The following is a 114,991-nucleotide window of genomic DNA, read 5'->3' as shown; positions in this document are numbered from 1 at the left end:
CTGGTCTACCAGTCCGCCTACCAGAGGATCATCCATTCCTACGATACAAAGATCTATTTCCTTTTCTTTCGCAAAAGACACAAGCTTCTCAAACTCCATAGCGCCGATATCTACACACTGTGCATACGAAGCGATCCCTGCGTTTCCCGGAGCACAATAGATCTGCTCCGCCTTTGTACTCTTTGATACAGAGTACGCGATCGCATGCTCTCTTCCACCGCTTCCAACAATCAATACTTTCATTGGTATTCTCCTCTTATTTATATGATCACTGTTTTATTATTTTCCACTTTTACCTTACCGTTTGCGATCAAATCGATCGCACGGGGAAGTATCTTCCATTCCGCTTCTTCCATCACTCTGCGCTGCAGAGACTCTGGTGTATCTCCCGGCAGTACTTCTACTGCCTTTTGCAGAAGGATTGGTCCTGTATCTGTCCCCTCATCTACGAAATGCACCGTTGCTCCTACAACTTTTACACCGCGCGCGAGGGCTGCCTCATGTACTTTAAGTCCATAGAACCCTGTGCCGCAGAAAGAAGGGATCAAAGACGGATGGATATTGATCATGCGGTTTGCATATTTGCGTGTCATTTCCGGTGGGATCACGACCAGAAAACCTGCCAGCACGATCAGATCTGGCGAGAAACTGTCCACTGTCTTTAGAAGTTCTCTATTAAAGATTTCTCTTGAAGGATAGTCTTTTGGAGAGACACATACATGTGGGATCCCATTGCTTTTTGCCCGTTCCAAAGCATATGCATTCCTGTTATTACTGATGACACACGCAATTTCCGTATTTGAAATCGTCTGCTTTTTCACACCATCGATGATCGCCTGCAGATTCGTCCCGCCGCCGGACACCAGCACAACAATTCTTAACATAAGGTAACTCCTTTTTCTCCTGCCTCTATCTGTCCGACAATATAAGGCGCTTCGCCGGCTTCTTTGATCGCCGCCATTGTTTTGTCTGCATCTGCCTCATCCACCGCTAGTATCATACCAAGTCCCATATTAAATGTATTGTACATCATATGTTCCTCAATATCTCCGTCTACTGACAACATCTTGAAGATCGGCGGGATCGGATAGCTGTCCTTTTTGATGACCGCATGTGTTCCTTCTTTCAGCATACGAGGAACATTCTCATAGAATCCGCCGCCTGTGATATGACTACATGCCTTGATTGTCACACCGGCTTCTTTTATGCTCTTGAGCGCTTTTACATAAATCTTCGTAGGTGCGAGCAAAGCCTCACCCAATGTACAGCCCAAACTATCATAGTATGTATCCAGAGCCTCTCTTTTCATATTGAATACTTTTCTTACAAGTGAAAAACCGTTGCTGTGAACACCAGAAGATGCCATACCAATGAGTACATCACCCGGCTTTAAGTCCTTCCCTGTGATCAAGTCCTTTTCATCTACTACACCCACTGCAAAACCAGCCAGATCGTACTCATCTTCCGGATAAAATCCCGGCATTTCCGCCGTTTCACCGCCGATCAAAGCCGCCTCCGACTGTTTACAGCCTTCTGCGACTCCGCTCACGATCGTAGCGATCTTCTCTGGCTCATTCTTCCCACATGCGATATAATCTAGGAAAAATAAAGGTTCTCCCCCCGCGCATGCGATGTCGTTGACACACATCGCGACACAGTCGATACCGATCGTGTCATGTTTGTCCAGAATAAATGCCAGCTTTAATTTTGTTCCAACACCGTCTGTACCGGATACAAGAGTAGGTTTTTCCATATCCTTAAACTTTTCCATAGAAAAGGCACCGGAAAATCCCCCCAAATTTGTCAATACTTCCGGGCGCATTGTCTCCTGTACATGCTTTTTCATCAATTCCACTGATCTATATCCAGCTTCTATATCCACACCTGCATTTTTATAGTCCATACCACTTTTCTCCTATTTTCTGTTCAGATATTCTTCATATCCAAGTTCTTTTAGTTTATCTGCTTTCCCCTGTACTGTCTCTTTCATTTCCTGAGAATATGCTTTTAACTTATCTAAAATCTCTCCATCCGCTGTAGCAAGGATCTTTGCCGCAAGGATAGCCGCATTCATCCCTCCATCAATGGCAACCGTCGCAACCGGGATTCCTGGCGGCATCTGTACAATGGAATATAGTGCGTCCACACCGTCTAAATTCTTTCCCGACATTGGTACACCGATCACCGGCATTGGAAAAAGTGCCGCACACATTCCCGGAAGATGTGCTGCCATACCTGCTCCGGCAATGATCACTTTCATCCCCTTCGCTTCTGCCCCTTTTGCCCAGTCAAAAAATACATCCGGCATACGATGTGCGGAGATGATCGTCATTTCATAGTCGATCCCCAGTTTTTCAAGCATGGAAGCCGCTTTGCTCATCACTTTCAGATCTGAGTCGCTGCCCATTACAATTCCTACTTTTGGCATTTGGTTACCACCTTTCTTACCCATTTTTACAAGTGCGGGTATTTATACTTATTATATTTCCTTATCAAACGGTTCATTGAGGATCTCTGTTCCTTTCAGCACAAACCGTCCATCCTTTAATAGTATAATCGTTTTACCCGTTTTTGTCACTACACTTATTTCTTCTAACTCTTCATAAGGTATGGTTATATCTGTATGACACTGAAAATATGCTTTTTGCACATTTTCCCTGCGCAAAATAGAAACCGCATTATCTTTTGCTACGATCTCTTTGCCGTTTGGATTATAGACACGTATGTCCTCACTCCAGCTATAACAGGTATCTCCCACTGCAAAATGAGGCCCCGTTTTTTCAGCGATCAGGATCGGCATTTTTTCTTCAATCCCATACTTTTTTGCTGCCACATAGGCTGTGGTATTCGTGCCGATCGCAAACTCTCCCAGAGGAAGGCTCTCATGGCTATGAAGGATGTTGTCATAAATGTACTTCTTATTTTCCTCCACTGTGTCAAAATTCCCGCATGTATACTCCGTGATCATCCCCTTTGTAAAAGTCAGCTTTAAATCTTTATACAATAATCCGTTTAAATACACTTTACTTACATGCAGTGTTCCGTCTGTCCCTTCCAGTACTGGTGAGGTAAACACCTCTCCTACCGGAATATTGACATCTGCCACACAATTTTCAAATATAGTCTCTTTTTCCTTATCTTTGAGCGGATACAGCTGCACACATATATCTGTCTGGTTCTCCCCCTTACCAATGACTCGGACATATTCCCCTTCATCCAACGCATCGATCATAGTTTGCTGTACTCTTTCATAAAGAGCTGCATCCAACGTATTGATCCGAATAATCTCATCAAAGATCTCTTCATATTTCTCGCCGATCTCCGGAACCGGATAGGCAATGATCGTAAAACTGCGTTCCTCTCCCTTGATATACTGATTGGTGATCTGTCCAGACTTACTGTCATAGGTCAGGATAAGGCTGCGTTGTTTCTCGCTGTAGGCAGGTGCTTCTTTCTTTACAAGAGGCGAAAACGGCGTTTCCCCGAATATCTCCATCACTGCCGGCCCGGCAAACTTTGCAGCCTGTTCCTTGTTTTTTTCGTATGTGTCCTTCAACACATCCAGCCTGCGCTCTATATACCGTTTATCCATAAACAGAGCCTGGTCCATCCGGTGATCGTAATCGTACTGCTGATTCGCGTTCCCGCCATAATACCCTATCTTGTACTGTTCTTTTTTTGTGACCACACTGGAAGCTGCCCGGTAGATCACCGGTTTTAGTCCCATCTTCGCAAAATTTCTAACCGCATATCTTACCACTCTTTCAAAGCCCAACGTATATCGGATATTTACCACCGCTTTTTTAGACAGATCTTTCCCCGTATTGATAAATCCTATCCTATATCCTTCTGTAAAGGCATCCGCCATTTTCCGGATGGTTTCTTCAGGCAATGTACGCAGATGTTGTGCCGTCTTTACTTCATTGTCCGTAATATATTCCCCGAAGCAATATAAATAGCGGTCTGTTTCTAAATCTGCTTTTTCTATCCATTCTGCCGCAAAAGAATTCTCCGGATAAAGCTGTTCTTCAATTCTTTCTTTCAAAAACACATCACAGTAGTCGCTGGCATACCAGTATAAAATATCTTTTATCGTATCATATGCCGGTTCTTCTTCCTCTTCAAAGCAATGGTACACCTCTAAAAACAGCTCGTTTAAAATCGTCAGATAGTCCACTCTGTTTTCAAATACGTAAGGGATACCCGCTCGATATTCTGCATACAGACAGCTCATAAGCGGCCCCATCTCTTTGCCCAACATATGGGACGCATATGCCGGATCTGCATAGCTGCTCTCATACGCACTTCCTATAATATCCGCATACAACGCATGATTTATCTCTTGCATATCCGTTGTTTCCAACCTTGCGAACACGCCGCTTTCCACCTTCTGACGAATTGTTTCCAGATTCACTAAAAAAGCGGATACAATCTGAAAGTACTGCCGATATTTTTCACCCACCGCCTTTTCTGTTGCCACACCTTTCATACGTTCTACAGACAGGTGGTGCCGTTCTTTATACTCCGCATTTCTTTCCTTCTGCCGTTTAAACCATTCCATTTACTTTAATCCTCCTATAAATATAGCAAGCAGAAAAATCAACAGTACTGTATTCCCCACAATTCCTATTTTACAGGTACTATAATTTTTCTCTCTTTCCCGCAGTCCTTTTATTCCTGCCCTTACTCCAAGGATACCCAGAACAATCGATAAAATTCCAAAGCCTCCGATAAAACCGACTGCTTTTCCATGCATCCAAAAAGCCGTAAAAATACATACCGCCAGGACCAATATTCCCAGAAGTCCATAGACACAGGAATGTCTCCCCATTCTGGAATGTTTTAACTTTGCCTGTCCATATTTTCTTGTCCCGCGCTTTTTGTATTCCTTCTCGCGCTTTCTGTCTTTAACGTTTCTTTCGTTTCCGAACATTATGCTTTCTCCTTATTCTATTGCAGATCACAAATAGGATATATCCTGCCACACCACCTACTGTATTCAAAAAAAGATCGTCCACATCAAAACTTCCGACTTTTGAAAAAAGCTGAAACATTTCTACGCAAAAACTCAGTCCCAGGCTATACACAAACGTCTTGAAAAATCCTCTGGACGTACTTGCGACCGAGATAAAAAAACCATATGGAACAAAAATCAGTATATTCCCGCACAAATTAGTAAATACCGCAAATGCGCCTAAGGTTTCCCTATACAGGATGAATCGCTTTATTTCTTTAAACAATACCAAATTATAGCTGTATTCTTTTAATATGCCTGTTCTCCCGTACCAATCCGAGAAGATCAGAAAATACAATAAAAATAGAAGATACAATAAAAACAGTATCTTGCCAAGTGCTCTGATTCTTTTTACTTGTTTCCTACTCAAAAATATAACTCCCTCTCACACTTTCAGATCATGCCGCAGCAGATACCCTGCCTTAACCTGCCTGTTCGAATAGTGAAGGGGATGCGCAAACACCCCCTTTATAACGGCAATATCTAAAATGTGATCTTCTTTTTATCTCTCAGCAGGCGTGCTCCGTTTATGATCGCCAGGATCCCTGCCGCTATACCTGTAACCATAACAATAATCCCCAGCGCAATATTTCCTGCTCCTGTACTGCGCATTGTACGGTATGCTTTCTCCATAAACCTGCCTCCTTATTTTACTCCATATATTTCATAATATGAATCTATAGCCGCTTTTAATGTATCATCAATGACAATTTTTCCGCCGCATGGCTTATTATAAAGGTGTTCTACGACTTCCGCCATGGTCACGATCGCATTTGTGTCAAAACCATAGAGTTCCTTTACTTCTTCAAGGGCACTCTTTTTCCCGCCTTTTCCTACTTCCATCCGGTTCAGAGAAACCATGAGGCCTACGATTTCTACATCCGCGGCTCCTCTTACTTTTGGCACAGTCTCCTCCATAGATTTTCCAGAAGTCGTAACATCCTCGATCATGACGACTCTGTCTCCGTCTTTTAGACTGCTGCCGAGAAAACTTCCTTTATCTGCGCCGTGATCTTTTTCCTCCTTCCGGTCCGAACAATACCGTATTTCCTTTCCATATAACTCACTATAAGCGACCGCTGTCACTACACTGATCGGAATGCCCTTATATGCCGGTCCAAACAGTACGTCGAAATCATCTCCATACCGGTCATGGATCGCCTTTGCGTAATATTCTCCCAGACGCTTCAGCTGTGAACCTGTCACATATCCTCCTGCGTTCATAAAAAACGGCGATTTTCTCCCGCTTTTCAAAGTAAATTCACCGAATTTCAATACCTGGCTTTCCACCATAAATTCAATAAATTCCTGCTTGTACGCTTCCATATCTTCTAAAACCTCCGTATTTATGGGCTTTTCTTGCCCTTGTTTTCTATATTTCTCCCCTGCTATACCATTTCATAAACGCCGTAACACGTGCATTGTAACCATGATAAAATCAGAAAGATCATAATTTTAATTTCTTTTCAATTCTATCATATATCTTCCTTGATTTCAATCCAAGGACTATTCTAACTTTGCATAACAAAAGGCAGCTCTCTGCTTAACAGATTGCTGCCTTTATTCTATTTTTTATTGCTGCTCTATAAACTGCAAAGTTGCATCAGAAAAAATTCCTGCTGTTGTTTCCGCACCATTATCTGAAATCACCGCCATGACTTCTTCCCAGGTTTCTGCCCAAATCAATTGCTCTGGTTTGCAAAACCATAATGCACTTGTATAATCCGGATAAGGAGAATATACGATCAGCCTTTTGATCAGTCCCGGACGTTCTTTCACTCCATTATACGTCTTTCCTCCTGCAGCGTCCCCCATTGGTCCACATCCATAATGTACACACTGTCCCGGGGTAAAATCTACTAGAACCAAATCTCCGCCTGTGGGTTCCAAAGCCATCATACCTGTAAAAAGTGCGATATTTGCTTCACTCGCTTTTGCATTAGCATTAGCTATCACAACTTTTTTCTTTCCATCCAGCTTCACTCCATATTTTCCTTCTGCTCGCTTGACTCCTTCATAATAAGCTTCAATAGGATCTCCCATTACAATATCATACATTTCACATCGAGTATTCAGCAGTGCATCGATCTTGAAATCCAATCCTGCTGCTTTCGCGCAAGCCTCTACTTCTGAGCGAAAATGATCGTCACTTAAATTTCCACTTCCTGACAGAGGGTTTTTTCCCGGAGCAGAAATATTTTGTACTTTTGCCAAATGCGTACCATATATCGTATGAGCAGATGCCACACCCGGCATGATCAGCTTCCCGCCTCCGCCAAATCCATTTAGTGGATGCGGTACTAAACCTCCGATTCCTATACGCAGGTCACAAGACATAAATTCTGCATTAATTTCTATTTTCACTCCTTTTGGCGTCACACCAACCTCTACGCAACTTTCATATGGATTATGATTAAAAACAGCATATTCCCTAACTATCTTCTCTCCCAATTTACGGACAAAGTCATTTCTCATATGAGCCCCATGCAGTCCCAGCCCACATATAAATCTAATATTTTCTTTTTGAATACCGGCAGCCAGTAGTTCTTCCAACAAGACTTCTGCTATTGGCTGCGTTGGTGTAGCTCTCGTCAAATCGTCAAATACGATTGCCACCTGTTTATGCCCTTTTGCAAGTTCCCGGATAGGTTTTGTTCCCACGGCATATTGGAAACGTTTCTTAAGTTCTTCTCGCGTTAAAGCAGGATAAGCATCCCCTCCGCTGGAAAGGAACTGTACATTCCAGTTATCAGGAAGTGTTATCTCTACAGGCTGCTCTCCGTACCAACGATTCTGCGCTAATGTATACTTCATATAAATTCACCTCTCATTTTTCCTGAAACATACACCAACTGCTCTTCTTTTCTAAACTGCCTTTCTCCAAGCTGTAATGTCTTCGTCTTATCTGCACCAGCTTTGCAATTCCTAAAACCGGAAGTCCTATTGTAATTAATGGAATATTTAAGTACCCCAAAATTGTAAAACCTACGGAAAGAATATTTGTCAGTCCAAATATAGATACAGCACTCGAAATCACCAAAATAAATATCATGATCACAATTGTTTTTGTTCTGTCCTGCGCCTTCCAATTTGCAATAAACGAAAATGTACTAAATCGTTTACAATATCCAAGGCCCATCGTATTCGCCGTCGTTACAACCGCAAGTACAACAATCATCACATAAATCGGCACCATCCAGCCCGTCCCCATCTGTTGGATCGCATACATAATCGGAACTTCCTGTACAATAGATTGAGGTGCAAACGCCTGTACGTTAAAACATACGATAAAGATAAAGCTTGCACTGAATAAAAAGCTTAATAAGACCGTCTTGGTCACATCCGAGCGCTTCTGTACCGGTTCAAAACTGGGAAGAATCATCAAAGCTAAGGAACCTGTTACCATGAATAGCTTGATACTACTCTTGTAAAATGCCTCTCCATAACTTACATTCATAGTTCTATTGGAAATCATATTCATGACATTAGAACCATTTCCGGTTATTATAACTGTCACAAAGATCACTACCAGAAGAATCAATATGGCTGTCCCCATATAAGCGGACAACTTATTCACAACTGCAGTCCCCCAGATAACGCTAACTAATACGATCAGATCAAAAACTACGATCCACATAAGATAAGGTCCGCCTATAAATTGTTTCATAGTACTTGCAAAAGTCGCCACAGAAACTGCATAGCTAATAGGCATTCCTACAATCTGAATTACATCAAAAATCCATTTTACAATTTTTGTCCCATAAAATTTTTCCATAAATGCCCCATAATTCCATGTATTATTCAATCTGGAATACTCTACTACAATCCAACTGACAACACAAATCAAGGCTAATCCTATAAGCGGAAAAATAATACCCGTCCAACCAAAACTTACACCATATACATTTGCCATCTGTCCGGTAGCCCATCCTCCTCCAAAAAACGCAGTCATAAATGCAAATGCAGACGCAACCATTACACTTAATTTTATACTATTTCCCATATTTTTCATGAAGTTCCCTCCTTCATCATTTTACTTAATCTACCGGTTCCTTTATAATCACTGCGTCAACAATACTTACACCCTCACCTTCTGGATAAACAAAGACTGGATTGATATCCATTTCTTCCAGAATATCTTTGTTTTTCACAGCATATTCACTGATTTGCTGCATAAGCCCCGCAAGTGCTCTCACATCGCACGGAGCGCTTCCTCTGTATCCCCGTAATAGTTTATATGCCTTCAGGCATTTTAATTGATCTAGTGCTTCTTCCTTTGACAATGGACAGGGAGTCAGCACCGTATCTTTAAATACTTCTACAAATACCCCGCCAAGGCCGCACAGGAGCATCGGACCAAACTGACTGTCATTTTTAACACCTAAAATAATCTCCACACCTGGTTTTATCATTTTAGTCACCAACACCCCATTCAATTCTGCCTTTGGATCGTATGCGGCACATTTTGCCATAATATCGTGATAAGCAGCCTTGGCTTCTTCCATAGAACACAAATTTAATTTTACTCCGCCAGCCTCTGTCTTATGAAGAATATCTTTGGAATGAATTTTTAATACAACCGGAAACCCTACCTTTTCACATGCAGCCTCCAGCTCTGCTTCATTTCTTACTACCCATTGTTCTGGTATCGGAAGTCCATATCTTGCAAGTTCTTTCTTGCTTTCATATTCCGTCAATACATCTGCTTCTCCCTTTCGGTTTGGCACCGCACTCTCTAAACGTTTGCGTTTTGGATCATACTCCATTTTCTGAATAAGTTTTTCTATCACGCTATATCCAATCTCTCCCGGAGGAAGAATTGGAATTCCTGCTTCTTTGAGTTTCATGATCCACATTGGACTGCGCTTACTTTCATATTGTGGTATCATAAACAGCGGCAGTGCGTCTTGTTTCTTTCGGTATTCAATCAATGGTTCTCCCATAAATGCATTCATATCATAGCCTGTCTCTGCAGGAATATCTTCAAAATCAAATCCAGCAATGATGGCATCAATATTAGGATCCGACGCAATCTTTTCAAAAAGTGTACGCAATTTTTGCGCATCTCCTAAGACATCTGCCGTCATATCCAGCGGATTCTTTGCTGTGGCAAATGCTGGCAATATCTCATTTAATTCATCTTGAACTTTCTCCGATAAGTCCGGAAGATACAAGCCGTATCGCTCTGACAGATCTGCGCTCATTGTGGTTTCTCCCCCGGAACGATTGATAATGGCAAATCGGTTATGTCGAGGCAGTTTCCCCTTTAAAATGCTCACTGTCTGTACAAGGCCGAAATACTGTTCTGCTGTATCTGCGGTGATAACCCCGTATTTATGAAATAAAGCATCAAATACTTCATTTGCCCCTGCCAGATTTCCGGTATGGGAAGCAGCAGAAATCGCTCCTTTTTTACTTCGTCCTGACTTCAGTATGATTACTGGCTTTTCTTTTTCTGCCGCCTTTTTCAGCATACGGCAAAATATTTCCGGTTTCTTTACTCCTTCCAGATAGATACATACCCCACATACATCTGGATCCTCCACGCAAAATTCTGCCAGTTCTTCTATAGGAACGATATTTCCGTTTCCAGATGATATTGCATAACTTAAATCAATCTGCTGCCGATCTACACCTCCGATCGTGTATCCTCCGCTTTGTGCCAATACTGCCATTCCCGTAGCGCGAGTCTTCATATCTATTTTTCCTGTACTTCCCCAAAGTTTTATTTTGTCTACATTATTAATAATGCCGACGCAGTTTGGGCCTATAATTTTCATATCATATTTTTGTGCTATTTCTATCAATTTTTTTTCTAGTTCTACACCGCCACAGCGATGATCCTCTGAAAAGCCACTGGAATAGACAATTGCAGCTTTTATTCCAAGCTCTCCTGCCTCCTCAAGCAGTGGATTTACTGCCAAAGCTGGAATTGCTACTAAAATAAGTTCCGGTACCTCTGGTAGCATAGACAGATCGCTGTATGCTTTTACGCCAAAAAGTTCTTCTTTCCGCTGGTTTACAAAATAATATCTGAGATGTTCTGCTGATTCCATCAATCCTTTTGCCGCAAACCAGCCAAAAGCTCCTTCTCTGTCTGTAGCGCCTACCAATGCTACACTTTTAGGTTTAAAAAGTTTTCTCATAAATTCGTTCATACCTTCACCTCATACTTGCTATTTCCATTTATTTGCTATCAGAATTGATATGCATAGGTTCGCTCTACGCAACGCATCATTCTTACAAGTGTCTCATTTACCGGAGTTGGAACACCTACTTTTTTCCCCATTTTTACAATTGCCCCATTGAGAAATTCTACTTCTGTGCTACATTTATTCTTCACATCATAGGAGCAAGAATTTAGCGTCACATATTTTGTATCAATGGCCTTTTGCTTTACCTGCGCAATGTCTTCCCAACATACTGCATACCCTAATGCATGTGCCACTTCCATAGCTTCTTTCGCTACCATATCTGTCAAAACATCGCCATCTTCGTCCACATAGGCATAATATCCCGGAAGATGCATCAGCGCCAATGGTAAATTTGCCATACAGTTGACACATAATTTAGTCCAAAGGTACTGATCTGTCTCTTCTGTATAACAAACTGGAAATCCACTCTTTTCAAAATACTGCTCTAATTTTTTTACAGTTGGATTTTCTCCTCCTTTTACACATCTGAAAATCAGGTTTTTATCCTTTGATCGAGACATTACTGTTTTTCCTGCTTCTATAAGTTGTCCGCCACAGTATGCCACACCATATCCCACACGCTCTGGAGAAAATTTTTCTAAAAGAATATCTTCTGCCCCTAAACCATTCTGGAAAGTAAGTACAATCGTATCTTTATCAAATAAAGCTGCAGACTCATCCAAAGCAATTCTCAGATACTGGCACTTTGTAAGCACAATTACAACTTCACATGTCCCACATTCTTTCGGATCTGTCACGGCTCCATCCATTTGTATAGGTGGATAAACATATCCATCTGTGCCGATCCATAGCAATCCCTTATCCGCAATCTTCTTCATATGTTCCTGATTTTTATCAATCAGCCATACCTCTGCCCCGCCTAATTTCAGATGTCCTCCTACATTACATCCCATTGCACCTGCTCCCAGTATGCCTATTTTCATTTGTATTCCCCCCTAGCTGTCATACCGCTTTTGCCAATTCTACGCCTTTTTCAAAGGCTCGTTCATAGAGTTTCTTCATTTCTTCATTCCGGGCCAGTTTTTTTAACATTTGTTCCTTTAAAATTTCGTTTGGCACTATATGCGTAAGTTCTACTATTACGCCACCTAGAATCAAATTAAACGTAAACATATTTCCCATTTCTTGGGCACACTGCATCATAGGAAGTTTCACAACTCTAATTTCTTTGTCTGACTCTACCTCTTCTATTAAATCCGTATTTACAATTAAGATTCCTTCTGGTTTTACAATATCTTTAAAGGTTACATAAGAATCATTATCCATCAACGCTGCCACATCATATTTGGGTAATTCCGGGGACCCAACTCGTCCTTCTGTACATATCACACGACAGAAAGAATAGCCTCCTCTGCGCGTACCAGTATAAGTTGGAAAATATGAGCCATTCATTCCAACTTCATTGACAGCATATAGCAAATTTTTTCCTAAAAGCTGTATCCCTTGTCCTCCAATTCCAGACAGAAAAAATGATTTTTCCATAACCACTGACACCTCCTACTCATCCTTAAATACTCCCAAGGGGAATACCGGAAGTACTTTCTCATCTATATACTGAACAATATCTTTAGGCTTGACTTTCCAGCTTGTAGGACACGCGGACACAATCTCCAAAAAAGTGTATCCGCCACCATCAAGCTGCATCTCTAACCCTTTCTTTATAAGTCTTCTTGTCTGCTGCACATTTTTAGGAGTATGTACCGCTGTTCTTGCGACAAGACGCGGAGCGTCCAATGTTGCAATGATCTCTGCTGTACGCATTGGATAACCGCTATTTTTAACACTTCTTCCATATGGGGAAGTCGTCGTCTTTTGACCCAGTAATGTCGTTGGTCCCATCTGCCCTCCTGTCATACCATATACACTGTTATTCACCATAATTACCATAAAATTCTCACCGCGTGCCGCAGCGTGTATCGTCTCCGCCATTCCAATGGCCGCCGCATCTCCATCTCCTTGCAATACGACTAAAGGTTCGTATGGACGTACACGCTTAAAGCCTGTCCCAACTGCCGCGCCTCGGCCATGCAACGCCGGAAGCATGTCAACATTCATATAAAAACCTGCCATCGTATAACAGCCGATTCCAAATACAACCGCCATTTTATCTGCGATTCCCAGCTCCTGTGCAACCTCCACGATTAATTTTTCTACTGTTCCGTGATGACATCCTGGGCAGTAACTGGAGGCTACAGGTAATAGATGTTCAGATCGTTCGTAAACTACGTTCATTATCGATTACCTCCTCTATAAAAATGTTTTTCGAAAACTTTCTTCTACTTCCACTGCATTGGTTATCATTCCTGCGCCCGTGTTATAACACGCTAAAGGAATCGACCGATTCAAATTTCCTTTGACATCATAGTACAACTGTGCCGGAATCGCCATTTCCACTGACATTACACCTTTTATTTCTTGTGGTTTTAATGCGGCTATTTCTTTATTCGGAAATGGGAAAAGCGTGATCGGACGCAGAAGTCCAACTTTTATTCCATCCTCTCGAAGCCGCTTTACCGCATCCAGTGTAATACGGGCTGCAGCTCCCCATGCTATAAATACATATTCTGCATCTTCCATTCTGTATTTTTCTACCATAAGTTCCTTTTCTTCCCATTTTTTATACATTGCGTCATAGGAACGATACATACTCTGCGCATTACGTGCTACACTGAATGGATCACTTCCTTCCATTTTGACTGGACTATCCTGAATAAAATGGCGTCCTCCATTTCCTTTTCCAGATGGAATAAAAGAGGATTTGTCATACTTTTTATCTGGAATCACATCATCAAACACAATTGGTTCCATCATTTGCCCTACAATGCTTTCTGTCAGAACTACAACTGGTGTCATATATCGATCTGCCACATCAAACGCAACCCCCATCAAATTTACTAACTCCTGTACATCTGACGGCCCCAGTACAAATGCTCGAAGCCCTCCTGGTCCGAACGTCTTTGTCAGCAAATTGTAATCGCTTTGAGACGCTGTAATTCCTACATTAGCAGCACCTGCTCTTTGTACATCTACAATCACTGCCGGAAAACGTCCAGATGCCATTGCTCCAAATCCTTCTGTCATCAATGCAATTCCCGGATTAGAAGAAGCCGTCATGGCTCTTGCGCCTCCTATAGAAGCTCCAATCACCATATTAATGGCTGCGACCTCACTTTCCGACTGAAGATACGTTCCGCCAACTTCCGGAAGCCGCCATGACAGATACTCAACAATTTCTGTCTGCGGTGTAATCGGATACCCGGCAAAAAAAGTACATCCTGCTCTTATCGCTGCCTCTGCAAGTGCTTCATTTCCCTGCCATATTTCTTTTCTACTCACTGTCTATTCATCTCCTTTTCGCTTACTTATATACCGTAATGGCCGATTCAGGACAAATGTTCGCACACAATTTGCAGGCTGTACATTTGTCCGTTTCTATCTGTTCTGCAGCATGCAGGCCAATCGCATTCGTTCTGCTGCCAATTCGTAGCAGCTGAAAAGGGCACACATCGATACAGTACCCACAGCCTTTACAATACATAGGTTCTATTTTTACCTGAGACATTTTGCATACTCCTTTCATCACACTACTTTTCTCTTACAATTTAAGGTTTCGGCTCGATGATAGAATTATAAGCGCTATTTTTCCATGTTTCAAAAAAAGTACATTCGTGATATTTTTAACACTTCTTTTTTATATCGCCCTATGATATACTGTATATACCTCCTAAAATCTACTGATTTTTACTGGTTTTTTTAGGAAAAAGAGACAAAACACAACTTTTTTTCATAAAGGAGGATTGTATGGAAGAAATCAATCCCTATACCTTAATACAGGAACTATTTGAACAGGAGCAAAAAGAACACATCTTTAACTTTTTATATGAAAATATCTTTGCCGCTATACGGCGTTGTCTTTGTGAATCTTTATTACCACCTGGCACTGTCATCCAGGAAAAACACCTGGCAGACACGCTTCATGTCAGCCGAACCCCTCTGCGTCAAGCTCTTTCTATGTTAACAGAAAGCGGACTTCTCAACCCACGTCCTGGCGGTGGTTTTATCGTTCCAAAACTTACACTCAAAGCTTTCACAGATGCAAATTTTGCCCGTAAGGCTTTTGAAACCGCCTGTGCCGAATTAGCTGCCTGCAATGCATCGGCAGAGGATTTGTCTCATTTAAAAAAACAGCTTATCCGTATGCAAAATTTTAAATTCGCAACAACGGAATATGAAAATATACGAACTTTTGCCGAAATTGATATGAACTTTCATACACAGATTTGTCTTGCATCTAAGAATGATTATTTGATCAAAGCCTATCAAGAATTAAAACCCCATCTAATGCATATGCGGTATCAAACAGTTTATGAACTTTCACCAGTTCCAACAAAACTGATCGTTACTTCTGTTAGGGATGAGCATCTAACGATATATATGGCTATCCGAAATAAAGATCCTGAATTTGCATATGCCGCAACACGTATCCATCTGAACAATTGCCGTTCTGTCTGGGGATTATCACAAGGGAATTCTTTTTAAACACCACACATGTGTGTAAACAAAGAGGTGCTACAGTATCCATACTTGTAGCACCTCTTTACTTTAATCTGTCAAACAGCCGCTTCGCTATTATGTCAAAAAACTATTACTTAATAATCAATTGAGACCAAATCTTCTTCTATACTTGGATCTCCTAACATCCGTGCGCCGCGTACTGCCGATGTAGCCAATTTAGCATACTGTGCAAGCATTCCTGTACGTATACGTGGCGGCGGACAAACCCACTTTTCACGTCTCTTGGCAAGCGTCTCTTCATCTACTTTCAAATCGATGGTCCCTTTCGGAATACTGTATTCAATGATATCTCCGTCTTCCACTAATCCGATCAGACCGCCCTTAATAGCTTCCGGACAGATATGGCCAATAACACCACCGACACTTCCCCCTGAGAATCGTCCGTCTGTGATCAGCGAAACGCTTCTGTCTAATCCCTTTGCCCGAATTATGTTAGTGATAGTAAGCATCTCTCTCATCCCCGGTCCACCTGCCGGTCCTTCGTAACGTATAACCACGCAGTCTCCCGGTTGGATTTCCCCATTGATGATTGCTTTATAACACTCCGGCTCACTGTCAAATACCTTTGCCCGTCCACTATGTTCATACATCTCAGGAAGTACGCCTCCAGTCTTGATCACACATCCATCCGGCGCCAGACTTCCTTTTAAGATAGCAAGACCTCCTTCTTTTGTATATGGATTATCAAAGGGTCTTATCACCTCTGGATTCAGAACCTTTGCATGTGCAACCATTTCACACATTGGTTTTCCGTATATTGTATTTACATCTCCATTTAGATATCCGCCTTTTATTCCCTGATGAAGCAATGCCTCAATCCCACCTGCCAACCGTACGTCCTCCATTGAGTGCGGGCTCATAGATGGATAAATTTTTGCGATTTGAGGTGTTTCCCTGCTTGCTTTTGCAAAATCCTCTAAGGTAATCTTATATCCTGCTTCTGCGGCAATCGCCGGTAAATGCAGCGTTGTATTTGTGGAACATCCCATCATCATATCTACGCGCAGACAATTTTTAAAAGATTCTTTAGAAACAATATCGCTTGGTTTTAAATCTTCATAAACCATTTCCACAATTCTTTGTCCTGCCCATACCCCCATATTATAACGACGAGTAAAGAAATGGGGTACTGTTGAATTTCCAAGCACACCAATTCCCAATACTTCTGACATGATCTGCATAGATACCGCAGTACCCATACCGCTATTGCAGCCCCCGCATGGTCCCATCGGACTGTTTTCTATCTCATTTCTTTCTGCATCTATATCATCTTCTGTTGCTGCCATAATCTTTGCAAATTTTGTTGCATCGTCATATCCTCCATCCGGAGGGAGGGAAGGCCCACCAGAGAGGAAAATTGCGGGGATGTTCAAGCGCATGATTGCCATCAGCATACCTGGTACAATCTTGTCACAGTTTGCGATACAGATCAATCCATCCAAAGAATGACCATTGACATATGCCTCTACAGAATCTGCAATAATATCACGGCTGGGGAGTGGATATAACATTCCCGGCGTATTCTCACACATCCCATCACATAATGCAATCGTATTTGTAACAGCAGGTGTTCCTCCTGCCATAAGGATTCCATCCTCTACATAACGGCAGATTTTATCCAGAACTGCGTGACCTGTAAAAATATTGGTATAAGAATTTACAACTCCTATCAGTGGCTTTTTCACCTGTTCTTTAGTAATTCCTCCCGCCATCATCAAAAGCCTTGCCAATGCACGGTCTGTTCCTGATTTCATTACATCGCTTCTTAATTTACAATTTTCCCTTCTCTTTTCTTCCATTGCTTCGTCCCTTCCTTCCACACAGGCTACACAGCACTGTTTACACTCATTTATCTAATTCCGCCGAACCTCTTCTTTGCTTAAAGAAAAGAATTTATGAACCTATTGTATATATTCTTTTAATAAGTTTCAAAAAAAAAACATACTCCTTCATCTGTTCTTATTCTCAGTTTCCATACTCTATAATATCTGTTTTATCCATAAATAAAAAGAAGCCTAGCAGCTCATATCAAATCTGCCAAGCTTCTCTTTACCGTTTTGTTTTTTCTATTTTGCCGCTTCTAACGCACCGTTAATATCACTCACCATTGCTTCTACAGCCGCCCGTGAAGCGTCCCCGAAATTCTTCGCACCATATTTTGCATAGGCTTCCTGTTTATAGGCTGCAATGATGCCACGGGAAGAATTTACAATCGCACCAAGCCCGTCTTCATTAAAGAAATGGACCAGATCCTTTCCCTGGCCCCCCTGAGCGCCATAGCCAGGCACAAGTATGTAGGACTTCGGCATGATCTTCCTGAGTACTTTTCCCATCTCCGGATAGGTCGCTCCTACAACCGCTCCGATATAACTGTACTCTTCCCCCATACATTCTTCGCCCCATTCCGCGACTTTCTCGCCCACCAGTTCATAGAGAGGACGCCCGTCTATCAGACGGTCCTGGAACTCACCGCTGGAAGGATTGGACGTTTTCACCAGTATAAAAAGTCCTCTTCTTTCTTCTTTGCATACATCTATAAACGGAGATATCCCGTCAGATCCAAGATACGGATTCACAGTGACAAAGTCTTCTCCAAATGGTGTATATTCCTTCCCTCTTATACTGACTTTTCCGATATGTCCTCTTGCATAAGCCATGGACGTAGAACCAATATCCCCTCTTTTTATATCTCCGATCACTACAAGATCTTTTGCCTTGCAATAATCCACGGTTCTTTTAAACACCTCAAGCCCCGGAATCCCAAACTGCTCGTACATTGCGATCTGTGGTTTCACTGCCGGTATCAAGTCATAAGTCTTATCAATGATTTCTTTATTAAACTGCCAGACTGCTTCCGCAGCTCCTTCAAGCGTCTCTCCAAATTCTGAAAATGCCGCCTCCTGTATGTGATCTGGGATATAATTTAACATAGGATCCAGGCCGACTACGATTGGCGCCTTTGTCTTTCTGATTTTTTCCACTAATTTGTTGATCATTGTTTATCCTCATTTCTCTTTTTGTTTCTTGTTGTGCAGCTTTGGCACAAAATTGCTTAACTATTATAATACCATAAAAAAGACCCCCGGTACATAAAAATTTTCTATTCCATGTACTAGGGTAAAAGTCAACATTCATCGCACGTATTTTTTATTTTCGGCATTATGCCCAATTACAAACTTTTTTATCATCTAAACAATTTTCCACTTCCTTCTGAAATAGTTCTTCTGAATTCTTCCAGCCAAAAATCTCACGTGGATATGTATTTATCCATTTTTCTATTTTCCTTATTCTATTTCTGCTTATTTGATCTAAGTCACTTCCTTTAGGTGTATGCCGCCTTACCATCTTATTCTGATTTTCATTACCATTATCCGTAGTTATTGTTTTAAAAACCTTTCGGAAGTCTGCTCCCCACTGTTTTTCTATACTATTCCCGGCACTTAATCTTTTTCTTCTCTTTTTATTACTGAAAGTGCAGCGGCAGGAGAATATTTTTCTTCCCTTATTTTCTTTTCTAAGTATCTTGCTAATTCATAGTCATTTCCCAATTTTATGTTTGCTCCTTTTGCCCGTAGTTGTGCTTGGTACTTTTCTTCCGCAAGTTCCGAACTATATCTTACTTCTTCTATCCAGTCTGAATTTCTGTGTACATATTGTCCACGTCTTATTTCTCTTGAAACAGTAGAATGGTGTTTTCCAATTAATCGTGCAATTTCACACACACCATGCCCTGCGCGTAATAAAACCTCTATTTGTAATCTATCTTCATAATATACTCTATGATAGCCTTTCCCCCTGTCTCATTCCTTTTATTTTTAATTCTCTACCCATTGGTTATCCCAGTAACCTTCCGCATCATGGTATATTTCATATCTATTTGTTCCTATTACTACATCTTCCCAAGTATTTCTATACCCTGCATGCATTGTTGCATCAATATGTCCTTCAGGATCTTTTGTTATATTTTCACCACAAGTATTACAGTACCACATTAATTGCTTTTCATAGATAGGTTCTTCCACTACCTCTGTCCATGCTTCTTTTGTTACAATCCATACAGGTTCATAATGTCCCCCAGCTCCTGTCTCCCCACCGGAATTATTATTACTTGTATCTGTAGATGAATTACTTCCTGAGGATGAACCTTTATCACTATTAACATTCTCTCCCTGAGTTTGAGCTACCGAATTAGTTCCTGTATCATTAGAAACGGATGCACTATTATTAACAACATCCTCCGAAGCTTTTTCATCTGATTTTCCTGCTTCTTTTTTACTATCCTTCTTTTCTTTATCGTCAGATTTTGCTACTGCTGTATCAGATGTCCACACCGCTTTTCCAGCCTTTGCTAATTTCTCCGCTTCTTGAGTATTTACAACTGTCACCTTAACAATTTTATCTTCTGTTTCTTTTTTATCTTTACTTATTGCCGTATAAGTTAATTTATACTCGCCAATTTTAGTAACATCCACATTCTTATCATTCACCTTTATTTCTTTTAACTTGTTTTTATCATATGTAACGTCTTTCAGCCAATCTACATTTTTTAAATTTTGCACTACATACAGATCTTTAATTCCTTTTACAGATGAAAATAAGTTTTGTTTCTTTACCGTCTCTTCCTGCTTTATATCTGCAGTATCATTTCCCGATAAAAAAGAAATACTAATACCTGCAATTGCTAAAACCAATACACAAGTACCTATTACAAATTCTTTTTTATGCTGCTTTAACAAATTTTTAAATTTTTCTTTCATAAATAAATCACTCCCAATAATGTATGACATACCATCTGCTATGTCAAAAAGAAACATCTTCAACTCCCGTTGTTTTCTGCCCTGTAAGCCCGTTAAAAACTCCTTTGGTATTGCGGATAGGGTACGAGACAGCCTCCTTGTTCTGTATGGGTTCGGATACATCTAAAGACGGTTTTATCGCTCCTGTTCCTACTTCTTCACAAGCTTGTACTCCCGGCGTAAATCTGGTCGATATTGTCCTTGACCGTCTGTAAGCGGCGGTATTCTTCCCGTTTCGCCCGGTAATCGTTGTAGCCGCTGTTCTTCTATTTGATAAGGGCTTGCAGGACTTTATAGCTCAAAAGCTTAGAAAGGTCATTCTCCCTGAAATAGCGGGCGGCTTGACAAAAAGCCGCTGGGCAAACTCGGCGTATTCTCCCTCGATCATGCGTGTCTTGACCATCTGTCGGACTACCATTCACTTCCTGCTGCCCCTTTTCAGAAAATCGCAACCAGCTTTTTTTATAAAGGGCGCCAGATTTCCCTCATTTGCTGCCGCTACTTTTTCGGGAAACCTATAACGAATTTTTTACAAAAGGCTGCGGGACGGCGGAATATTCAGTTTTTATGGTTGTTCAGCATGATAAAATGTAAACTATACTTGTATATTTACAAGATGTATTCCATCTGCCTTTCCTTTGTTTTCATCCCCATCTTTTCATAAAATTTTTCTGCCGAAGTATTTCCAGTCCATACATTCAAGGTCACTTCATAGCATCCCAATTTCTCTGCTTCCTGTTTTATATATTCAAACAGACTTTCACCAATATGCTGTCCCCTCTCTCGTTTATCAACGCATAAATCATCTATAAAAAATGACTTGAACTGCACCATATTGTTTGAAAACGGCTGTTCTTTTAACTGGCAGAATGCGTATCCTAAGCACACATCTTCCTCATTCACAGCAACATATATCGGCTTTTCCTCATTTTTCAAAAACTCTGTCAATTCGCACACGGTATATTTTGTAGTACCGGGGATAAAAATATCGGGTCTTATATCTGCATGGATCTGCAATACCTGCCCTAACAATTCAATAATTCTAGGAATGTCTTTTTCCTCTGCTTTTCTAATATTCATTTTATATATCCTCCTACTCGGATTCCTATTTGTTTATTGAAATTTATCATACTGTGATTTCTATTTGGTTTTCTTCTATCGCAACAATACAACTTTCGTAATATCCATCACCAGTCGTTCTTGGACCGCTTATAACTTCATACCCATCATTTCTAATTCTGTTCGTCAATTCATCAACTGCCTTCATACTGCCTACACTAAATGCTATATGAATAAATCCTGTTCTACTTATTGTCTTAGCAGCATCATTCATTTTGGGGGTATTCATAATTTCTAATCTGGCACCGTCATCAAATGTCAAAAAACAGGAGCGAAAGTTTGTGTTAGGGTTATGGTATTCACGATTGGACTTTGCATTAAAATATTTTTCAAAAAAATTTTTTGCATTCTCTAAATCATTAACATACATTGCAATATGCTCAATTTTTATCATCCTTCTCCTCCATCAATCAAATTATATCAGCAAATGTAAATTCCCTGCATTTACATTATCGTTTGAGCCTTTCAAGGATTAGAAACCCAGTACTCATAACAGAAAGTAAAAATTGTGTCACCGGAATTGCCATCCACACTCCCTGAAGCCCCCAAAAAGCAGGTAATATGATTCCGGCAAACAACGCAACTGTGATTGGTTCTAAATAAATCAATAGATAAGATAACTTTACTTTATCTGTCGCATACAAATAACAAATGGTTACTTTAACTACTGGAATAAATATCAATCCAATAAGAAAAAATGGAAGTGCTTTCTTATACAGTTGTGCAACTTCATAGGATGCTCCAAACATAACTGGGACACTCGAAATACTTGCATAAAATCCACATATACATATCACTCCGGTTAAAATTGCTAATCCATATGCCTGCTTTTTCAGTTTTGCAAGAGTTACCTTTTCATTTGATCCATAGGCTCTGCTTAAAAGTGGCTGAACACCATCGCCAATTCCTTGCATGAGTAGATTTGATATTGAGATTACATAACTAATCACTGCGTAGCAAGCTACTTCCAACTCGCCTCCATAAGTTAATGCAGCTTTGTTCATAACCACAATCACAATCATAGGACTGATAATCGAACCAAAGGGAGCCAAAGCAGTAACAGATATTTTATAAACTGATGAATACACAGGACGAAAAACAGCACATCGAATCAAGTTTTTCTTTTTAAAAATAAAAATCAGACAAGGAAGTAATGCAATCATTTGTCCCAAAACAGTAGCTAATGCCGCTCCCGCAGTTCCCATTTGGAATACAGATGTAAATAACCAGTCGCCTAAAATATTGCTGACAAAACCTGCAATCATTGCAATCATTGCAACAAAGGCTCCGCCAAAATTACGAATAATTGGAACAAAACCGACACTGCAAAGCTGGAATATTGTTCCCAACACAATAACTCTTAAATAATCGACAGCATATTCCAATATGATTCCTTTTGCTCCAAAAAATATTAGCAATGGACGATATGTAATCATCAAAAAAACTGTCACAAAAAAAGAAAAAGCAGCCAAAAGTACAAAAGTATTTCCTAAATATACATTTTTCTTTTTATTATCTGATTCACCCAAACTGATTGCCACCCAGATTGCACCGCCCATTCCGATTCCTGTTCCAATTGCCTGTATTAAAGCGGTAATAGGATAAGCAATATTAACTGCTGCAATACCATGATCCCCAATATTTTGCCCAATGAAAAAACCATCAACAATAGTATATAATCCAGAAAATGCGAAAGCAGCCATTGACGGCAGAACATTGCTCCAAAATGCTTTTTTAGTCGTCATTTCCTTTTAGTTCCTCTTCCATTTTTTCGCAAAAAAGACGATTACAATGAATCAAATTATTTACTGTTTCATCGCCCATTTTTTTTAAGGCTGCTTTTTCTATCGAATAAAGAGCATCCAGTAATGGTTTCGCATAAGTCAGTCCTTCGGTAGAAAGCATAACTTTTTTATTACGCCTATCTTGAGAGCAGGTTTCATAGCACACAAAGCCATGCTTGTCAAATATTCTCAAAACGCTATTAATTGTCTGCTTTGGAATAAGCCATTTATCACAAATTTCTTTTGGTGTGCATCCATTCTCACTATGATAAATTGCATACAGAATAAATAGTGCATGATAGGAAAGTTCTTTTTCTTTTGCAAATGCAGAATAGATACCATTAATTTTAATAAACACTGCATAGTATTCCTCTAATATCTTGTGAAAATCTTTTTCCTTCATTCTCCTTCCTCCTATGGTACTAATTCATACCATATAATAGTACTGTTTAGTACTATTGTCAAGGACAGATTGCCTAGAATAACGCAAAAGTATCTCATCAAAGTTTTTATGCTTGCTTTCACAAGAGTATTGCTCCCAAACTTCTTGTATCAAATGTCGGAAGTAATACAAAAAATTTTTTCTTCTGCGTCTGTTCTGGTAATCTGGCAAGTATTTAAGAAAAATTTCTCGCCTCCAGCCTATAGTCAGCATTAAAGCGGACATGACGGATAGAAATTCGACAATCGCCATTAGGATGTTAACGGCTGTAATTTTGCGTATCACTTTGTACGGATTCCCAATCGCAATACACCGTTCAGGAATATCTTTTGTTACTTTACCTACATCAAGAATGGTCAAATTATAATTAGCAAAGAAATTCTCACCTACTTCAATGTTCCAACCATAATCACAATGAAATGGTGCCTCAATAAAAATATTCTTACCAATTTTTCACTTAATTTATGACAACACTGCTGACACAACTTTATATTGCTCATTCAATGATTTTCTTGTGAACAGGAAAATCGGCTTCAACAAGATCGACCTATATAAACTATCCATTATCTTTAGCTAAAATACATACAAAAACCTCCCGAGGAATTTCCTTTCTATTCCATGTACCAGAGGACTTATCGGACATTTTCTTTTATTAAGACAATTCAAAAACACCCGTATATAATTGATAGTATTTTCCTTTTTTTGCCATCAGTTCTTCATGGCTTCCCCTTTCAATGATCCTTCCCAACTCCAGAACCATGATCACATCTGCATTCTGGATCGTAGACAGTCTGTGCGCGATCACAAAGACCGTTCTCCCTTTCATCAGTGAATCCATGCCTTTTTGTACGATTACTTCTGTGCGTGTATCAATAGAAGATGTCGCCTCATCCAGTATCATTACCGGGGGATCCGCAACTGCCGCACGGGCGATGGAGAGGAGCTGCCGCTGCCCCTGGGAGAGTCCGCTCCCATCTCCCGACAGCATCGTGTCGTATCCATCTGGCAGCATCTGAATAAATCCATCCGCATTCGCCAGCTTAGCCGCTGCAATACATTCTTCGTCTGTCGCATCCAGTTTCCCGTACCGCAGATTTTCCATAACGGTCCCTGTGAATAAATTTACGTCCTGCAATACAATGCCAAGCGACCGTCTTAGATCTGCTTTCTTGATCTTATTAATGTTAATGCCATCATAGCGGATTTTTCCGTCCGCAATATCATAAAAGCGATTGATCAGATTTGTGATCGTCGTCTTTCCCGCTCCTGTAGCTCCCACAAACGCCACTTTCTGCCCTGGCTTGGCATACAATGTAACATTATGCAGTACCATTTTATTTTCTTCATAGCCAAAATCCACATCAAACATCCGTACTTCGCCTTTTAATTCTGTATACGTCACTGTTCCGTCCTCGTGTGGATGTTTCCATGCCCATATGCCTGTGCGTTTCTCTGCTTCTGTCAGAACTCCGTCTTTATACTGCGCATTTACCAGGGTTACATATCCTTCATCCTGTTCGCTCTCTTCGTCGATCAGCGCAAAGATACGCTTCGCCCCCGCCAGCGCCATAACAATGGCGCTCAACTGCTGTGATACCTGTCCGAGAGGCTGGATAAAACTGCGTGACAACTGTAAAAAAGACGCAATCATTCCAAGTGTAAGCACACCAAAACCAGTCAGACTGACATTGGTGATTCCTGCGATGCCCATCGCTCCTCCGACGATCGCAACAAGAACATACAGCACATATCCTAGATTATTCATTGCCGGCATCAGAATATTCGCATACGTAAATGCCTTGGATGACTGCTCGCAGAGTTCTTCATTTTTAATATTAAATTTTTCTTTCGCCTTTTCTTCGTAGCAAAATACTTTTACGACCTTCTGTCCATTGATCATCTCTTCGATATATCCATTCACATCTCCAATCGCTTCCTGCTGACGGATAAAATATTTCCCGCTCTTTCCTGCAATGCCGGAAACCACTTTCATGATCACAACAATAGCCGCCAGGACAAATAAAGTCAGCCAGAAACTAATCGAAAGCATTGCAAAAAATACAGCCACGATAGTAATCACAGAAGAAAATAGCTGGGGTATACTCTGCGAGATCATCTGGCGTAAAGTATCTGTATCATTGGTATAATGGCTCATCACATCCCCATGCGGATGCGTATCAAAATATTTGATCGGCAATGTCTGCATATGGGAAAACATTTCGTCCCTGATTTTTCTCAAGATTCCCTGTGATATGACCGCCATCGTCCGGCTGTAAAATAGGGACGCTAATATGCCGACCAGGTAGATCCCCGCCAAAAATACGATCACACGAAAAAGGGATGAAAATTCCGGATCAGCTGAAGATAAGAGCGGCATAATATACTCATCTATCAACACCTGCAAAAACAGAGACGCTACCACCATCGCTCCCGCATTTAAAGCAATACAGATCAGTACAAATATAAAACGTTTTTTATATTCTTTTAAGTAAGACATCAGGCGTTTCAATGTTTTTAAATCCAGCTGCTGCCTCTTAGTTTCCTTCATCTTTGCTGTCTCCCTTCTGCTGAGATTCATATACTTCACGGTAAATCGCGTTGCTCCGCAGCAATTCTTCATGCGTGCCAACACCGCTGATCTTCCCGTTATCCATCACGATGATCCTATCCGCATCCTGCACAGACGAAATCCTCTGGGCAATCATGATTTTTGTCGTGTGCGGAATTTCTTCTAAAAATGCCTTTCTTATCATCGCATCGGTTTTTGTATCTACTGCGCTGGTCGAATCATCTAAGATCAATATTTTGGGCTTTTTCAACAGTGCTCTTGCTATACACAGCCTCTGCTTCTGTCCTCCGGAAACATTCGCGCCGCCCTGTTCAATATACGTATCATATCCATCCGGAAAGCGTGAAATAAAATCATCTGCCTGGGAAAGTTTGCACGCATGTATCAGTTCTTCCTCCGTGGCATGTTCATTTCCCCATCTAAGATTCTCTTTGATCGTGCCGGAGAACAATTCGTTTTTCTGCAAAACCATAGCCACATTATCCCTAAGTACTTCTAGATCATACGATTTTACATCATTTCCTCCCACTTTTAATGTCCCTTCTGTCACATCATACAGACGAGGGATCAACTGTACAAGCGTGGATTTGGAAGTTCCTGTACCGCCAATGATCCCAATCATCTCCCCGGATGCAATTTTTAAATGTATATCATCTAGACATTTTTTATGTGCTTTATTGGAATAACTAAAGGAAACATGAGTAAATTCGATTGACCCGTCCGGTACTTCCGTCACTGGATCCTCCCCATTTTTCAGATTACTCTCTTCTGTCAGCACCTCGGCGATCCTCTCTGCCGATGCTTTCGACATAACAATCATGACGAAGACCATCGAAAGCATCATCAGGCTCATCAAAATCTGCATCGTATATGTGATCAGACTCATCAGTTCTCCTGTACTTAATCCTGTTTCCGGGTTGCCGCCGCTTGCCACGATTGCTTTCGCACCAAACCAGGATAGCAGCAGAAGCGATACATATACACAAAACTGCATAAGAGGTGTATTAAATGCGAGCATTTTCTCTGCCTTAGAAAAATCCTTATATATCTCCATAGAGATTGTTCCGAACTTTTCCCGTTCATGTTCCTCTCTTACAAAAGATTTGACGACTCGTATGCCTCTTAAGTTCTCCTGCACCACATTATTTAGTCTGTCGTATGTTTTAAACACCCTTTTAAAGATCGGATGTACACGTGTCATGATCACATAGAGTCCAATTCCAAGGATCGGGATACATCCCACAAAAATAAGGGAAAGTTGCGCATCCACCTTAAACGCGCAAAATAAAGAAAAAATCAGCATAAAGGGAGAACGGATCGCCATCCGTATCACCATCTGGTATGCATTCTGGACATTTGTCACATCTGTCGTCAGGCGTGTAACGAGACTGGAAGTAGAAAACTTATCAATATTCGAAAAGGAAAAATTCTGTACATTGTAGTACATATCCTTCCGCAGATTTTTTGCAAATCCGGCAGATGCATATGCCGCTGCTTTTCCTGCTGCCACTCCAAAAAACAGGGATAAAAAAGCTGCCACTAAAAGCGCCAGACCCATCTTCCATATATATCCCATATTTCCTTTCTCAATTCCATAGTCGATCAGATTTGCCATTAACAGTGGGATCACCACTTCCATAATGACTTCCAGGGCAACCAGGACCGGTGCCTGGATCGACTCTTTTTTATACTCTCGTATACTTTTTGCTAAAATGTTTACCACGCCTGCTCCTCCTGTTCTACATTTTTCTTCAGCCTTTCCAGATACAAATAGAACTGCTTCAGCTCCTCATCCGAAAAACCTCTGACGATCTGCTTTTCTATCTGCTCATGCCGCTTTTCCATCTCTTCTGCCATTTCCATTGCTTTTTCTGTCAATACCAGCTTCTTCAGACGTGCGTCTGTCTGCACACTCTTTCGTACGATCAGTCCTTTTTCAACCATCAGATTCACAACTTTTGACGCAGTAGAACGTGTCACATGAAACTCGGCTTCCAGATCTTTCTGATACGTATCTTTGTTCCTGTTGTCCCACAAATAGCCTATGATCCATCCATTAGATCCTGTCACTTGGACAAGACGCTCCTTATTGATACTGTTGTCAATAAATCGTTTGATCAGATTGTCCAGGGATCTTATCTCCATCCCCATATATTTCTTCTTCATTTTTTCTCCTATATGCAGGTCTTATATACTGCTATTATGTTTTATATCAAACTGTACGAAATCAAACTGTTTGACTTCCAACATTTTATACCTGTTTTTTATTCATGTCAAGCGCATAAAATAAAAAATATTCTCAACAAAATGTTCTCTTTCTTTGCCTGAAAACTCCTGCTAAAACGAGATAAGATATGAGAATACCGTCAATACGACTGCCTCGGATACTATCCCTGCAAGTTTCAAAATCCTTCCTGTTTTCTTTTTTTTCTCATTTCTCTTCTTTTTTCCGCCGCATCCCACTCTGCTTTTTCTTCTTCTCCGCTTAACACAAGACGTGGCACTCTAGTTGGCTTATCATTTTCATCTATAGCAACCATTGTAAAATATGCTCTGTTTATCGGACGCCTCAGCCCATCCTTTTCGTTTTCTACATAAGTGTCCACGCGTACTTCCATAGACGTATTCCCCACATATGTAACTTTTCCTATGATAACGATCATTTCACCATTGTACGCTCCATGTATAAAACGCAGATTATCTACAGATGCTGTGATCACATTTGTCCTTGTATGCCGCATCGCCACAAGACCCGCGATCTCATCCAACCACTGCATCAACATACCTCCGAACAGCCTTCCTGCCGCATTAAGATGATTAGGACGTATCAGACGTACTGTCTCTACTTTTGACTCTTCTACACTTCTTTGTTCTACCATAATATACCTCTGTCCTTTCTATCAAGAATCCTGTTATCTTCTATCCTGTTTTTATTCTGACCAGCCTATAGGCAACTATATACAGACATTATACATAGATTATAAACGGTACTTATTCTAAAAATCAACTCTGTACTTCACCAAATACATCCTGTAAAATAAAAATAGATTTATACGTTTTTCGCACATAACCGAAAGGAAGATACATCATGCAAAACATCCTTCTTACTATAGAATATGATGGAACGAGATATCTTGGCTGGCAGCGTCCTGCAAAGGACAAAGCCTTTCGTACCATCTCTTATAAGATTTCTGAGGTACTGCGCCGTCTGACCGGAGAAAGCCCTATCTTAAACTGTGCTTCTAAAACCGAACCCGGTGTCCACGCACTTGCGCAGGAAGCCTCCTTTTTAACCACCTATGATATCTCTATGCAAGACCTTACGCAATATTTAAACACATATCTCCCTCAAGATATAGCTATACGCCGCGCCTGCCGGATGCAGGAACGATTTCGCGCCGATTTAAACGCAAAAACCCGTACTTATCTCTATCATATATGTACAGCGGCCGTCCAGGACATTTTTACGCAGAAGTATTCTCTCCATCTTTTTCCCGCTCCAGATATCGAACGAATGCAGGAAGCGGCTTCCTCTCTCATAGGCAGACAAGATTTTCAATACTTCTCATCCGGCCGATCAAAGAAAAAGACAGAACAAGAACTATTGGATATACAAATAGAACAAACTGCAGATTTCCTCTCTCTGTCTTTAACTGCTACTGATTTTCTTCCTCACATGCCGCTCCTTATCATAGGCACTCTGTTAGACATAGGAACAGGCAGACAAAGTATAGAAAGTGCAGAAGCAATTTTAAAAGGACGTAAAATTCCGGGACGCCCCTGCGATGCAAAAGCACTTTTCCTCAAAAAGATAGACTTCCGGTAAAAAACAGAGATTCTGTATCTTTGTCTGATACAGAATCTCTTGAAATACTCAAACTCTCTAAAAGGTTCTCTTTTGTTCAAGAACGATAGTACAACTCGATAGGATCAATAGGATCAAATGGATTTTCTTCCTCCATCTTTCCATTGCGTCCGTGTCGCTTTACCAGTTCACCGCCCTTATTATACAGCCAGAATGAATATACTAATAATTTATTTACTTTTCCTATTTTCTCTTTCGTCGTCTTTTCGTAGGGAATTCCCCCTACTTCGAAATGTGTCTTCTTATGGATCATAGAGATCAATTCCGTCTCGCAGGTAACAGGTTCCGGCAGAATCGTATAAGCACGCCCCACACAGTCCGCCTTATGGGAATCACTTCCCCCCACAGTTACTTTCGAATACTTAGCTGCCAGTTTCGCAGCGCCTTCATTTGATGCTTTCGGCTCACAGCAATTATATGCCTCCACAAAATCGAATCGCTTTACGATCTCAGGAGATTTATAAAATCTCTTTGTGTTCATAAAACTCATATATTTTTCACCGTATGGATGAGCCGGTCCCAGTACTCCTCCATTCCGGTGTACAAGATCGATCAATGTCGCAAGCGGCATTCCCCGCATTTCCAGAACCCGCATTTTCACTCCTTCCGGCATGATCACAAGAAAATGTCCGGCATCTCTGGTATCATATTCTATGCCCTTAAGCACGACAAAATCTGTATGCATTTTTCCCTTCATCGTGTTTTTCCAGTATCGATAGCCCTTATAGGTATTATGGTCTGTGATTACCATTCCCTGAAACCCTTTTTGCTTCAAAATCGTTATATATTCATCTAAACTCACTTTACTGTCTATTGAACCTTCTTTTACATGGCAGTGCATATCAATCTTCATCAATAAGCCTCCTTTGCCTTATCTAGTATCCGGTTGTTTACTTTGATTATACAACTTTCTAAAACTGCTGGCAACTTAAGACACTGACTTTTCACGGCTTTTCCAAACTGAACTATTCTTCTACACGTGTCCTTCTATCTTTGACACACTTTTTACCATAAGAAAAATACACAGTCCCCATGCCAAAATATAAAGAACTCCCGGAATGTTGATCTCTGTAAAGCAATATAAAATGGATAAAACCGATAAAAACAGCACTCCTATAAAAATAATAACTCCACAGATTACAGATTTTCTAATATACATAAAAATCACACCTCTCTTTGCTATGCATTCAGCATACCAAAAAAGGTGTGTCATAAAATGGACTTCACTCTTTATAGATAAACTTTTATTCTATCGCTTTTTCATCTTCTTTGGAAATTTGATCCAAGTTTTCCATCATCGCTCTTGCCTTTTCCACTTCATTTTCTGTAGAATGTGTATTGCGGATCTCAGCCGCCTTTTTCAAACTTTGTTTTTTCCTCTTTTTTGATTCAAGAAGAAGCTGAACAAGTACCCCTATAGCTCCCAGGAACACTCCTATCACAATCTCTAGAACAGTTCCCTGTATGGGCAGTAAAAACGCTATAGCAGACTCCGCTGTAATAGCTCCGAAAAATGCTGTGACGAGAATCCCCATGATCGTTGTAAATTTTATGGATATAAGCGCCAAAACAAGCCCTACAGCCGCACAAACGACCGGCAAGATCCATCCCTGCAGATGAAGGAAGAATGCAGTACTTACCGCTCCGATACTTCCTATACAGACGAACACACCAAATCTATAAAACCGCGCGCACAGCACAAGTAAGAGCATGCCGCATACCGCTCCTGCCACAAACGACACCAGCGCCTCCATACCAAGCATATCTGCCGCAAAAATTCCTCCCAGCAGCCCTGCCGCCATTCCTATCAAAGCTGACCACAAACGTATCCATTTTAACCCCAGAAAACACCAGAGAACTCCCACTGCTATGAGCACTGCCAAAAGCAGTATATTCTGAGATAGCAGGAAACTTTCTTCAGCCTCCTGTGTAAAGATCCCCACAGCTATATTTTTTATTTTGTCTACCATCGTACTCCAAATCATTTTATACTCCTTTGTCCCTTATTTTTATTTATACACTTCTTCCCCTTCGAAATCATTCTATCAATTTTCTTCTTATTAGACAAGAATTATTCTGCATAAAAATGGATGCTAATCAACCGATCTTGATTAACACCCACTTTTATATAGATATTTCTATCATTGTTTTTACCTCTTTTTCTATCTTTATGATAGTCTCTGTTTTTGATTTACGTTGCTGGTGGTCCGTACCTCCTGTTCTTTAAATTTCCTGCTAGATAAATATACAATTTTGCTTCTCTCATGGATTTTGCTTCTCTCATAACTTTCTCGTCATTATGATAATTTCTCCATGTCTGCTTCCATTTTTTATTTATCAGCCGGATGAATAAATCTCTCTTTGATTTGTTAAATAAATAATACTATATATTTTTCATTTTGTCAATGTATTTTTAGTCTAATTTTTATATTTTTCAGTATTATCTGTTATTATCAATATAATATATATTTTTTCTGTTAATTACTCCTTTTTTATATACTTCATTTTAACAAATTTTAATTCCTTCCATTCCTCCGGTTGACTTACAAGGCTTCTGACATTAAAATAGGTAAAGATAATAAATCAAAGGAGCTACTATTATGGAACAACTTAAGATCCCTAACAGCTACCGCTCCCCACTCACAATTCGTGAAACGGAAGTGGCGATCAAAGAAATCAAAGACCATTTCGAACGGGCGCTTGCGAAATCCCTTCATTTGACCAGAGTCTCTGCACCTCTGTTTGTCAGGCCAGAATCAGGAATGAATGATAATCTCAATGGTGTAGAACGTCCCGTTTCATTTGGCATTAAGGAACAGAACGATACTGCTGCCGAAATCGTACATTCTCTCGCCAAGTGGAAACGGTATGCATTAAAACACTATGACTTTCACTCCGGTGAAGGCCTATACACAGATATGAGCGCCATCCGCCGAGATGAAGATACAGACAATATCCATTCTCTCTATGTAGACCAGTGGGACTGGGAAAAGATCATTTCCAAAGAAGAAAGAAATATGGAAACCCTAGAATACACTGTCCGAAAAGTATACAGTGCTCTCAAGGATACAGAGGAATTTATTTCCCGACGTTACAACTATATTGAGCCATGGCTCCCAGATGATATTTTCTTTATCACTTCTCAGGAATTAGAAGATATGTTCCCTGAAGCAGCTCCCAAAGAAAGGGAATATCGTATCGCTAAAGCAAAAGGGGCTGTGTTTATTTCACAGATCGGCAAAGAACTTGCTTCCGGTAAAAAGCACGACGGCCGCGCGCCGGACTATGATGACTGGGAATTAAATGGAGATATTATCGTATATTATCCGGTACTCGATATCGGATTAGAGCTTTCTTCCATGGGCATTCGGGTAGACGAAGGGGCTCTTAAAAAGCAGCTGAAGCTTGCAGACTGCGAAGAACGTGCTTCCCTCCCCTTCCAGAAGGCGCTTTTAAACGGGGAACTGCCTTATACAGTTGGGGGAGGTATCGGTCAATCCCGCATCTGCATGTACTATTTAAGAAAAGCGCATATCGGAGAAGTACAGTCCTCGATCTGGCCTGAGGAAACAGCAAAACAGGCTCTGGAGAACGGGATACAGTTATTATAGTTCTAACAAAACAGTACGCCGCGAGAAAAAACAGACAGTGCCATGTGTCATACTTTCATGTACACATAGTACTGTCTGTTTTCATTCCACAATTGTCTAACAAAACGAAACATCAACGAGTTTGAGCGGTACTGTGGATTGGAATCTATATCTCCCTTATCCCTATCGCCTGCATTTTTTGTGCTATATATCTATTGTTTGTAAGTTCTTTTTCATAGTAGACAACTCCATTATTTTCATAGGGGTCATTAAAATAATATCCTTTTTCATCATATCCGGTCAAAAGCATACAGTGTTCATTTGACACCCAGGTAAATCTTTCTTTTGAATCGAGAAGTTTCCACTGTGGACCCACAATAGGCTCTCTCATATTGATACACGCCCATAAAATAACCGGAATTCCTTTATCCAGATAAGTATTTGTGAGATACTCCATAGATTGCCCCGTTTCATCCAGCACGATCCATTTCCGTTCTCCACACATTTTCCTTTCATGTGCATCCTGCAGCGCCTTCTTTAGTGCCTGGCAGATGACCGGAGCATAGCAGCCAAAAGAATCTTCATCATATGGGCTGCCGCAAAAATATTTATATGGATCCGGTCCATAAAGTTCCCCGTCTACAGATTGAAACTCCCTGCATGCAAGGTACTTCTGGATAAACTCATCCACCGTAATCTCTATGCCCAGGAACTGTAAAAGCATAGTTGCGGAAACACTTTCACAACCGGTTGGATACCTTTTGCTCTGATCTATATACGGCACATCTATCCTAAGCATTTTTTTCCACCTTCTGTTCCTTCTTGGAACGTTCTGAAAACATCTTCATGCCAAACAAGACTGCAAGCAATAGGATAAAGCTGGCGCCGAGCGTTATCCACCATACTTTAACTATCCCTGCAATGATATATCCTGCTACACACACACCTGCTACGACCGCTGCATACTGCATCTGTGTAGAAACATGGTTGATATGATTGCTCTGCGCTCCTGCTGAAGACATAACGGTCGTATCAGATATTGGTGACACATGATCTCCGCATACTGCTCCGGCAAGTACAGCTGAAACTGCAATGACCATCATATCCATATTCGAAGCAGATGAGAACATGGCAACGACGATCGGCACTAGAATCGCGAATGTTCCCCAGGAAGTTCCCGTTGAAAATGCTAAAAAGATCGCAACTGCAAACATGATCACCGGTATAAAAATACTTGCCTGTGCATTCTTTCCTACAACTTCTCCCACGAAATCTGCAATTCCCAAAGCATCTCCCATCCCTTTTAAGGACCAGGCAAAAATCAAGATCGCAACTGCAGGTATCATCAGTTTAAACCCTTCTACAAAACTATCCATAAAGCCTTTAAATGTGATCACTTTTCGCGGCATATACAAAAGAAACATAAACAATACTGTCACCATTGTCGCAAAAATAAGGCTTGTCTCTGCATCACAACCAGAAAAAGCCGTGATCAGATCCGTTGCTCCGCCCAGAAAGCCAGTATAGATCATTGCTCCTATCGCAGACACGATCAGAACTGCGACCGGAAGTATAAGATCGATCACTTTCCCCTGCTTAGAGCCAGATTCTTCTTCAATTTTATCAAATTCTTCTCCGCCGCTTGTAAACAAGTCTCCTTTGGCCGCGTTTCTTTCGTGCTTTTTCATCAATCCAAAGTCAAAACCCGAAATAATGATAAACAATACCATCGCAATTGTCAGAATTGCATATAAATTATACGGAATCGTGCGCAAAAAAAGTTGAAAACCAGTAATCCCCGCATCTTCAGGCACATAAGAGTTCACCGCTGCCGCCCAGCTGGAGATTGGAGCGATGATACAAACCGGAGCTGCCGTTGCATCGATAATATAGGCAAGCTTTGCTCTAGAAACTTTATAACGATCTGTCACAGGACGCATGACCGAACCTACTGTCAGACAATTAAAATAATCGTCCACAAATATTAATACGCCCAATCCAGTCGTCGCAAGCAGCGCACTTTTTTTGCTCTTGATCTTTTTCCCTGCCCACTTTCCATATGCCGCCGAGCCGCCTGATTTCGCCATCAGTACGATGATCATACCGAGCAATACATCAAATATCAAAATATTTAAATTCATACTCTCCTTCATGATGTCAAAGAAAGATACAAATGCATTCCAGGGATTAAAGCCTGCATACAGCAATGCGCCCACAGCAACCCCTATAAAAAGTGAACTATATACCTCCTTTGTAATAAAAGCAAGCAATATTGCCAGCAGCGGCGGTACCAACGACCACCATGTTCCAATAAAAATTGAACTGTCCATGAAAAACCCTCTCTCTCTTCTTTTATAGAATTCGGACATACCATTTATGAATTGGCATTATATACATAATATCGAATATTTCGGCAATATACAATCTTTTTCTTACTTTTACTACCTGTATTTTTCTGCTTCTTTTACATATTCTCCGGTAATAGCAAAAGCATGGTCCATAGGTCCGCTGCCTGCCCCCAGATCCAACATAGCTCCCAATGCTCCTGAAATATAGCTTTTCGCGCGTTCTACCGATATATCCATAGGAAAGCCTTTTGCCAGATTTGAGGCAATTGCGCTGGATAAAGTACATCCTGTTCCATGAGTGTTCGGATTCGAGATTCGTTTCCCGTAAAACCATCTGTACGTTGCTTCCCGATACAGCAGATCATTGGCGTCGTTTAACTGATGTCCACCTTTTAAAAGCACTGCGCAGTGGTAATACCGGCCGATTTTTTCTGCTGCTTTTATCATATCTTCTTCTGTTCTTATCGGCATTTCTGCCAGCACTTCTGCCTCCAGGATATTCGGAGTCAGTATATCCGCGATCCCTAACAGTTCTTCTTTCAATATATCTATCGCATCGTCACTGATCAATTTTGCCCCGCTCGTCGCCACCATCACCGGATCGACTACGATATGTACAGCGTGATACTCTTTTAACTTTTCTGCTATTGCCCGTATCAGCTCACCGGACGATACCATTCCAATCTTTACAGCATCCGGGCGTATATCGTTAAATATACAGTCTAATTGTTCCTTCAAAAACCCGGCAGTCACCTCCAGGATTCCTGCCACCCCAGTTGTATTCTGTGCAGTCAGGGCTGTCACAGCACTCATAGCGAATACCCCATTTGCCATCATTGTTTTAATATCAGCCTGTATTCCGGCTCCTCCGCTGCAGTCGCTTCCAGCGATCGTCAATGCAGTTTTCATCGTACTTTTCCTCTCTTTTCTTTCATTCTCCAGCCATTCTTTTATAAACCAACGCGAAATCCGTATATGCGGCCAAATAAATATCCGCCGTATTCCATATTCTTGCAAGATTTCTGTCATTTGCCTTGTCATATACGGCAACCGTCTTAAAACCTGCTTTCTTCGCCGTTAGGACAGCGTGGTACGCATCTTCAAATACCCATGTATTTTCAGGTTCTGTATCCATCTGCAGCGCTGCGGCCAGATAAATATCCGGCTGCGATTTACTGCTTCCTATCTCAGCACATGTAAAAATCCCTTGGAAATAAGAAGAAACTCTTAATCTTTTTAATGCTGCTTCTGCATTTTGCCTATCTCCGGATGTCGCGATCGTCATGGGTATTTTTCTCGCTTTAAATTCATCCAGATATTGTCTTACGCCTTCTTTCAGAGGAACTTTCTCTCTGTAAAACTCTTCTACCCGTCTGTTCAGGCCACTTACCACCTCCGTTTCCGTGAGCGCGAGTCCATATGTTTTGATCAGATATGCAGCGCCTTCCTCCAAACTCATCTCAAAGAGGATATTTCGAAGATCTTTTTCTGCCGCTATCCCTAAACTCTTCAAATATAATTCTCCTAAGTTTTCCCAAACAGGCATGGAATTTAAAAGCGTTCCATCCACATCAAATACGATACCTTTTATCATTTTCTTTATCTTTCACCTATCATTTCTTTGGTCAGATCACGCAGTCTCTTTGCTGCATTTTGTATATCTGACTGTGCAAAGACAGCACTGATGACTGCTATACCGCAGATTCCACTTCCTTTTAGTCTCATAACGTTTGCTTCGCCAATCCCGCCGATCGCGATCACCGGAATATTTACTGCCGCACAGATTTCTTTTAGCGTCTCATGATCGACTTCTTTTGCGTCTGCCTTAGAACCTGTAGCAAATACTGCTCCTACTCCCAAATAATCTGCGCCATTTTTTTCTGCTTTTACAGCTTGCTCTACTGTCTGCGCCGATACACCGATGATCTTATCCTCGCCCAGTATTTCTCGTGCATGCAGCGCTTCCATATCACTTTGACCTACGTGCACTCCATCTGCGTCAACCGCTTTTGCGATTTCTACATTATCATTGATCACAAACGGGACTTTATACTGGCTGCAAAGTTCTTTTATCGTTTCTGCCTCTTTTAAAAATGCGGCTTCTTCCAGATTTTTTTCCCTGAGCTGTATAAATGTCGCGCCTCCTTTTAAGGCTTCTTCCACTTGTTCACAAAGTCTCTTTCCATGCAGCCATCTTCTGTCTGTCACCGCATAAAGAAGTAGATCTTTTTTAGAGCACCTCATACTTTGCACCTCTTTCTAATTCTTCTCCTGTCATATTATAAACTGCATCGATGATACGGCTGCGATATGTCGCATTTCCATCTCCTTTGCACATATAACCAAACCCAATCTCCCCGGCAAGTCCCATTGCACAGACTGCTGCTGCGGCAGCTTCCAGATGATTCTCCGGATTCGCTGTCAGATATGCTGTCATCATGCCGGATAACTGACATCCGGTTCCGGTAACCTTCCCCATCTCCGGACGTCCATTTCGTATCACATAACATTGTTTTCCATCTGATACAAGATCAATGGCCCCTGTGACAGCAATGATCGTCTTCGTTTCATCCGCAAATTTTTTCACAAAAGCAACCGCTTCTTCCAGATTCTCTTCTTTCACGATATCTGCTATGTCTGCATCTACCCCCTTTGTCGTCCCGCTGCCATTTGCCAGCGTCCTGATCTCCGACATATTTCCACGGATAGCGGTCAGTTGGATTTCCTTCAGCAATCTCAGCGCCGTATTCGTTCTAAGCGCACTGGCGCCTGCCCCCACCGGATCCAGCAGGACAGGATGCCCCAATACATTTGCCTTTCTTCCTGCCTTAAACATTCCTTCTATACTTGTTTTGTGCAAAGTTCCAATATTGATATTAAGTCCGCCGCAGATAGATGTAATGTCCTCCACATCTTCTGCCTCATCCGACATGATCGGACTTCCTCCACAGGCCAGCAATATATTCGCCACATCATTTACCGTAACATAATTTGTAATATTATGTACCAAAGGAGCAGTTTTTCTCACTTGCTGCATGCACTTTTTTATCATATGATAGATCCTCCTATACTTCTTATTCGATAAAAGCGGGTATACCAATGAGGTATACCCGCTGCGAATGCGTTTATATATTCCCTACGTTGGCATTATCCAAATCAGGTCACGGGTCTAGACACATTCGTCTACTCTCAGCCTGCCTGCTGCGCAAGCTCCCCTGTTATTTCTATTGATAATTCAAATTTCCCAGATATATATCCAACACTTTCATTCTTTTCATCACAGTAACGAGAACAACTGCCAGTATCGTGCCGCCAAAACTAGAAATAAAAAATGGAATCACGAAACCAAAAACAGCGCTGTCGCTTCCCATCAGAAACGCTGCAACCGGATAACTTAAAATCCCTCCGATCACTGATGTACCGAACAGTTCACCTACATATGCATAAGGCAGATGTTTCCCATACTTATATAACATACCACAGAGAAACGCTCCGCACATGGATCCCGGAAATGCCAACAGTGTCCCGGTTCCCATCAAATTACGCAAAAGACTCGTTACAAACGCCATCCCTACCGCATACCCCGGTCCTAAAAAGACGCCGCCCAATATATTGATAAAATGCTGGACTGGGGCACATTTTGACGCGCCCACCGGAATAGACAGCGGAGAACAGACAATACCGACAGCTACAAGAATGCCTGCCAAAGCAAGCTTTTTTACATTGATGTTTTTCATGTTAACCTCCTGAAATAACGGTCGATACTCCTTGGTATCCTCTCACTCCGGAACACGGATTCCCTCGCAGGTTATTTTCGTACCTCGTACGCCGGTACAGTAAAAACCCAAACGGCGCTCCCCGCCTGAGAAAACTCTTTGTCAGATATCCGCCCATATCTTACCACAATCCTCTTTTACTGTAAAGATACTTCTGTTATAATACACAATAGTAAACTTGGTATCCTATATCATAAATAACAGGAAAAATAAAGGAGATCACAATGTCTGTTCAGATTGTTAAAGATTATTTTAAAAACAAAAATATATCCAAAGAAATTATTGAATTTTCATCTTCCAGTGCAACTGTTGATCTTGCGGCACAAGCCGCCGGTGTAGAACCTGCACGTATTGCCAAAACACTTTCTTTCTATACTAAGGAAAGAGATACTGCCATCCTTATTGTAACTGCAGGAGACACAAAAATAGACAATAGTAAATTTAAACATTTCTTTAGCATGAAAGCTAAAATGTTATCTCCTGAAGATGTCGAAACCTACACCGGACACGCCGTCGGAGGAGTATGTCCTTTTGGAAATCCCTCCTCAGTCACGACGTATCTGGACGTGTCCCTAAAGCGCTTTTCCACCGTATTCCCCGCTGCGGGGAGCGCAAATTCCGCAGTAGAAGTGACCTGTGAAGAATTAGAAAAATTTGCAGAAGCCGCAGACTGGATCGACGTGTGTAAGACACCCTCTGTCTGACACTCTCAGGAAAAACTTTCAAAACATAACAAAAAGGGAATGACCACGGTTGTTAGAAATACCATACCGTCTGTCATCCCCCTTTTTTTATTTCAAGAAATTTTCGATGATCACTGCCTCTGCCTCTTCCTCGCTGAGTCCGAATGTCCGCAGTTTGATCAGCTGTTCATCATTGATCCTTCCAATTGCCGCTTCATGTACGATCTGCGCATCCACATGCCTTGCGTTAATCTCCGGAATGGAACTGATCTCTGCTTCATCCATGATGATAGAATCACACTGCACATGTGCATGGCAGAGATTGTTTCCGATTGCTTTCGGATGGAACACCTGTCTGGATTTCCCTTTTGCAACAGAACGTGACACAATCCTGGCAGAACTATTTTCTCCCATCAGCTGCACATCCATATTCGAGATTGCTGTCTGTTCTTCATGTGTCATCAGCTTCTCCGTCACAAAAAGCTTAGCGTTTTCTGCCAGTTCAATATAATTTTCTCTTTCTGTAGAATCAACGCCCTTAATCTGTGAAGTCTCAAGTGTAAACACAGAGTTCTCACCTACGTATATTTTTGTAACTGGATTCAACACTTTTTTCCCCGTGCCGTCTCCTTGTGCATAGTGGTTCTCTATATATTTTACATTGGCGTTTTCCCCTACATGGAAAGTATGGATACCGTCATGCCTCGTCTCGCTGCATCCTTCTCCATGAATCCCACATCCGGCGATAATGGTGACATCCGCTCCATCTTCTATATAGAAATCATTATATACGACATCTACACCTTCCTTTGACATAACAACCGGAATGTGTACCTGCTCGTTTTTTGCCTCGCCGCTGATATGGATATCAATACCTGGTCTGTCTTCCTTTTTCACTATATGGATGTGTCTGCTGTCACCGTGACATACAGCCATCCCGTTTAACCTTAAATTATATGCGCCCTTCTGTTTAAATCCATAGGAATCTATCACATCCAGCACATCCTGCGTCACTTTATCAAGCTCCATAGAGTTCCCCTCCTTTTTGCTTACGACATTCACAGGCATCCATTGCATGTCCAAATAACTCTGGCATGATTTCTTGTGCCGTACCGATGCTTTTTTTCTTTCCATCCGCAATCACCATAATGCGATCCGCCATCTCAATGATCCGCTCCTGATGAGAGATTAAAATAAGACTTTCCTTTTTTTCTCTGTGGATCTGTTCAAAACGTTTGATCAGCATAGAAAAACTCCACAGATCGATCCCGGCTTCCGGCTCGTCAAAAATACAAAGCGCATGGTGCTTCGCAAGGACCGTAGCAATTTCAATCCGTTTCATTTCTCCGCCCGACAATGTAGCATCTGCTTCTCTGTCTATATATTCTCTCGCACACAACCCTACACTGCTCAACAGTTCACAGCAAGTCTTTTCATCCAATGTCCTGCCCGCGGCAAGAGATAAAAGCCGCCTCACAGTCATCCCTTTAAAGCGGGGAGGCTGCTGAAAGGCAAATCCGATCCCCGCTTTTGCTCGCTCATCTATTGAAAGAGCTGTAATATCCTGTCCATCCAGATAAATCTTTCCTGCAGTTTCTTTGTTGATTCCCATCAACACTTTTGCCAGCGTAGATTTGCCGCCTCCATTTGGTCCCGTAATGACCAGCATCTCTCCATCCTGAACGGTAAAACTAACGTCGGATAAAATCTCCGACTGCCGTCCTTCTTCTACTATATCATAAGATAAATGCTCTACCTGTAACACCTACATCACTTCCTTTTTTATAATCTTGCGTATACTGCGTTCTTCATATCGCAAATCTCTGAAATATCTCTCTGTAGCGCTCTGCGTAAATACTCCCCCGACGCCAGAGAAACGTAAAGTCATGAGACACCTGAAAATCCGGCAGATCGATTTTTTGTATCTCGCCCTTTTCCAGTTCATCTTTTACAGCAACTTCATATAAAAATGTAATACCACATCCTGCTTTTGTCAACTCTTTAATGGTCTGCAGGCTTCCTGCTTCCACACATTTCTTAAAATCATCCAGGCTAAAATTCTGTGAACTCAAAAACCGCTCCAGTACTTCTCTTGTACCGGAACCCGCTTCCCGCAGCAGAAGACGTTCTCCGAATAAATCTTCTATTTTTTCCGGTTTCTTTACAAACGCATACCTCTGCCCACAGACAGCAATATATGCTTCTGTTGAATAATGCATAAAATCATATTCTCTTTTCTTAAAAAACCCTTCCACGATCGCAAAATCAATCTGCCCTTCATCCAATCTGTTCAGCAGCATATTCGTATTTTCCACTTCCATGTGTATCTTCGCATCCGGATACGAGGCCAGATACTTTGCCAGTATCTTCCCCATCAATGCATCTCCTACCGTACGTGTCGCCCCAAAGCGTATCTCTTTTAATTCTTCCCCTTCCTTTCTCATTTCATTCTGGAGAGAAAGCTCATCATGTTTCATTGTCATAGATGCATTTCTAAGCAGTTCGCCCGCATTCGTCAAACGCAGTTTTTTCCCTTCATAGAGAAATAATTTCGTATGGTAGTATTTCTCCAGATAGTGGATATGCTGTGAAACTGCCGGCTGTGTAATGTGAAGTTCTTCTGCTGCCCTTGTAAAATTCATGCAGTGGCAGACTTTTAAAAATGTTTCCATACGAAAATCAAGCATATAGACCCCTCTTATATTTCTATCCTATACCTTATCGGGCATAGCCCGTCAGCCCTGTAAGGCACAAATTGCGGGATGCCCAAACAGGTATATAGCGTCCTATTGAAACAAGATGCGGGATATTCCGATCAGAACAGCCCGCACCCTATATATGCTGACCTTATCAGCTTTATAGTAATTACTCCCTGTATTTATCATAACATATATTTATTATAAAATAAAGATATATAATTATATTTTATGTTCTCTTTATGGTATGCTTTTTTCAACAGCAATCTTGCGTATAACCCTGCCTCGCCTGTTGCTGAAATTTTTATCATCATCTATGGAGGAATATAGTATGAACTTTATTAAAAAAAATGGTGCAGGTCTGCTTCTTTGTCTATTCATCTCGTTCCCAGCCTGGTTTTTAGGTCAACGTTTTCCTGTCGTCGGAGGGCCTGTATTTTCTATCTTGATTGGAATGATCCTTACTTTATTCATGCCGCAAAAAGAAAAATTTGCTCCGGGGATCCACTATACATCTAAAAAAATCTTACAGGCAGCTGTCGTTTTTTTAGGTTTCGGCATGAATCTGACAGAAATACTGGCAAAAGGCAGACAGTCACTCCCTATTATCCTTTCTACAATCTCTGTTTCTCTACTCATTGCCTTTTTTCTCTATAAGGTATTAAAATTAACACCAGACAGCGCGATCCTCGTAGGCGTCGGTTCTTCTGTCTGCGGAGGAAGCGCTATCGCCGCTACCGCTCCGGTCATTGATGCTTCTGACGAAGACGTAGCACAGTCTATCTCTGTTATTTTTCTTTTCAATGTCCTTGCCGCTCTCCTATTTCCCACGCTGGGAGGTCTTCTTGGGCTCAGCAATGAAGGATTCGGTTTATTCGCTGGAACCGCGATCAATGATACTTCCTCTGTCACAGCCGCTGCCGCCGCCTGGGACGGCATACACGCAAGCCACACACTAGAAGCTGCCGCAATCGTCAAAATGACACGGACACTGGCGATCATTCCTATCACATTGACTCTTGCTCTCTGGCGAGGCCGAAAAGAAAAAAACAGAAAAGATTCTACTTTTAGCCTGAAAAAATCTTTTCCGTTCTTTGTTCTCTTTTTTATACTCGCCAGCGTGGTCACTACCATATTCCAGCTCCCCTATGAAGTGACTGCCCCTCTAAAAGAACTAAGCAAATTTCTGATCGTCATGGCCATGGCAGCGATCGGATTGCATACAAATATCATCCAGCTTGTCCGTACCGGCGCAAAACCAATTTTTACCGGTTTCTGCTGTTGGATCGGGATCACTTTTGTAAGTTTGTGCATGCAGCATATACTCGGTTTATGGTAGAAACGGGACCCTGCCATAATAAAAACAGCAGAAATATCATTTTCCAGAACACAAAACCATGCTATAATAATTATATTATTATGTAACAGACACATTTTTATTTGGATAAGGAGGGCTATCATCATGTTAGTAGTAACCACTGAAACAATACCGGGTCAGAATTTTGAGGTACTGGGGCTGGTAAAAGGAAGTACGATCCAATGTAAAAATATCGGCCGGGATATAGGAAGTTCTTTTAAAAACCTGGTCGGCGGCGAGATGAAATCTTATGTAGACATGATGAATCAAGCACGGGATATCGCCTATGAACGCATGCTAGAGGATGCAGAACGTTTTTCTGCCGACGCCGTCGTTGCCATGCGCTTCGCCTCCAGTTCTATCGCACAGGGAGCCGCAGAAGTGATGGCCTATGGCACAGCAGTAAAATTTAAATAAGCATAAGAAAAGGAGATGCCTCTTCACTATTTTTATCCACTGAAGATGCATCTCCTTTTCTTATGCTCGGATTATCTTGCTTTTTTAAATAGCATGCTATATACTTTCTTCCAACAATTTTTCTGCGCTTACTAATTTTACACTCAGCACAAAAATTTCTGCTGCCTCTTTTAATTCTTCCAACGTCGGATAGGTCGGCGCGATCCGAATATTGCTGTCATGGGGATCTTTCCCATATGGATACGTTGCACCTGCTTCGGTCATCACAAGTCCTGCTTCCTTGGCTTTTGCCACGATTGCTTTGGCGCAGCCATCCATTGCCTCAAAGGAGATAAAATACCCGCCTCTTGGCGCAATCCACCTTCCAATCTCAAGATCCCCCAGTTCTCTTTCTAAAGCCGAAAGGACAGCCTCAAATTTCGGACGGATGATTTCTGCATGCTTTTTCATATGTGCATGGATACCATCCAAATCTTTGAAAAATCTCACGTGTCGGAGTTGATTGATCTTGTCATGCCCTATAGTCTGCATTTTCATTGTATTTTTCACATCTTTTAGGTTAGCTTCTGATGCCGCCAACGCTGCAATTCCCGCGCCCGGAAAACTGATCTTGGATGTAGAGGAAAACTTATATACCATATCCAGACGACCTGCTTTTTTACATTCTTCTAATATTTCCAAAATCTGATCTTGTTTATCTTCATATAGATGATGCACACAATACGCATTGTCCCAGTAAATTCTGAAATCCTCTGCTGCCGGCTGCAAATGTGCGAAACGGCGGACTGTTTCATCACTATATGTGATTCCCTGTGGATTGGAATATTTTGGCACACACCAGATCCCTTTTACAGAAGCATCCGTATTGACAAGATCCTCTACCATATCCATATCCGGTCCATCCTCGCGCATGGGAATATTGATCATTTCAATCCCAAAATGTTCCGTAATCCCAAAATGTCTGTCATATCCGGGAACAGGACATAAGAATTTCACTTTATCCAGCTTGCACCAAGGAGTACAGCCCATCACGCCGTGCAGCATAGAACGTGCCACCGTATCATACATGATATTCAGGCTGGAATTACCAAATACGATCACATTCTCCGGCTCTGTTTCCATTATATCCGCAAACAGTTTCTTCGCCTCCGGTATCCCATCCAATATCCCATAATTTCTTGCATCCATTCCATTCTCACAAAGCAGGGAGCTCTTGCTGTTTACCGTATCAAGCATTCCCACAGAAAGTTCCAATTGTTCTGCCGATGGTTTTCCTCTGGACATATCCATTTTAAGTCCTCTTGCCCTTACTTCTGCAAACTGCTGCTCTAGTTCCTCCTTGACTTGTTTTAATTCTTCCCGGCTCAATGCTTTATATGCTGTCATTTCGTACTCCTCCATTTTCTTTGTGCATTTTATCTCACTGCATGTTATTGTATCGCCAAAATGAAGTTCAGTCAATCATTTCTTGCATTTTATCATGATTCAAAAGCACTTTTTCAACTAAACAACTGTATATTATGACTTATTTATTTTCATATTATTCATTTTGTATATTATATCCGACGCCCAATCAATCAGTTTTTGGTCGGCTTCATCCAATGTTCCTTTCTGTCCATCCAGTTCCTTTTTCATCTGCATGGCTATATATAGGATTTCCCGGTCTTTCCCCGACAGTTTTACAAATAATTCCGCTCTTTTACTGATATACACCTGACTTTCCAGAAAATATTTTGCCTGTAATACAAAAACTGCCGACTTATATAAAGACTGTGTGATTTCTTTCTGCCGTTCATGGACAATATTATGGCATGCGCCATGATAAATATTACACGCTCCCATATGTACTGCCTCTCTTATATCGTTCTCTGTCACTGCAGACAGTATATTTTCAAGGCTTCCCTTTAACGGCACGGTGTCATGGCAGAACTGAAACAAATCTGCTTTCGTCCAATTCTCCAGTTCTTGTCTGCCGGAAATAAAACCACATGTTTTTTCTCTATACGGCAGTTCATCCAGCATGTTTCTATAAATACGAAGGTCAGCGGCAAGCAGTTTATCTAATACCAGTACAACATCTATATCACTGTCCTGCGTTCCTTCTCCTCGTGCATAACTTCCCTGCACTCCTAAAAACCATACTCTGTATCCAAAAGTCCTATCTACTGCCTCTGCATACATCTCCAGCCATTCATAAATTTGAAATCCCATCTATATTTTCTCCTTTTTAATCTATACGAAAAACTCTGACAGAATCAGGCATAAACCTGGCTGTCAGAGCTTTTATACATAACAAAACGGTATCCTTGAAAAATCTATCTGTCTTTTTTTACTGCACCGTGGCAATATCGATCAATGTCAGTTTCTTGATGTCTGTATTCTCCAGACTGGTGATCAAAGCCTGCGCCGTATCAATCGCTGTCAATACATTCACCCCTGTCTCAATGGCATTGCGGCGGATGATGAAGCCATCTCTTGCATGCTCTGCTCCCTGTGCGGGGATATCAATTACAAGGTCGATCTTATGCCCCAGAATCAGATCCATCAAGTTCGGAGATTCCTGCTCGATCTTGCGCACCGGCGTTGCTTTCACACCTGCGGCATTTAAAGCACGCGCCGTACCGCTCGTAGCAAAGATATGATACCCGATCGCCGCAAACCTGCGTCCGATCTCTACAGCTTCCGGCTGATCCTCGTCACGTACGGTCATGATCATATTCTTAAATTTCGGAAGTTTGATACCGGCTCCTAAAAACGCCTTATAAAGAGCCTCATCAAAAGTTTTCGCAATACCAAGACATTCTCCTGTGGATTTCATCTCAGGTCCCAGACTAATATCTGCGCCTCGAATCTTCTCAAAGGAAAATACCGGCATTTTCACAGCTACATACTCTGCTTCCGGCTGCAGTCCCGGTGTATATCCCAATTCCTTTATCTTATTTCCAATGATCACTTTCGATGCCAGCGGAACGATCGGGATACCTGTCACCTTACTGATATACGGAACTGTACGGCTGGAGCGAGGATTTACTTCGATCACATAGACGTCCTCCTCGCCGCAGACGATAAACTGGATATTGATAAGGCCTACCACATGAAGCGACTTTGCCAGCCTTCTCGTATACTCGGCGATTTTTTCTTTCGCTTTTTTCGTCAGACTCTGCGCTGGATATACCGAGATACTGTCGCCCGAATGGATGCCTGCACGCTCAATATGCTCCATGATACCCGGTATCAGGATATCCTCTCCGTCACACACTGCGTCTACTTCGATTTCTTTTCCCTGCAGATATTTATCTACAAGGATCGGATGATCTTGTGCGATCCGATTGATGATCCCGATAAACTCATCTATGTCATGGTCATTTATAGCGATCTGCATACCCTGTCCGCCCAGTACATAAGAAGGTCTTACCAAAACCGGATACCCCAGCCTGTTCGCTACTTCTTTTGCTTCCTCCGCGGTAAAGACTGTTCCTCCCGTGGGACGTGGAATCTCACATTCTTCCAGGATTTCATCAAATAATTCTCTATCTTCTGCCTTATCAACATTCTCTGCTGATGTCCCTAATATCGGCACGCCCATCTTCATCAGCGCTTCTGTCAGCTTGATCGCCGTCTGTCCACCGAACTGTACCACCGCGCCGTCCGGTTTCTCGATATCTACAATGCTCTCCACATCTTCCGGTGTCAGAGGCTCAAAATACAGCTTGTCTGCAATATCAAAATCTGTGCTCACCGTTTCCGGGTTATTATTTACAATGATCGTTTCATAGCCTTCTTTGGAAAATGCCCATGTACAATGCACGGAACAAAAGTCGAACTCGATTCCCTGACCGATCCGTATAGGGCCAGAACCAAGAACAAGTACTTTCTTTCTATCCTGTGTCTTTTCCACTTCACTCTCACTGCCATATACAGAGTAATAATATGGCGTCTCTGCCGCAAATTCTGCCGCGCAGGTATCTACCATTTTATATGCTGCCACGATATGGTTCGCATGACGCATATCATGGATCGCTCTCTCGTCGGTTCCGGTCAGGCGGGCGATCACGTTATCCGGAAACTCCATCCGCTTAGCCTCTTTTAAAAGTTCCACAGTCAACGGCTGCGTCTTTAACGCATTTTCCATCTCCACGATGCGGGCAAATTTATCAATAAACCACTCATCTATCAGGGTAATGCTGTGTATCGTCTCATAGCTTATTCCTCGCCGCACTGCCTCTGCGATCCTCCACATCCGCATATCATCAACGATCGTAAGCTGCTCTAGCAGTTCGTCCTCTGTCAATCCTGTAAAATCATAAGACAGCAGGCTATCCACGTGCTGCTCCAGAGAACGGATCGCCTTCATCAGCGCGCCCTCGAAATTATCGCAGATACTCATAACTTCTCCTGTGGCTTTCATCTGCGTCGTCAGCGTTCTCTTAGCGCTGATAAATTTATCAAACGGAAGTCTGGGTAATTTTACTACACAGTAATCTAACATAGGCTCAAAGCTGGCATATGTCTTCTGTGTGATCGCATTTTTAATCTCATCCAATGTATATCCCAGAGCAATCTTCGCCGCTACTTTTGCGATCGGGTACCCAGTGGCTTTCGATGCCAGCGCAGAAGAACGGCTCACACGCGGATTGACCTCGATCACACAGTATTCAAACGTCTCTGGATGCAATGCATACTGTACATTACATCCTCCAGTGATATTCAATTCGCTGATGATGTTCAAAGCAGAGGTACGCAGCATCTGATACTCTTTATCGCCTAATGTCTGGGAAGGCGCTACGACGATGCTGTCCCCTGTATGTACACCGACAGGATCGATATTTTCCATATTACAAACGGTAATGCAGTTGCCGTTTCCATCCCGCATGACCTCATACTCGATTTCCTTCCACCCTGCGATACAGCGTTCCACTAGCACCTGGCCCACACGAGAAAGACGAAGTCCATTTTCCAGGATTTCCACCAGCTGCTCACTGTCATGGGCAATACCGCCGCCGCTTCCGCCAAGCGTATATGCCGGACGCAGTACTACCGGATACCCAATCTTATTGGCAAATGAAAGACCGTCTTCCACATTTTCTACGACCAGAGAGGCTGCCACCGGTTCTCCTATCTTCTCCATCGTAGCCTTGAATTCCAGACGATCTTCCGCTTTTTTGATGGTTTCTGAAGTCGTTCCGATCAGCCGTACACCATGTTCTCTTAAAAAACCGGCTTCTTCTAATTCCATCGCCAGATTTAGTCCCGCTTGTCCTCCCAGAGTGGGAAGCACGCTATCTGGCTCTTCCTTTAAAATAAGCTGCTCAACAACTTCTACCGTCAGTGGTTCTATATAAACACGGTCCGCAATATCCTTATCTGTCATGATCGTAGCCGGATTCGAATTTAAAAGCACGACTTCGATTCCTTCTTCTTTCAAGGAACGACATGCCTGTGTCCCTGCATAATCAAATTCTGCAGCCTGCCCGATCACGATCGGCCCGGAACCGATCACTAAAACTTTTTTGATACTCTTATCTCTTGGCATTATTTCGTCCCTCCCATCATATCTATAAACCGATCAAACAAGTAACCAGAATCCTGTGGTCCCGGACACGCCTCTGGATGAAACTGCACAGTAAATATCTTCTTTCCAACATAAGAAAGCCCTTCGTTCGTACCATCATTTACATTGACAAACGCCGGAACCGCAACATTTGCATCTACACTTTCGGTATCCACCACATAGCCATGATTCTGTGAGGAAATATAGACACGGTTTGTCTGCAGATCTTTGACCGGATGATTGCCTCCCCTGTGCCCGTATTTTAATTTATGTGTAGTTGCCCCCGTTGCAAGAGCCATAAGCTGATGTCCCAAGCAGATCGCAAAGATTGGAATATCACTGTCATACAATTTTTTAATTTCTTTTATAATGGAAGTACAGTCTGCCGGGTCTCCAGGTCCGTTGGACAACATGATTCCGTCAGGATAAGATGAAAGAATTTCTTCCGCCGTTGTGTGTGCCGGATATACAGTCACTTCGCAGCCGCGTTGATGCAGAGATTTGGCAATATTATTTTTTGCCCCCAGATCCAGAAGTGCCACCTTTTTGCCGTTTCCTTCAAGGACATATTTTTCAGAACAAGTTGCTTTAGAGACCACATCTCCCACCTTATATTCCTTTAATTTAGGAAGAATTTCTCCCAGATCGTAATCTGTATTCGTAGTGATCATCCCATTCATGGTTCCCTTTTCCCTGAGAATCTTTGTAAGGGCACGCGTATCCACCCCCGCAATCCCCGGAATATCCTGCTCTTTTAAGAAATCTTGGATCGTTCCCTCACACCGGAAATTGCTCGGCATACGGGACAATTCTCTCACAATATACCCATCCGGCCATGCCTTTTTAGATTCCATGTCCGGCGTGATCCCATAGTTTCCAATCAACGGATAGGTCATGACCACTGCCTGTCCCGCATAAGAAGGGTCAGTCAATACCTCTAAATATCCTGTCATGGAGGTATTAAATACGATTTCGCTGATCATATCTTTTGTCGAACCAATGCTAGTCCCCGTAAACACAGTTCCGTCTTCTAATATCAGAAATGCCTTCATCTGTCCACCTTATCCCTTCGTAAATTTTACTGTTTGATTTGCGCATAACAAAGGCACTCTTGGAGTCTTTTCATCCAGAGCGCCCACTTTCTCAAATTGTAAAGATTATACTACATTTAAATTCATATTTCAATACTACAATTTCATTTTTCACAATTCCCAGAAAACCATGATCTTATTCATATCCTCATCCTCCACATATGTATACCGCACACTGCTCACACCATGATACTCTGCAATCTCTGCACAGACAGCAGGCAGCACTTCTCCGATCAGTGTACTGCATGCCTCCAGATACAGAGCATGATCGGAGAATTTACAAGTAAAAGACGTCTCTCCCAGATAGAAACTCTCACGCATTTTGCTGCGTATTTCCTCCGCGTCAAACGTCTCATAATACATGCCTTCCATCCTATAATAATGCAGGTCATCCGAACTGCAGACAGGATATCCCATGCTTTCATCTGCCCTATGCGTCTGTATGATCACTTCATCTGTACAGCAAAGATAATCATAGTTCACGATCTCCTGTGGAACGGACATGTTTTCTTCCTCCGCCAGAAATACAGGATCTCCAAATGTTGCATCCATCTGATAATATTTTCCCTCACAGTTCACGATATTCCATGCATGTGCTCCTTGTCCCACAATATCGCCTACCACATAGATACACTCCATTCCTGCCTGCTGCAGCAAGTACTGCGCTGCCCGCGCATAGCCGGCACACACGGATTTCTTGTTCACCAGAGCGCTGTATATATTCTGGTTGTCCGGAGCCTTTGAATCATATTCTACTGTTTTCACCAGATAATCAAAAATATAACGTATCTGTTCATATTCTGTCATCCCCTGCGCAAAAGCGTCTAAACATGCCTTTGACGCCGTCTGTATCTGCGCTTCTCTTTCTTTTTTCTGCTCTCCTGTACAGTGATAACCAGGGTAAAACTGAAGCGTTGTTTCATAAATCGTCATCTTGGAGGTACCGTCGCACCAGAATAATTCCGGTCTGTCATACAATAGGTACTCATAGACCTTTGCTGCTAGTTCTCCATCAGATGTAGGAAGCTCGATATATGCAAGTTCCTCTTTTACTCCCTGCCAAAGCGCATAGTACATATCCTGTTCCGCTGCTGTTAATTTCTGATAATAGAATCCTTTTGCTCCATAATGCTGATCCGACGTCTTCTGCCTGTCCATATTCGTTTCTGTTATACACCGCTGTATCTCTTTTTCTCCTCTTACAGTACTCCATGTGTTGATCTTATGCCCCCTCTTAGAAACAGGCGCAAGGCCACCTATACTCCATACTGCTATACCGGCAGATAAGAGCACCAATATTCCGATCAGGACTCTCTTTTTTCCCCATTTTCTTTCTGTCCGTCTTCTTTTCATACGCCGCCTTTCCCCCAATTTTACACAATTCGGATATTTCCTGACTCATCCTTTTCATATATACGTTTCTTAACGATACGCTATACTCAAAATTGCATTTTATCCCCACATAAATGCATATTTATGATATCATTTTAATATAAGAGAGGGGTGACTGATTATGATGCATGTCTTTTATTGCATAAAATGCAAAAAATATCATTATACCAATAATAAAGCACATGCGATCTGCTGCGGACAGCCAATGTACTTTGTTGATGTAGATTTTACAGATTTTGTACATATGGATAAATTTGAACGTGAAAATTTTCTTATGATGTATTCTCTCGCAGAATGATTTACAGGAGCAGAAATTTCTGCTCCTGCGCAATCTCTGCTCCTGCATTTTTATACTAATTCAGCAATTCTGGACACCCCTACATATATACCTGATATTTTATACCAGGTTGCATAGTCCACTTTTCCTGTGACCGGAAGTTCAAATACTTCTTGAAATTTTCTCACTGCTTCTTCTGTAGCCGGTCCATATATTCCATCGGCACTGATCTTCGGAAGCGCTGGGTATGCTCCGGCGATCACATTTAACTGCTCCTGCATCTGGCGTACCTTGTCTCCGTTTGTTCCAATTTCCAGCGTATATCCCGGCCATGAAGAGGGAAGCCCCGAAATCTCCTCTGCCATATTGATATACATATTGTCCCCATAAAAATACCGAAGTATCTCGATGGCTGAATATCCCTGGTCTCCCAAAGATTTCGATCCCCATTGTGTCAACCTTTTCGAAACAACGTGCAAACTATTTCTACCTTATTTATATGTGTTTATTATACAGTATTTAATCGGATGATACAATATTCTTCCCCTGGGATCACCCCAGGGGTATTTTATACTTTGAGCACCTGCCCTGGATAAATCACGTTTGGATTGCTTATTCCGTTAATCTGGGCGATTTTCTGATACGTGGTATTGAAACGTTGTGCAATACCTGACAGCGTATCTCCTGCCTGTACTGTGTAAGTTGTTCCTGTATCATTTCCGGCAGTGCTTTTTCCGTCTGTATCTGTGCATATACACTCTAAAATGCCGTCCCAGGGATAATCGTAGTAGGAATGGATGTAAGACTCGTATCCGGTCTGATCACCTTCAACGCCGTCAATTCCTCCCGTCTCCGATACGCTAAATTCCGCCAGCATGTCCGGCACAGCAGACGTGCACATAGCTGTGTGGTTCGCTTCATTCAAATAGACATCCCCACGCTGTGCTATATATCCGTCCGACATAGGGTGCCATTTAAAATTGCCTGTTCCCGTCATGCAGGAGCGCATATTTCCTGTGTAGGTTGCACCTCCGCAGCTGATTCCGGCGGCTTCAAATGCGGAAATGATCGCAGAACTGCAATCCCTGTCGCCCTGTTCCAGTTTGTAAACTTTTCCGTTTATAGCAATGTCGCATGTTCCTTCTCCATCGCCCCATCGGCTATACTGGCTATATCCATGCCAGTTGTGGCTGCATAAATGTTCCATTAGCTGTACTGCTATCTCCTTTAATAACATAGTGTTCTCCTTCCTGTCGCAATAACACAACAAAAAAGAGCCCCGTTTTTTAGGCTCTTAATTTTCCCAATATTGCAATAATTGTATTAAGCACGTTCCTTCCAAATTTGTTTCATCCTTATCCAATTTCCTCTTACCAAACGATACAAAATTATTCTTTTCATAAAATTGCAATAATTTATCTTTTTCTTCACATTCCAAATACAAAAATTTTCCGCCAATCTCCTTCTGAATATTACGTATTCTATCTATTGCCATTTGAAGAATTTCACTTCCAGAAATTAATGTATCATTCCCTTTATCAAAGTTTTTCCCAAGTTGAGCAATAAGCGGAGCTGATATAATATATGCTCCTGTCGAATTATCATATGTACCATGCTGTTTTACTCGAGAAAATATTTTATTACTCAAATCTTTCTTACTGACAGTAAAATGTTTCATCGCTATTGTATAATAACCTATAAATTCTTTTTCGTTACCTTCTTGCCAGTATACAAGATATGTTTGGGCAAAACCTCTTTTGGAAAACTCTATCGCTTTCTTCTGACAAAATTCCTGAACATCTTCATTCAGTGGACATACAAAAGAGGAGAGTATTCGTTTTGTCCTCTCCTCCCCAAGTTGTTCTATCATGCTACTCAAATTAAATTGTTTAAACTCTGGCATTTTTTTACATATCAAAGAACTCTTTGATTTTATCTCCCGTAATTTCTGTGCATTTTCTGGTATATTTAACGTCTTTTTTAGGGCTATTTTTTGATTTCTCAAATGCTTCCATGAAATTGCGGGCAGTTTTATTATCTTTTATATTGATTGTCTTTAAGATACTTTTCGTTGCCATGACAATCTCACTCCCTTCTTTAAAATGACAATGCTATTTTTTCTTTATTATAGCAAAAATATACCTCTTTTTTCAACTACAAGATGCAAACTATTTCATTTACATTTCATCTATATATTGTGTTTATTAATTTTATGGATAAGAGGACGATCACTCGCCCTCTGAATCATTCTTGCCTTATATTGAATTTTCAGAATTTTGTCCTTTTTTCTCTCCCTGTCTTTTACTGTAGCTTCCTCTTGTACCCTTGATAAAAGTAGCAATAATTGAAGCAATGCCTGTAACACCTAAAACCGCACCTGAAATTACCCCCGCGCTCTTAGGAACAAGTATAACCATAACTACAGCAGCCACAATACACCCAAAGCCCAACATGAATGCAAATAGAATTCCAAGCAAACTATCTCTTGATTCCGTTTTTATAATCCTTTTTTCCATTTCTTGCCGATGATTTGATTGTTTTTCCGCCATTGCAAGAATCCTGTCGGCAGATCCGGGCAATACTTCTTCATATCCTTTTATAATATTCGGCGGCGGAATCGGTCCACTGAATTCACTTCTTATAACTTCGGCTACTACTTGTCGGACTTGTTCTTTTTCTTTCTCTTCCACTTCAACATCTGGCGCTTCTAAAACTTCTTGTTTCTTCTCTGATTGATTTTCCGACATTTTCCCAATCGCTCCTCAGTGCTTCGTAATCTCTCAATTTATTTTCTGAAAGATTAGGCCATTCTTTTGTACCACTTAAATTTAACACTCTTGCATACCCGTCTAAAAAACTCTTGCTAATAGTAGTTCTCATACAAACCCTTCCCTTCCAAGTAGTTCTATTAACACGGCTTCACAATAATATACTCTTATTGTGTTCACTAATTATACAATATAAATGTTCTTTTTTCTAGTGGTTCTAAAATATTTTTTATACCATACAATATTTACATATCTTCTGAATCATTTTCTACTTCTTCCCACTTCGGGACTTCCGGCAGTCCTGCAATGCTAGTTAATATAGACAACACACCAGCCAGAGCCGATGCAGACGCCACCATAATCCAGTTCACATCATCCAGCACCACTGCCGTTCCTATAGTGGCCACGGCGGTCTGTGCCAGCGTTTTAATTGCCCGTATTCCTGCTGCCTTCGCCCATTCTTTCCATTCTACCCAATATTCTTTTTTCATATATTTTTTACCTCCTATGCTAATCCAATCTTAGTAAGAACGATTGCCACCACTGCTCCAAGAATAAGTGTTAGTATGTATCCGCTTACCTGTCTCCATTTTTCGCCATCTCTGCCCTCAAGTTCTTCCAACTTCTCTTCTTGGCGCGTCTGAGATTTTGCAATGTTCTCTACGCTTAACGCTAAACTGTGGACACTGGCAGTTAGATCGGCAATCTGCCTTATTGTTTCTTCCAAGTCTCCTATTCTTCTATCATTTCGTTTAAAATGTTCTTCTATTCTTGTTTTAAATTCTTCATGTTCTGCTCTTAAAATAGGCTGCTCCATATCTGCTTATCCCCCTATAAAAGAGTACTTACAATCTCCGATACTACGCTCTTTAAATTAAACAGCTTCGGGACCTGCTCCAGGGTAAATGTCCCTGCGACCACTAAACTTACCCATGTTTTTACTAAAATACTGTCCTTTGTAAATACCATACTAATTTTCCTCCATTTCTAAAATTTTATATACTACTTCCTGCAGGTTACTAATGTTTGGAACACTCTTTTTTGGATATGTCCCGTTCCGGACTAATTGTACCCATGTTTTTACAATTACACTGTTTTCACTAAACACCGGCTCCACCTCCTTGCATTGTTGCGATTAACATGGTTAACTCTGCGATCGCCATTTGCAGATCCGCATTTGTCTGTTCCACATCAGTTTCTATTTCCTCCAGCCGTTCTTCCGGCGTTTCGCCCGGCTTGTACATCGTAACTCCATAGATCTGGCCGATGTACTCCGTGGTACTGTAAAATGTCATGTATCCTTCGTACACTGCTACCGTCTGTCCTCTTTCCTCTACGGTCATTTTCTTGGTCTTTACCGGATCTTCAAATATTTTTCGCAGTTCTTCCGGCGTGGCGGAAACAGTCTTGAACAATAAATAATCTCCGTGTAAAACGGCCTGCTGAACCTGTAGTTCAGTGGCGTCATTGAATATAATTTTCATAATTTCATCATCCTTTCGTTAAATTTATTTAAAAAATGCAGATTTGTCAGATAAAATAGAACAATTTAATGTTATTTCTAGCGGCGAATTAACAATGGGAATAGGAAGTTATGGCACAACATACGGACGTTACATAAAAAAATGCGGAAAAATGGTGGAAATATGGATAAATTTTGGAGTGTCTAAACAAATTCCAAAAAGCACTAAAATAGCCACTATCCCAGAGGGGTATTGGCCCGGAAGCGCATTTTATGTATTTGTACCCACAGGTACCAAAGACTATCCGATTAATGTTAATTCTAATGGTGTAATTACATCTATGGAGGCAATACCAGCGGATACGATAATCCGAGTACACGAAGTTTATTTTACAAAATAATTATTTCCATGTTCCAGTGCACCGGAAATTAAGAGAACCGGATACGGTTGTATTAGCTCCGCCAAAAACCCAATAACCTAATGTTTTTTTCAAATCTCCGCCAGTGCTTTGTGTGGCCCACACGCCAGCGTTTGATCTAAAATTCAATGACACACCACTTGCATTTGTTAAGGATGTGTATGGTAGTGAAAGGGTATAATTATCACTATGATATACACCGCCTGAGCTCTGATTTACCGTGGCGCGTGTAATTGATTGCGAGCCCCACATTTCGAGTGTGCCGTTGTTCCATTTGCGATAGTACCCATTACTATTTTTACCTTCCTCAACGATCGCGTTCGCACTCAGCCGACCGATTGAATCGGACAAATCTGCATTTGTCATGCATATCTTAAAGACCTTCCGCACCTCTGTGACATTTATCCCGTCCAATTCGATTTCGTACAGCGGCATATCTGACACTGAATCGCCCGATTGAATATCCCCAACTGTATATTGTGGTATTGTCGGACTACTTTCAGCAGGTGTGCCTTGTAGTACCTTCAATGTCAATAACTCTATATTAGTATCTTGATTTCGTTCATACCTCAATACAAGCAGATCAATCCTTTTCATCCCCTGCGAACCGTTCGAAATGGTAATAGAATCATATGTATTTTTCTTAATGGATCCAGCGCACCCCTGATGCATAACTACCCCATCTTTTATCTTTATTTCGTTGTTACTGGATACTTCCGCTTCAAGTTGCGATCCTGTAACCAATACATAGGAATCACCGCCAACAATTCCAATATTGACATCCCTATCCATTTCTGCGGTAATGTGCTTTTTTCCTGTATATCCTGTAATTATCTCCATTACGATTCTCCTTCCAGTTTATATTCCAACTTTTCTTTTCCTTCCGAAATGGTCCAGATCTTCCTGCCAATTTGTTTCTGCATGCTTGCACCTGTAAGATAATCCCGACCGCCTACAATATCTCCAATGTCAACTGTTACATCCAGTTTTTCCATCGTCATCTTATATTCCTTATGATTTCTCGATTTTTCTAATTTTTCTGTCCCATTTTTAATCAACTCTTCTTTTTCAGAACCATTACTGTCATATACCTCTGTTATCTCATCTACACCTTTATAATACTGTGTACGGACAATATCATTGTTTTGATTGGCATACAAATGAACTACTATTCTATCTTTCAATTCACCTTTTCCAAGACATATAAGGTGATTTATCCCTCTTTTGTTATCTGTCATTGTAAAATTCATGTTGTTATCATTTGAGAATTCATATTCACTCGAATAATCTACTATTGGCACTGCCTGTACCCGCACATATCCGATTTCACTTGCGGACCCTTCGATATACCTTATATCAATCCGATATCCGACAGACTTCAGCATCTTAACGATTCCATCATGCAGAGTGCAGTATCTTTCAAATTTAAAATTATTTATAGTCACACCAGAATCTGTGGAAACACCGTAAAACATTCCAGGAAATTCTTTTTCGACAAAACTCTTAATAATACTGTTAATCTCTCCGTTCGCATAAGCATAATCCTGTCCTGCTGGAGGCGATATAATCTTTTTGGTCATCATTCCACGCCATGTATATCCCTTTGCCGTTATCGCATTGGCGCTTGTGTCTGTATAGATTTCTTTTACTATGCCACCAAATTCTGTATGTGACGAATACATAATAGTCCCAATCCCTATCTCGTTATTCCAGTTATATCGCTTAAATTCGACTTCAAAATCATTTATACTGTCTTTGCTTTCTCCCACTTCAAAGTCTATATTCGCATTGGACACATACCCCATCGCGCGCCCATATTGATCAGTCCATATCAGATTCATATTCAGGAACGCTCCTTTCCTTGTATAAAGTAATATCAAAGCCGAATTCACCATTCCAACTTATCAACAAATCACCTGCTGGAATCATCTCAAATACAGAACTGTCATTACGCTTTTTGTAGAAGATATTTTGCACAGTTCCATTTGCTAAATGTTTCATTACCGTATTATCCCTGCTATTTATAATTACATATTCATTTCCTGCCAACGTATCAAAAATTTGATAAACATGACTGTTAACAGTAATTCTTGGATTCGTACATGGTCCGTAAATTATCATTTTAAAATTACTCGACCGGTGATGATCTATGTACCAATGCTGTGATCCAGATGCCGGCCGTGAATAGTCATAATCATATCCGTATGGATATCCCAAAAAACCATACTCCTCACCTTTGTTTGCTGTATCAGGATAAAAACTTTTCACCTGCTCCTGAGACCAAAATGAATATGGACAGTAAATATCAATTTTACAGTCTGACCAGTTATTCCATGTACCAGACACTGTATTTTCAGCTTTTTTGATATAACATTCAATATAGTACTTTCCGAAATAAATTCTCCCTGGAGTCAGGTTTACAATATCGTATTCAAATGCCTCCACAAGTTCATCCAAAAGCTGATGTCGTTCTGCCAGATTTCCTCGCACTGTCAACATGATAGAATATGTTTTAGATTCCTTAGAAAATCCATATACACTGTCTCCTTTCTCTTGAGAAGTCGCATCTTGTTTCCATTCATACGCATGGAAATTCCCAGATGTAGCCCTCATTCTGTCTCCAATCAAATTGTACTCTTTTCCATTAGAGCACACATACTTTATTTCTATCATGCAAGTACGCCTCCATTCTCCCGGATCCACCTAGCCGCTTCTCGATTTCCTAGACGGAGAACAATTATCTGTTCTCTATCTTCTGATCTTTCAAGAACATTCAGAATAGAATCTAAACGATTAATTACAGCATAATCATCCACTGCACCAACTACAATATCTTGGCTCCCTATCATATAGGACATATCCGTAAACGGACTTGCCAGCGAACTATTCACTTCGTCTACTGCACTTTCCAGCATATTTTTATTCTGTGTCAATCCGCTTGCCAAACCTGCATCTATCATTTCGCCGACATAAATTCCCCATCGCGCCGGAGATTTGATTCCGAAAAATTCAAGCACATTATCTTTAAAACTTCCAAGCACGCCTTTTACTGCGTCCCATAAAGCGCTTCCCGCATTAGCCAATCCATTTGCGATACCAGAAATAATGTTTTTACCTATCTCAAGCCAATCCGTTTCCATAAAAGTATCTATAATACTCGTTACAATTTCTGGAATCTTCCCTACCAGATCCGGAATCGCTTTCACGAGCCCTGCAGCCAGTTCACCTATAAGCTCTATCCCGCTCTGTAATATGCTGGGAAGATTTTGCCCAATAGTAGCAACAAAATTTAATACAGCGGTAACGGCAGAAGTTATAATACTTGGCAAATTACTTATAATTCCATTTACAAGATTTAATATAAGAGTTTTTCCATTTTCTAAAATTATAGGCAGTGCTGAAATGATCGTAGTAGAAAAATTAGTAATAACATCCATTGCCCCTGTAATTAAAGCTGGTAAGTTAGATAATATACCATTTACGATACTGGTCAGAATACTTACGCCTTGCTGTAAAAGTACGGGCAAATGCGTTTGAATACCTAATCCTAGCTGTCCAATCAGAGTATTTGCCGCCTCAAAAATTAAAGGCGCATTTGTCGTGATTGCCGCTCCTAATTGCGATAACATCGTAGATACCATAGTAAGCATTTCTGTACCAGAAGCCAGACTGCCGCTAATCTGCGAGAATATCCCTGCAATAGCCGGCAATAATTTAGGTCCAAGAGCCTGTATAAATGTTACTAATGCCCCTGGAAGGGCAGATAATATATTCCATATAGCCGGCAGCAAATTTCCTCCAACAAATGTAATCATAGTATCTGCTAGCGCATTAAGCGCAGGACCTACATCCATCCCCAATGTTAATTGCCCCATAACATTTTTGGCAGCGGCCTTCATAGAAGCAAAAGATCCAGATAACGTGGACGACGCTTCCTTTGCGGTCGTACCCGTAATATCCAGTTCTCCCTGTATCACATGAATAGCCTCATATACATCTGAAAGATTATTGATGTCGTATTTAACGCCTGTAATCTTCTCCGCGTCAGCAAGAAGACGCTCCATCTCTGTCTTCGTACCGCCGTATCCTAGTTTTAAATTATCCAGCATAGTATAATTCTGTTTAGCAAAGCCCTGATACGCATTTTTTATGTCTTCCATATTCGTTCCCATTTTATTGGCGTTATCAGACATATCCGTCATGGCCATATCAGCCACATCTGCCGCCTTAGCGGTGTCTCCGCCCAAACTTTGCAAAAGGCTCGCCGAAAAACTGGTAGTAAGCTCCATATATTGATTCGCGCTCATCCCTGCAGTTCTATAGGCTTCAGCAGCATTCTTTTTTACTTTCTCTGCACTATCTTTAAATAGAGTATCAATCCCTCCTATGCTTTGCTCCAACGCAGCCCCTTCTGTGATTGTCGCACTTAGAGCCTTTCCTATTGCTGCGGTTGCTATTACACCTTTAATTGCTCCAACCAGTTTTCCTCCTACCGATGTTCCCGCAGCTGTAGCATCTCCTCCAATTACACTTTCAATTCCTCCTTTTATTCCCTTTGCCGATGGAATAATCTGTACATATGCTTTTGCCAACTCTGTTGCCATTATCTCACCTCTTTTCCTACGAGCCGCTCCCATTCATCTGCAAATGCTTGTCCCGATTCATATAAAATTATGTCGTCTTTTTCTTTCATTTGATTTGATAATAGATCCAGTATAGATTTTGGCCTCTTTCTTCCCCTTCTTCCGTCTTTTGTCTGAAGCCAAATCAGCAAGCCTAACCGATCTACTATCGCCGCGCTCAACATTCTTTCTGGCGTTATCTTTGCTCCTGCCATTTTCATTTTTATTCTAGACTCATCCCTTAGACCGGACGCCAGGATCGCCGCTGTTTTCAATGGCAATTCCCTGTAATTAAATACGTGGTATGTTTCGGCAAAATCACATATCAACGCATTTTCATCTACTGCTATCATTCCGGCCAGGGTCAAGAGTTTTTTCCTGCACCTCCAAAAGCCTTGAATATTTCTGTAATTTCGCTATTTACTTTATCAATAGGAACTCGCCCATTTTTCTCCGCTACATGTTTATATAACCGTTCCTTGTTTTCTCCCAAAAGGGTGTCAACCAAAAAAGAAATTGCCAACAAATTTGTTTCGTTGGCAACTTCTGAAACTGCATCTAATATTCTCATATCATTTATTACATTCTCATCAATCTCAAATTCAAAACCCGTACTTGTTTTTCCTGTTATCATTATTGTTATGCGCCTTTCTTTTTTATATATTCATAATGCGTATTTCCGTCCTGATCGGGCGTGGCTGTAATAGTTGTTTCATATCCTATCGCATCTTCATCTGCATATGTTATGTCACCTATTTCTGTAACTTTTGCAGAAGGCACTACTATTCTTTTTAGTACATTGCCTTTCAATATCATATCAAAAACCCACGCCGATTCTTCCATTTCATCATTGTTTGCCTTCACAGTAATACCCGTTTCAAGTGTCCCGGTTACATTCTTTTCACCGTATACAGATTTTAATACCTCTACATTTAATGCCTCAATCAAAGTATATTGAAAAGTATCCTCTTTACTCGTTTGCAGAGTGAGTACAGTATCACCTCCCCAGGCTTTTACATTGTCACTATCTGGACTATTTGAATTTACAAGACCATCCTCACTGCAATATCCAAGCGCTTTAAACCCCTCATCAAGCTGCGCTTCCGGCTCTGTCGGTAAAGTCGTCCCTAAAGGAGCTCTATATATTGCCCCTCCGACTTTAGGTTTTCCTACACTTACATTTTTTGTATCTGACATAAGTTTCTCCTTTCTAATAATGAACGATGTCATATACCGCCTGGTACCGGTATCTTTTTCTTACAGTATCCGGATAGTTATAATCGCTATTCAGATCACAGCTGCAGATATCGTCCAATTCAATTATCTGTTCCATTGTTTCTTTTACCTTTTCATTTAGCATCGCAGTTTCATAGAATGATGCAGAAAAAGACTGAATAGCAAGTGTTGCCCGTTTTATATGGTTTTCCACTCCGCCCCCAGTCTTCTCGATTAAAATATATTCTTTTTTCGTGTCTTCCGGATCTTCCATAAACGCACGAAAGCCTTTGGACTTTAAATACTTTAATACAATTTCTTCAATCATCACATCACCCTCAACAAATTGTTGTTTCCGTCATCTCCTGTCACCTCAGCAACCGCACGAGTTTTCGCTACGTATACCTCATATTTTCCTCCGCTTTTATTTGCCATTTCACTTGCATGTTTCTCTAGCATTTCCTGTACTCTTTCGCTTCTTAGAAGGTTTCGCATCCCTTCATGATTTAGTTCTATTCTTACTTTACTCATACTTCGCCACCTGCCATATATCATTCCAGTCCAATGGAATATTTTCCTCGATTCCACGTTTGGGGAAACCGATCACCTGCCACCTGTCACCAAAAAATTCTACGATCTGGTCTTTCCATGTGTGTTGGTCCCCTTTCGGTATGGCAATATTATATATGGCTTTTTTCCCTTCAAAATCTAAAGCGTCAATCGCTTCCGTAGCAGTGACCGGAGACACCAGTACATTTTCTACCGTCTCCTCCTTTTCCACATAGATTGGATGGTCGAACCCATCTCGCCCCGCTTCCTCTTTTGTAATAAGAGTAATCGTAATGCCTTTAATCTTTGCCACACATATCCACCGCCCTTCGCCTTTGACCTTTCAGTCCCAGTCTTGCAAGTTCGGAGTTTTTAATAAAAAGCCCGCCGCCGGGGACAAGATACGTTCCACTCCAAGTGTAACCGAGTGCGGATTGTGATTCTTGGGAAAGAGGCTCGGAGTCTGTCGATGTCATAAGCGTTCTAGCCACGACGTCAACCGTTACCGATTTTACGACATTTAAAAAGTAGGGCTTAGCCTCAATCATTTTATCAAGGTCTTTCCCTACTTTGTCAGCTTCCATTCTTAAGCTGTCGGATACAAGTTCTAGCAGCTTGCTTGCTCTTTCCATTTCTTCCGCTTTTAACTGTCTCCATATTTTATTTACATCATCTATTGTTGCGAACGGTTTTAGCATCTTCCTTCACCGCCTTCTTCTTTGCGGTCTTGGGAGACTCTTTTTCAAGCTCCCAATCCTCGCCCGTGATCTCGCACGGAACGTCAATCACATTTCCGGTTCTCTTGTTTTTGTAGATCATATTATGCCTCCACGATACGTCCGAAGTATTCCGGTACCAGGATGCCCCAACCGATATATACTTCCGCTCTAATATATATCTGATTGTAGCCTTTCAGATCTTTTCCAGAGTTGTCTGGATCACCATACTGAATAATCTCAAGCGGAATCTCTTTAGAAAAGCCCCATTTGAATGCATTCTGGAAATCTCCAACAATACCATGATCTTTAACAGTTGCATTATATACAGTGTTGTTTACATCGCATGCCATTCCGCCGAGTGATTCCGGAGATGCACCGAATCTAAACTCTGGATACTGACGAACACCATTTTCTTTGATTTTAGCTAATGCTGCACCCATCGCCGTAGATAATGCCATACCTGTAACATCCCCATCTGCGCCCTGTACAGTTGCAATAATGGTATCAAGACTTTCATCGCAAGTTTCTGCCGCATAAGTCGTTGTCTGTGTTACTTTACTGTCAAAGTGATTTGTTCCTACAACTGTAGAGGCTTCCCCTGTTCGTGGGTTGACTCCGTGGAATGCTGCCAAGTCGAAACCTTTTGCCACTTTATTCGCAAAACCTTCGTTAAATGCAGTTAGGATCTGCAACTTTGCTTCCTCGGACGCATACATAAATTCATCAGACACTCTAGCACCGTATTCGAACTTAATCGGAACAATCGTTACTGGTGCTACGGTAATACCGCCTTCTGTCTTTTTTCCGTTTTCTGCTACAATGTCAATTTCCTTGTCCATCGTGAATGTGAACTCTTTCAGCCCGTTAAACGGGATCGGAGACTGTGCGGAAAGTCTTGCAAGAGAAGATTTTCCTTTTACCTTGTTCATCAAATCTGTTACTAAAACTGGATCAAATAATGTTCTGCTTACTGCCATGTTTAATTTCCTCCTAAATCACTTAACATTTTTTTCATAGCTGCATTTTTTGAATTGTCTGTCCCTGTTGGATCGGGATTGTAACTCGGATATGGATTATTGTTCTTCAGAAAGCCTGCTAATGTCTGTGCGTCCTTTTTCATATCCTCCTCTGTCTCTCCGGAGATCTTACCAGCGAGCTCATACGGTATCCCCGCTCCAAGAGCAATCTCTACACGTTTAGACTTCGTTTCATAGTTTTTAATTGTCGCATCCTTTTTCGCCACCTCTTCCGGAGATAAATATCCCTTGTACTTTTCCTGTACTTGTTCCGGAGACAAGAACCCTTCATACTTCTTCTGAACGTCTTCAGGAGAAAGGTATCCTTCAAATTCCTTACGTACTGTTTCTTGCTCCCTTTTAATGCGAGCGCTTACTGCCTTGTCAAAATCTTCCTGTGTTTCAATTACTTTAAATTCTCCCATGTGTTTCTCCTTTCTTCCCACAAAACCCGGTGGTATCGGTCATTTTTTGTATAAAAAAAAGAGCAGCCATTACAGTTGCTCCTCCTAATACCTTGCTTGTTGTTTCTTTTTTTTCTTACTTTCGTAACATTTCCAATGCGCTAATATGACTGCATCTAAAAGAGATATTTCAATCCCCTCTTTTATCGCCTTATATCCAAATCCGCCATGCGAGCCTATCGCACGGCGTTCACAATTACTTACTGCCTGTGTAAGCGATGGCTGATCAGCGTGCCGGAGCGTATGCTGAAATACTCCCTGCTCAAACAATGCATTTGCAGTAATTACTTCTGCTACCTTCGGGAATATCGGCTCGTTTTTGATTCTTGCATCTTTCATATCGTCAAGTAGCATCTGCTGTCCATTTGCTCCATCTACTACAATACACCTCGGATTGATCGCAATCAAATATTCCAAGATCCAATCATTTCCAGCCCTTACCGGTCTGCAATCCAGTGCTTCAACAAAGTTCTTCCCATCAGATGTCTTAACCGCAACTGCCATTGATACATATTCTCCGGTGTTTCCATATTTGATTCCAACATAAATATCTCCTATAAGCTTCGGAGTTCCATCATTCTTAAGCTCTAACCACTCTTTTTTACTTATTTCTGACTTCTGATTGTATTTCAGCCACAGCCCCAATCTCTGAATATTAAAATCAATATCGTCTGTTGTAATCTCTGCCCGGATTTTACGCTCTGTCAGAATCGTTCCTAGCGACGGGTTTGTCTCGTACCAGGCGTCAACATCATTCGGATCTGTTTGGAAATCTACACTCCATTCTGCCCAACCGGAATCGAAGCCCTTGCCGGATAGTACTGTTTCTCGAAATTTTACGAAAACAGTTCCGGCAGAAACTACAGTTGGCGGAGTTCCTAACATGATGGTCTGTGGATTGTCACTATCAGACACGATATATTTCAATGATGTCTCTTGCGCCTCGGTATACTCCTGCGCTTCGTCGATGATCAGCACGTCATAACCTTCTCCAAGCCCACCGGAAGACGTTCTCGTTCGGAATTCTACAACCGCACCCCCTTCCGCATATAAATGCTCTTTTCCAAATGCTTTGAATGACGATGTAATAACGATTCCCACCTTTTCGCACATTCTATCAAGTCTTTCCCAGACTGCATGTGATGTGGTCGCTCTGTGTGCAGTATAGAGCACTCTTTCGCCATGCGTCAGCGCCCATAAACACCTAGCAAGCACATTTTCTGACTTTCCATTTCTACGAGATACGGAATATCCATACTTCTGATGTACCCATAAGCCATCTTTGTTTACAGCCATGATATCACACTGTAGGAGCTGCTGCCATTCTAGCAATTCATTTCCTGTTTTCGCGTATAAATCGGCAGCCTCTTGACCTTTTGTTTCCGTGTAAGGAAGTGTAACGGATTGAGTGGGTGTCTGGCGTCCTATTCTTTTAGCATCCATTTCACCCCTCCTGTTTAACTGTTTCTTCCGTAAGCGATATCACCCCACCGCCCAAAGGGAGATAATTAGATCACCATACCTTTCTTACATCCTGTTCAAAAATTTTCATAACAATCCTCCTTTCCTAAAATTGGGTACAAAAATACCACTCACAAGTGATATGCTGAAAAGTGAGTGGTATCAATACATCTTTTCAATTTTCATAATGCTTTTTATTTCATCTATTGGAATTCCATAATATACTTTTCCGGTATAAAGTTCTATTTCTTCTTTTCCCGATTCTGTATCAAATTCAGATTCTGTATTAGTTATAATTCCACGAAATCTCCTATCGCTTATATCTGTCACAATTACTTTTTTACCAATATATTCTTTGATTTCTTTATATACCATATCGTCATCTCCTTTTGCTCGGATAATCAGGAACAATATGTATTCCATCCTTTGCATAATGAATTTTAAAAACTGGTGTTTCTGCAAAATTACCATTTCTATTATCCACTACAACACCAATAATTTTATCATTCGTTACTATAATTTCCTGATGATTCCATTCTCCTCTGTTATTATATTTTATAATTCCAGTTCCTGAATACTTTTCTACCAGAGAAATTATCTCGTTATCTGAAACAGTAATATAAGATGGTCCATATTCCCCTTTTTCCTCAAGCCGATTTTTCCTCTCTTTATAAAGCTGCGTATCGACTCTATGTATATCTTGTCGTTTAGCAATTTTTTTAATGTTTTGCTTTGATATTTCTTCTTTTATACCATTGATAATAGAATCACTATCTGGACTTAATCCGCTAGTTTTCTTTTCTTTCATTTTATCACTTTCATTCGCTTTTGACCACTTTTTTGTATGCACATTTTGTCTTTTCCCATCTCCCCCATCATACTCTACAAGGCATTTACAATACTTATGTCTACGGAATACATTATTCCCCGTATCAGATACTTCCTCGTATTCGTAAACCCCCGCAAGATTATCACACCACTTGCAACATTTCCCAGTTGATGTTCTTATGATTTTCGGACTTAGTCCAGCTTTATACTGGAAATCTGCATTTACTTTCACCGTATCATCTACAATCGTCTGCGCAAAATTGACAATTGGCTCTCCTAGCATGTATACAATATCATCAAAATGTTCTTTTCCTGAAGTAATATTGATAATACCCTGTATTTTATCTTCGTTTATTTCTGATTGGATGGCTTTTATCCCTATTTTTTGCTTCTTATTCAGCAAAGTTTGAACCTCTTTTGAATAATCAGCTACGCCTTCATACAGATCCCCCATCATGGGACGTATGATTCTGTCAGCAATATTGTAATATAGCTTTCCATCCGGCAGCACGGAAGATGATAGATTATTCTGAAACACCTGTGATAAGATTTCTCCCGATTCTATCGCAAATTCATGCGCTTCTTTGTACGTTGCCGCTCCCTTCTCTAACTTTTTCGAAAGAGTACTTAGTCTCTCGCTATTCGTTATCTTGCGATCATATTCTTCCTTAATCTGCTCATATAACTTAGGTGCAATATCTTCCACATTCACACCTCCTAGAATCCTGTTAGATCACGCATACGGTCCTCGTTGATATACCCCGGAAGCGCCTGATTGATCTTAATCGCTCCATCTCCGTAGGAACTTAACGCTGCAGCGTCCGGTTCGAATACTGGTTCCCACTTTGGCTTTGTAAGGTACATCTGTCTGCGCTCATACGGGAAATCATCTCTAAGGCATGCCGCCAAATATCCAACATTCAAAAATCCCGTTCCAAATGTTCTCTGCGCCTTCCTTGCCATCAGCCTCAAATTTTCATGACTGGCCTTGATTGCTTCGGCACTAGATGGGTTTTCAGTTGGAAAGCCAAGATCATCCATCGTTAGACCAGTTTCACCTGCAAAAAGTCCGGCCCACATTTTTAATTGTTCCATATGTGGCGCCATGCTCTGCTGCTGGAATTGCCCGAACGTCGGAGCATCCCCCTGATCATCTTTCGTGATCTCGATCATGTATGACATTGCGCTTTTCCACTTATCTAACGGATCTGCCTCTTGTGATGTGCCGACTACATATTTCTGCGGAAACGAAAAAAACTCCGCCGATACCTCGGAGCGCTTAATGGTTCGCATGGCACTGTTTACTATGTCCATACACGCTCTGCTAATACGACTATGTCCAAATAATCGCTTGGAATCTGGTCTGTTAATAATTGGTACCAACAACGGATGCGGTGCATTATTGGGAATATCTCTTGCTTTTCCCTTCTGAATAATCTGCGTATTCCCAGGTGTAAAGTATGCTTCGATTGTTGGTGTATCTATATCGCTTCTTTCCAATACTGCATAGCCTTCCTTAAGCAATCCGGTGATTGGGTCCATAACACCAGTTGCATTCCTTCCGTCTATCACTTCCAGCTTCGGATATTCGCCCTCTTCTGAAATATACACGAACGAGCAAGAGCCGATCAGCGCCGAAAGAATTGCGCTATCGAAAAACGTGTCCGGATTATTCATTAAGAAAATTTCATTGATGTCAAAATTATCTTCCTCAAACTCTCGAAACATGAGCCTGTCTGAAATACTATCCACAGACTTCCCACACCATCCAAGCACGGTCTGAAAGCCTCTTAAGTTTGGGGGTGTTGATATCTCAAAGTCTTTGATGACATTCTTCATCTCATAATATCGGTACCTTGTATCCACTCTTATTTTTTTCAAATTCAGCCTGTTTCTCAGCTTGGTAATTCCTAATAATCCGCTCATTTTGATACCCTTTCTCGTTTCCGTGTGTTTTTTTTCGTAGTGCGGTGGGAACCTCCGTCTGCCAGCATGTGGGGGAGGTATGCCCCCTTCCTCTCTTACTTAATCGGTGACCGCATATTTTTCCAATCAAAAGTATGAGGCAATATGCGGTTGCTTATTATTTCTTCAACTTTTGCGTCCGTTCGTTCGGTCAGCTTGTCTGACTTCTGCCTGTTGCACGTCCAGTGCGCAAGCTGAAGATTATCTATATCTGACGGATGGCCCCCTTTTGCTATCGGTATGATATGATCTATACAAGGCGATAATGGATGAGGATACTTGTAAGAAAAATCGACTGGCATTCCACAGATTCCGCATACTGTTTGTGTTGCATAAATCTTTTTCTTATTCTTATCGAACTGTGCTCTGTGTGTCCCATTCTGGTCGGGGCGGTATCCTTTTGCCATCCGGCTCACCACCTTTCTTTTTCATTTCTTTTTCATTTCTTTTTTATCTCTCTACTTATCAACCGATTTTTTCTTGCCGTTCTCCTATACTCTCTATTGTCTTTTAATCCCACCCCCAGTTCGTAATCCGGTTTATTGCGTTCTTTTTCCCAATATCCTCGCTCTTTTTTCTCCATTTCTTTTGAACCGATTACCTTTGTTGTTGCACCATTGGCTTCAACTCTCTTTTTAAATTCTTTTGCTGTCATATTTAACGGTGTGGGCTCAGGCACAGATCCGAAACCCTTTTGATAATAATTCTCTCCATTGATTGATGAAAAAATATATTCTGTTGTCTCACCATTCGTAGTCACTTCCAAACCCGAAGTTTTAAGTCTTCCACCAGCGCCTCCAACGCCACTTGAGCTTCCTCTACCACCCATTACACTTCGCCTCCTTAAATTTATCAGCAAATGCTTTTATGTGAACAATGTTTCCCGTACACTCTTCTGGAATCTGTCCATAAAAAATAATGGTCCCAGGCTGTAACCTTTGAAACATTTCTTTATATCCCTCTATAAACAATTTTTTATTGTCTTTATTTTTCATGCATCCGACACTACTAACCGCCACTGTTCCGCCTTCTGGCTCCCCATCAAAACACCAATCAAATGATTCTTTGTCACCCCATGCTATTGTTGGAATTACTTTGCATCCCATCATCTGCATGTAAGCGCCAACCCAATGTTTTCGATAATGGTTATAAATCTGAATTGCTTTTGGATAATCCAGATACAGGCTGAAATCTGGTGTTAAAACATAATCAAATTCTTGGAACATGGGAATATATGTGTCGATATTTGACCATACTCTCATAAATTGGTAGTCGTCGATAAAAAAGTGACATACTTTCCCTTGTTTTATTTTCAACGATTTGCCGTAATTAAACGAGATAAAATCATGATTTCCTATATACGTTTCTGGGTAAAGTATTGGGATGTCGTATTTACCCGCTCCGTCAAATATACATTTTTCAATGTTTTCATTATTTCTCAAATTCGTATATCTCATTTTCTACCTCCTTACGATCCATACAGATACAAGAAAAACGCCCCATACTTTTGTATAGAGCGTCCTCTGTTTTCGTTTGTGTGGAAGTAAGCCGTCTAGTATTACACCTTTCGGCTTTATAGCATATTAACACATTTCAACCCGACATTACCCGACATTTTCTAAAAATCTTTTATGTCGTCTCCAACAATTATCCTCTGTGTACTTTATTCTGCGCTTCGGGAATATCTGATTCATCCTCATAGCCACCTGATACCACGTAAGGCTGTCTATGTAATACAGCCGGAACATGATCCGTAGCTCGCTTTTTTCAATCGTCTGTATATATTCTTCTACTTGCAACTGCTTCTCTATCAAATCAGTTTCCAGCATATGAAGCTTTGCCTGCCGCCGTTCAAGGAGTGCCTGTCTGCGCTCAATTTCCATCTTTGGGAAGCCTTTTATCTTTACTGTGCGGATGGGCTTCTTCCCTTTCTTGCCGCATGTCACAGAATCGGCCACAATAAGGCTGTTTAATCTGTCTATCTTCTTCTGGTCCTCAGTTATCCTGCGCCGCAGGTCTTTTATCTCCTCTTTCATATCCGCATATTCGATAAGTATGCTCTTGTCCATCCGCAACACTCCCCATCTTGTACTTCTCTGCTATGTACTCCGCCACTGTCTTATGCTCGATCTGCTCTGCCTGCTGCCGTATAAGTCCTCGCACCCCTGCAGGACGTTTAAACCACTCCGATGCATGTGGATCCGGCGGATGTTCCGCCATGCTGTTGTAATGTTCCTGGCTTTCTATGTGTGTTTCTTTTCTGGTTCTCATTCTTTCTGCTCTCCCTTCGTTTGTTCTGCCTTAATTCTTCCATCGTTTCAGCAGCTTCCTGTTTGGATTGTTTTTATTTCTGCTAATCCGGCAGCATGTTCTTACCCAGTCCTCGTAGAAATTCATATACTCCGCTGCTGTTTTCCACACTGCATAGATTCTGTCGCTCCCTATTTGGCGCTTAAAATCTCGTTCTGTCATTTTATTGTGCCTTCAATGTCAAAAATGCTCATTTGCTCATATTTCTTAACTGCAAGCATTTCTTCTCTTGCTCTCTGGTAAAAATTACGATCAATTTCAAAACCAAAAGCACTCCTGCCAAGTTCGGATGCTGCTCTCAAAGTAGAGCCACTACCGCAACAAGGGTCAATTACTACGTCCCCCGGATCTGTGAATATTTCAATCAGACGTTTTAGAACTTTCACTGGTTTTTGTGCCGGATGAATCTTCGGTATTTCTTTTCCGTCACGTTCCCATGTAAACCAGTTGAAAATCATATGTCCTGTTCCCGGAATTGTCTTGCCGTTTTCATCTGTCTGCACTCCATTACGAAACTTCGGCAGCCGATCACGATAAAGTAATAAGGCATATTCCGTAGCACCTACAACACGCATATTCGCCTTTAATACTTGCGGACTATAATTTTTACAGAATATAAGTGGTATGTAATGAATAAAGCCATGTTTCGCCGCCGCATTGATCAATGTCTGTATCTGTTCAAATGAACAAAATACAATCATACAAGGAGAATTACTACTCCTACCTCTTGCAACTGGTTTTGTATCGTCTTTCTTCAGCATCTTGCTGCAAAAATGAAAATACTCATACAAGTTGAAATTGAAATCCGAATTAAATGCGGCTTTTCCTGCAAATTTACTTTCTCCGTTTTTATTGTCCCCGCCGTTGTACCACATTGGATTGCTGCCATAAAAATTATTTCCAACGTTATACGGTACATCTGCAATAATTAATTGCGCTGGCGGTATTGCATATTTTTTATAGTTCTGCATAGAATCTCTATAAAGTTCACATTTTAGTTTTCTTTTTCTTTCCATTTTTCTAAGAAGCCCGGTATACCTTTGCCCCGGCCGGAGGCTGGCTCCCTTCTCTTTTACTATGGCATAAACCACCATGTTTTCTGATTTTTCCCATATCCTGTTACTGCTGTATCCACGCCGATATCACGTTTCACTTTATCCGTCACGTCACTTATCCTCCCATCAATTGCCTTTCTAGCTTGTCCATATCGTACTGCCGACGTTCGAAATTGTTTAAATTCTTTACTGCCGCTTTTCTGCTTTTGCCAGCTTCTTTTTTCTTCTCTGGTTTATAAAACGATTTCCAGCCGGAGGCGGTTGCTTTCTTTGCAATCGCAATTCTTTCTGTATCATTATCACTTAGCTTTAACAGTTCTTCCCTCAATGCCATGACCTGCTCCTCTGGAATCTCTCCATAATTCCCTTTACGAACAAGGAGATACATCTGGAAAGCCTGCTCTAATTCTGCCGACTGGAATCCAGTATTATATAATATATTATTTACTTTACTTTTCTTTAGGGATTCTTCCCCGGAAATATTTGAGTTTTTCCTGAATAAACTATCATTTTTCCTGGATAAATCTTCAAAAAGGGCGCATTTAATAAAAGGTTCTGTTTCTTCTTGGCTTAGAAGCCAGTACCTTCCTACTATAATCGGATTCTTTCTTGCCCGTTCTTTAACAGCAATCTGGAATCTTTTCTGTATTCCGGCAGAGGTTAAAACAGCGTCCGACTGAAAAAGTTTGTCATTAAACAGTGACCGTGACAGCAAGAATGTTAAAACCTGCTTCGCCTTATCTGCACTTATCCCTAAATCGGATGACAGAATATATTCAAAATCTCTATTTACCTGTATGTAATATCCCTGCTTATAAATTTCACACAATAGATAAACATACATCATAATACCGTCTGCCCCATATCTGGCTTTCAGTATTTTAATTTTATTGTCGCCGAAGAAATCCGTATCTAAAGGAAAGTAAGAAAGACCGCTTTTTCTGGGCCTTGCCACTACTGCCACCGCCTTCCTTATCCCGTATATTCCTCAACTGTAATATCCAGCCCCTCCACTGCGGAATAGGCTTTCTTTGCTGCTGTCAGCACAACTTGTGTATCATCATAGTATGCAATTCCATTTAAAGAATCTGCAACCACTTTTATAATGTTATCAATATCTGGTTTTTTAAGCGGTAACAATTCTCCCTCCAACATTCTCTGCTTCATTTTCTTTGATACCGATGCCGGAGGAGAAAAGCGCGCCACAATTCTTAATGTGACAGGTGTTCCCTTTTCAAATTTAATCTCTCCTGCCGCCTGCATATACATGCTTTTAATCAGGTTTTCATACAGCACTGTATTTTCCGGTGTAATTGTCATGCTGCGTTTTAAACGCCCATTATAGAAGGTTCGCGCTCTGGCCTTTCCTTGTGGCTTCCCTGGCACTTGAAACGATACTGCCTGCATTTCTCTATCTCCTTTCTCCTCCCGGCCATCTATTTATAGCCGGGAGGCAGCCTGATGTTTACTTGTTACGTTGTGACATCTATCGTATTTATAAGGAGATACCTATTATGCAATAACAGTGATATGATACTTATCCAACTTTTCCTTTAATTCAAATTCAAGATATTCCTTGATTTTTTTCATTGTAGCATTTTTCCATAATCCGCCGTCAGCTTCAACCAGTTTAAACGCCGGTCCCCGTTCACTGTCCTTAATCCGGAAAATATACCCACTTTCCGGCTGTTCAATCTCAGCAAAGGTACGGTATGGCCGAAGCATAACCGGATTTGGAACAATTACATCCGTCTTATTCGCAATACCGCTGTTAATAGTTGTCCTCTGGCTCACGCCATCATCATCATAATTCGTTGTTGTTCCTGCCTGTATATTTCCAGATACCATCTTAATTTTTTGCAAGTCTTCCGTATCAAGGAAGTTTGCCTGCAGCTCAATAAGAAAACGTTCCTGATCATAATAGTGATCGAACTGGAATTCATTTACAATCGCATTTGCTTCAAGCAGGTATTCCCTGCTCCGTTCATAAATCAACCCGGAATACAGCTTAACTTTCGTCGGGCTATTTACATGAAGAATCATACTTTCACGCAGCTCCTCCGGTTTTCCTTTGATGTAGTCTACAACTGCTGTCAGAGTATTTACCCCCAGTTCCGATGCCATATCAAAATTATGATAACGGGACATATTCCTCGTACAATACGTTTTCCCTTCAATTTCTAATACCTGTGGCTTTAAGCTTTCTTCTTTTAAATCGTTTATGTACTCAAGTGCTTCTTTTAATCCTTCCATCATCTTTCCTTACCTCCTACGCTTGTTTGGCTCTTAAATCAATTACATTGTTCTGCGCTTCTTCTATAATTTCTCCCGTTTCTGTATCTACTGATTTTCCATCCACCAACGCTACATCAGCTCCCTGTTCAGGCTGTACTCCTGGTATGTCTGATACATTCATCTGCCCCGGAATCTGTCCTGTATTTACTTCCACAGCCTCAACTTGTCCAGTCTTGATGTCTTTTCCCATGCTAAGAGCTGTTACTGCCCCAAGCGCCGGTGCAAGTGTCGTTTTCGTCTGAACTCCTGTTGCAACAAAATTTCTTTCCTGATTTGGCTTAAATCCAATCGTAACTGTAATTTTTCTTGCTGCTCCCGGCTCCGTATTCGGATCCTGAATGTTTTTTGTCACTTCCTCAATCGCGCGATTCACCTGTGCGGTAAATGCTCCATTTGCAAAAGTTTCAAGGTTAATGTGCTTCATTAAATTGTACCTCCTTAAATTTATAGTTATTGAAAGAATTCCTCTTCAACACTCGTTTGACCATCTGCTTTTGAGTGTTCTTCTTTATCCTGCGTATCACTTTTATCCTTTTTATTTTCTTCTGCAGGGACCTCCTGTAACTCCTGTTCCGCTATAACATTATCTTCAAATTCTGTATTTTCTACATATTCCGCAGAGCCGTCCTCTTGAATAACTGCCATATCCTTATCTATTGCAGTTTGAAGGTCAATGCTCATAATCCCCCATTTACTGATTAACTGCCGGAGCATAGTCTTTAAAGCCATTCCATCAAAATCTTTAAACCAGAAAGAGGAATACTTCCACATCTCCTTTTCTGGAATCTTCCCCTGTTCCAGCAATTCTAAAGACTCTGCCCCGCCATTTTTATAAAAAGCAAAAGAATATTTCTCGGCATGGGCCAGCATCTTCCTTTTTGACCAGTACATGTTCTTCTTAAATCCATTCTCATATTCGAACATGGCATAATACCCTGTGGTAGGGGTCTTTTCTCTAACAATCTCGTCTTCTATCAAGCTGACCTCTATTTCTTCATTAAGTGGATCATACCGGAGCAGTTCCCCTTCTTTAATAGCCAAGACATTTAATCTTTTATAATATCCGCTGCGAATTGCAAGCTGCACATATCCTTTATAACCAAGCTGAAACTGTGCTTCCTTACAGCCTTTCTTTTTATTATCAAAGGGAACCATATAAAACTGTCCTAACTGTGGAGAAGGGGATAAATTCAGCGCCTCCCCTAGCAATGCTGCAGACAGGATACTTGGGTTTGTACATTCTTGGAGAGCCGGCGTAGTCTGTACTGCTGATACAATGCTGGAAATAAACCTTGTCCCATTCTTGCCTCCTACCACACTGTTAATTTGCCGTTTTACCGCATCCTGCGTCAGATATGCGGTAAGACCTACTTTCTGCTGCTTGTTTGTCAGACTGTTCTTTACTGCCATTTAATTATTCCACCTTTCCAAATTTGATTTGATTCTCTATCATGTATTTCTTTAAACTCATAAGCTGTTCTTTTGTGCCCCATACTCGGAAATCCAGTTTTATCAATTGAGGAACTGCCTTCTCTTCCTCAGCTATACTTTCTCGTACTCCGATACCAGCTTCCTTTATTTCTGTCTCGGATTTTTCTGTTGCTTCCGCAGCCCTTTGTGTTTCTTCACGTTGTCGTTCCTGTATTTTTTTCTCTACTTCTTCCAGCCTAGTCTTTTCACGCATTGCCTCTGACATATCAAGATTACGCAGATATGCATCCTTAATTTGAAGATTGAATTTCTCTCCAAAACTATCAATCGTATCTAAATCTTTATCCACTCTGTCTATCAAAGCAGAAATTTCTTCTGTAATACTCTTTATACTCCGCGATACGTTTAAATACTCCGGTCGAAAAACTTTATCAAATGGCAGAACTCCTTTTAACGTTCCTATAGTCTCTTCATAAAACTCAAAGATTTTTCCTTTCTTTTCTATTTTTTTCTGTTCTTCGACCTCTTTAATCTGCTTATCTATCAGCTGAATAGGTTCATCAACCAAAGATATTACTTCTTTTACCTGTTTTTCAAATACATCATAAGGTGCAAGGCACAATTTTTTTATGCGTTTTCTTTCATCATCAAATGCAGTCCTTAGTTTATTCAGCTTTGTGCGATCCACTTTTGCTTCCTTAATAGTATCTTCTGTAAAGACAAGTGACTTATACTCTTCCATTTTTTCAGAAATTTCTGCTTTCAGTTCTTCACTATTCCATTGAATTTCTTTTACAAATCCACTTTCTTGTGGACTTAAAATCTTTAGTTCCATAATTCATCTTTCCTTTCTATATTTCTGGAAGTATAAGCGGTGGTTTTCTCCCACTCTCCACATACTTCCAAAATTTTTGCTCCTCTTTAAGCAGCATTTTCAGATCTTCTTTCACCTCTGTACGTTCTATGAGGTAATGTTTCACTGTCGTGCGCCGTTCCTCTCCCCAGTCCGTGTTTAAGTGCGCCCGTAACACCACAAACTCATACCCTGTCACAAGCAGGTAATGCAATACCTGTATATAATAATTGTCCGGTATCCTTTCTTGCCATTTCTCGCGCTGCATACTTTGTAAAATATTAGTCGTTTTGATTTCAAGGATTCCTTTTCTTCCTTCAAAATCTGTCAGCTCTCCATCCAAAGACGCCTGCATAAACGGATATTCCAAACTTTGTAATATCCTGTATTCATGGTGTTCTACTCGATATTCCGGATAATCCAGCTTAAACAACTCACGAATTGGAGCCTCTGCCTTTTTTCCATAGATTACACAAGACTTCTTAGAAATATCTTCTGGAATCCGCCTGCCTGTCTTTTCCTCAAACAGATCAATATTACTTTTATAGGGGTTCATTCCTACTATGGCACTGGCATCACTACCACCGATTCCGTTCATACGCCCTTGCAACCACTCTGTTTCATCCTGAAAATCGTAAATTCTATATAATTCCATATCACTCCTAATTAATCACACAAGTTAATTTAGTTCCTTTTATATGTTCTTCTGCCAAACGTATGGCTTCCTCGTAGCCTTTAGAACAGCAGCACATCCAGCCATCAGAACACCGAATAATATATACTGTAACCAGTCATGCTTCCTCCTTTATCCAGTTGCCGGAGTAGAACCATTCAACAAGCATTTCTTTAAATTCCTGCTGGTCTTGCAGGCTCCCATGCAGGCAGCGTCCCAGGGCATACTCATATGCCTGTTCTTCGGAAACCTCCGTTCCTCTTTCCGGTCCAATACCTATATACATTTCTTTCTCCTTGTGTTAATATAATGTTGAAATTTGTTATCAGAGTGCCTTGAGGTTGCCGCCTCGCATAAGGCACTCAATCTTTTAATTCCAATACTTTTTTTATCGCTGCCGCAACCTGTGAGCCGGTAAAAAGATTTGTTTCATCTAGCGCAAGCAGGTCGGCTACGTCGCCCTGTATGCCCAACTTTCCGGTAAAAATACTATCTTCTGCCTCTATGATTGTTCGCTCTAGATAGTCCTCAAACTCTAAATCTGTCAATTCCTGTCCCACCTTTCAAATAGGCCCTGCCTGCAATATGTAAATCACAACCGCCTGCACCATGTTCAGCGCCAGTGATATAAATGCGATCGATACTATGCCCTTTGTTCCCCTGTCTCTCTGCTTCCGCTTCCGGCAGATGACATCGTGTTTCTTTACTTCAATTACCTGTAATCCCTGCACCGCTTTCACCTCCCTTACATGCTTGTCCGCCGTTTCCCGCTTACGCGGTTTTCTCTACGACGTAATTTCTTTCGAGAAGCACCCGCATGTTAATGCTCTCTGCAAATGCTTCCTTGTCATCCAGTTCCTTGACTTCTACCTCTTTTTTGTCAATTACTACAATGCTTTTTATGATCATTTACACCACCTCTCTAAAACTTATGCCGACCTGATTGTCCGAGTTGCTAAATAAAGACTATGTATTGTGATACCCGACTGGTTCCTCTCCTCTGCGTCGGAGTTCCATTCTCATTGCTTCAACCGACACACATCCCGGCGCGGGCTGTCCACAGTCTACCTCTCTATGAATACGATTTTTTAGCTGACTCACTGACCAGTCTTTGACTTTTTCTAATTCCCATTGATATACCATGTTTTACCCTTCTTTCTTTCATTTTTAAAATCTGGTATAATCCTCCTAACAAATGATGAAAGGAATGATTCTTATGGCTAATATTAAAGTTGAAAGCAGAGAATTTTCATCTAAATACATCTCTTCTTTCAAATATGAACCTACCAACGTTTGTCCTGTTTGCAAAGCAAATATTTCACCAGTTCCTTTATATACTTTTGCCTATGACTCCAAAGATTGTGTACACCACATGTGTATTTTAAATTACTGCACTGGATGTCATTCGCCATTTATAAGTACCTATCAAGTATCTGCTTATGAAAATGGTAATTCAGAGGAAATTAACTATATTGGTTCTGAACCAAATCGTTTTGCAAAACAGACTTTTGATGATAAAATAGCTACGCTATCACCTCAATTTGATAAAATATATAATCAGGCTCTTGCCGCTGAATCTTCTGGTCTCGATGAGATTGCGGGTCTTGGCTATAGAAAAGCTCTCGAATTCCTTATCAAAGATTATGCTATCCATGAGTTTCCCGCTGAAGCTGAATCAATTAAATCAAAACCATTAGCACAATGCATTAAAAACTATATTTCTGCTGATAATATAAAAACTTTAGCTGAACGTTCTGCATGGATTGGAAATGATGAAGCCCACTACATTCGCAAACAAGAAGATCGGGATGTTTCTGATATGAAAGCTTTCATCCAAGCAATCGTATACTTTATCGGAATGATACTCATCACAGAAGATGCTGCATCTATGACTCCGAAGAAGTAGGCTCGCTACTGAAATTAATATTCAATTCAAAATACTGGAGCTGATCGATTGTTTTTTTCAGTTGGTCAGCTTCCTGTTTTGCCTGTTCCACTAACTTTCGGAACTCAGGCATATTTTTCACCTCAATATTCAATCTGCCAATCGGTACTTCTAAGCCCGTACCACTCTGATCTGGATTGTAATATCCTTTCACTTTTGTTTCACCTCCTCTTTAAAGTCCATTTTATCGGACACCCTCTCTGCTACAATTAATCCAGGAAGTATTCAATACTGACGCCGAAGTAGTCGGCAAGGATTTTCAGTTTAGGTGCTTTTGGAGTTGATTTTCCATCACGCCAATCATAGAGAGTTGCTGTTGCAATTCCAGTATCAACTGAAACTCTGTAAATTGTTTTGTTAGTTTTTTCCAATAACCGTTGGAATTTTTCGTACATTATTACACCACCTTTCCGAGATAAATTATTGCTTTTATATCGGAAATATGATATAGTCAAGTTACCAGCAAAACTATTTCATATTTCCGAGATACGATCCCTTCCGTTTATCACGGTTTTCTTTCGTATCTCTAATATATCACGGTTTTCTTTTATAGTCAATACATTTTATGAAATTTTTCCGTGGTATCTTGGAGGAATCATAATGTACAAAAAATTTGAACAACTGTTACGACAAAATAATGTAACACCATACAGAGTGCATAAGGAAACAGGAATATCTACAGCAACATTGTCAGATTGGAAAAATGGGAAAAGCGAACCTAAAAAAGATAAAATAGAAAAAATTTGTCAGTATTTTGAAGTTCCCCTATCTTACTTTTATGGTGAAGAATCAGAAGGTGGTGAGAAATACTATCTAAATGAAGAGACTGCACAAGTAGCGCAAGAAATATTTGAAAACAAAGAGTTACGGGCTTTATTTGATGTGCAGAAAGACATGGAACCTGAAGACTTGAAAGCATTGCACAATATGGCTCTCGCTCTTAAGAGAAAGGAACGTGGAGACATTGACGACACCGGTTGTTAATTGCAATATCATCAATTTTCCCAACAGTGGAAATGAAATGGTGATAAAAAATGAAGATGGAAGTTATACTATCCTGATTAATGCAAAGCTGTCAGATCAGGGCAGAATTTCCGCCTACGAACATGCTTTAAAACATATAACAAATGAAGATTTTGAAAAAACAGATGTACAGGAAATTGAAGCGTCCGCGCATGAATAGAAGGAGTTTATTATGGGACTAGGAGACATTTTTAAAATAAAAGAATTTAAAGCCGAGATCTCGCGTTTGCACGAAGAAAATGCATCACTAACAAATGCAACAACCATAATGCGTAATCAATTAAATGAATTAGGGGCTTACGACTACTATAAAATCAAAGATATGACCCAGCAATTAGAACTTGAATATAAGAAAAAGGTAAACGATGCCGAAAAAGAAATGCGAAATACTCTTTCTTCACTTGAAAAAACAATTAATGATCGGACTAAAAAATCAGATGAAACCTTAAAAAGTTTAAATGCACTTCGACTTGAAGAAGCAAAATTAGCTAAAAACATAAAAACCCAGACAAATAAACTTAATCGTTCGAGGGAACTGATAAAGGCTATAAATTATACATTTGAAAAGTATTTGAAGTATGAGCCTTCCCAAAGTTCAATAAAACTGCCTGCAAATGATCTTTCTGATTTAGATGAAATTTCCCCTTCAGTTGTATTGAAACTACACTGTATGGATGTTAAGGATCTGCGAAAAGCGTATAGAATAAACGATAAACAAATCAATTCTGTTTTAGAAAAATATGCTGCCCGCTATACCACTAAATCAAATCAGGCTATTTATAAACTAATGGTAATAGCATTACGCGCAGAATTACAGAATATTTTGTATAACTTGAAATATGAAAAATTAGATAAAGCCATTGAAGACGTAAAAGCAGTAACCCAAAAATATCTAAAAGTCGCTGGTGATGGAAACCAGAATATTGCTGGAACACTTACGAAATTCATCGGTGAGATAGAATATCTGTTTATTAATGCTGTAAAAATTGAGTACAATTACTTTGTTAAGAAGGAACAGGCGCGCCAAGAGCAACTTGCAATTAGAGAGCAAATGCGCCAAGAGGCGGAGGAACGTAAGGCGTTAGAAGCAGAGCGTAAAAAAGTTGAAAAGGAAGAATCGAAGTATCAGACGGAAATTGAAAAACTTCAAGAACAGCTATCTACTGCTAAAGATAAAGAGATGGAAAAACTTAACGCACGAATCCTTGAACTTCAATCACAATTAGCCGAAGTAATAGTTAAAAAAGAGGAGATCTCTAATCTCGCAAATGGAAAAGCTGGAAATGTATATGTTATTAGTAATCTTGGATCATTTGGAGAAAATGTATTTAAAATCGGCATGACTCGCCGCTTAAATCCACAAGATAGAGTTAATGAACTTGGCGATGCATCTGTACCCTTTAAATTCGATGTACACAGTTTCATCTTTTCGGATGATGCCGTAGGGTTAGAAAGCAAGCTTCATAATATTTTAAATGAAAAGCGGGTCAACAAGGTTAATATGCGAAAGGAATTCTTCTATACAACTGTGGATGAATTGGAAAAACTTGTGACTGAGATAGAACCCACAGCTGAATTCAATAAAACTATGTTGGCTGAAGAGTTTCGACAATCCCAATCATCTGACGAACTATACACATCCGATTACTCTCTTGATGACGAAGATGAATAAAAGCAGTCTGGCAGTCATGGAAAAGATATAACCGCCCCGGCGATTATATAAATACAAAGGAAGAGAGGGAAAAATTTGTGAAGAGCAATATACTAGAACTGTTAAACGTGCCAACTATAGATACTGACAGACATTACTGGGTTATAAGAACCAATGGCGGAATTTACTATCAAGATTTTATCCTACATGAATATATATCTATTTCTTGGGACTATATAACTCTCAATATGCTAAACAATGAAAATGAGGATGCTATTAAACGATTGATTGGACTATATGTAGGAAATAAAGATGAGAGTATTGATTTAGATGACGATGAAACAGATGGTTCTTCTAAAGCGAAAGTTACATCAATTTACAACAAAATCCATCGATTTGTATTTGACATCCGGCGTGGCGACATTGTGTTAATTCCCAGTGCAAATTCAGATTATATTACTATTGCAGAAGTGATAGGGGAAACTTATGAAAACCCTAATTATGTAGAATCACGTTTACTAAATGATCCTAATTCCGAAACAGTTCCTTGTCCATATCATAAGAGACGAAAAATACAAACTCTGAAAACAATCGAAAAGAATAAAATGGACATTTATTTATCAAAAGGGTTTAACTCACAGCACGCTTTATCTAATATGGATGATTATGCGCCTTATATTGACCGTACCATATATGGAATATATTCTAAGGGCGAGGAAGTTCATACCACTATTCACGCTGGGCATCCAAATGGATTAACACTCAAAGAGCTCGTGATTTTCTCCAAAGCTTTAGAAGAAACCGCAACATCTCTTGCCACACAATGTGATATTCCTTTTGATTCATCCGAAATTGAGGTAAAGCTAAATATTCATTCTCCTGGAATCATAGAACTAATAAGTTATGCTGCTGCAGGCGGAATTGTCTTATCTATGCTTATATTCTCAATAAACAATATTATAAATGGCGGAAAATTTAACTTATCATTTCGAAGGGACGCCACAACTAAAGATATTGATTTTTCCATTTCATCTGAAACCGTTGGGCTTAGAGGGAATACCCAAGAAGACAATCGAGTCGAACTCCAAAAACAAACAGAACTTCTGCAATTAGTAGATGAATTGGATGTAAAAAGTCCAGATATTATCAGTTCCATATTAAATGGAGAAAAAATAACCCCGGAAATGGTTTCCGAGGCTCAAAAAAACAATACATTATCTTCTAAATCCAAAGACATGATGAATTAGTTTATTCATTTTATTTATTATTGCTTTATTTACAAATAACAATGGGATACTTATTACTAAAAAAATATATAACCTTTCATTATTTAACCATTGAAATGCTCTTAAAAAAATACATACAAAGAAGGAGTATACAAAAATTCTAATGGACCAAACATCAATTTCATAATGGTAGTTTAAAAAGAATTTCTTCATATCATCGCCTCCTTTTTGTACATTATATGTGATATTTTTTCCTTAATCAATAGACAAATTGCTAATTTTTATCCCCTGCGTCTTGGGGCGCGGGGGCGATCCAAAATAATATATTTACCCAGGCAGCCGAGGGGCGTGCTGGTTCCCGATCCGAGTCTTGCGGAAAGGGGAAATACTTATGGATACATATGAAGAATTTATGATCATACTGGCTGTAGCCAACTTAATCGTATCAATTCTGAATTTGAAAAACAATAAGTAAGCCGCCCTGTATCTTGGTCGGATAGGACGGCTTACATAATGTAACTGTTTATTCACCGGAACGGGTAGCTTGCACCTACTCGTCGGCTGTCTTGTTAAGTATATTATAGCAAATATACTTTAAATGTCAACTGCCCCAGTGTTGGCGCACCTGAGCAGAAGTCAAACTAACAAATCGCATGTGCAGACTGTATAGTCTATCACTCCATGATAAAAAATGCAAATATTTTTTTTAAAGTATTGATTTTTTACCGCAATGGGCATATTATATAAGAGTAACGAAAGTTACTAAGTATGAACATACCCCTAGCGGTAGTCCTCCCACTATAAGGGATACGACGAGGCTTGGGGTATTTTATTGGGAGGAAATGTATTATGGAAACTAAAAGAACTTTCGATAGGCATCCTGTCAGAACAGCCATCTTGGTCGACGGTGGATTCTATAGAAAAAGAGCAAGAACTTTATGGGGGAATAAATCTCCTTCTGAAAGAGCAGATGAATTAAATGACTATTGCTATCGTCATTTAATAGACAATTACGAAAACCGTTATTTATATCGTATTTTCTACTATGACTGTCCGCCAAGTGATAAAAATACATATAACCCTATCACTCAAAAGACAGTTGCATTAAGTAAAACTCCTGAATATGCTTGGATGACAGAGTTCTTAAAGGAATTAAAACATCACAGAAAATTCGCTTTACGCATGGGACGAATAAGCGAAACTCAAGTACATTATTCTCTTAAATCCGAACCTACTAAGAGATTACTTCGTGGCGATATACAGATTTCTGATATTACGCAAGATGATTTAGAGTTAAACCTCGAGCAAAAAGGCGTAGATATACGTATTGGCGTAGATATATCATCTCTAGCTTTTAAGCACCAAGTAAATCAAATTATTCTCATATCCGGAGATAGCGATTTTGTTCCTGCTGCTAAACAAGCCCGGAGAGAGGGAATTGATTTCATATTGGACCCGATGCGCTCCACTATAAAGGATGATCTCTTTGAGCATATCGATGGAATCAGAACCCCAAGATTGCCACAAAAAAAAGAGTAGAGTTCACATGTAAATAACTTAAAACCGCCCCGGTACGCCAATACCGGAGCAGTTCTAGCACAATCCGTAGATTATGCGGTGTTCTCTCACAAGAATATTGTATCATCTTCGGTGCAGCCGCACAATCCAGAACATTTGTGCGCTGTTATTTTTATACACATTTTTTATGCTATTTTTGAATAAAATCAACCGAGGTGATGTAATGAAAACTAAATATGGATATGGCTATGTACGCGTTAGCACAGACAAGCAGGAAGAACTTTCTCCCGATTCGCAGTCTAAACTTTTAAAAGATTTCGCCCATAAAAACGGAATCATTTTACTGAACATATTTTTTGAAATCGGGGTTTCTGGCCGAAAAGCCGAAAAGCGTCCGGAGTTCCAAAAGATGATCGCCCTGGCAAAATCAAAGGATCATCCTGTTGACAGTATCCTTGTATGGAAATTCAGCCGATTTGCCCGCAATCAGGAGGAAAGTATTGTCTACAAGTCTCTTTTAAAGAAAAAGCATAACGTTGATGTTATCAGCGTTTCAGAGCCTCTGGTAGACGGTCCGTTCGGTTCTCTGATCGAGCGTATTATCGAATGGATGGATGAATACTACTCTGTCCGATTGTCGGGCGAAGTCACAAGAGGAATGAAGGAAAAGGCACAGCGTGGAGGATACCAAGCCCGCCCGCCGTTAGGCTATCGTATAGTGGATCGTGGAGAACCTCCCGTGATCGTACCGAAAGAGGCTGAGATCATAAAAATTATATTTGACAAATACGCGAATGAGCATTGTGGTATTTTTGATATAGCACGCTATCTAAATTTATGCGGTTTTAAGACGTCTCACGGCAAACCATTTGAACGTCGTTCTGTCGAATATATTCTTCAAAACCCGACTTATTGCGGAATGATTCGTTGGAACCGTACGGTAAATGAAACCAACGAAATACGCCCAAAAGACGAATGGATTATCACAAAAGGCCTCCATCCGGCCATCATATCAGAAGAACTATTTAACAAGGCAATGTCGCGCTATGAAAAAGAATATATATCAAAAGGCTCCCGCCCTTCCAGTACATACAAGCATTGGCTGTCTGGCCTTGTAAAATGCCCGTCCTGCGGGAGGACAATGATTGCAAAGACAATTAAGGGCAGCGCACGTACTTATGTGTATTTTACATGCTATGGCTATTCAAAAGGAAAATGCCTGCTAAATAATTCTGTCAGTTCGTTGAAATTAGAGCCAGCCGTTTTGCAATCTGTAAAAGACGTGCTCGATTCACACAGAATTGTATATCGCTATGTCAAACCAAAAGCGGAAGAAAGTACAGATCTGTCTGCAATCCTAAAAGAGCAGCTAAAAAAATCAGACGAGAAGCTGGATAGGATTAAAGAAGCTTATCGGAACGGCGTTGATACATTGGCGGAATATAAGGCAAGCAAATTGATCATAGCCGCTGAGATCGAACAAATCAAAAAGCAGCTAGAGGAAGTCGAAAAGACTATCGATGTGCCATCAAATGATGATTCGATCATGTTGGATCGCGTACGAAATGTCTATGAGATCATCTCATCAGATGTCATAAATAATACGACAAAAAATGAAATTTTGAAAAGTGTAATAGAAAAGATTGTATATGATCGTGATTCTGATGAATTGAAAGTGTATTACTATTATACGCCGGAACCCTTGTAAATACTGGGTTCCGAGCATTTTGTATGTTGTTGCAAAAAGGTCATCCAATTCGGACATGTGACTTTACGCCCGTCGCAGTACTGTGTCAAAATAGGCTGCCGTACATTTGGACGGGAAAGATAATTGGAAAACAATTCATCTACAATGACCGAGATTGTGTCATAGATATTTCGTTCCGGTATCCATTTATGATCGAATGCCGTGGAAGATGTAATTGTAAAATCATACCCTTTATTCCGGTACCATTCCGTATAGACACGGTTCAACGTAAAGGACATGATCGCAAGCACATTTGCCCTGATCGTATCGGCAGGCCAAGTAGCGTAAATCTCACTGGATGCCACATTCTTGATATAATCCTTGTATCTGACATAATAATTTTTCGCCGTACTGTCTCTTGGCGAGCCGTCATGCACGACGATATACTCCGGGATCACCACTCTGCTCAATACGATCTCCCCTGTTTCATTGACCGGTTTGATCTCCTCTTCCGCAATTTTGGGCGGATATTCTGCATACAGTGTATGTGCCGGTATCACAAATATATTTTCTTCTTCCGTTCCCTCTGCGCTTGGCTTCAACTGTACATTCTGAATCGCCTTCACATCAGCTAGTATTTCTGCCCCTGAAATACTTACCGGTTCAAAACCAGGAGCACTGACATTCAGTGTGTATTCCGCATACGGCTGTATATCACTGTTCTCATTCAGGCTGTACTCTGCCGGGGGCGCGTCAAGCTCGATCGTTTCTGTCTGCCCGGATAAGTCCGTTTCAAGCTGTTCCAGCGTATTTCCCGGAACTCCCGTATAAGAAATAGAAATTCTTGCTCCGGAGACAGGATATGCCGTTATCTGCGATGTAACATTGATCTGCAGACGTCCTTTTCCTCCAGCCGCATTTTCATTCTGCATCATTTTTATCTGACTCATGTCATTCCTCACAACAAGGCTCTCTCCTAACTATATGCGGCGCTGTCTGCTTTCGGAACTAAAAACTCTATTTTAAATAAAAAGATTTCTTATATCATTGAACATCACAAACACCATTAATAGCATCAAAAGAGCAAAACCGGCAAAATGCACCATTCCCTCTTTGTCCGGCGGTACTCTTTTTCCCCGTATCGCCTCCACGATCAGAAATACAAGCCTTCCACCGTCCAAGGCCGGAATAGGAAGGAGATTCATGATGCCTAAATTTGCAGTCACTAAAATCCCGATATTCATCAGATTCAATATGACTATTTTCAAACCTGCATCCACGGACTGCTGATACGTAGTATCCACAAAATCTACAATCCCAACAGGACCAGAAAGTTCACGCATACCTACCTGTCCTGTGACAAGCATTCGAAGACAGTCCACTGTATAATCCACCCAGTACTTTACCGTATACGCCCCATACTGCACGGCACCAAAAAAACCTGGACGCACAGATTCGCCGCTGTTCGTCACGCCTAACTTCTTATACATATCTTCCGCAAGCTGGCGAAGTTCTAAAGTCACTGTATATTCTTTTCCATCTCTTTCATAGACGATTTCTGCTTCTTCCTCCTGTGCATGTGTCATATTGTAGAGACTGATCTCATTCCAGAGATGAATATTCTTTCCATTGATCTCCTTGATGACATCCCCCTGCTGTATTCCCGCTTCATAAGCGGCATATCCAGGTTCTACAGAGTCCACAACAGGCGGCATATATCCCACCCATGCCACCACGATCGTACACAGGATCCATGCCAAGATCAGATTGAATACCGGTCCTGCGACAATAACGGACATACGCGCCCAGACGGATTTACTGTTAAAACTGCCTTCTGACAGATCATCCACATCATCTTCCCCCATCATGCAGGCGCCGCCAAACGGAAGCAGCTTCAAAGAAAATTTAGTGCCATGAAATTCCTTGCCAAATAAGGTCGGTCCCAGTCCCAACGAAAATTCATCTACACGGATCTTATTTGCCTTTGCAAGCAGAAAATGTCCCAGTTCATGGATAATGATGATCCCGCTGAACAAGAGTATTGCTATAATAATTCCCATAAACTACCACCTATTTTTAATAAATTCATATGTTTCTTTTTCCGTATTTAGTATTTCTTCTACTGTCGGTGACTCTATATTTTTATGCTGTTCCATGCACGCCGCGATGATCTCTGGTATCTGAAGATACTGGATCTTACGTTCTAAAAACAGCGCGACAGCCTTCTCATTCGCCGCATTAAACACAGTAGGAAGGGAGCCGCCCTTTCTCCCCGCTTCATAAGCAAGTTTCAATCCATAGAACGTTTCCATATCCGGTTCTTCAAATGTGATCTGTGCCAGTGTTTTGAAATCCAGCCTGTCTCCTGGAAGGTATCTTCTCTCAGGATAATACAAAGCATACTGGATAGGAAGCTTCATATCCGGCGTTCCCAGCTGAGCGATCACTGCCCCGTCTGTATACTCTACCATCGAGTGAATAATACTTTGCGGCTGCACAACGACTTGTATTTTCTCCACCTGTACGTCAAACAGCCATTTTGCCTCTATCACTTCCAATCCTTTATTTACCATAGTAGATGAGTCGATCGTGATCTTTCTTCCCATTTCCCAGTTCGGATGCTTCAAAGCGTCTTCTACCTGTATATCCACAAGTTCTTCTCTCTTTTTTCCTCTAAACGGTCCTCCCGAAGCTGTCAGCAAGATCTTCTCCAATTCTTTTTTACGATTTCCCTGCAAAGACTGGAAAATAGCACTGTGCTCACTGTCTACCGGAAGAATAGATACACCGTGTTCTCTGGCAAGCGGCATGATAATATGCCCTGCCGTCACCAAGGTCTCCTTATTTGCCAGCGCAATGTCCTTTCCTGCTTTGATTGCTTCTATCGTAGGCAGAATTCCAATCATGCCTACAATCGCCGTCACCAGGATCTCTGTATCCGGCATCGCCGCTGTTTCCAGCAGTCCATCCATTCCGGATACAATACGCACATCCAGATCTTTAACTTTCTCTTTTAGTTCTTTCGCCTTCTTTTCATTCCATACGGCAGCCAGCTTAGGACGAAACGTCCGTATCTGTTTTTCCAACAGGGAAATATTGGAACCTGCTGCCAGTGCGCACACCTCAATGTCTCCATTATATTCCGCCACTTCCAGTGTCTGTGTTCCAATGGAACCTGTAGAACCTAAAACTGCTATTTTCTTCATCTGTTTATACCTCCTACAAAAGGACGGCCAGACAATAAATGATCGGGGCCGTAAAAATCACACTGTCAAACCGGTCTAAAATACCGCCATGTCCCGGTATCAGTTTCCCATAATCTTTAATGTTGTGCTTTCTCTTGATCGCAGAGGCTGCTAAATCTCCGATCTGAGAGACAGCCCCCCCTGCGGCTCCTATGACAGCATAGGAGATAACATTCACCTCCGCGCCGCCGAAACGATTGACCAAAAGTCCATACACTACGCCAATGAGTGCTGCTCCTACTATACCGCCAACGCCGCCTTCTACAGATTTTTTCGGACTTAAGATAGGTGCCATCTTATGTCTGCCGATCAGCATGCCAACACAATATGCACAGGTATCGCACCCCCATGCGCAGATAAAAATAAGCCATACGGTGAATACACCGCCCGGCAGTATCCTAGTCTGATAAATAAAGGACAGCATAACGGAGAGATAAAACACACCAAAAAATGCCGCCATCACCTGTTCTGTCCTATATTTCGGATAAGTAAATACCATTACTGCCATTAAACAGATGAGCAATGCTACGAACAGTAATAAAAATACATCTGCCGCATGTCCCTTCATAAGCGGCTTTACATACAATGCGGCATAATACAGGATTGCAAACACATAGCCACATAGCCCCAGCGGTTCTTTTTGTATCTGAAATACCCGGTATATTTCCGTCATGCCGATCAAACTGATCGCCAGCACGACCCCGAACAAGATCTCGCCTCCGGAAATCACCGTAATGAGCGCAATGATCACCAATAGTATTCCACTTAACAATCGTGTCTTAAACATCCTGTTCCTCCTTTATTCCCCCAAATCGCCTGTCTCTGCTATTATACTGTTCAATTGCCTTTTCCAATTCCTGTTTTGTAAAATCCGGCCAGGGAATATCCGTAAAATAGAATTCTGTATAAGCCAACTGCCACAACAGAAAATTGGACAGACGCTGCTCTCCGCTTGTACGTATCAGCAGATCCGGATCTGGAATACCGTGTGTATCCAGATACGACTCATACAGATTTTCATCAATCTTCTCCGGATCCATTTTACCTTCTGCACAGTCCTTCGCCAGTTTTTGGATTGCCCGTGTCATCTCGTCACGACTGCCATAATTGAGCGCGATCGTAAAATTAAGTCCGCCGTTATTTTTACTTGCCTCTTCCAGCTCACGTATTCTTCCCTTTATATCGTCATCTAACGGTTCAATATCTCCGATCACCCGGATCTTCATATCATTCTTTTCCGCGGTTTTCAGACATGTTTTCATATAATTGCGCAAAAGCGTCATCAAAGCGTCTACTTCACTTTGTGGACGTTTCCAATTTTCTGTGGAAAACGCGTATACCGTCAGATATTTGATTCCCATGCGCCACGCTTCCTCACAGATCTTCTCCACATTCTTGCTTCCCTGAGCGTGTCCATAATTTCTCGGCATTTTCTTTGCCTTTGCCCACCGGCCGTTTCCATCTAAAATAATCGCCACATGTTGTGGTACATTCATGATCATTTCCTCCCAAATCGGATGATTCGTAAAAAAAGGGACTGCAAGTAGATTGTACTCAAGCCCCTCTTCTTCCATATATAATCGTTATACAGTAAGCACTTCCTGTGATTTTGTCTCCACTGCCTTATCGATCTTCGCAATATATTTGTCTGTCAGCTTCTGCAGTTCGTCTTCCAAATCCTTGATCTCATCCTCAGAAACTTCACTGCCTTTTAATTTCTTAAAGGCATCATTTCCATCTCTTCTGATATTACGGACAGCCACCTTTGCCGCTTCTCCTTTTTTCTTCACATCTTTTACTAGTTCTTTTCTTCGTTCCTCTGTCAGTTCCGGAAATACCAGACGGATACAGGATCCGTCATTTGTTGGATTGATACCGATATCAGAAGTCAAGATCGCTTTCTCTATCTCTTTTAACATACTTTTTTCCCAAGGCTGTATCTGAATCATCCGAGCCTCCGGAACAGATACGTTGGCTACCTGCTGGATCGGAGTCGGCGCTCCATAATATTCCACGCTCAGTTTATCCAGCACATGCGGATTGGCACGTCCGGCACGGATCGTTGCCAGTTCTCCGTTTAAGTTATTCACACTTTTTGTCATCTTTTCATCATACACGTTTAATTTTTCATTCATTTCACAAGTCCTCCTATACTGTTACCTTGGTTCCATTAAAGTTCCCATTTATTGTATTTACGATACTGTTTTCCTCACCAAGCCCAAACACAAGCATGGACATTTTATTTTCCATGCATAAAATAGACGCAGTCATATCGATCGCCATCAGTTTCTTATCGATCATCTCCTGAATGGTAATCTCCGTATATTTCTTCGCCTCCGGGTTAAGTTTCGGATCGCTATCATAGATTCCGTCAATCGCTTTTGCCAGAAGCATAGTGTCCGCCTCTATTACGATCGCTCCCAGAACTGCCGCTGTATCTGTGGAAAAATATGGATGTCCTGTTCCACCCGCAAGGAAAATAACCTTACCGCTCTCCATGGCCTCCAGTGCCGCGTCTTTTGAAAATACAGATGTGAATGCTCCACAGATAAATGGGGTAAACACCTCTGTCTTCATACCCGCGAATCTGAAAATATCAGAAACATATATACAATTCATAACGGTCGCAAGCATCCCGATCTGATCTGCTTTCGTCCGATCGATCGTCTCACTTGTCCTTCCTCTCCAGAAGTTTCCTCCTCCTGTCACGACTGCGACCTGGATCCCTTCCTCTACAAGCTTTTTTACCTGACGGGCAACACCCAGACAAGTTTCCTCATCAAATCCGGTCTTCTTCTCTCCGGCAAGCGCCTCCCCGCTTAATTTCAGCAATACTCTTTTCATTTTTCCGGCTCCTTTGATTCTATCTTCTCACTGCGGCACACTGCTGTTACCTAAATTGAAGTATAACATAACTTTTCCATTTTGTCATGTACATATCCTGACGAGCGTTCATCTGTCATCACTGTAATCTTATCTCCTGCCAAAAGGATCGTTTTGCCTCGTGGTATCCGCTCTTTTCCGTCTCTTAAAAGCGCTACGAGCAGACAATTATCCGGCCACTCTATCTCCCGTACCATCCTCTTTTCTACACAGGAACCACTCATAATGACAAAATCGGAAAGCACTTTCTGCTGGTTTACTTTCTTGTCCCTCTCATGTACCTGATTTGGCCCCTCTAATATCCGTTCCAGAAGACTGTCATAAATAGGCGGCGATTTCAGCAATGTCGCCGCAATATATGCACTGACAGATACAATCGCAAGAGACAGCATCTGATTTACGGACCCCGACATCTCAAAAAGCAGGATAATGCCAGTGAGGGGCGCACGCACGACTGCTGTAAAGAACCCCGCCATTGCCAGCAGAACAAAATTATTCATATAACCTACGTCCAATCCCAAAAAAGACTCCGCTGCCATGGCAAAAATACCACCGATAAAAGCCCCCAATATCAGGAGCGGAAAGAAAATCCCTCCGGGCGCGCCGGAACCAAAACTGACCGCTGAAAACAAAAATTTTATTACCAGTGTCAAGACGGCTGTTCCAAGCAAGATTTTCCCTGCTGTCAGATCTTCGATCAGACCATGTCCGCTCCCCAGCACAGATGGCATAACAACTGCCAGCAGCCCTGCTGATAAAAAGGCGATCACAAGTCTTCCTGTCGCTGTCAGGCATGCAGCTTTTTTATATAATTCCTGCGCTTTTAACATGCCCCAGTTATAAAAAACTCCCGCCGCGCCTAAGATCACTCCAAGCAATAACAACAACCAGTAATACTTCTGCGGCAGGACATTTTCCAGCTGAAAAGTAAACACCGGCTCTAATCCAATAATATGAGAAACCATATAATCTGCCGTAACAGAGGCTGTCATAACAGAAATCAGAATGGAAACAGTAAACCCTTTATGTACCTCCTCCAATGCGAACATCATACCCGCCAGCGGTGCATGAAACGCCGCCGAAAGTCCTGCGCTTGCTCCACATGTCATCAGATATTTTTCTTCTGTCCTTCCCCTGTCTAAAATATCTGAAATCCCCTTTCCTGCCATAGCGCCCAACTGAATAGAAGGTCCTTCACGTCCGAGAGAAAGTCCGCCCAATAAACACAAAAATCCCCCTATGAATTTTGCCGGCAGTACTTTCTTCCAATTCTGCGTAAGTTTCCCCTGTATCTCCCCTTCTACCTGGGGAATCCCACTTCCGGAGATCATCGGCTCCCACTTAATGAGACGCCCTGTAAGAACTGCCAGCACAAGCAGCACGGCAAACCAGCCTGCCATATACAGCGGTGTTCTGCCTGCCATTTCAATGGCTTTATCAAGACCTTGTGCTGCATACTCAAGCGCCATTCTGTACAACAGGACGATCAGTCCGCCTACTGCCCCTGTAAGCAATCCTTCCGCGATCAGGATGACCGGAAAATGCTGTGCCCGTCTTAATGTATGATTTGTATCTTTTCTAACCTTCTTTTTCTTCATGTTTCTCCTTCATGATCCGCCAATACATCCTATAAGATCCATATAGAAAACAAAACCGTGATGATCCCGCAGATACCAATAGCAAGCCCACTCATAGCGCCTTCCACCTCTCCTAATTCAATTGCTTTCGCAGTACCTATCGCATGGCTGCTTGTCCCAATAGCCACTCCTGCGGCAACCGGATCTGAAACTTTAAATACCCGCATAAAAACGGGCGCCAAAACGCTTCCCAAAATCCCCGTAAAAATAACCGCTATCACCGTTACCGGAACGATCCCGCCATGGGGCTGCGCAATACTGACTGCGATAGGTGTAGTCACCGACTTAGGAAGCAGGGAAACTGTCAGCAGACAAAAAAAATAATTCCAATTTGTTTTATGATCTTCAAACTGTATCTCCATCCCCCTATATTCTTTTTGCAAAATCACGTTGTGTTCTGTCTTTTCCTTTTTTTCTCCATGATCTTTCTTAGACTTTCTTCATATGGCGCTCTGCAAATACCATATTCTGTAATGATTCCTGTGATCAACGTGTGATCGGTAACATCAAATGCGGGATTGTAGCATTTTACATTTTCCGGAGCCATTGGTTTTTCATAATATTTCCTTTTTATTTCCTCTTCGTCTCTTAATTCGATCTCTATATCGTCTCCGCAGCGACATTCTATATCTATGGTAGAAGTAGGTCCAAGTACATAAAAGGGAATCCCATAGTATTTTGCCAAAATCGCCACCCCGCTTGTCCCTATTTTATTGGCCGTATCTCCATTCATCGCGATACGGTCACAGCCTACGAAACAGGCCTGCACCCATTTTTTCTGCATCACGCTGGAAGCCATATTATCGCAGATTAATGTAGTATCTACGCCCGCCTGCTGCAGTTCATAGGCCGTCAGTCTGGCTCCCTGCAGAAGGGGTCTTGTCTCATCTACAAACACCCGGAAATGCATACCTTTTTCTTTTCCCAGCAAAATGGGTCCCAATGCTGTTCCATATTGGGATGTCGCCAGAGGACCGGCATTGCAGTGCGTCAATATTCCGTCCCCTTCTTCGAGCAAAGTCAGACCATAACCGGCGATAGTTCTGCACATCTTTATATCTTCCGCCTGGATCTTCCTGCTTTCTTCTCCAAGCAGCTCTACAATCTGCACAGTCGAGCATTGACTGTTTTCTGTCACGACCCGCCTCATCCTTTCCAATGCCCAACTCAGATTCACCGCAGTAGGACGAGAACTTTCCAGATATTTCATATATCCAGTAAAGGCTTCATAAAATGCATCGTATTCTTGATCTACTATTTTCTGACTCAGGCAATATATGCCGTATGCCGCAAAGATACCGATAGCCGGCGCTCCCCGTACCTTCAGATGAAATATCGCATCATACATATCTTCTAAAGTATCTATCTCCAAATATTCCGTTTGATTTGGCAGTTGGGTCTGATCCAAGATGATCACTTTCTTTTTATCACTGCTTAATTTTATATTTTCCATTCTGCTGCTCCTGTTTCTTAATTTAGACATTTTCTAAAGCGTATCACGCATACAACAGATTATCAATAAAAATACCAGAAAAACATTGACATTTTAACATATTTGATCTATGATATGTATGATTTCACACTTTAAACAGATAAAATTTTACAGCATGAAGTTAAACTACTAAATCACATACCTTTTCGGACGCGTTGCGGCTTAAGCCTTATAAGCCGGCGGTCTGCGCCCGATAAAATAGCATTTTGATACAAAGCCGGAGGGAACAAACAATGATTATCGTATTAAAACCACACACCAGTGAAGAAAATATCAACCGGGTAGAACACCAGATCAAAAAAAGAGGACTGGATACCCATATCGTCCGCGGTACAGAGATGACGATCATCGGCTGTATCGGAGATACCACTTTGATCGACTCACGGCTCTTTGAGGTCGATTCCTGCGTAGACAAAGTCATGCATGTGCAGGAACCCTATAAACTTGCCAACCGCGCTTTTCATCCAGAAGACTCCGTCATAGACGTATCCGGGGTAAAAATAGGTGGCGGACATATGGGACTGATCGCCGGGCCCTGCTCTGTGGAAACTTTTGAACAAGTACTTTCCATTGCTAAAGAAGCCAAGGCTGCCGGCGCTAATCTCTTAAGGGGCGGCGCTTTTAAGCCCAGAACAAGCCCCTATTCTTTCCAGGGTCTCGGACTCAAAGGGCTGGAAATTCTCTGCGCTGTAAAAGAAGAGACCGGACTGCCCATTGTCACAGAATTAATGTCCGCAGAATATCTGGATATTTTCAACGAAAAGGTGGATTTGATCCAGATCGGCGCCAGAAACATGCAGAATTTTGATCTTCTCAAACAACTGGGACAGGTAAAACGCCCGATTCTCCTCAAGCGAGGATTAAATGCGACTTATGAAGAATGGATCATGTCTGCGGAATACATCATGGCATCTGGAAACGAAAATGTCATCTTGTGTGAACGCGGCATCCGTACTTTTGAAACATTTACCAGAAACACGCTCGATCTGCAAAGTATTCCCGTCCTGCGCAAAAAAACCCATCTGCCTGTTGTCATTGATCCAAGCCATGCCGGCGGAAAGTGGTGGCTTGTAGAACCGATGGCAAAGGCTGCTGTAGCAGCCGGGGCAGACGGTCTGATGATAGAAGTACATAATGACCCTGAAAATGCGCTCTGTGACGGCGCACAGTCATTAAAACCTGCCAAATATGACAGCCTTCTCAAACAAATCAAACAAATCGCACAGGTTGTCGGAAAAATCGTATAATATGTCCCCCTGCCCGCCATCTGACGGCGCAGGGGCTTTTCGGATACAGACAATAAAAAGCAAAGGAGATCACTATGGAATTAACAGTCAATTTGGGGAAAAACAGTTATCCTATCCTGATAGAAGACGGTATTCTTACACATGCAGGAACGCATATCGCAAAAATTTTCGGCGGAGAAAAGATTATGATCATCTCGGATGACAATGTCTTTCCACTCTATGGAAAGGCACTTCTTGCTTCCCTGTCCGATTATGAATGCCACTCTCTTGTACTCCCGCATGGAGAACCTACGAAAAGTTTTCAGACTCTTCCTTCGATCTATTCTGCCCTGCTGAACGCAAAACTCTCCCGCAGCGATCTTGTGATCGCCTTGGGAGGCGGCGTGATTGGCGATCTGGCTGGTTTTGCAGCGGCAAGTTATCTGCGCGGCATAAAATTTGTGCAGATCCCTACTACTTTACTTGCGCAAGTAGACTCCTCTGTAGGCGGAAAAACCGCCGTTGATCTCCCGCAGGGAAAAAATCTGGTAGGCGCTTTTTACCACCCTAAAATGGTACTGATCGATCCTACGGTTCTTAAGACGCTTCCCCCACACTTTATCAGTGACGGGATGGGAGAGGTCATCAAATATGGATGTATCAAAGATGCCGCCCTGTTTCAGACGCTGCGGTCCTGTTCTTCTTTTGCAGAACTCACCCCGCAGCTGGTGTCAATCATTCATCGCTGTGTAGACATCAAAAGAATCGTAGTGGAAGCAGACCAATTCGACACCGGGGAACGGATGCTTTTAAACTTTGGACATACCCTTGCCCATACCATCGAACAGTATTATCACTACAAAAGAGAAAGTCACGGAGAAGCTGTCGCCATCGGCATGTATCAAATCTGCCGTATAGCAGAAGAACAAGGGCTGACTGCCCCCGGCTGCGCTGCTTCTATCCGGGAAGTACTCGATATATACGGACTGCCGCATGCATGTTCTCTGCCTGCAGAAACACTGACAGATGCCATGCAATTAGATAAGAAGAATTTAAACGGCAATCTGCACTTAATCTTACTGCATGAGATCGGGAACAGCTATATTTACCCCACAGATACACAATTTTTTCAGAAAGCAGGAGGACTTTAAATGTTACGTTTTGGAATTTTAGGAGAACATCTTCCCCATACCCTCTCCCCTGAACTACATGCAGATTTTTTCCGCCAGCAGGGGATCGATGCCGTCTATACCGTCTTAGAACGTTCAAAAGAAGACGTTGTCCATATTTTAGAAGAAATGAAAGAACACCAGATCACCGGGATCAATGTCACGATTCCTTACAAAGAGACTCTGTATCATATGGTCGATGTGGTAGATCCCCATGCCGAGCAGATCGGCGCCATCAATACGGTCATGCAAAAGAACGGCATGTTCTATGGCTACAACACAGATTATCTGGGCGCTGCCAGCATGTTTCATAAGGCCGGCGTATCCATCAAAGGGCAAAAAGTCGTCCTCTTAGGATCCGGAGGCGCCTCCAGGGCATTGATCTATGCCATGCATATAGAAGGAGCTTCTAAAATCACAATCGCTGCCAGAAACGAACAGGCAAAGCAAGCACTAAAAGACCAATTTCCCTATATCCAGACCTGCGATTTGGACAAAATCCCCGCCGGAGACATTCTGATAAATACTACCCCGGTCGGCATGTATCCAAAAACCGGAGTCAGTCCTGTCCCTTCTTCTGTATTCCAATATTTTTCCGTCGCCGCGGACATTATCTATAATCCGTTCATAACTGAATTTCTCCGCCTTGCACAGCAGGCGGGGCTGCAGATCATCACCGGCCTTATGATGCTGGTAGACCAAGCCATCGCCTCCGAAGAGATCTGGCTTGACAAAACTTTAGATTATACAATGGGTACAGAACCTCATGACCGCCTGGCCAGAAGATTTCTTTAGATGAGCGTCTGTGGGGGCTTTTTCTCCTAAACAGCGGTTTTCCAGCAAAGTCCCCACCATATCACTGACAGCTTTCTCGTTTATTCTATCAGGCCATACTGTTTTAACGCATGGTAAAGTCCATCGTCCTCTACATTTTTCGTCACAAATTCTGTATGTATATCCAGAACCGGATCGTGCGCTCCCATCGCCACCGCATGTCCGGCATATGCAAACATGGACAGATCATTGCTGCTGTCCCCGAATACATAGGCATGTTCCTTATCTATCTGAAATTTCTTCAGCATATATGCACAGGCGGTCGCTTTAGAAAAATCTTTCTGTATGATCTCATATGCGTATCTGCCGCGTTCCAGAACCTCCATGTCCTCCGCAATAAAAGCAAAAAACTCTTCTGTTTTGCTTTTCTCATCTGCATAGACAAACAGCTTGTCGTATTCAAAATCTCCCGTTTCCATATATTGTTCCTGCCCGATCCCTGCCCGGTGGAAATACCGTCTGGTGCTTTCCAACGGTTCAAAACGCGAAATACGTTCAGGAAGATAATTATCCTCCGTCCCTTCCGCGATTCCCTCTACATTACAGTCAAACATCTTCTTTATAATCTTTCGTCCTCGTTCTTTGGGAAGCGGATGAGCAAACAATACTTCGTCTCCGTATAAAAGGCAGGTCCCGCATCCACAGAGATAACCGTCAAAGGGGAACCGCCTCAGCTCCGGCGGAATACCGCACAGCGTCCTTCCTGTATTAATAAACAGCAAATGTCCCTTTTTCTTTGCACTATGCAGCGCTTCCATAGCACTTTGTGGGATCTCATGCGTTTTTTCACTCAAAATCGTACCGTCAATATCAAAAAATAAAATCGATCTTTCCATTTTATCCCTTCTCCTGCTCTTTAAGACTTCTGGTTATCCTTTCTCACTTTACCATTCTTTTTTCTGATTGTCTATAGAACAACTGTCCGCAGCCATGCATAAATACGTATCTTTATACATAGAATATAAAAAACAGTATCCCGGACATAAAAATGCCGGATCTAAGGTATCCTATGCATATTTCTTTTCCATCACGCCGTTTGATCAGACGATCAGTCGGTATTCTACTTCTTTTTGCCGCCGCTTTTTTTGCCGGCACTACCCTCGGAAAACTGACTTCGCCCATCGTTCTTCCTGCCTCTTCAAATGTAATCCCTGCTTCTGCAGAGGGAAACTGGGGGTTAAGTTTTCAGGAAGAAGGACAGCCGCCTGCTGCCAATGCCTCTTTTGAAGAATTAAAGCAATATGACGCGTATTACGCACAGGATACCGATGAAAAAGTGCTCTATCTGACTTTTGACGCTGGTTATGAAAATGGGAATACTGAACCAATCTTAGACACTCTAAAAAAACATGACGTGCAGGCTGCTTTTTTTGTCGTCGGCACATATATCGAATCCGAGCCGGAATTGATCAAGCGCATGGTCGCAGAAGGGCATATGGTAGGAAACCATACCTATCATCATCCTGATATGTCTTCAATTTCTACTATGGATACTTTCAAAAAAGAACTGGAAAGTGTAGAAGAAGCCTATGAAAATGTAACCGGTAAGAAAATGACAAAATATTATCGTCCTCCCGGCGGAAAATATAATGAGGCAAACCTGCGGATGGCGCAGGAGCTCGGCTACAAAACCTTCTTTTGGAGTCTTGCATACGTAGACTGGCGCCAAGACGATCAGCCATCAAAAGAAGAAGCCTTCGACAAACTTCTAAACCGGATACATCCGGGCGCGATCGTTCTTCTGCACAGCACTTCTGCAACCAACGCCCAGATACTCGACGAACTCCTTACAAAATGGGAAAAACTAGGCTATACGATAAAACCTCTGGAACAGCTTGCCGGCTGATCCAGAGGTTCTCTTTAATTACTCGTTTTAAATTTTTTCTTCATCACATAAAAATAAAATGGTACAAGCGGAATCAAAGCCGCAATCCACGCCGCCGGATCCGACAGGCAGACACCTGCAAAACCGGATCGCCCCGAAACAAGCAGGACAATCCCTGCTCTGGCAGCCAATTCAAATACGCCTCCCAACATGGGAACCAATCCATATCCCATTCCCTGCAGTGTATTTCGGTACAGAAAAATACAGCCCAAAAATGGGTAGCACCATGCTGCCACTTTAAAATACGTTACCGCCGCCTGTATCACCTCTGTTTCGGAACTGTCTATGAATAAAAGCACCATATATTTGCCAAGCGAATACACGCAGAGCATCATCACCAGGCTCCATCCCAGTATCATCCATTGCGTACACCGTACCCCCCGTCGAACACGTTCCATCTTTCCCGCTCCTCTGTTTTGTCCCACAAAAGTAGCAACCGTCGCGCCAAATGATACAAATACAGTGGAAATGATATTCTGCAATTTACTTGCAGCTGAGAATCCTGCTATATATACCGCGCCATATACATTGACTGCCCCCTGCACAATGATCGTCCCAATGGCTGTGATCGAGAACTGCAATCCCATCGGTATCCCCAGTCCTAACAATTTCTTTATACTGGATGCAGAAAAGCGAAAATTTTCCCGTTCCAAATGCAGGATCGGAAATTTCTTCATGATATAAACCAGACACAAGACAGCAGAAATCCCCTGTGCGATCACCGTTGCATAGGCACATCCTTCCACACCCATGTGAAACTTCGCAATAAATAGAATGTCCAGCGCCACATTGACAGCCGCAGAGATCATCAGAAAGTACAAGGGTGATTTTGAATCTCCCAAAGCACGCAGCACAGCCGCCAGAAAATTATACGCAGCAGTCACACACAATCCTGCATAGATCACACCCATATAAGCACCGATATCTCCAATCAGCTCATCCGGAGAATGCATCAGCTGTAAAAGCGGTATATTCGCTATTTCGAATCCAATCGTCATGATGACTGCGAACACGCCCATCAGACAAAGAGATATTGCCACAAAATGCCGCATCTGTTCCGGCTTTTTCGCGCCAAAACTCTGCGCTACCAGAATAGCAAAACCACTCGCCAGGCCATTGAGCCAGCCTGTCACGAAAAACATGAGAGATGCCGTCCCTCCTATCGCCGCCAATGCATCCACACCGATAAATTGTCCTGCTATGATAGAATCAGCCAGATTATATAACTGCTGAAATATGTTGCCCAGACACATCGGTATCATAAAACGCACGATTAATTTTGCTGGGTTTCCGACTGTCATATCATTTGTCATATCTGCCTCCGTTCTCAAAAAAAGATATGCCTTTCAATGGAAAAGCATATCCTCTGTTTCTACTTACAACGTGATTTATTATACAAAAAGCAGCGGTATTTGTAAAGATTTTTTCTTCTCTTAAAATCTTGCTAACGTTTTACCCTTCTTTTTTTCGTCTTTCATGTACAGTATAAAAATGTTATAGTCTATACACCGCTTCCTTACAAGTAACTTTCATAAAAAGTATGTCTTCCAGCAGCTATACAGTTTATGTAAATTATGTTATGTTATTGTAAGTGTGGTTTCTGTGTTTGAAAACACATTGTATATGCATCCTGCATTTACAAAACTTCTGCTTTTATAACAGAAAATAGTTAGAAAGGGCTCGGTATCTATGAGTAAAAATATTAACCTTCTAGAAGGAGATATTCTTCCTTCTCTTACAAAACTTGCCTTTCCCATCATGGCGACTTCTCTCGTACAGATGGCTTACAATATGACAGATATGATCTGGATCGGAAGGATCAGCAGCAATGCAGTCGCCGCAGTCGGAGCGGCAGGTATGTATATGTGGTTTGCCAATGGTATCGCCACGCTCTCCCGCATAGGCGGACAGATAAAAGTCGGACATTCTATCGGAGAAGGCCGCCTTAGCCTTGCCGCATGCTACGCAAAAAACGCCTTGCAGCTGACTGCTTTTCTCGGTGTTTTATACGGGATCTTCTCTATCCTTTTTCAGAGAGCACTGATTGGTTTTTTCCGCCTCAACAGCCCTGCTGTCATCAAAAATGCAGAAATCTATCTTATGATCACCTGCGGTCTGGTCCTATTTTCTTTTTTGAATCAGGCTTTTACAGGAATCTTTACGGCTCTGGGCAACAGCAAAACTTCTTTCCTGGCGACTGCCGCAGGTCTGGTGATGAATATTGTCCTAGATCCGGTCCTGATCTTTGGTATCGGGCCTTTTCCTGAGATGGGTGTTGCGGGCGCGGCTATTGCAACGGTACTGGCTCAAATGATCGTAACTGCTATGTTTCTTTTGTCCTGCCTAAAAGATAACTCTCTTTTTCCGCATGTACATATCCTAAAGCGCCCTGATCTTCCGATCATACGAGAACTGGTACGCCTTGGTCTTCCCACTGCTGTACAGAGTATGCTCTTCTCCGGTATTTCCATGGTGATCGCCCGCATCATCTCTGGCTTCGGAGACGCCGCTATCGCAGTCCAAAAGGTAGGCTCGCAAATCGAGTCGATCTCCTGGATGACATCCGAAGGTTTTGCCGCTGCAGTAAATTCTTTTGTAGCACAGAATCATGGCGCCAAAAATACATCTCGTGTCCGGAAAGGATACCGCTGTGCCATGGCTGTGGTCCTTTTATGGGGTGTTTTTACGACTTTTGTATTATTTGTTTTTCCGGAGCCAATATTCCGTATCTTTATTACAGAAAAGGAACTTCTCCCTATGGGCGTAGATTACTTGAAGATCTTGGCCGTATCCCAGCTTTTCATGTGTATGGAGATCACGACAGCCGGCGCTTTCAACGGATTGGGCCGTACCATCCCCCCTGCTGTAGAAGGCATCTTATTGACTGCGGCACGTATTCCCCTTGCACTTTTGCTTATTATGACCCCTCTTGGACTGAATGGGATATGGTGGGCGATCACTATTTCCAGCATACTAAAAGGCGTCGTCTTATTCACCTGGTTTTTACTCTATATGAAAAAACATCTATCCCGCAGCCCGCAATGACCATATCCACTTTTCTTATGATCCCGCCAATTTTTCTCCCAGTTTTTCACACTTCGCCAGACCTTCGTCATCCGGCATTTCATTACAGATCACTCCCTTACTTACCAGCCGGATCCCCTCCTTCCTGCATCTCTCTTCCCAACTTCTCATCCATTCTCCATCTCCCCATCCATAAGAACCGAACAGCGCGATTTTCTTTCCAACAAGAGAACCCACGCAGGAGTCAAACAGGGGTTCAAACTCACTTTCTTCCAAGACCTCATCTCCCATAGCCGGGCAGCCAAAAGCCACTCCGGCGTATTCTTTTAACATATCCACATGGAATTCATCGCAGGAATATAATACACCTTCTGCCCCTGTATTCTGAATCCCTGACAAAACCGCCAACGCCATTGCCTCCGTGTTTCCCGTTCCACTCCAATATACAACTGCTATTCTGCTCATTTTATTCCTCCTAAAAAATTTATAGACAATATCAATACGTCCGGGTATCTGATCTGCTTGTCTTGCTTTCCCCTCTTTTTAAGTTAGATATAACTAACTTATATAGTCAGTATATTTCGATAGACAGCATATGTCAAGACATATAATGAGAACATTTCTCATTACCCCTTCTATTCGTATCCATTAAAAATATAAGACACACTATGTTTTTATCTACGTATGTAAACTAATTCTGTCATTCCATTATAGGAGCGAATGTTCACTAATTTTAATTTTCTCTCTTTCCTGCTCTTTCCGAACAAGCGAATGCCGGAACCTAAAAGCGTAGGAAGCACAGTGATATAATAGCAATCTATCATATCTTCTTCCACCAATTGCTGTACCACATTTGCACCGCCACATATCCAGATTCCTTTTCCATTTTCCTGCCTGAGTCTTTTCACTAATACAGCCGGTTTTGTATCTGCAAAGCGTATCTTTTCTGTAGAATCTCCTACTCTATGCGTGATCACATAAGTAGTAAGATCTTCATATACCCACTGGTCAGGTGAAAGTTCTGTCACAATCTGGTGATAGGTATTCCACCCCATGATCACAGTATCTATTTCTTTTATAAATTCTGAATAGGAATCTACATTTTCTATATCTTCGCTCTGTCCTTCCAGCCATTCTACCTTTCCCTGCGAATCCGCGATATAGCCGTCAAGGCTCATGGCAATAAATAAAGTAACCTTTCTCATCCGTCTATTTTCTTCCTTTTATATACATTCTTATCATACTTGGTTCATCCTGCCCTTGTACCATACATAAAAATTTCTTATTCTATGCGCACATTGACTGGCCTCACTGTAAGTTTCCCATCGCCTTCTACGATATACCATTTTCCCCGTTCGAGCTGGATCGTACCTCCGCTCCCAGGAGTAATGTATCCTATTGTATATGTTTCTTGGCTTTCTATATCTGTAAATACAACATCTGTATCAGAGGTACCTGTAACTTTTACGGTTTTATGAACCGGCTGTATCTGTTCATGTTTCCTTCTCCCTTCACCTGAAAGACGGAAAGTATGGTTTCTCACATATCTCTGATAACTTATTCCCATTATCACGACAGCAAGGGGAATTGCTATCCACAACGCTCGTTTTACTCTTTTTTTATTCATGATCGGAGCCTCCATAATTTTCTTTCATCATATTTTGCCTTTTCTTCTTTTGAAGCCGTATTATTTCATTTTAGAGGCACCTCCGCAACTTCAAATCCCAGTTTGTTTATTTCTGCCATTCTATCACATTTCCTAGTCTTTAGCATTACTTTTCTCAAAAATAATTTAAGGACATATTGTACTTACACAATATGCCCTCAATCACTCACAGCATTCCCTTTTTTAACAACAACTAAGTTCCTCGTTAAGAGGTTGGGTAAATTTCTTTACCCAATACCCTACCCAATCTGTACCCAAAATAGCACGATATTTTGTAAGATTTTACAGTAGTTTATAACACTTGTCAAAATAGCCAGAAACCGCTTAAATACGCTATTTAATTCGCTTTTTATCAGTCTTACGAATGATAAATTAGTTTCCCATCTGCGCAGCTACTTCTTCTGCAAAATTCTCCTGTTTCTTTTCCAGGCCTTCTCCTGTCTCGAAACGTACAAACTTCTTCACTGTCACATTTGCGTTATTTTCTTTTGCAACTTTTTCTACATATTTTGCAACAGTCAGATCACTGTCCTGTACATATACCTGGTCTAACAGACAGATTTCTTTTAATTCTTTGTTCAGACGTCCTACGATCATCTTTTCAATGATGTTGTCCGGCTTCGGCTTGCTGCTCTCTTCATTTTCCTTCTTTGCAGCTGCGAGAAGAATCTCTTTCTCGTGTTCCATATATTCCTGAGACACTTCGTCACGGGATACATATTTCGGATACATAGCTGCTACCTGCATGGCTACATTCTTCAGACAATTTTTGATCTCATCATTTACCACATCTGTATCTGCTTCAACTAAGACACCGATACGTCCGCCGCCGTGGATATAAGATACGACACAGCCGTTGTCAGCAACTACTTTTTCAAATCTTCTGATATTTAAGTTTTCACCGATAACGGCTACCTTCTCTACCAAAGCATCTTTTACGGTCTTAGAAGAATCTGCTGCCCATGCTTCTGACATAAACGCATCCATATCCGCTGCGTCTGAATCTGCCGCCTGGTTTACGACTGCTTCTACAAAATTCTGGAATTCTTCATTCTTTGCCACAAAGTCTGTCTCTGAATTCACTTCTACGATCGCAGCTACCTTGTCATCTTTTACGACTGTCTTAACAATACCTTCTGCCGCGATTCTTCCGGCTTTTTTCTCTGCCTTTGCCTGTCCATTCTTTCTTAAGAATTCCACTGCCGCATCCATATCTCCATTTGTCTCTGTAAGAGCCTTCTTACAGTCCATCATTCCCGCGCCGGTCATTTCTCTTAACTCTTTTACCATTCCTGCTGTAATTGCCATTTTTATTTCCTCCGTTTCATGATTTTCTTACTTCTTTAAAAAATGCTCCAACCTGTTTATCAGGCTGAAGCATTCCCGTTCAAATTATTAAGCTTCCACAGTTTCTTCAGCTTCTTCTGTTTCTACTGCTGCTTCTTCAGCTTCTTCGTAATACATTTCCTCTGCGCCGGCTTCTCCCTGATTTGCCTCGATGACTGCGTCTGCCATCTTTGAGACGATCAGCTTCACTGCTCTGATCGCATCATCATTTCCCGGAATTACATAATCCAATTCTTCCGGATCACAGTTTGTATCACAGATTCCGATCAACGGAATTCCCAGTGTATGTGCTTCCTGTACGCAGATTCTTTCTTTCTTCGGATCCACGATAAAGATAGCGTCCGGCACTCTCTTCATCTCTTTGATACCACCCAGGTTCTTTTCAAGCTTTGCCCATTCTTTCTTAAGAGCAATAACTTCTTTCTTTGGAAGGACATCAAATGTTCCATCTTCAGACATTCTCTCGATTTCTTTCAGACGCATAACTCTGCTCTGGATCGTCTTAAAGTTTGTCAGCATACCGCCTAACCATCTCTCGTTTACATAGAACATTCCACAGCGTTCAGCTTCTGTCTTGATCGCATCCTGTGCCTGTTTCTTTGTTCCGACAAAAAGGATCGTACCACCTTCTGCCGCAATATCAGCAACTGCTCTATACGCGTCATCTACCATGCCTACAGATTTCTGCAGATCGATGATATAGATACCATTTCTTTCTGTGTAAATATATGGAGCCATCTTAGGGTTCCATCTTCTTGTCTGATGTCCAAAATGTACACCAGCTTCCAAAAGTTGTTTCATTGAAATAACGCTCATGTTTCTTTCCTCCATTGGTTTTCTACTTCCGCATGTTTTTACAGCTTTGAGACCGGATCAAAACTACAGAAAACATTTCCCTGCCTCTGTGTATAACTGATCTTAGGCACCTTCAAAAAGCATCCACATACGTGTTTTTTTGCAACATTGGTAGTATAGCATAGAAAAATGGGGAATGCAAGGTATTTCCCATCATTTTCCCTGCATTTTTCTACTCTTTCTTCTGCCTCTTCCTCTTTCGTTCCTTGTATGTTATTCTGTACGTATGGTAAGCGATCGTCTTACCTAAAAAATACAAGGAGGCAGCCTATGAAATTTACATTTGCACACAATAATCTAAACGTCTATGATCTGGAAAAGTCTTTGGCCTTTTATGAAGAAGCACTGGGGCTTACAGTGACACGCCTCAAAGAAGCAGAAGATAAAAGTTTTAAACTGGTATATCTCGGAGACGGAGAGACGCCTCATCTGCTGGAACTTACCTGGCTTAGAGATATGGATCGCCCTTATAATCTAGGCGATAATGAGATCCACCTTGCTTTCCGAACAGAGGATTTCGACGCCGCATATAAAAAACATAAAGAAATGGGATGTATCTGCTTTGAAAATCCAAAAATGGGGATCTATTTCATCTCTGACCCGGACGGATATTGGCTGGAGATCGTGCCTGCCTGAAATGTAAAATTAAGAACCTCTGAGGTACTCTCGTACCTGCAGAGGTTCTTTTCTTTTGTACTCTATAGCAATTTTTCTTTAGTAACGAACATAAATCATTCCAGACTGCACAGGACCGATAATAACGCCGACTCCTTCTGTAGCCGCATGGATCATCTGCCCTCCGCCTATATAGATACCACAATGCTCTGCATTCACACAAACATCTCCCGGCTGCGGATCGCTCACTTGCGGCCATCCTAAGAATGTATATGTATTTCCCAGTCTTCCATAAACACCGGTCAAACAGTAACTCACAAAACCGGAACAGTCAAACGCGTCGGGTCCTGTAGCTCCCCATACGTACTCCGCCCCAATCTTGCCATATGCACGATCCACAACAGCATTTCCCGTATTTGCATCATAGTTTGGAGGATTCCAATCATTTCCGCCTCCGCCGTTATCAGGAGTCTGATCGTCTGTTATCGTATCTCCGCCGCCATTATTGTTGTTATTATTTTTCTCCGCTTCTTCAGCCGCCTGCTTTGCTGCTGCTTCTTCGGCTGCCTTTCTCGCCGCTTCCTGGATCATGGAGTCTATATTTTCCACTTCCGCACTTTTGGATGAAATCGTTGTATTTAACTCTTCCTGCTGCGCCTGATAATCACTCTCCAGGCTTTGCAGATTCGCCATCTCGGTTTCCAGTGTGCTCTGCAGATTTTCTACTTCCTGTACAGTCGCCTCATATTCTTCCAGCTGATCTCGATCATAGGAATGTACCTTCTCCGCATATTCCGCCTGCGTCAGCAATTCAGAAATGCTTCCTGATGTGAGCACTCTTTCCGCCGCCTGTCCGTCACCGGATTCATACATATATTTAATCCTGAGTTTCATAGCATTATACTGCTCTTCTTCCTTCTCCTGAGCAGCTTCCAAATCCTGCTCCGCCTGCGCGATTTCCTCGCCCTTTGCGATCAGGTCTAACTCCAACTCATTTGCCTTCTGTATCAAAGTATTCAATTGTGTTTGCAAGCTACTTAATTCACTCTCCGCTGCCGCTTTCTGACTCTCCAGACTCTCTTTGCTCCCAGGTTCTGCAAATACAGGTGTTACGACCAGAGAACAAGTCAGGAATGTGGCAAGCGTTGCACTATGTACCTTCTTTAATTTCATTTTCACACCAATCCTTATATATTTTATCTATGTCCCCACATATATGTTTCATCATACAATATTCAACCGCATTTTTCAACACAGTTTATGAAAAAAACATAATTTACCCCTTATTCCTGCTTTTTAATTACTATCTAAAGCATAAAACTCTGCAAATTTTGTGGAAACTATGAAACATTCTCCATTACATATTATGCATTATACTAAACCCCGCTCACAATCGCAATACCTTTTTAACATTTTTGTAATATTTTACAAAATGCATTCCAACTGTCTACTAACAGAATTCTTATAGACATTTTCCCGCTACCGGAACATGTCCGGTGTGATCTTATCTTGTGCAGGGGGTTCCTGCTGTTCCGGTTTTTCTTCCATCTTCTGGATCCGCACAAATACGACTGAAGCAACAAACGCGCTGAAGATTACGGCAAATGCCATTTTCATGGGCTCTGTTGCCAGCCAGTTAAAGACACCTAGTTTTGTCAATACAAGAGAGGCTATGTTCATCATACTATGAAGACAGATCGGCGCCCATATGGAACCATATTTTTCACAGACATATGCCAGAAACATTCCTGTCACAAACCCATAGATCATCTGTATCGTATTACTGTGGATCAATCCAAACAACAAGGCAGAATAAACGGCAGCTCTGAAAAAACGATTATTTTCTCTATAGCGTTTAAACAGGATCCCTCTAAACATCATTTCTTCCGCCAACGGTGCTAAAATCCCCAAGCATACGATCTGCGCCGGAAAGCCCGCCGCATAGGCGATTGCTTGTGATTCTTGATACGACTCACTGTAGAAAGCGATTTCAGCCATTGCAGACAGACAAGTAAACCCTATACTAAAAGCAGCCCCAAGGACGATCAGCTGCGGATATGCATTCCACTTAGCCTTCTTATTTACCGGGATCTGATACGTCTGCTCCAGTTTTCGGTCTTTGCGGAACAAAAAAATCGTCATCGGAAGTGTACACAATGCACACAGTGCCGCTATTTCTACCTGATGTTCTGCCATTACCGTCAGCACTTGGTTTAAGACTGCTGCTGTTTCCTCCGCAGGGACAGCCTGGCCGCCTGCTCTCATCTCCTCTGCAAGCAGTTTTGCCATATACGGGATCATAACGATCATTTCCACGATCGTCTGCACCGCCATCTCGATCCCCATAAAGATTAAAAACGGTCCGCACACACTCCAAAAAGGACTTTTCCTATAAATACGGTTCATGGCTTTATATTCCTCGCTTTCTCAAGAATCCATGCCTGCAGTTCTTCCGCTTTTCCCAGGACAGTCCCCTGTACCATTTCCGGCTTTCCGCCGCCTTTTCCGGAAAAGTATCCGTTCATCTCTTTTGCCAGAGGCCGGACATCTATACTTCTGCTTCCCATGACATACCGATACCCATCTGTATCATTGCCTCCAAATACCACACAGCAGATCCGTTCCTGTTCCAAAAGCAGATTCATCAGCATTCTGAGTGCATCCCCTCCCAAGTGTTCTTCAAACACGCATACCGCATCTTCCTCCTGCGGGATTTCCTTTGCCCGGTAAGCAAGCCACTTTCTCTCCAGATCTGCGCTCCGCATTTTTTCCCGCGCGTATTCTTCTTTCAAATGCCGGACTGCCTCGACGATCGTACTTTCTTTCGCGCAAAGTTCCGCTGAAATTTCTTTTGCGTAGTCTTCTTTTTTATCGTAATCTTCCAACGCACGAAAACCACACAACATTCTTATCCGAACGCCGCCTTTATAGCGCTGCACGTTTGTCAGTTTGATCACACCGATTTCTCCCGTCTTTTTCACATGCGGCGCACAGCAGGCGCATACGTCATATCCCGGAATCGTCACGATCCTGACTTGTCCTGCGATCTCGATCTTGCTCCTGTATGCCAATACTTCCAATTCCTCTTTGGACGGATAGCTGACCACTACCTCCAGATTCTGTACCACAGCATGATTCGCTTCCCATTCGATCTCACGCAGTTCTTCTCGGGTGATCTCCCCATCGAAATCCATTGTACAGTCTTCACTGCCCAAATGAAATCCCACATTATTATAACCAAACTTCCCATGTATCAGTCCGGAGACGATATGCTCCCCTGTATGCTGCTGCATTTTTGTAAAACGCTCTTTCCAGCGTATCTCTCCCTTCACACTGCTGCCCAGTACAAGAGGACTTTTAAGCAGATGAAAGATCTTTCCATCTTTCTCTTTTACATCCAGCACTTCCATCCCGTCCAGGGTACCTGTATCCGCATACTGCCCTCCGCCTTCCGGGAAAAATGCTGTCCTGTCTAAAACGACCCAGTACTTTTCTTTGTCCTTTATGCACGCCTCTACCCTGGCTGTGAAGTTCTTCATATGGCTGTCTATATAAAATAACTTTTCTGTCATTTTCTATATTACATCCTTTCCGGCGCTGTAAAACCAAGCAGATCAATACTCGTCTCCAATATCTTCCTCGTCAGCACAAGAAGCGCGATATAACTCTCCTTCTTCTGTTCATCTTCTTCTGACAGGATCTTCGTTTCATGATAAAACTTATTAAACGCATTCGCCAGATCATAGATATACGCACAGATCTTATGGGGAGCGGTCTCCTCATAAACCGTATCGATCACATCGTTAAACTTAGCCGCTTCCAACATCAATGTCTTCTCACAGGCATTCTGCGCTGTACCGATCCGCAGTCCTTCCAGCACATTTTTGTCCTCTGCGTATTTTGTCAAGATAGATTTGATGCGCACGATCGTGTATAAAATATAAGGACCTGTATTGCCTTCAAAAGAGGTAAATCTGTCTACATCAAAGATATAATCCTTTCCCGCCTGGTTGGACAGATCGCCATATTTGATCGCCGCCAGCCCGACGATCTGCGCCGTACGCTTTGCCTCCTCTTCGGATACTGTACGATTGTCCATGATTTTTTTATACATTTCTTCATTGATCTCTCGTATCAGGTTCTCCAAGCGCATTACGCCGCCTTCTCTCGTTTTGAACGGCTTTCCGTCTTTGCCGTTCATCGTTCCAAATCCTAAAAATTTAAGCGCTGTCTCTTCTTTTACGATCCCTGTCTTTTTTGCACAGCGGAACACCTGGATAAAATGCATCTCCTGCCGTTTATCTACCACATAGATGACCTCGTCCGGCTGATAGAGCTTCTCCCTTTCTACCAAAGTGGCAAGATCGGTCGTATCATATAGAGCTGCCCCGTCTGATTTTA

General features: G+C 41.6%; 133 protein-coding genes, 5 pseudogenes and 1 riboswitch (2 of these 139 running past the window's edge). Of the genes and pseudogenes, 20 read left to right on the top strand and 118 right to left on the bottom strand.

Features of this window, described 5'->3' with window-relative positions:
- From purD to BN3282_RS09010, 17 genes are all read right to left on the bottom strand, one after another.
- A protein-coding gene (purD, locus tag BN3282_RS09090) for a phosphoribosylamine--glycine ligase (protein ID WP_059068534.1) crosses the window boundary here: on the bottom strand, positions 1-243 show its beginning. 1,029 nt of this gene lie to the left of the window's left edge; the window shows 243 of its 1,272 coding nt (coding positions 1-243); it begins with the start codon at positions 241-243; its stop codon lies beyond the left edge, outside the window.
- Between the two features lie 17 nt (positions 244-260).
- Positions 261-884, bottom strand: a complete 624-nt coding sequence (purN, locus tag BN3282_RS09085) for a phosphoribosylglycinamide formyltransferase (protein WP_059068532.1) — start codon at positions 882-884, stop codon at positions 261-263.
- Positions 878-1,903, bottom strand: coding sequence for a phosphoribosylformylglycinamidine cyclo-ligase (gene purM / locus BN3282_RS09080; protein ID WP_059068528.1), 1,026 nt, complete (start codon positions 1,901-1,903; stop codon positions 878-880). The genes purN and purM overlap by 7 nt, the downstream gene beginning before the upstream one ends.
- 12 nt (positions 1,904-1,915) lie before the next feature.
- Positions 1,916-2,428, bottom strand: coding sequence for a 5-(carboxyamino)imidazole ribonucleotide mutase (gene purE, locus BN3282_RS09075; protein ID WP_059068527.1), 513 nt, complete (start codon positions 2,426-2,428; stop codon positions 1,916-1,918).
- A gap of 51 nt (positions 2,429-2,479) precedes the next feature.
- Complete coding sequence (locus tag BN3282_RS09070; protein WP_059068524.1) at positions 2,480-4,561, bottom strand: aminopeptidase; 2,082 nt, start codon at positions 4,559-4,561, stop codon at positions 2,480-2,482.
- Positions 4,562-4,933: a hypothetical protein gene (locus BN3282_RS09065; RefSeq protein ID WP_059068522.1), complete on the bottom strand. Its 372-nt coding sequence runs from the start codon at positions 4,931-4,933 to the stop codon at positions 4,562-4,564.
- Positions 4,908-5,384: a VanZ family protein gene (locus BN3282_RS09060; protein ID WP_059068520.1), complete on the bottom strand. Its 477-nt coding sequence runs from the start codon at positions 5,382-5,384 to the stop codon at positions 4,908-4,910. The genes BN3282_RS09065 and BN3282_RS09060 overlap by 26 nt, the downstream gene beginning before the upstream one ends.
- Before the next feature lie 113 nt (positions 5,385-5,497).
- Entirely contained in the window at positions 5,498-5,647 is a 150-nt protein-coding gene (locus tag BN3282_RS15090; RefSeq protein ID WP_059068518.1) for a hypothetical protein, read from the bottom strand.
- 12 nt (positions 5,648-5,659) lie between these two features.
- Entirely contained in the window at positions 5,660-6,340 is a 681-nt protein-coding gene (pyrE, locus tag BN3282_RS09050) for an orotate phosphoribosyltransferase (protein ID WP_059068516.1), read from the bottom strand.
- A 246-nt stretch (positions 6,341-6,586) separates the two neighbouring features.
- Positions 6,587-7,828, bottom strand: coding sequence for a lactate racemase domain-containing protein (locus tag BN3282_RS09045; RefSeq protein ID WP_059068514.1), 1,242 nt, complete (start codon positions 7,826-7,828; stop codon positions 6,587-6,589).
- Between the two features lie 13 nt (positions 7,829-7,841).
- Complete coding sequence (locus tag BN3282_RS09040; RefSeq protein WP_059068513.1) at positions 7,842-9,026, bottom strand: hypothetical protein; 1,185 nt, start codon at positions 9,024-9,026, stop codon at positions 7,842-7,844.
- 25 nt (positions 9,027-9,051) lie between these two features.
- Positions 9,052-11,172, bottom strand: a complete 2,121-nt coding sequence (locus BN3282_RS09035) for an acetate--CoA ligase family protein (protein WP_059068511.1) — start codon at positions 11,170-11,172, stop codon at positions 9,052-9,054.
- Positions 11,173-11,210: 38 nt separating this feature from the next.
- Positions 11,211-12,152, bottom strand: coding sequence for a ketopantoate reductase family protein (locus BN3282_RS09030; RefSeq protein WP_059068509.1), 942 nt, complete (start codon positions 12,150-12,152; stop codon positions 11,211-11,213).
- Positions 12,153-12,171: 19 nt separating this feature from the next.
- Positions 12,172-12,711 carry a 2-oxoacid:acceptor oxidoreductase family protein gene (locus BN3282_RS09025; RefSeq protein ID WP_059068507.1) on the bottom strand — a complete coding sequence of 180 codons (540 nt, stop codon included), beginning with the start codon at positions 12,709-12,711 and terminating at the stop codon, positions 12,172-12,174.
- Positions 12,712-12,726: 15 nt separating this feature from the next.
- Positions 12,727-13,461 (bottom strand): thiamine pyrophosphate-dependent enzyme, encoded by a 735-nt coding sequence (locus tag BN3282_RS09020; RefSeq protein WP_059068505.1) that lies wholly within the window; start codon positions 13,459-13,461, stop codon positions 12,727-12,729.
- 15 nt (positions 13,462-13,476) lie between these two features.
- On the bottom strand, positions 13,477-14,565 hold the full coding sequence (locus BN3282_RS09015; RefSeq protein ID WP_059068503.1) for a hypothetical protein: 1,089 nt from the start codon (positions 14,563-14,565) through the stop codon (positions 13,477-13,479).
- 22 nt (positions 14,566-14,587) lie between these two features.
- Positions 14,588-14,791: a 4Fe-4S binding protein gene (locus tag BN3282_RS09010; protein ID WP_059068500.1), complete on the bottom strand. Its 204-nt coding sequence runs from the start codon at positions 14,789-14,791 to the stop codon at positions 14,588-14,590.
- 239 nt (positions 14,792-15,030) lie between these two features.
- On the opposite strand from BN3282_RS09010, the gene BN3282_RS09005 reads away from it, so the two are divergent.
- Complete coding sequence (locus BN3282_RS09005; protein ID WP_059068498.1) at positions 15,031-15,768, top strand: GntR family transcriptional regulator; 738 nt, start codon at positions 15,031-15,033, stop codon at positions 15,766-15,768.
- 110 nt (positions 15,769-15,878) lie between these two features.
- Here BN3282_RS09005 and ilvD read toward each other — a convergent pair whose 3' ends face one another.
- The 14 genes and pseudogenes from ilvD to BN3282_RS08940 all read right to left on the bottom strand — a co-directional run bounded on the left by ilvD (position 15,879) and on the right by BN3282_RS08940 (position 29,393).
- On the bottom strand, positions 15,879-17,603 hold the full coding sequence (gene ilvD, locus BN3282_RS09000; protein WP_059068496.1) for a dihydroxy-acid dehydratase: 1,725 nt from the start codon (positions 17,601-17,603) through the stop codon (positions 15,879-15,881).
- Between the two features lie 267 nt (positions 17,604-17,870).
- Positions 17,871-18,800, bottom strand: a complete 930-nt coding sequence (gene pyrF / locus BN3282_RS08995; RefSeq protein WP_059068494.1) for an orotidine-5'-phosphate decarboxylase — start codon at positions 18,798-18,800, stop codon at positions 17,871-17,873.
- A 163-nt stretch (positions 18,801-18,963) separates the two neighbouring features.
- Positions 18,964-19,556, bottom strand: a pseudogene (locus BN3282_RS15650) (transposase).
- Between the two features lie 63 nt (positions 19,557-19,619).
- Positions 19,620-20,561, bottom strand: coding sequence for a hypothetical protein (locus BN3282_RS08980; protein ID WP_154821484.1), 942 nt, complete (start codon positions 20,559-20,561; stop codon positions 19,620-19,622).
- Positions 20,562-20,758: 197 nt separating this feature from the next.
- Positions 20,759-20,941, bottom strand: a pseudogene (locus BN3282_RS15575) (relaxase/mobilization nuclease); the annotation flags it as partial.
- 268 nt (positions 20,942-21,209) lie between these two features.
- On the bottom strand, positions 21,210-21,680 hold the full coding sequence (locus BN3282_RS08975; RefSeq protein WP_059068487.1) for a GNAT family N-acetyltransferase: 471 nt from the start codon (positions 21,678-21,680) through the stop codon (positions 21,210-21,212).
- A gap of 46 nt (positions 21,681-21,726) precedes the next feature.
- Positions 21,727-22,110: a VOC family protein gene (locus tag BN3282_RS08970; RefSeq protein ID WP_059070353.1), complete on the bottom strand. Its 384-nt coding sequence runs from the start codon at positions 22,108-22,110 to the stop codon at positions 21,727-21,729.
- Positions 22,111-22,168: 58 nt separating this feature from the next.
- The gene (locus tag BN3282_RS08965; protein ID WP_059068485.1) at positions 22,169-23,464 is read right to left on the bottom strand and encodes an MATE family efflux transporter; all 1,296 of its coding nucleotides are present in this window, start codon (positions 23,462-23,464) and stop codon (positions 22,169-22,171) included.
- The gene (locus BN3282_RS08960) at positions 23,454-23,906 is read right to left on the bottom strand and encodes a MarR family winged helix-turn-helix transcriptional regulator (RefSeq protein ID WP_059068483.1); all 453 of its coding nucleotides are present in this window, start codon (positions 23,904-23,906) and stop codon (positions 23,454-23,456) included. The genes BN3282_RS08965 and BN3282_RS08960 overlap by 11 nt, the downstream gene beginning before the upstream one ends.
- Positions 23,907-24,278: 372 nt before the next feature.
- Positions 24,279-24,398, bottom strand: a pseudogene (locus BN3282_RS15610) (sugar O-acetyltransferase); the annotation flags it as partial.
- Positions 24,399-24,597: 199 nt separating this feature from the next.
- Positions 24,598-26,493 carry an ABC transporter ATP-binding protein gene (locus BN3282_RS08955; RefSeq protein WP_059068481.1) on the bottom strand — a complete coding sequence of 632 codons (1,896 nt, stop codon included), beginning with the start codon at positions 26,491-26,493 and terminating at the stop codon, positions 24,598-24,600.
- Complete coding sequence (locus BN3282_RS08950; RefSeq protein ID WP_059068479.1) at positions 26,480-28,237, bottom strand: ABC transporter ATP-binding protein; 1,758 nt, start codon at positions 28,235-28,237, stop codon at positions 26,480-26,482. Before BN3282_RS08950 ends, BN3282_RS08955 begins: the two co-directional genes overlap by 14 nt.
- Positions 28,231-28,680 (bottom strand): MarR family winged helix-turn-helix transcriptional regulator, encoded by a 450-nt coding sequence (locus BN3282_RS08945; RefSeq protein ID WP_059068477.1) that lies wholly within the window; start codon positions 28,678-28,680, stop codon positions 28,231-28,233. The genes BN3282_RS08950 and BN3282_RS08945 overlap by 7 nt, the downstream gene beginning before the upstream one ends.
- 236 nt (positions 28,681-28,916) lie before the next feature.
- Entirely contained in the window at positions 28,917-29,393 is a 477-nt protein-coding gene (locus BN3282_RS08940) for an acyl-CoA thioesterase (RefSeq protein WP_059068476.1), read from the bottom strand.
- A 209-nt stretch (positions 29,394-29,602) separates the two neighbouring features.
- Here BN3282_RS08940 and BN3282_RS08935 point away from each other — a divergent pair, with 209 nt between their 5' ends.
- Positions 29,603-30,340, top strand: coding sequence for a tRNA pseudouridine synthase A (locus tag BN3282_RS08935; protein WP_059068474.1), 738 nt, complete (start codon positions 29,603-29,605; stop codon positions 30,338-30,340).
- Between the two features lie 76 nt (positions 30,341-30,416).
- Here the strand turns inward: BN3282_RS08935 and BN3282_RS08930 are convergent, their stop codons facing one another.
- From BN3282_RS08930 to BN3282_RS08920, 3 genes are all read right to left on the bottom strand, one after another.
- Positions 30,417-31,232, bottom strand: coding sequence for a PHP-associated domain-containing protein (locus BN3282_RS08930; RefSeq protein ID WP_059068472.1), 816 nt, complete (start codon positions 31,230-31,232; stop codon positions 30,417-30,419).
- Positions 31,233-31,352: 120 nt separating this feature from the next.
- Positions 31,353-31,538, bottom strand: a complete 186-nt coding sequence (locus BN3282_RS08925) for a hypothetical protein (RefSeq protein ID WP_147337210.1) — start codon at positions 31,536-31,538, stop codon at positions 31,353-31,355.
- An 85-nt stretch (positions 31,539-31,623) separates the two neighbouring features.
- Positions 31,624-32,364 carry a hypothetical protein gene (locus BN3282_RS08920; protein ID WP_059068467.1) on the bottom strand — a complete coding sequence of 247 codons (741 nt, stop codon included), beginning with the start codon at positions 32,362-32,364 and terminating at the stop codon, positions 31,624-31,626.
- A gap of 615 nt (positions 32,365-32,979) precedes the next feature.
- Between BN3282_RS08920 and asnA the strand changes: the two genes are divergently transcribed.
- Positions 32,980-33,990, top strand: a complete 1,011-nt coding sequence (gene asnA, locus BN3282_RS08915) for an aspartate--ammonia ligase (protein ID WP_059068465.1) — start codon at positions 32,980-32,982, stop codon at positions 33,988-33,990.
- A gap of 145 nt (positions 33,991-34,135) precedes the next feature.
- Here asnA and BN3282_RS08910 read toward each other — a convergent pair whose 3' ends face one another.
- From BN3282_RS08910 to thiW, 7 genes are all read right to left on the bottom strand, one after another.
- Entirely contained in the window at positions 34,136-34,768 is a 633-nt protein-coding gene (locus BN3282_RS08910) for a C39 family peptidase (RefSeq protein ID WP_059068463.1), read from the bottom strand.
- Positions 34,761-36,299: a Na+/H+ antiporter NhaC family protein gene (locus BN3282_RS08905; protein ID WP_059068461.1), complete on the bottom strand. Its 1,539-nt coding sequence runs from the start codon at positions 36,297-36,299 to the stop codon at positions 34,761-34,763. Before BN3282_RS08905 ends, BN3282_RS08910 begins: the two co-directional genes overlap by 8 nt.
- Before the next feature lie 111 nt (positions 36,300-36,410).
- The gene (thiD, locus tag BN3282_RS08900; RefSeq protein ID WP_059068459.1) at positions 36,411-37,226 is read right to left on the bottom strand and encodes a bifunctional hydroxymethylpyrimidine kinase/phosphomethylpyrimidine kinase; all 816 of its coding nucleotides are present in this window, start codon (positions 37,224-37,226) and stop codon (positions 36,411-36,413) included.
- A 22-nt stretch (positions 37,227-37,248) separates the two neighbouring features.
- The gene (locus tag BN3282_RS08895) at positions 37,249-37,911 is read right to left on the bottom strand and encodes an HAD family hydrolase (protein ID WP_059068457.1); all 663 of its coding nucleotides are present in this window, start codon (positions 37,909-37,911) and stop codon (positions 37,249-37,251) included.
- A gap of 5 nt (positions 37,912-37,916) precedes the next feature.
- Positions 37,917-38,561 (bottom strand): thiamine phosphate synthase, encoded by a 645-nt coding sequence (gene thiE, locus BN3282_RS08890; RefSeq protein WP_059068456.1) that lies wholly within the window; start codon positions 38,559-38,561, stop codon positions 37,917-37,919.
- Positions 38,548-39,369: a hydroxyethylthiazole kinase gene (gene thiM, locus BN3282_RS08885; RefSeq protein ID WP_059068453.1), complete on the bottom strand. Its 822-nt coding sequence runs from the start codon at positions 39,367-39,369 to the stop codon at positions 38,548-38,550. Before thiM ends, thiE begins: the two co-directional genes overlap by 14 nt.
- A 63-nt stretch (positions 39,370-39,432) precedes the next feature.
- A riboswitch (TPP riboswitch) is annotated at positions 39,433-39,544 on the bottom strand.
- A complete protein-coding gene (gene thiW / locus BN3282_RS08880; RefSeq protein ID WP_059068451.1) occupies positions 39,542-40,054 on the bottom strand; it encodes an energy coupling factor transporter S component ThiW in 513 nt (170 codons plus the stop codon). Its footprint overlaps the riboswitch before it by 3 nt.
- Positions 40,055-40,317: 263 nt before the next feature.
- On the opposite strand from thiW, the gene BN3282_RS08875 reads away from it, so the two are divergent.
- Positions 40,318-40,797: a YbaK/EbsC family protein gene (locus tag BN3282_RS08875; RefSeq protein ID WP_059068449.1), complete on the top strand. Its 480-nt coding sequence runs from the start codon at positions 40,318-40,320 to the stop codon at positions 40,795-40,797.
- Positions 40,798-40,884: 87 nt separating this feature from the next.
- Here the strand turns inward: BN3282_RS08875 and BN3282_RS08870 are convergent, their stop codons facing one another.
- From BN3282_RS08870 to BN3282_RS08860, 3 genes are read right to left on the bottom strand one after another with little or no spacing between them, the layout of a single operon-like run.
- Positions 40,885-41,805 carry a SufB/SufD family protein gene (locus tag BN3282_RS08870; protein WP_059068448.1) on the bottom strand — a complete coding sequence of 307 codons (921 nt, stop codon included), beginning with the start codon at positions 41,803-41,805 and terminating at the stop codon, positions 40,885-40,887.
- Positions 41,795-42,541, bottom strand: coding sequence for an ABC transporter ATP-binding protein (locus BN3282_RS08865; protein WP_059068446.1), 747 nt, complete (start codon positions 42,539-42,541; stop codon positions 41,795-41,797). Before BN3282_RS08865 ends, BN3282_RS08870 begins: the two co-directional genes overlap by 11 nt.
- Positions 42,542-42,584: 43 nt before the next feature.
- Positions 42,585-43,463, bottom strand: a complete 879-nt coding sequence (locus tag BN3282_RS08860; protein WP_059068445.1) for a LysR family transcriptional regulator — start codon at positions 43,461-43,463, stop codon at positions 42,585-42,587.
- Positions 43,464-43,803: 340 nt separating this feature from the next.
- Here BN3282_RS08860 and BN3282_RS08855 point away from each other — a divergent pair, with 340 nt between their 5' ends.
- Both BN3282_RS08855 and BN3282_RS08850 read left to right on the top strand, forming a co-directional pair.
- Positions 43,804-44,811, top strand: a complete 1,008-nt coding sequence (locus BN3282_RS08855) for a YeiH family protein (protein WP_059068443.1) — start codon at positions 43,804-43,806, stop codon at positions 44,809-44,811.
- 123 nt (positions 44,812-44,934) lie between these two features.
- Positions 44,935-45,246 (top strand): heavy metal-binding domain-containing protein, encoded by a 312-nt coding sequence (locus BN3282_RS08850; RefSeq protein ID WP_059068441.1) that lies wholly within the window; start codon positions 44,935-44,937, stop codon positions 45,244-45,246.
- 96 nt (positions 45,247-45,342) lie between these two features.
- On the opposite strand, the gene BN3282_RS08845 is transcribed toward BN3282_RS08850, so the two are convergent.
- From BN3282_RS08845 to BN3282_RS08790, 14 genes and pseudogenes are all read right to left on the bottom strand, one after another.
- Complete coding sequence (locus BN3282_RS08845; RefSeq protein WP_059068439.1) at positions 45,343-46,632, bottom strand: aspartate aminotransferase type Ic; 1,290 nt, start codon at positions 46,630-46,632, stop codon at positions 45,343-45,345.
- Positions 46,633-46,764: 132 nt separating this feature from the next.
- Positions 46,765-47,457 carry a nucleotidyltransferase domain-containing protein gene (locus tag BN3282_RS08840; RefSeq protein WP_059068437.1) on the bottom strand — a complete coding sequence of 231 codons (693 nt, stop codon included), beginning with the start codon at positions 47,455-47,457 and terminating at the stop codon, positions 46,765-46,767.
- Between the two features lie 118 nt (positions 47,458-47,575).
- The gene (carB, locus tag BN3282_RS08835; protein WP_059068436.1) at positions 47,576-50,779 is read right to left on the bottom strand and encodes a carbamoyl-phosphate synthase large subunit; all 3,204 of its coding nucleotides are present in this window, start codon (positions 50,777-50,779) and stop codon (positions 47,576-47,578) included.
- Positions 50,779-51,849, bottom strand: a complete 1,071-nt coding sequence (locus BN3282_RS08830) for a carbamoyl phosphate synthase small subunit (protein WP_059068434.1) — start codon at positions 51,847-51,849, stop codon at positions 50,779-50,781. The genes carB and BN3282_RS08830 overlap by 1 nt, the downstream gene beginning before the upstream one ends.
- Positions 51,850-51,999: 150 nt before the next feature.
- Complete coding sequence (locus BN3282_RS08825; RefSeq protein ID WP_059068432.1) at positions 52,000-53,241, bottom strand: transglutaminase domain-containing protein; 1,242 nt, start codon at positions 53,239-53,241, stop codon at positions 52,000-52,002.
- A 387-nt stretch (positions 53,242-53,628) separates the two neighbouring features.
- Positions 53,629-54,015: pseudogene (locus BN3282_RS08820) on the bottom strand (peptidoglycan-binding protein); the annotation flags it as partial.
- A gap of 110 nt (positions 54,016-54,125) precedes the next feature.
- Entirely contained in the window at positions 54,126-54,794 is a 669-nt protein-coding gene (locus BN3282_RS15425; protein ID WP_059068431.1) for a LysM peptidoglycan-binding domain-containing protein, read from the bottom strand.
- Between the two features lie 57 nt (positions 54,795-54,851).
- Positions 54,852-55,460 carry a hypothetical protein gene (locus BN3282_RS08810; RefSeq protein WP_059068429.1) on the bottom strand — a complete coding sequence of 203 codons (609 nt, stop codon included), beginning with the start codon at positions 55,458-55,460 and terminating at the stop codon, positions 54,852-54,854.
- Between the two features lie 4 nt (positions 55,461-55,464).
- Entirely contained in the window at positions 55,465-55,635 is a 171-nt protein-coding gene (locus tag BN3282_RS15205; RefSeq protein ID WP_205408539.1) for a hypothetical protein, read from the bottom strand.
- A 177-nt stretch (positions 55,636-55,812) separates the two neighbouring features.
- The gene (locus BN3282_RS08805) at positions 55,813-56,304 is read right to left on the bottom strand and encodes a DUF2335 domain-containing protein (RefSeq protein ID WP_059068427.1); all 492 of its coding nucleotides are present in this window, start codon (positions 56,302-56,304) and stop codon (positions 55,813-55,815) included.
- 266 nt (positions 56,305-56,570) lie between these two features.
- On the bottom strand, positions 56,571-56,816 hold the full coding sequence (locus BN3282_RS08800) for a holin (RefSeq protein ID WP_059068425.1): 246 nt from the start codon (positions 56,814-56,816) through the stop codon (positions 56,571-56,573).
- 14 nt (positions 56,817-56,830) lie between these two features.
- Positions 56,831-57,142 (bottom strand): hypothetical protein, encoded by a 312-nt coding sequence (locus BN3282_RS08795; protein WP_059068423.1) that lies wholly within the window; start codon positions 57,140-57,142, stop codon positions 56,831-56,833.
- 14 nt (positions 57,143-57,156) lie between these two features.
- Positions 57,157-57,294 (bottom strand): hypothetical protein, encoded by a 138-nt coding sequence (locus tag BN3282_RS15085; protein WP_162858238.1) that lies wholly within the window; start codon positions 57,292-57,294, stop codon positions 57,157-57,159.
- 131 nt (positions 57,295-57,425) lie between these two features.
- Positions 57,426-57,809, bottom strand: a complete 384-nt coding sequence (locus BN3282_RS08790; RefSeq protein ID WP_059068421.1) for a hypothetical protein — start codon at positions 57,807-57,809, stop codon at positions 57,426-57,428.
- Positions 57,810-57,852: 43 nt separating this feature from the next.
- Here BN3282_RS08790 and BN3282_RS08785 point away from each other — a divergent pair, with 43 nt between their 5' ends.
- Positions 57,853-58,188, top strand: coding sequence for a hypothetical protein (locus BN3282_RS08785; RefSeq protein ID WP_205408538.1), 336 nt, complete (start codon positions 57,853-57,855; stop codon positions 58,186-58,188).
- Here BN3282_RS08785 and BN3282_RS08780 read toward each other — a convergent pair whose 3' ends face one another.
- The 37 genes from BN3282_RS08780 to BN3282_RS15055 form a co-directional block, all read right to left on the bottom strand.
- On the bottom strand, positions 58,189-59,046 hold the full coding sequence (locus BN3282_RS08780; protein ID WP_059068416.1) for a hypothetical protein: 858 nt from the start codon (positions 59,044-59,046) through the stop codon (positions 58,189-58,191). It abuts the gene before it with no gap.
- Positions 59,046-60,047 (bottom strand): Gp37-like protein, encoded by a 1,002-nt coding sequence (locus BN3282_RS08775; RefSeq protein ID WP_059068415.1) that lies wholly within the window; start codon positions 60,045-60,047, stop codon positions 59,046-59,048. The genes BN3282_RS08780 and BN3282_RS08775 overlap by 1 nt, the downstream gene beginning before the upstream one ends.
- Complete coding sequence (locus BN3282_RS08770; protein WP_059068413.1) at positions 60,028-60,879, bottom strand: phage tail family protein; 852 nt, start codon at positions 60,877-60,879, stop codon at positions 60,028-60,030. The genes BN3282_RS08775 and BN3282_RS08770 overlap by 20 nt, the downstream gene beginning before the upstream one ends.
- Positions 60,876-62,810 (bottom strand): phage tail protein, encoded by a 1,935-nt coding sequence (locus BN3282_RS08765; protein ID WP_059068411.1) that lies wholly within the window; start codon positions 62,808-62,810, stop codon positions 60,876-60,878. Before BN3282_RS08765 ends, BN3282_RS08770 begins: the two co-directional genes overlap by 4 nt.
- Complete coding sequence (locus BN3282_RS08760; protein ID WP_059068409.1) at positions 62,810-63,196, bottom strand: DUF5361 domain-containing protein; 387 nt, start codon at positions 63,194-63,196, stop codon at positions 62,810-62,812. Before BN3282_RS08760 ends, BN3282_RS08765 begins: the two co-directional genes overlap by 1 nt.
- Entirely contained in the window at positions 63,193-63,462 is a 270-nt protein-coding gene (locus tag BN3282_RS08755; RefSeq protein ID WP_059068407.1) for a hypothetical protein, read from the bottom strand. The genes BN3282_RS08760 and BN3282_RS08755 overlap by 4 nt, the downstream gene beginning before the upstream one ends.
- A 5-nt stretch (positions 63,463-63,467) precedes the next feature.
- Entirely contained in the window at positions 63,468-64,025 is a 558-nt protein-coding gene (locus BN3282_RS08750; protein WP_059068405.1) for a phage tail tube protein, read from the bottom strand.
- Between the two features lie 13 nt (positions 64,026-64,038).
- Entirely contained in the window at positions 64,039-64,371 is a 333-nt protein-coding gene (locus BN3282_RS08745; RefSeq protein ID WP_059068403.1) for a hypothetical protein, read from the bottom strand.
- A complete protein-coding gene (locus BN3282_RS08740) occupies positions 64,371-64,574 on the bottom strand; it encodes a hypothetical protein (protein ID WP_059068401.1) in 204 nt (67 codons plus the stop codon). Before BN3282_RS08740 ends, BN3282_RS08745 begins: the two co-directional genes overlap by 1 nt.
- A complete protein-coding gene (locus BN3282_RS08735) occupies positions 64,567-64,905 on the bottom strand; it encodes a hypothetical protein (RefSeq protein ID WP_059068399.1) in 339 nt (112 codons plus the stop codon). Before BN3282_RS08735 ends, BN3282_RS08740 begins: the two co-directional genes overlap by 8 nt.
- Positions 64,892-65,290, bottom strand: coding sequence for a phage Gp19/Gp15/Gp42 family protein (locus BN3282_RS08730; RefSeq protein ID WP_059068397.1), 399 nt, complete (start codon positions 65,288-65,290; stop codon positions 64,892-64,894). Before BN3282_RS08730 ends, BN3282_RS08735 begins: the two co-directional genes overlap by 14 nt.
- Positions 65,262-65,411 (bottom strand): hypothetical protein, encoded by a 150-nt coding sequence (locus tag BN3282_RS15080; protein WP_162858237.1) that lies wholly within the window; start codon positions 65,409-65,411, stop codon positions 65,262-65,264. Before BN3282_RS15080 ends, BN3282_RS08730 begins: the two co-directional genes overlap by 29 nt.
- 1 nt (position 65,412) lies before the next feature.
- Positions 65,413-66,288, bottom strand: coding sequence for a phage capsid protein (locus tag BN3282_RS08725; protein WP_059068395.1), 876 nt, complete (start codon positions 66,286-66,288; stop codon positions 65,413-65,415).
- A gap of 2 nt (positions 66,289-66,290) precedes the next feature.
- Complete coding sequence (locus BN3282_RS08720; protein WP_059068393.1) at positions 66,291-66,752, bottom strand: capsid assembly scaffolding protein Gp46 family protein; 462 nt, start codon at positions 66,750-66,752, stop codon at positions 66,291-66,293.
- An 84-nt stretch (positions 66,753-66,836) separates the two neighbouring features.
- On the bottom strand, positions 66,837-68,234 hold the full coding sequence (locus BN3282_RS08715) for a terminase (RefSeq protein WP_059068390.1): 1,398 nt from the start codon (positions 68,232-68,234) through the stop codon (positions 66,837-66,839).
- Between the two features lie 180 nt (positions 68,235-68,414).
- On the bottom strand, positions 68,415-68,627 hold the full coding sequence (locus tag BN3282_RS08710) for a hypothetical protein (protein ID WP_059068388.1): 213 nt from the start codon (positions 68,625-68,627) through the stop codon (positions 68,415-68,417).
- Positions 68,628-68,631: 4 nt separating this feature from the next.
- Positions 68,632-69,786, bottom strand: coding sequence for a polymorphic toxin type 50 domain-containing protein (locus tag BN3282_RS08705; RefSeq protein WP_059068386.1), 1,155 nt, complete (start codon positions 69,784-69,786; stop codon positions 68,632-68,634).
- An 11-nt stretch (positions 69,787-69,797) separates the two neighbouring features.
- On the bottom strand, positions 69,798-71,006 hold the full coding sequence (locus BN3282_RS08700) for a phage portal protein (RefSeq protein ID WP_059068384.1): 1,209 nt from the start codon (positions 71,004-71,006) through the stop codon (positions 69,798-69,800).
- Positions 71,007-71,101: 95 nt separating this feature from the next.
- Complete coding sequence (locus BN3282_RS08695; protein ID WP_059068382.1) at positions 71,102-71,452, bottom strand: HNH endonuclease signature motif containing protein; 351 nt, start codon at positions 71,450-71,452, stop codon at positions 71,102-71,104.
- Between the two features lie 32 nt (positions 71,453-71,484).
- A complete protein-coding gene (locus tag BN3282_RS08690) occupies positions 71,485-71,874 on the bottom strand; it encodes a hypothetical protein (RefSeq protein WP_059068380.1) in 390 nt (129 codons plus the stop codon).
- Positions 71,864-72,502, bottom strand: coding sequence for a DUF4417 domain-containing protein (locus tag BN3282_RS08685; protein WP_059068378.1), 639 nt, complete (start codon positions 72,500-72,502; stop codon positions 71,864-71,866). Before BN3282_RS08685 ends, BN3282_RS08690 begins: the two co-directional genes overlap by 11 nt.
- 147 nt (positions 72,503-72,649) lie before the next feature.
- The gene (locus tag BN3282_RS08680) at positions 72,650-73,114 is read right to left on the bottom strand and encodes a hypothetical protein (protein ID WP_059068376.1); all 465 of its coding nucleotides are present in this window, start codon (positions 73,112-73,114) and stop codon (positions 72,650-72,652) included.
- Positions 73,041-73,316 carry a hypothetical protein gene (locus BN3282_RS14685; protein WP_082667513.1) on the bottom strand — a complete coding sequence of 92 codons (276 nt, stop codon included), beginning with the start codon at positions 73,314-73,316 and terminating at the stop codon, positions 73,041-73,043. Before BN3282_RS14685 ends, BN3282_RS08680 begins: the two co-directional genes overlap by 74 nt.
- Before the next feature lie 30 nt (positions 73,317-73,346).
- A complete protein-coding gene (locus tag BN3282_RS15075; RefSeq protein ID WP_162858235.1) occupies positions 73,347-73,517 on the bottom strand; it encodes a hypothetical protein in 171 nt (56 codons plus the stop codon).
- Positions 73,514-74,371 carry a DNA-methyltransferase gene (locus BN3282_RS08675; protein ID WP_059070351.1) on the bottom strand — a complete coding sequence of 286 codons (858 nt, stop codon included), beginning with the start codon at positions 74,369-74,371 and terminating at the stop codon, positions 73,514-73,516. The genes BN3282_RS15075 and BN3282_RS08675 overlap by 4 nt, the downstream gene beginning before the upstream one ends.
- 154 nt (positions 74,372-74,525) lie before the next feature.
- Positions 74,526-75,365 carry a DUF4373 domain-containing protein gene (locus BN3282_RS08670; protein WP_059070349.1) on the bottom strand — a complete coding sequence of 280 codons (840 nt, stop codon included), beginning with the start codon at positions 75,363-75,365 and terminating at the stop codon, positions 74,526-74,528.
- Between the two features lie 17 nt (positions 75,366-75,382).
- On the bottom strand, positions 75,383-75,817 hold the full coding sequence (locus BN3282_RS08665) for a RusA family crossover junction endodeoxyribonuclease (RefSeq protein ID WP_059068374.1): 435 nt from the start codon (positions 75,815-75,817) through the stop codon (positions 75,383-75,385).
- A 105-nt stretch (positions 75,818-75,922) separates the two neighbouring features.
- Complete coding sequence (locus BN3282_RS08660) at positions 75,923-76,666, bottom strand: hypothetical protein (protein WP_059068372.1); 744 nt, start codon at positions 76,664-76,666, stop codon at positions 75,923-75,925.
- A gap of 13 nt (positions 76,667-76,679) precedes the next feature.
- Positions 76,680-77,129, bottom strand: coding sequence for a hypothetical protein (locus BN3282_RS08655; protein ID WP_059068370.1), 450 nt, complete (start codon positions 77,127-77,129; stop codon positions 76,680-76,682).
- A gap of 26 nt (positions 77,130-77,155) precedes the next feature.
- On the bottom strand, positions 77,156-78,115 hold the full coding sequence (locus BN3282_RS08650; protein WP_059068368.1) for a recombinase RecT: 960 nt from the start codon (positions 78,113-78,115) through the stop codon (positions 77,156-77,158).
- 4 nt (positions 78,116-78,119) lie between these two features.
- On the bottom strand, positions 78,120-78,971 hold the full coding sequence (locus tag BN3282_RS08645; protein WP_059068366.1) for a DUF1351 domain-containing protein: 852 nt from the start codon (positions 78,969-78,971) through the stop codon (positions 78,120-78,122).
- 16 nt (positions 78,972-78,987) lie between these two features.
- Entirely contained in the window at positions 78,988-79,644 is a 657-nt protein-coding gene (locus BN3282_RS08640) for a YqaJ viral recombinase family protein (RefSeq protein WP_059068365.1), read from the bottom strand.
- Positions 79,645-79,780: 136 nt separating this feature from the next.
- Positions 79,781-79,948, bottom strand: a complete 168-nt coding sequence (locus BN3282_RS15070) for a hypothetical protein (protein WP_162858234.1) — start codon at positions 79,946-79,948, stop codon at positions 79,781-79,783.
- Positions 79,949-80,024: 76 nt separating this feature from the next.
- A complete protein-coding gene (locus BN3282_RS08635) occupies positions 80,025-80,210 on the bottom strand; it encodes a hypothetical protein (RefSeq protein WP_059068363.1) in 186 nt (61 codons plus the stop codon).
- A 15-nt stretch (positions 80,211-80,225) separates the two neighbouring features.
- The gene (locus tag BN3282_RS15065; protein WP_162858233.1) at positions 80,226-80,393 is read right to left on the bottom strand and encodes a hypothetical protein; all 168 of its coding nucleotides are present in this window, start codon (positions 80,391-80,393) and stop codon (positions 80,226-80,228) included.
- A 40-nt stretch (positions 80,394-80,433) separates the two neighbouring features.
- Positions 80,434-80,571: a hypothetical protein gene (locus BN3282_RS15060; RefSeq protein ID WP_162858232.1), complete on the bottom strand. Its 138-nt coding sequence runs from the start codon at positions 80,569-80,571 to the stop codon at positions 80,434-80,436.
- A gap of 57 nt (positions 80,572-80,628) precedes the next feature.
- Complete coding sequence (locus BN3282_RS15055; RefSeq protein ID WP_162858231.1) at positions 80,629-80,805, bottom strand: hypothetical protein; 177 nt, start codon at positions 80,803-80,805, stop codon at positions 80,629-80,631.
- A gap of 73 nt (positions 80,806-80,878) precedes the next feature.
- Between BN3282_RS15055 and BN3282_RS08630 the strand changes: the two genes are divergently transcribed.
- Positions 80,879-81,568: a DUF4145 domain-containing protein gene (locus BN3282_RS08630; protein WP_059068361.1), complete on the top strand. Its 690-nt coding sequence runs from the start codon at positions 80,879-80,881 to the stop codon at positions 81,566-81,568.
- Here BN3282_RS08630 and BN3282_RS08625 read toward each other — a convergent pair.
- Complete coding sequence (locus BN3282_RS08625) at positions 81,549-81,761, bottom strand: hypothetical protein (RefSeq protein ID WP_059068359.1); 213 nt, start codon at positions 81,759-81,761, stop codon at positions 81,549-81,551. The two genes, BN3282_RS08630 and BN3282_RS08625, sit on opposite strands and share 20 nt — an antisense overlap.
- 55 nt (positions 81,762-81,816) lie before the next feature.
- On the bottom strand, positions 81,817-82,002 hold the full coding sequence (locus BN3282_RS08620; protein ID WP_059068357.1) for a helix-turn-helix domain-containing protein: 186 nt from the start codon (positions 82,000-82,002) through the stop codon (positions 81,817-81,819).
- Positions 82,003-82,207: 205 nt separating this feature from the next.
- On the opposite strand from BN3282_RS08620, the gene BN3282_RS08615 reads away from it, so the two are divergent.
- The 6 genes from BN3282_RS08615 to BN3282_RS08590 all read left to right on the top strand — a co-directional run bounded on the left by BN3282_RS08615 (position 82,208) and on the right by BN3282_RS08590 (position 88,733).
- Positions 82,208-82,591, top strand: coding sequence for a helix-turn-helix domain-containing protein (locus tag BN3282_RS08615; protein ID WP_059068355.1), 384 nt, complete (start codon positions 82,208-82,210; stop codon positions 82,589-82,591).
- Positions 82,563-82,790: a hypothetical protein gene (locus BN3282_RS08610; RefSeq protein WP_059068353.1), complete on the top strand. Its 228-nt coding sequence runs from the start codon at positions 82,563-82,565 to the stop codon at positions 82,788-82,790. Before BN3282_RS08615 ends, BN3282_RS08610 begins: the two co-directional genes overlap by 29 nt.
- A 12-nt stretch (positions 82,791-82,802) precedes the next feature.
- Positions 82,803-84,302, top strand: coding sequence for a GIY-YIG nuclease family protein (locus tag BN3282_RS15200; RefSeq protein ID WP_205408537.1), 1,500 nt, complete (start codon positions 82,803-82,805; stop codon positions 84,300-84,302).
- A 77-nt stretch (positions 84,303-84,379) separates the two neighbouring features.
- Positions 84,380-85,528 carry a hypothetical protein gene (locus BN3282_RS08600; protein ID WP_059068351.1) on the top strand — a complete coding sequence of 383 codons (1,149 nt, stop codon included), beginning with the start codon at positions 84,380-84,382 and terminating at the stop codon, positions 85,526-85,528.
- Between the two features lie 828 nt (positions 85,529-86,356).
- Positions 86,357-87,046 (top strand): NYN domain-containing protein, encoded by a 690-nt coding sequence (locus BN3282_RS08595; protein ID WP_059068349.1) that lies wholly within the window; start codon positions 86,357-86,359, stop codon positions 87,044-87,046.
- 202 nt (positions 87,047-87,248) lie between these two features.
- A complete protein-coding gene (locus BN3282_RS08590) occupies positions 87,249-88,733 on the top strand; it encodes a recombinase family protein (RefSeq protein WP_059068347.1) in 1,485 nt (494 codons plus the stop codon).
- 38 nt (positions 88,734-88,771) lie between these two features.
- Here BN3282_RS08590 and BN3282_RS08585 read toward each other — a convergent pair.
- The 10 genes and pseudogenes from BN3282_RS08585 to mtnA form a co-directional block, all read right to left on the bottom strand.
- Positions 88,772-89,662, bottom strand: a pseudogene (locus BN3282_RS08585) (carboxypeptidase-like regulatory domain-containing protein); the annotation flags it as partial.
- A gap of 72 nt (positions 89,663-89,734) precedes the next feature.
- Positions 89,735-90,772, bottom strand: coding sequence for an RIP metalloprotease RseP (gene rseP, locus BN3282_RS08580; protein ID WP_059068345.1), 1,038 nt, complete (start codon positions 90,770-90,772; stop codon positions 89,735-89,737).
- A gap of 3 nt (positions 90,773-90,775) precedes the next feature.
- The gene (locus tag BN3282_RS08575; protein ID WP_059068343.1) at positions 90,776-91,918 is read right to left on the bottom strand and encodes a 1-deoxy-D-xylulose-5-phosphate reductoisomerase; all 1,143 of its coding nucleotides are present in this window, start codon (positions 91,916-91,918) and stop codon (positions 90,776-90,778) included.
- A gap of 13 nt (positions 91,919-91,931) precedes the next feature.
- Positions 91,932-92,744 carry a phosphatidate cytidylyltransferase gene (locus tag BN3282_RS08570; RefSeq protein WP_059068341.1) on the bottom strand — a complete coding sequence of 271 codons (813 nt, stop codon included), beginning with the start codon at positions 92,742-92,744 and terminating at the stop codon, positions 91,932-91,934.
- Positions 92,737-93,453 (bottom strand): isoprenyl transferase, encoded by a 717-nt coding sequence (locus BN3282_RS08565; RefSeq protein WP_059070345.1) that lies wholly within the window; start codon positions 93,451-93,453, stop codon positions 92,737-92,739. Before BN3282_RS08565 ends, BN3282_RS08570 begins: the two co-directional genes overlap by 8 nt.
- Positions 93,454-93,540: 87 nt before the next feature.
- Positions 93,541-94,092, bottom strand: a complete 552-nt coding sequence (frr, locus tag BN3282_RS08560) for a ribosome recycling factor (protein WP_059068339.1) — start codon at positions 94,090-94,092, stop codon at positions 93,541-93,543.
- 13 nt (positions 94,093-94,105) lie between these two features.
- The gene (gene pyrH, locus BN3282_RS08555) at positions 94,106-94,801 is read right to left on the bottom strand and encodes a UMP kinase (protein ID WP_059068337.1); all 696 of its coding nucleotides are present in this window, start codon (positions 94,799-94,801) and stop codon (positions 94,106-94,108) included.
- 50 nt (positions 94,802-94,851) lie between these two features.
- On the bottom strand, positions 94,852-96,438 hold the full coding sequence (locus BN3282_RS08550; protein ID WP_059068335.1) for a ClC family H(+)/Cl(-) exchange transporter: 1,587 nt from the start codon (positions 96,436-96,438) through the stop codon (positions 94,852-94,854).
- Positions 96,439-96,467: 29 nt separating this feature from the next.
- Positions 96,468-96,839, bottom strand: a complete 372-nt coding sequence (locus BN3282_RS08545; protein ID WP_082667570.1) for an LrgB family protein — start codon at positions 96,837-96,839, stop codon at positions 96,468-96,470.
- Positions 96,840-96,862: 23 nt separating this feature from the next.
- Complete coding sequence (gene mtnA / locus BN3282_RS08540; RefSeq protein ID WP_059068333.1) at positions 96,863-97,930, bottom strand: S-methyl-5-thioribose-1-phosphate isomerase; 1,068 nt, start codon at positions 97,928-97,930, stop codon at positions 96,863-96,865.
- Positions 97,931-98,202: 272 nt separating this feature from the next.
- On the opposite strand from mtnA, the gene aroF reads away from it, so the two are divergent.
- The 3 genes from aroF (at position 98,203) to BN3282_RS08525 (ending at position 101,159) form a co-directional block, all read left to right on the top strand.
- The gene (gene aroF / locus BN3282_RS08535) at positions 98,203-99,216 is read left to right on the top strand and encodes a 3-deoxy-7-phosphoheptulonate synthase (RefSeq protein ID WP_059068332.1); all 1,014 of its coding nucleotides are present in this window, start codon (positions 98,203-98,205) and stop codon (positions 99,214-99,216) included.
- A 74-nt stretch (positions 99,217-99,290) separates the two neighbouring features.
- Positions 99,291-100,346: a 3-dehydroquinate synthase gene (gene aroB, locus BN3282_RS08530; RefSeq protein ID WP_059068330.1), complete on the top strand. Its 1,056-nt coding sequence runs from the start codon at positions 99,291-99,293 to the stop codon at positions 100,344-100,346.
- Complete coding sequence (locus BN3282_RS08525) at positions 100,347-101,159, top strand: shikimate dehydrogenase family protein (protein ID WP_059068328.1); 813 nt, start codon at positions 100,347-100,349, stop codon at positions 101,157-101,159.
- An 80-nt stretch (positions 101,160-101,239) separates the two neighbouring features.
- Here BN3282_RS08525 and BN3282_RS08520 read toward each other — a convergent pair whose 3' ends face one another.
- Positions 101,240-102,034 carry a Cof-type HAD-IIB family hydrolase gene (locus BN3282_RS08520; RefSeq protein ID WP_059068326.1) on the bottom strand — a complete coding sequence of 265 codons (795 nt, stop codon included), beginning with the start codon at positions 102,032-102,034 and terminating at the stop codon, positions 101,240-101,242.
- Positions 102,035-102,207: 173 nt separating this feature from the next.
- On the opposite strand from BN3282_RS08520, the gene pdaA reads away from it, so the two are divergent.
- On the top strand, positions 102,208-103,044 hold the full coding sequence (gene pdaA, locus BN3282_RS08515; RefSeq protein WP_059070343.1) for a delta-lactam-biosynthetic de-N-acetylase: 837 nt from the start codon (positions 102,208-102,210) through the stop codon (positions 103,042-103,044).
- Positions 103,045-103,058: 14 nt separating this feature from the next.
- Here pdaA and BN3282_RS08510 read toward each other — a convergent pair whose 3' ends face one another.
- Positions 103,059-104,396 (bottom strand): MATE family efflux transporter, encoded by a 1,338-nt coding sequence (locus BN3282_RS08510; protein WP_059068324.1) that lies wholly within the window; start codon positions 104,394-104,396, stop codon positions 103,059-103,061.
- A 376-nt stretch (positions 104,397-104,772) separates the two neighbouring features.
- On the opposite strand from BN3282_RS08510, the gene BN3282_RS08505 reads away from it, so the two are divergent.
- The gene (locus BN3282_RS08505; RefSeq protein ID WP_059068322.1) at positions 104,773-106,128 is read left to right on the top strand and encodes an MATE family efflux transporter; all 1,356 of its coding nucleotides are present in this window, start codon (positions 104,773-104,775) and stop codon (positions 106,126-106,128) included.
- A 15-nt stretch (positions 106,129-106,143) separates the two neighbouring features.
- Here BN3282_RS08505 and BN3282_RS08500 read toward each other — a convergent pair whose 3' ends face one another.
- The 5 genes from BN3282_RS08500 to rpsB all read right to left on the bottom strand — a co-directional run bounded on the left by BN3282_RS08500 (position 106,144) and on the right by rpsB (position 109,936).
- Positions 106,144-106,572: a flavodoxin gene (locus tag BN3282_RS08500; protein WP_059068320.1), complete on the bottom strand. Its 429-nt coding sequence runs from the start codon at positions 106,570-106,572 to the stop codon at positions 106,144-106,146.
- 209 nt (positions 106,573-106,781) lie between these two features.
- The gene (locus BN3282_RS08495) at positions 106,782-107,312 is read right to left on the bottom strand and encodes a dihydrofolate reductase family protein (protein ID WP_059068319.1); all 531 of its coding nucleotides are present in this window, start codon (positions 107,310-107,312) and stop codon (positions 106,782-106,784) included.
- Positions 107,313-107,389: 77 nt separating this feature from the next.
- Positions 107,390-107,734, bottom strand: a complete 345-nt coding sequence (locus tag BN3282_RS08490; protein ID WP_059068317.1) for a hypothetical protein — start codon at positions 107,732-107,734, stop codon at positions 107,390-107,392.
- A gap of 411 nt (positions 107,735-108,145) precedes the next feature.
- Positions 108,146-109,081 (bottom strand): translation elongation factor Ts, encoded by a 936-nt coding sequence (gene tsf, locus BN3282_RS08485; RefSeq protein ID WP_059068315.1) that lies wholly within the window; start codon positions 109,079-109,081, stop codon positions 108,146-108,148.
- A gap of 87 nt (positions 109,082-109,168) precedes the next feature.
- On the bottom strand, positions 109,169-109,936 hold the full coding sequence (rpsB, locus tag BN3282_RS08480; RefSeq protein ID WP_059068313.1) for a 30S ribosomal protein S2: 768 nt from the start codon (positions 109,934-109,936) through the stop codon (positions 109,169-109,171).
- Positions 109,937-110,245: 309 nt separating this feature from the next.
- On the opposite strand from rpsB, the gene BN3282_RS08475 reads away from it, so the two are divergent.
- Complete coding sequence (locus BN3282_RS08475; protein WP_059068311.1) at positions 110,246-110,611, top strand: VOC family protein; 366 nt, start codon at positions 110,246-110,248, stop codon at positions 110,609-110,611.
- Between the two features lie 78 nt (positions 110,612-110,689).
- Here the strand turns inward: BN3282_RS08475 and BN3282_RS08470 are convergent, their stop codons facing one another.
- From BN3282_RS08470 to argS, 4 genes are all read right to left on the bottom strand, one after another.
- The gene (locus BN3282_RS08470; RefSeq protein ID WP_059068309.1) at positions 110,690-111,763 is read right to left on the bottom strand and encodes a coiled-coil domain-containing protein; all 1,074 of its coding nucleotides are present in this window, start codon (positions 111,761-111,763) and stop codon (positions 110,690-110,692) included.
- A 306-nt stretch (positions 111,764-112,069) separates the two neighbouring features.
- Entirely contained in the window at positions 112,070-112,996 is a 927-nt protein-coding gene (locus tag BN3282_RS08465) for a CPBP family intramembrane glutamic endopeptidase (protein WP_059068307.1), read from the bottom strand.
- On the bottom strand, positions 112,993-114,162 hold the full coding sequence (locus tag BN3282_RS08460; protein ID WP_059068305.1) for an alanyl-tRNA editing protein: 1,170 nt from the start codon (positions 114,160-114,162) through the stop codon (positions 112,993-112,995). The genes BN3282_RS08465 and BN3282_RS08460 overlap by 4 nt, the downstream gene beginning before the upstream one ends.
- A gap of 8 nt (positions 114,163-114,170) precedes the next feature.
- A protein-coding gene (gene argS / locus BN3282_RS08455) for an arginine--tRNA ligase (protein WP_059070341.1) crosses the window boundary here: on the bottom strand, positions 114,171-114,991 show its 3' end. The gene runs 946 nt beyond the window's last position; only the last 821 of its 1,767 coding nucleotides appear in the window; its start codon lies beyond the right edge, outside the window; it ends in the stop codon at positions 114,171-114,173.

The organism is Mediterraneibacter massiliensis (assembly GCF_001487105.1).
Taxonomy (GTDB): domain Bacteria; phylum Bacillota; class Clostridia; order Lachnospirales; family Lachnospiraceae; genus Mediterraneibacter; species Mediterraneibacter massiliensis.
The sequence above is the reverse complement of the archived record's forward strand: the minus strand, read 5'-3'. Positions and strand labels throughout refer to the sequence as shown.

Coding starts and splice junctions, on each gene's coding strand:
- BN3282_RS15060 (WP_162858232.1), bottom strand. CDS start 80,571: ATGATCATAAAAAGCATTGTAGTAATTGACAAAAAAGAGGTAGAAGTC.
- frr (WP_059068339.1), bottom strand. CDS start 94,092: ATGAATGAAAAATTAAACGTGTATGATGAAAAGATGACAAAAAGTGTG.
- BN3282_RS08930 (WP_059068472.1), bottom strand. CDS start 31,232: ATGAAGATTGATATGCACTGCCATGTAAAAGAAGGTTCAATAGACAGT.
- asnA (WP_059068465.1), top strand. CDS start 32,980: ATGGAACAACTTAAGATCCCTAACAGCTACCGCTCCCCACTCACAATT.
- BN3282_RS08725 (WP_059068395.1), bottom strand. CDS start 66,288: ATGGCAGTAAGCAGAACATTATTTGATCCAGTTTTAGTAACAGATTTG.
- purM (WP_059068528.1), bottom strand. CDS start 1,903: ATGGACTATAAAAATGCAGGTGTGGATATAGAAGCTGGATATAGATCA.
- thiD (WP_059068459.1), bottom strand. CDS start 37,226: ATGAAAACTGCATTGACGATCGCTGGAAGCGACTGCAGCGGAGGAGCC.
- BN3282_RS09030 (WP_059068509.1), bottom strand. CDS start 12,152: ATGAAAATAGGCATACTGGGAGCAGGTGCAATGGGATGTAATGTAGGA.
- rpsB (WP_059068313.1), bottom strand. CDS start 109,936: ATGAGCGTTATTTCAATGAAACAACTTTTGGAAGCTGGTGTACATTTT.
- BN3282_RS15070 (WP_162858234.1), bottom strand. CDS start 79,948: ATGTATATAGGTATTGGACCGGAAAGAGGAACGGAGGTTTCCGAAGAA.
- BN3282_RS08895 (WP_059068457.1), bottom strand. CDS start 37,911: ATGATAAAAGGTATCGTATTTGATGTGGATGGAACGCTTTTAAATTCC.
- BN3282_RS08840 (WP_059068437.1), bottom strand. CDS start 47,457: ATGGGATTTCAAATTTATGAATGGCTGGAGATGTATGCAGAGGCAGTA.
- BN3282_RS08595 (WP_059068349.1), top strand. CDS start 86,357: ATGGAAACTAAAAGAACTTTCGATAGGCATCCTGTCAGAACAGCCATC.
- BN3282_RS08805 (WP_059068427.1), bottom strand. CDS start 56,304: ATGTCGGAAAATCAATCAGAGAAGAAACAAGAAGTTTTAGAAGCGCCA.
- BN3282_RS08920 (WP_059068467.1), bottom strand. CDS start 32,364: ATGATTTGGAGTACGATGGTAGACAAAATAAAAAATATAGCTGTGGGG.
- thiM (WP_059068453.1), bottom strand. CDS start 39,369: ATGATAAAAAAGTGCATGCAGCAAGTGAGAAAAACTGCTCCTTTGGTA.
- BN3282_RS08465 (WP_059068307.1), bottom strand. CDS start 112,996: ATGAACCGTATTTATAGGAAAAGTCCTTTTTGGAGTGTGTGCGGACCG.
- BN3282_RS09040 (WP_059068513.1), bottom strand. CDS start 9,026: ATGAAAAATATGGGAAATAGTATAAAATTAAGTGTAATGGTTGCGTCT.
- BN3282_RS08910 (WP_059068463.1), bottom strand. CDS start 34,768: ATGCTTAGGATAGATGTGCCGTATATAGATCAGAGCAAAAGGTATCCA.
- BN3282_RS08645 (WP_059068366.1), bottom strand. CDS start 78,971: ATGGAACTAAAGATTTTAAGTCCACAAGAAAGTGGATTTGTAAAAGAA.
- BN3282_RS09005 (WP_059068498.1), top strand. CDS start 15,031: ATGGAAGAAATCAATCCCTATACCTTAATACAGGAACTATTTGAACAG.
- BN3282_RS08495 (WP_059068319.1), bottom strand. CDS start 107,312: ATGAGAAAGGTTACTTTATTTATTGCCATGAGCCTTGACGGCTATATC.
- BN3282_RS08690 (WP_059068380.1), bottom strand. CDS start 71,874: ATGGGTGGTAGAGGAAGCTCAAGTGGCGTTGGAGGCGCTGGTGGAAGA.
- BN3282_RS08875 (WP_059068449.1), top strand. CDS start 40,318: ATGTCTGTTCAGATTGTTAAAGATTATTTTAAAAACAAAAATATATCC.
- BN3282_RS08710 (WP_059068388.1), bottom strand. CDS start 68,627: ATGGTATATAAAGAAATCAAAGAATATATTGGTAAAAAAGTAATTGTG.
- BN3282_RS08665 (WP_059068374.1), bottom strand. CDS start 75,817: ATGCAGGCAGTATCGTTTCAAGTGCCAGGGAAGCCACAAGGAAAGGCC.
- aroB (WP_059068330.1), top strand. CDS start 99,291: ATGGAATTAACAGTCAATTTGGGGAAAAACAGTTATCCTATCCTGATA.
- BN3282_RS08905 (WP_059068461.1), bottom strand. CDS start 36,299: ATGGACAGTTCAATTTTTATTGGAACATGGTGGTCGTTGGTACCGCCG.
- BN3282_RS08740 (WP_059068401.1), bottom strand. CDS start 64,574: ATGAGTAAAGTAAGAATAGAACTAAATCATGAAGGGATGCGAAACCTT.
- BN3282_RS08745 (WP_059068403.1), bottom strand. CDS start 64,371: ATGATTGAAGAAATTGTATTAAAGTATTTAAAGTCCAAAGGCTTTCGT.
- BN3282_RS08945 (WP_059068477.1), bottom strand. CDS start 28,680: ATGAAGAAGAAATATATGGGGATGGAGATAAGATCCCTGGACAATCTG.
- BN3282_RS08620 (WP_059068357.1), bottom strand. CDS start 82,002: ATGTACGAAAAATTCCAACGGTTATTGGAAAAAACTAACAAAACAATT.
- BN3282_RS08545 (WP_082667570.1), bottom strand. CDS start 96,839: ATGGAGATACAGTTTGAAGATCATAAAACAAATTGGAATTATTTTTTT.
- BN3282_RS08700 (WP_059068384.1), bottom strand. CDS start 71,006: ATGAGCGGATTATTAGGAATTACCAAGCTGAGAAACAGGCTGAATTTG.
- BN3282_RS08965 (WP_059068485.1), bottom strand. CDS start 23,464: ATGACGACTAAAAAAGCATTTTGGAGCAATGTTCTGCCGTCAATGGCT.
- BN3282_RS08860 (WP_059068445.1), bottom strand. CDS start 43,463: ATGCTTGATTTTCGTATGGAAACATTTTTAAAAGTCTGCCACTGCATG.
- BN3282_RS08460 (WP_059068305.1), bottom strand. CDS start 114,162: ATGACAGAAAAGTTATTTTATATAGACAGCCATATGAAGAACTTCACA.
- BN3282_RS08615 (WP_059068355.1), top strand. CDS start 82,208: ATGTACAAAAAATTTGAACAACTGTTACGACAAAATAATGTAACACCA.
- BN3282_RS15200 (WP_205408537.1), top strand. CDS start 82,803: ATGGGACTAGGAGACATTTTTAAAATAAAAGAATTTAAAGCCGAGATC.
- BN3282_RS08925 (WP_147337210.1), bottom strand. CDS start 31,538: ATGTATATTAGAAAATCTGTAATCTGTGGAGTTATTATTTTTATAGGA.
- BN3282_RS09065 (WP_059068522.1), bottom strand. CDS start 4,933: ATGTTCGGAAACGAAAGAAACGTTAAAGACAGAAAGCGCGAGAAGGAA.
- BN3282_RS09010 (WP_059068500.1), bottom strand. CDS start 14,791: ATGTCTCAGGTAAAAATAGAACCTATGTATTGTAAAGGCTGTGGGTAC.
- pyrE (WP_059068516.1), bottom strand. CDS start 6,340: ATGGAAGCGTACAAGCAGGAATTTATTGAATTTATGGTGGAAAGCCAG.
- purE (WP_059068527.1), bottom strand. CDS start 2,428: ATGCCAAAAGTAGGAATTGTAATGGGCAGCGACTCAGATCTGAAAGTG.
- BN3282_RS08940 (WP_059068476.1), bottom strand. CDS start 29,393: ATGGTAGAACAAAGAAGTGTAGAAGAGTCAAAAGTAGAGACAGTACGT.
- BN3282_RS09035 (WP_059068511.1), bottom strand. CDS start 11,172: ATGAACGAATTTATGAGAAAACTTTTTAAACCTAAAAGTGTAGCATTG.
- BN3282_RS08565 (WP_059070345.1), bottom strand. CDS start 93,453: ATGAATGTACCACAACATGTGGCGATTATTTTAGATGGAAACGGCCGG.
- pyrF (WP_059068494.1), bottom strand. CDS start 18,800: ATGATCAACAAATTAGTGGAAAAAATCAGAAAGACAAAGGCGCCAATC.
- BN3282_RS08800 (WP_059068425.1), bottom strand. CDS start 56,816: ATGAAAAAAGAATATTGGGTAGAATGGAAAGAATGGGCGAAGGCAGCA.
- aroF (WP_059068332.1), top strand. CDS start 98,203: ATGATTATCGTATTAAAACCACACACCAGTGAAGAAAATATCAACCGG.
- BN3282_RS08770 (WP_059068413.1), bottom strand. CDS start 60,879: ATGATAGAAATAAAGTATGTGTGCTCTAATGGAAAAGAGTACAATTTG.
- BN3282_RS08850 (WP_059068441.1), top strand. CDS start 44,935: ATGTTAGTAGTAACCACTGAAACAATACCGGGTCAGAATTTTGAGGTA.
- BN3282_RS08960 (WP_059068483.1), bottom strand. CDS start 23,906: ATGAAGGAAAAAGATTTTCACAAGATATTAGAGGAATACTATGCAGTG.
- BN3282_RS08845 (WP_059068439.1), bottom strand. CDS start 46,632: ATGACAGCATATAAAGCATTGAGCCGGGAAGAATTAAAACAAGTCAAG.
- BN3282_RS08475 (WP_059068311.1), top strand. CDS start 110,246: ATGAAATTTACATTTGCACACAATAATCTAAACGTCTATGATCTGGAA.
- BN3282_RS08660 (WP_059068372.1), bottom strand. CDS start 76,666: ATGATGGAAGGATTAAAAGAAGCACTTGAGTACATAAACGATTTAAAA.
- BN3282_RS09025 (WP_059068507.1), bottom strand. CDS start 12,711: ATGGAAAAATCATTTTTTCTGTCTGGAATTGGAGGACAAGGGATACAG.
- BN3282_RS08825 (WP_059068432.1), bottom strand. CDS start 53,241: ATGAAAAGAAGACGGACAGAAAGAAAATGGGGAAAAAAGAGAGTCCTG.
- BN3282_RS08525 (WP_059068328.1), top strand. CDS start 100,347: ATGTTACGTTTTGGAATTTTAGGAGAACATCTTCCCCATACCCTCTCC.
- BN3282_RS08590 (WP_059068347.1), top strand. CDS start 87,249: ATGAAAACTAAATATGGATATGGCTATGTACGCGTTAGCACAGACAAG.
- BN3282_RS08505 (WP_059068322.1), top strand. CDS start 104,773: ATGAGTAAAAATATTAACCTTCTAGAAGGAGATATTCTTCCTTCTCTT.
- BN3282_RS08755 (WP_059068407.1), bottom strand. CDS start 63,462: ATGATAACAGGAAAAACAAGTACGGGTTTTGAATTTGAGATTGATGAG.
- BN3282_RS15085 (WP_162858238.1), bottom strand. CDS start 57,294: ATGGTATTTACAAAGGACAGTATTTTAGTAAAAACATGGGTAAGTTTA.
- BN3282_RS08780 (WP_059068416.1), bottom strand. CDS start 59,046: ATGGAGATAATTACAGGATATACAGGAAAAAAGCACATTACCGCAGAA.
- BN3282_RS08715 (WP_059068390.1), bottom strand. CDS start 68,234: ATGGATGCTAAAAGAATAGGACGCCAGACACCCACTCAATCCGTTACA.
- rseP (WP_059068345.1), bottom strand. CDS start 90,772: ATGGGAATTATTATAGCAATACTCTTGTTCAGCGGGATCATCATTATC.
- BN3282_RS09020 (WP_059068505.1), bottom strand. CDS start 13,461: ATGAACGTAGTTTACGAACGATCTGAACATCTATTACCTGTAGCCTCC.
- BN3282_RS15075 (WP_162858235.1), bottom strand. CDS start 73,517: ATGACAGAACGAGATTTTAAGCGCCAAATAGGGAGCGACAGAATCTAT.
- carB (WP_059068436.1), bottom strand. CDS start 50,779: ATGCCAAGAGATAAGAGTATCAAAAAAGTTTTAGTGATCGGTTCCGGG.
- BN3282_RS14685 (WP_082667513.1), bottom strand. CDS start 73,316: ATGAGAACCAGAAAAGAAACACACATAGAAAGCCAGGAACATTACAAC.
- BN3282_RS08955 (WP_059068481.1), bottom strand. CDS start 26,493: ATGAAGGAAACTAAGAGGCAGCAGCTGGATTTAAAAACATTGAAACGC.
- BN3282_RS08830 (WP_059068434.1), bottom strand. CDS start 51,849: ATGAAGGCATTTCTGATATTAGAAGACGGAACTGTGTTTACGGGGACT.
- BN3282_RS08510 (WP_059068324.1), bottom strand. CDS start 104,396: ATGACAAATGATATGACAGTCGGAAACCCAGCAAAATTAATCGTGCGT.
- BN3282_RS08795 (WP_059068423.1), bottom strand. CDS start 57,142: ATGGAGCAGCCTATTTTAAGAGCAGAACATGAAGAATTTAAAACAAGA.
- BN3282_RS15205 (WP_205408539.1), bottom strand. CDS start 55,635: ATGGCAACGAAAAGTATCTTAAAGACAATCAATATAAAAGATAATAAA.
- BN3282_RS08765 (WP_059068411.1), bottom strand. CDS start 62,810: ATGGCAACAGAGTTGGCAAAAGCATATGTACAGATTATTCCATCGGCA.
- BN3282_RS08695 (WP_059068382.1), bottom strand. CDS start 71,452: ATGGCAAAAGGATACCGCCCCGACCAGAATGGGACACACAGAGCACAG.
- BN3282_RS08870 (WP_059068448.1), bottom strand. CDS start 41,805: ATGGAGCTTGATAAAGTGACGCAGGATGTGCTGGATGTGATAGATTCC.
- thiW (WP_059068451.1), bottom strand. CDS start 40,054: ATGAAAAACATCAATGTAAAAAAGCTTGCTTTGGCAGGCATTCTTGTA.
- BN3282_RS08500 (WP_059068320.1), bottom strand. CDS start 106,572: ATGAGCAGAATAGCAGTTGTATATTGGAGTGGAACGGGAAACACGGAG.
- BN3282_RS08935 (WP_059068474.1), top strand. CDS start 29,603: ATGCAAAACATCCTTCTTACTATAGAATATGATGGAACGAGATATCTT.
- BN3282_RS09070 (WP_059068524.1), bottom strand. CDS start 4,561: ATGGAATGGTTTAAACGGCAGAAGGAAAGAAATGCGGAGTATAAAGAA.
- BN3282_RS08630 (WP_059068361.1), top strand. CDS start 80,879: ATGGCTAATATTAAAGTTGAAAGCAGAGAATTTTCATCTAAATACATC.
- BN3282_RS08810 (WP_059068429.1), bottom strand. CDS start 55,460: ATGCCAGAGTTTAAACAATTTAATTTGAGTAGCATGATAGAACAACTT.
- BN3282_RS15425 (WP_059068431.1), bottom strand. CDS start 54,794: ATGTTATTAAAGGAGATAGCAGTACAGCTAATGGAACATTTATGCAGC.
- BN3282_RS08775 (WP_059068415.1), bottom strand. CDS start 60,047: ATGAATCTGATATGGACTGATCAATATGGGCGCGCGATGGGGTATGTG.
- ilvD (WP_059068496.1), bottom strand. CDS start 17,603: ATGGAAGAAAAGAGAAGGGAAAATTGTAAATTAAGAAGCGATGTAATG.
- BN3282_RS08980 (WP_154821484.1), bottom strand. CDS start 20,561: ATGAAAGAAAAATTTAAAAATTTGTTAAAGCAGCATAAAAAAGAATTT.
- BN3282_RS08470 (WP_059068309.1), bottom strand. CDS start 111,763: ATGAAATTAAAGAAGGTACATAGTGCAACGCTTGCCACATTCCTGACT.
- BN3282_RS08575 (WP_059068343.1), bottom strand. CDS start 91,918: ATGAAGAAAATAGCAGTTTTAGGTTCTACAGGTTCCATTGGAACACAG.
- BN3282_RS08750 (WP_059068405.1), bottom strand. CDS start 64,025: ATGTCAGATACAAAAAATGTAAGTGTAGGAAAACCTAAAGTCGGAGGG.
- BN3282_RS08855 (WP_059068443.1), top strand. CDS start 43,804: ATGAACTTTATTAAAAAAAATGGTGCAGGTCTGCTTCTTTGTCTATTC.
- BN3282_RS08650 (WP_059068368.1), bottom strand. CDS start 78,115: ATGGCAGTAAAGAACAGTCTGACAAACAAGCAGCAGAAAGTAGGTCTT.
- mtnA (WP_059068333.1), bottom strand. CDS start 97,930: ATGGAAAATATAAAATTAAGCAGTGATAAAAAGAAAGTGATCATCTTG.
- pdaA (WP_059070343.1), top strand. CDS start 102,208: ATGCATATTTCTTTTCCATCACGCCGTTTGATCAGACGATCAGTCGGT.
- BN3282_RS15080 (WP_162858237.1), bottom strand. CDS start 65,411: ATGATCTACAAAAACAAGAGAACCGGAAATGTGATTGACGTTCCGTGC.
- BN3282_RS08490 (WP_059068317.1), bottom strand. CDS start 107,734: ATGAATAAAAAAAGAGTAAAACGAGCGTTGTGGATAGCAATTCCCCTT.
- BN3282_RS08520 (WP_059068326.1), bottom strand. CDS start 102,034: ATGGAAAGATCGATTTTATTTTTTGATATTGACGGTACGATTTTGAGT.
- BN3282_RS08730 (WP_059068397.1), bottom strand. CDS start 65,290: ATGCTAAAACCGTTCGCAACAATAGATGATGTAAATAAAATATGGAGA.
- BN3282_RS15055 (WP_162858231.1), bottom strand. CDS start 80,805: ATGGTATATCAATGGGAATTAGAAAAAGTCAAAGACTGGTCAGTGAGT.
- thiE (WP_059068456.1), bottom strand. CDS start 38,561: ATGAGGTGCTCTAAAAAAGATCTACTTCTTTATGCGGTGACAGACAGA.
- BN3282_RS08550 (WP_059068335.1), bottom strand. CDS start 96,438: ATGAAGAAAAAGAAGGTTAGAAAAGATACAAATCATACATTAAGACGG.
- tsf (WP_059068315.1), bottom strand. CDS start 109,081: ATGGCAATTACAGCAGGAATGGTAAAAGAGTTAAGAGAAATGACCGGC.
- BN3282_RS08975 (WP_059068487.1), bottom strand. CDS start 21,680: ATGAATATTAGAAAAGCAGAGGAAAAAGACATTCCTAGAATTATTGAA.
- BN3282_RS08640 (WP_059068365.1), bottom strand. CDS start 79,644: ATGGAATTATATAGAATTTACGATTTTCAGGATGAAACAGAGTGGTTG.
- BN3282_RS08655 (WP_059068370.1), bottom strand. CDS start 77,129: ATGAAGCACATTAACCTTGAAACTTTTGCAAATGGAGCATTTACCGCA.
- BN3282_RS08680 (WP_059068376.1), bottom strand. CDS start 73,114: ATGGACAAGAGCATACTTATCGAATATGCGGATATGAAAGAGGAGATA.
- purN (WP_059068532.1), bottom strand. CDS start 884: ATGTTAAGAATTGTTGTGCTGGTGTCCGGCGGCGGGACGAATCTGCAG.
- BN3282_RS08570 (WP_059068341.1), bottom strand. CDS start 92,744: ATGTTTAAGACACGATTGTTAAGTGGAATACTATTGGTGATCATTGCG.
- BN3282_RS15090 (WP_059068518.1), bottom strand. CDS start 5,647: ATGGAGAAAGCATACCGTACAATGCGCAGTACAGGAGCAGGAAATATT.
- BN3282_RS08685 (WP_059068378.1), bottom strand. CDS start 72,502: ATGAGATATACGAATTTGAGAAATAATGAAAACATTGAAAAATGTATA.
- pyrH (WP_059068337.1), bottom strand. CDS start 94,801: ATGAAAAGAGTATTGCTGAAATTAAGCGGGGAGGCGCTTGCCGGAGAG.
- BN3282_RS09045 (WP_059068514.1), bottom strand. CDS start 7,828: ATGAAGTATACATTAGCGCAGAATCGTTGGTACGGAGAGCAGCCTGTA.
- BN3282_RS08720 (WP_059068393.1), bottom strand. CDS start 66,752: ATGGGAGAATTTAAAGTAATTGAAACACAGGAAGATTTTGACAAGGCA.
- BN3282_RS08790 (WP_059068421.1), bottom strand. CDS start 57,809: ATGAAAATTATATTCAATGACGCCACTGAACTACAGGTTCAGCAGGCC.
- BN3282_RS08675 (WP_059070351.1), bottom strand. CDS start 74,371: ATGGAAAGAAAAAGAAAACTAAAATGTGAACTTTATAGAGATTCTATG.